The 108,162-nt window shown below is 67.6% G+C and carries 116 protein-coding genes, 1 tRNA gene, 1 pseudogene and 3 riboswitches (2 of these 121 running past the window's edge); of the genes and pseudogenes, 68 read left to right on the forward strand and 50 right to left on the reverse strand.

Features of this window, described 5'->3' with window-relative positions; all coding sequences use genetic code 11:
• The 5 genes from ACFOMD_RS12375 to nadA form a co-directional block, all read left to right on the forward strand.
• Positions 1-542 carry the final stretch of an NAD(P)(+) transhydrogenase (Re/Si-specific) subunit beta gene (locus ACFOMD_RS12375; protein WP_380861805.1) on the forward strand. 883 nt of this gene lie to the left of the window's left edge, so only the last 542 of its 1,425 coding nucleotides appear in the window; its start codon lies off the left edge, out of view; the stop codon is at positions 540-542.
• Positions 543-613: 71 nt separating this feature from the next.
• Positions 614-1,210, forward strand: a complete 597-nt coding sequence (locus ACFOMD_RS12380; protein WP_380861807.1) for a superoxide dismutase family protein — start codon at positions 614-616, stop codon at positions 1,208-1,210.
• Positions 1,211-1,390: 180 nt separating this feature from the next.
• Positions 1,391-2,263 carry an MBL fold metallo-hydrolase gene (locus tag ACFOMD_RS12385; RefSeq protein ID WP_380861809.1) on the forward strand — a complete coding sequence of 291 codons (873 nt, stop codon included), beginning with the start codon at positions 1,391-1,393 and terminating at the stop codon, positions 2,261-2,263.
• On the forward strand, positions 2,260-2,877 hold the full coding sequence (locus ACFOMD_RS12390; RefSeq protein ID WP_380861811.1) for a DUF4230 domain-containing protein: 618 nt from the start codon (positions 2,260-2,262) through the stop codon (positions 2,875-2,877). Before ACFOMD_RS12385 ends, ACFOMD_RS12390 begins: the two co-directional genes overlap by 4 nt.
• 9 nt (positions 2,878-2,886) lie before the next feature.
• Positions 2,887-3,912 carry a quinolinate synthase NadA gene (gene nadA, locus ACFOMD_RS12395; protein ID WP_380861813.1) on the forward strand — a complete coding sequence of 342 codons (1,026 nt, stop codon included), beginning with the start codon at positions 2,887-2,889 and terminating at the stop codon, positions 3,910-3,912.
• On the opposite strand, the gene ACFOMD_RS12400 is transcribed toward nadA, so the two are convergent.
• The 4 genes from ACFOMD_RS12400 to ACFOMD_RS12415 all read right to left on the reverse strand — a co-directional run bounded on the left by ACFOMD_RS12400 (position 3,909) and on the right by ACFOMD_RS12415 (position 8,460).
• Complete coding sequence (locus ACFOMD_RS12400; protein ID WP_380861815.1) at positions 3,909-4,184, reverse strand: hypothetical protein; 276 nt, start codon at positions 4,182-4,184, stop codon at positions 3,909-3,911. The genes nadA and ACFOMD_RS12400 overlap by 4 nt on opposite strands.
• A gap of 14 nt (positions 4,185-4,198) precedes the next feature.
• Complete coding sequence (locus ACFOMD_RS12405; protein ID WP_380861817.1) at positions 4,199-5,872, reverse strand: adenylate/guanylate cyclase domain-containing protein; 1,674 nt, start codon at positions 5,870-5,872, stop codon at positions 4,199-4,201.
• A gap of 38 nt (positions 5,873-5,910) precedes the next feature.
• Positions 5,911-6,915 carry an aldo/keto reductase gene (locus ACFOMD_RS12410; protein WP_380861819.1) on the reverse strand — a complete coding sequence of 335 codons (1,005 nt, stop codon included), beginning with the start codon at positions 6,913-6,915 and terminating at the stop codon, positions 5,911-5,913.
• A gap of 231 nt (positions 6,916-7,146) precedes the next feature.
• Complete coding sequence (locus ACFOMD_RS12415; protein ID WP_380861821.1) at positions 7,147-8,460, reverse strand: dicarboxylate/amino acid:cation symporter; 1,314 nt, start codon at positions 8,458-8,460, stop codon at positions 7,147-7,149.
• Positions 8,461-8,557: 97 nt separating this feature from the next.
• On the opposite strand from ACFOMD_RS12415, the gene glmM reads away from it, so the two are divergent.
• The 5 genes from glmM to folP all read left to right on the forward strand — a co-directional run bounded on the left by glmM (position 8,558) and on the right by folP (position 14,073).
• The gene (gene glmM, locus ACFOMD_RS12420; protein ID WP_380861823.1) at positions 8,558-9,898 is read left to right on the forward strand and encodes a phosphoglucosamine mutase; all 1,341 of its coding nucleotides are present in this window, start codon (positions 8,558-8,560) and stop codon (positions 9,896-9,898) included.
• 142 nt (positions 9,899-10,040) lie between these two features.
• Positions 10,041-10,835 (forward strand): bifunctional hydroxymethylpyrimidine kinase/phosphomethylpyrimidine kinase, encoded by a 795-nt coding sequence (gene thiD, locus ACFOMD_RS12425; RefSeq protein WP_380861825.1) that lies wholly within the window; start codon positions 10,041-10,043, stop codon positions 10,833-10,835.
• Positions 10,832-11,434, forward strand: coding sequence for a ribonuclease HII (locus ACFOMD_RS12430; protein WP_380861827.1), 603 nt, complete (start codon positions 10,832-10,834; stop codon positions 11,432-11,434). The genes thiD and ACFOMD_RS12430 overlap by 4 nt, the downstream gene beginning before the upstream one ends.
• 205 nt (positions 11,435-11,639) lie before the next feature.
• A complete protein-coding gene (locus ACFOMD_RS12435; protein ID WP_380861829.1) occupies positions 11,640-12,719 on the forward strand; it encodes a site-specific DNA-methyltransferase in 1,080 nt (359 codons plus the stop codon).
• Between the two features lie 277 nt (positions 12,720-12,996).
• Positions 12,997-14,073, forward strand: coding sequence for a dihydropteroate synthase (gene folP / locus ACFOMD_RS12440; RefSeq protein WP_380861831.1), 1,077 nt, complete (start codon positions 12,997-12,999; stop codon positions 14,071-14,073).
• 58 nt (positions 14,074-14,131) lie between these two features.
• Here folP and ACFOMD_RS12445 read toward each other — a convergent pair whose 3' ends face one another.
• Positions 14,132-14,260 (reverse strand): entericidin A/B family lipoprotein, encoded by a 129-nt coding sequence (locus tag ACFOMD_RS12445; protein ID WP_380861833.1) that lies wholly within the window; start codon positions 14,258-14,260, stop codon positions 14,132-14,134.
• Positions 14,261-14,585: 325 nt separating this feature from the next.
• Here ACFOMD_RS12445 and ACFOMD_RS12450 point away from each other — a divergent pair, with 325 nt between their 5' ends.
• Positions 14,586-14,750, forward strand: a complete 165-nt coding sequence (locus ACFOMD_RS12450) for a hypothetical protein (RefSeq protein WP_380861835.1) — start codon at positions 14,586-14,588, stop codon at positions 14,748-14,750.
• Between the two features lie 16 nt (positions 14,751-14,766).
• A complete protein-coding gene (locus ACFOMD_RS12455) occupies positions 14,767-15,258 on the forward strand; it encodes a pyridoxamine 5'-phosphate oxidase family protein (protein ID WP_380861837.1) in 492 nt (163 codons plus the stop codon).
• Between the two features lie 89 nt (positions 15,259-15,347).
• Here the strand turns inward: ACFOMD_RS12455 and ACFOMD_RS12460 are convergent, their stop codons facing one another.
• Together ACFOMD_RS12460 and ACFOMD_RS12465 are read right to left on the reverse strand one after the other, a co-directional pair.
• Positions 15,348-17,042 (reverse strand): sensor histidine kinase, encoded by a 1,695-nt coding sequence (locus ACFOMD_RS12460; protein WP_380861839.1) that lies wholly within the window; start codon positions 17,040-17,042, stop codon positions 15,348-15,350.
• A 31-nt stretch (positions 17,043-17,073) separates the two neighbouring features.
• Positions 17,074-17,259: a NepR family anti-sigma factor gene (locus ACFOMD_RS12465; RefSeq protein WP_380861841.1), complete on the reverse strand. Its 186-nt coding sequence runs from the start codon at positions 17,257-17,259 to the stop codon at positions 17,074-17,076.
• A gap of 186 nt (positions 17,260-17,445) precedes the next feature.
• Here ACFOMD_RS12465 and ACFOMD_RS12470 point away from each other — a divergent pair, with 186 nt between their 5' ends.
• From ACFOMD_RS12470 to xth, 9 genes are all read left to right on the forward strand, one after another.
• On the forward strand, positions 17,446-18,243 hold the full coding sequence (locus ACFOMD_RS12470; RefSeq protein ID WP_380861843.1) for a response regulator: 798 nt from the start codon (positions 17,446-17,448) through the stop codon (positions 18,241-18,243).
• A 93-nt stretch (positions 18,244-18,336) separates the two neighbouring features.
• Positions 18,337-18,480 carry a hypothetical protein gene (locus ACFOMD_RS12475; RefSeq protein WP_380861845.1) on the forward strand — a complete coding sequence of 48 codons (144 nt, stop codon included), beginning with the start codon at positions 18,337-18,339 and terminating at the stop codon, positions 18,478-18,480.
• Between the two features lie 64 nt (positions 18,481-18,544).
• Positions 18,545-19,324 carry a sigma-70 family RNA polymerase sigma factor gene (locus tag ACFOMD_RS12480; RefSeq protein ID WP_380861847.1) on the forward strand — a complete coding sequence of 260 codons (780 nt, stop codon included), beginning with the start codon at positions 18,545-18,547 and terminating at the stop codon, positions 19,322-19,324.
• 298 nt (positions 19,325-19,622) lie between these two features.
• The gene (locus ACFOMD_RS12485; protein WP_380861849.1) at positions 19,623-22,403 is read left to right on the forward strand and encodes a bifunctional [glutamine synthetase] adenylyltransferase/[glutamine synthetase]-adenylyl-L-tyrosine phosphorylase; all 2,781 of its coding nucleotides are present in this window, start codon (positions 19,623-19,625) and stop codon (positions 22,401-22,403) included.
• Positions 22,404-22,865 (forward strand): peroxiredoxin, encoded by a 462-nt coding sequence (locus tag ACFOMD_RS12490; RefSeq protein ID WP_380861851.1) that lies wholly within the window; start codon positions 22,404-22,406, stop codon positions 22,863-22,865.
• A 115-nt stretch (positions 22,866-22,980) separates the two neighbouring features.
• Positions 22,981-23,796 carry a ferritin-like domain-containing protein gene (locus ACFOMD_RS12495; RefSeq protein WP_380861853.1) on the forward strand — a complete coding sequence of 272 codons (816 nt, stop codon included), beginning with the start codon at positions 22,981-22,983 and terminating at the stop codon, positions 23,794-23,796.
• Positions 23,797-23,928: 132 nt separating this feature from the next.
• A complete protein-coding gene (locus tag ACFOMD_RS12500; RefSeq protein WP_380861855.1) occupies positions 23,929-25,074 on the forward strand; it encodes a peptidoglycan DD-metalloendopeptidase family protein in 1,146 nt (381 codons plus the stop codon).
• A gap of 31 nt (positions 25,075-25,105) precedes the next feature.
• Positions 25,106-25,435, forward strand: a complete 330-nt coding sequence (erpA, locus tag ACFOMD_RS12505; RefSeq protein WP_380861856.1) for an iron-sulfur cluster insertion protein ErpA — start codon at positions 25,106-25,108, stop codon at positions 25,433-25,435.
• Positions 25,436-25,442: 7 nt separating this feature from the next.
• Positions 25,443-26,210 (forward strand): exodeoxyribonuclease III, encoded by a 768-nt coding sequence (xth, locus tag ACFOMD_RS12510; protein WP_380861858.1) that lies wholly within the window; start codon positions 25,443-25,445, stop codon positions 26,208-26,210.
• A 6-nt stretch (positions 26,211-26,216) separates the two neighbouring features.
• On the opposite strand, the gene ACFOMD_RS12515 is transcribed toward xth, so the two are convergent.
• Positions 26,217-26,375, reverse strand: coding sequence for a hypothetical protein (locus ACFOMD_RS12515; protein WP_380861860.1), 159 nt, complete (start codon positions 26,373-26,375; stop codon positions 26,217-26,219).
• Between the two features lie 106 nt (positions 26,376-26,481).
• Positions 26,482-27,123, reverse strand: coding sequence for a PEP-CTERM sorting domain-containing protein (locus ACFOMD_RS12520; RefSeq protein ID WP_380861862.1), 642 nt, complete (start codon positions 27,121-27,123; stop codon positions 26,482-26,484).
• 345 nt (positions 27,124-27,468) lie between these two features.
• Here ACFOMD_RS12520 and ACFOMD_RS12525 point away from each other — a divergent pair, with 345 nt between their 5' ends.
• Positions 27,469-27,750, forward strand: coding sequence for a hypothetical protein (locus ACFOMD_RS12525; RefSeq protein ID WP_380861864.1), 282 nt, complete (start codon positions 27,469-27,471; stop codon positions 27,748-27,750).
• A 4-nt stretch (positions 27,751-27,754) separates the two neighbouring features.
• Here the strand turns inward: ACFOMD_RS12525 and ACFOMD_RS12530 are convergent, their stop codons facing one another.
• The 7 genes from ACFOMD_RS12530 to lptF form a co-directional block, all read right to left on the reverse strand.
• Positions 27,755-27,940, reverse strand: a complete 186-nt coding sequence (locus ACFOMD_RS12530; protein ID WP_380861866.1) for a hypothetical protein — start codon at positions 27,938-27,940, stop codon at positions 27,755-27,757.
• A gap of 11 nt (positions 27,941-27,951) precedes the next feature.
• Positions 27,952-29,097: an N-acetyltransferase gene (locus ACFOMD_RS12535; protein ID WP_380861868.1), complete on the reverse strand. Its 1,146-nt coding sequence runs from the start codon at positions 29,095-29,097 to the stop codon at positions 27,952-27,954.
• 7 nt (positions 29,098-29,104) lie between these two features.
• A complete protein-coding gene (locus ACFOMD_RS12540) occupies positions 29,105-29,836 on the reverse strand; it encodes a sterol desaturase family protein (protein WP_380863439.1) in 732 nt (243 codons plus the stop codon).
• Between the two features lie 135 nt (positions 29,837-29,971).
• A complete protein-coding gene (locus ACFOMD_RS12545) occupies positions 29,972-31,099 on the reverse strand; it encodes a hypothetical protein (protein ID WP_380861870.1) in 1,128 nt (375 codons plus the stop codon).
• Positions 31,096-32,619 carry an oligosaccharide flippase family protein gene (locus tag ACFOMD_RS12550; protein ID WP_380861872.1) on the reverse strand — a complete coding sequence of 508 codons (1,524 nt, stop codon included), beginning with the start codon at positions 32,617-32,619 and terminating at the stop codon, positions 31,096-31,098. The genes ACFOMD_RS12545 and ACFOMD_RS12550 overlap by 4 nt, the downstream gene beginning before the upstream one ends.
• On the reverse strand, positions 32,616-33,710 hold the full coding sequence (gene lptG, locus ACFOMD_RS12555) for an LPS export ABC transporter permease LptG (RefSeq protein ID WP_380861874.1): 1,095 nt from the start codon (positions 33,708-33,710) through the stop codon (positions 32,616-32,618). Before lptG ends, ACFOMD_RS12550 begins: the two co-directional genes overlap by 4 nt.
• A 2-nt stretch (positions 33,711-33,712) precedes the next feature.
• On the reverse strand, positions 33,713-34,936 hold the full coding sequence (lptF, locus tag ACFOMD_RS12560; RefSeq protein WP_380861876.1) for an LPS export ABC transporter permease LptF: 1,224 nt from the start codon (positions 34,934-34,936) through the stop codon (positions 33,713-33,715).
• 107 nt (positions 34,937-35,043) lie between these two features.
• On the opposite strand from lptF, the gene ACFOMD_RS12565 reads away from it, so the two are divergent.
• From ACFOMD_RS12565 to ACFOMD_RS12580, 4 genes are read left to right on the forward strand one after another with little or no spacing between them, the layout of a single operon-like run.
• On the forward strand, positions 35,044-35,583 hold the full coding sequence (locus ACFOMD_RS12565; RefSeq protein WP_380861878.1) for a DUF2141 domain-containing protein: 540 nt from the start codon (positions 35,044-35,046) through the stop codon (positions 35,581-35,583).
• A complete protein-coding gene (locus tag ACFOMD_RS12570) occupies positions 35,583-36,545 on the forward strand; it encodes a diacylglycerol/lipid kinase family protein (RefSeq protein ID WP_380861880.1) in 963 nt (320 codons plus the stop codon). Before ACFOMD_RS12565 ends, ACFOMD_RS12570 begins: the two co-directional genes overlap by 1 nt.
• The gene (locus ACFOMD_RS12575; RefSeq protein ID WP_380861882.1) at positions 36,542-37,459 is read left to right on the forward strand and encodes a hypothetical protein; all 918 of its coding nucleotides are present in this window, start codon (positions 36,542-36,544) and stop codon (positions 37,457-37,459) included. Before ACFOMD_RS12570 ends, ACFOMD_RS12575 begins: the two co-directional genes overlap by 4 nt.
• A 35-nt stretch (positions 37,460-37,494) precedes the next feature.
• Positions 37,495-37,902 (forward strand): hypothetical protein, encoded by a 408-nt coding sequence (locus ACFOMD_RS12580; RefSeq protein WP_380861884.1) that lies wholly within the window; start codon positions 37,495-37,497, stop codon positions 37,900-37,902.
• Positions 37,903-38,163: 261 nt separating this feature from the next.
• On the opposite strand, the gene spt is transcribed toward ACFOMD_RS12580, so the two are convergent.
• From spt to ACFOMD_RS12600, 4 genes are all read right to left on the reverse strand, one after another.
• Complete coding sequence (gene spt / locus ACFOMD_RS12585; protein ID WP_380861886.1) at positions 38,164-39,375, reverse strand: serine palmitoyltransferase; 1,212 nt, start codon at positions 39,373-39,375, stop codon at positions 38,164-38,166.
• A gap of 4 nt (positions 39,376-39,379) precedes the next feature.
• Positions 39,380-39,625 carry an acyl carrier protein gene (locus tag ACFOMD_RS12590; RefSeq protein WP_380861888.1) on the reverse strand — a complete coding sequence of 82 codons (246 nt, stop codon included), beginning with the start codon at positions 39,623-39,625 and terminating at the stop codon, positions 39,380-39,382.
• Between the two features lie 68 nt (positions 39,626-39,693).
• Entirely contained in the window at positions 39,694-40,587 is an 894-nt protein-coding gene (locus tag ACFOMD_RS12595; RefSeq protein WP_380861890.1) for an NAD-dependent epimerase/dehydratase family protein, read from the reverse strand.
• Between the two features lie 4 nt (positions 40,588-40,591).
• Positions 40,592-42,355 carry a fatty acyl-AMP ligase gene (locus ACFOMD_RS12600; protein WP_380861892.1) on the reverse strand — a complete coding sequence of 588 codons (1,764 nt, stop codon included), beginning with the start codon at positions 42,353-42,355 and terminating at the stop codon, positions 40,592-40,594.
• Positions 42,356-42,495: 140 nt separating this feature from the next.
• Between ACFOMD_RS12600 and ACFOMD_RS12605 the strand changes: the two genes are divergently transcribed.
• Positions 42,496-43,053 (forward strand): regulatory protein RecX, encoded by a 558-nt coding sequence (locus ACFOMD_RS12605; protein ID WP_380861894.1) that lies wholly within the window; start codon positions 42,496-42,498, stop codon positions 43,051-43,053.
• On the opposite strand, the gene ACFOMD_RS12610 is transcribed toward ACFOMD_RS12605, so the two are convergent.
• The 3 genes from ACFOMD_RS12610 to ACFOMD_RS12620 are packed head-to-tail and all read right to left on the reverse strand — an operon-like array spanning position 43,035 to position 46,167.
• Entirely contained in the window at positions 43,035-44,621 is a 1,587-nt protein-coding gene (locus ACFOMD_RS12610) for an NTP transferase domain-containing protein (RefSeq protein ID WP_380861896.1), read from the reverse strand. The genes ACFOMD_RS12605 and ACFOMD_RS12610 overlap by 19 nt on opposite strands.
• The gene (locus tag ACFOMD_RS12615; RefSeq protein WP_380861898.1) at positions 44,618-45,559 is read right to left on the reverse strand and encodes an XdhC family protein; all 942 of its coding nucleotides are present in this window, start codon (positions 45,557-45,559) and stop codon (positions 44,618-44,620) included. Before ACFOMD_RS12615 ends, ACFOMD_RS12610 begins: the two co-directional genes overlap by 4 nt.
• On the reverse strand, positions 45,541-46,167 hold the full coding sequence (locus ACFOMD_RS12620) for a CoxG family protein (protein ID WP_380861900.1): 627 nt from the start codon (positions 46,165-46,167) through the stop codon (positions 45,541-45,543). The genes ACFOMD_RS12615 and ACFOMD_RS12620 overlap by 19 nt, the downstream gene beginning before the upstream one ends.
• A 157-nt stretch (positions 46,168-46,324) precedes the next feature.
• Here ACFOMD_RS12620 and ACFOMD_RS12625 point away from each other — a divergent pair, with 157 nt between their 5' ends.
• From ACFOMD_RS12625 to ACFOMD_RS12660, 8 genes are all read left to right on the forward strand, one after another.
• Complete coding sequence (locus tag ACFOMD_RS12625; RefSeq protein WP_380861902.1) at positions 46,325-46,888, forward strand: cold-shock protein; 564 nt, start codon at positions 46,325-46,327, stop codon at positions 46,886-46,888.
• A complete protein-coding gene (locus ACFOMD_RS12630; protein WP_380861904.1) occupies positions 46,888-47,382 on the forward strand; it encodes a DUF192 domain-containing protein in 495 nt (164 codons plus the stop codon). The genes ACFOMD_RS12625 and ACFOMD_RS12630 overlap by 1 nt, the downstream gene beginning before the upstream one ends.
• 78 nt (positions 47,383-47,460) lie before the next feature.
• Entirely contained in the window at positions 47,461-47,733 is a 273-nt protein-coding gene (locus ACFOMD_RS12635) for a hypothetical protein (protein ID WP_380861906.1), read from the forward strand.
• A gap of 37 nt (positions 47,734-47,770) precedes the next feature.
• Positions 47,771-48,157 carry a hypothetical protein gene (locus ACFOMD_RS12640; RefSeq protein ID WP_380861908.1) on the forward strand — a complete coding sequence of 129 codons (387 nt, stop codon included), beginning with the start codon at positions 47,771-47,773 and terminating at the stop codon, positions 48,155-48,157.
• 150 nt (positions 48,158-48,307) lie between these two features.
• Positions 48,308-49,264, forward strand: a complete 957-nt coding sequence (gene thiL, locus ACFOMD_RS12645) for a thiamine-phosphate kinase (protein ID WP_380861910.1) — start codon at positions 48,308-48,310, stop codon at positions 49,262-49,264.
• Between the two features lie 97 nt (positions 49,265-49,361).
• On the forward strand, positions 49,362-51,512 hold the full coding sequence (locus ACFOMD_RS12650) for a sodium-translocating pyrophosphatase (RefSeq protein WP_380861912.1): 2,151 nt from the start codon (positions 49,362-49,364) through the stop codon (positions 51,510-51,512).
• Positions 51,513-51,661: 149 nt separating this feature from the next.
• The gene (locus ACFOMD_RS12655) at positions 51,662-53,020 is read left to right on the forward strand and encodes a peptide MFS transporter (RefSeq protein WP_380861914.1); all 1,359 of its coding nucleotides are present in this window, start codon (positions 51,662-51,664) and stop codon (positions 53,018-53,020) included.
• 90 nt (positions 53,021-53,110) lie between these two features.
• Complete coding sequence (locus tag ACFOMD_RS12660) at positions 53,111-54,280, forward strand: hypothetical protein (protein WP_380861916.1); 1,170 nt, start codon at positions 53,111-53,113, stop codon at positions 54,278-54,280.
• A gap of 73 nt (positions 54,281-54,353) precedes the next feature.
• Here ACFOMD_RS12660 and rnhA read toward each other — a convergent pair.
• The 3 genes and pseudogenes from rnhA to ispH all read right to left on the reverse strand — a co-directional run.
• Positions 54,354-54,794, reverse strand: a pseudogene (rnhA, locus tag ACFOMD_RS12665) (ribonuclease HI); the annotation flags it as partial.
• A complete protein-coding gene (gene thrB / locus ACFOMD_RS12670) occupies positions 54,791-55,729 on the reverse strand; it encodes a homoserine kinase (protein WP_380861918.1) in 939 nt (312 codons plus the stop codon). The pseudogene rnhA and the gene thrB, both read right to left, overlap by 4 nt.
• On the reverse strand, positions 55,730-56,698 hold the full coding sequence (gene ispH, locus ACFOMD_RS12675; RefSeq protein ID WP_380861920.1) for a 4-hydroxy-3-methylbut-2-enyl diphosphate reductase: 969 nt from the start codon (positions 56,696-56,698) through the stop codon (positions 55,730-55,732).
• Positions 56,699-56,779: 81 nt separating this feature from the next.
• Here ispH and ACFOMD_RS12680 point away from each other — a divergent pair, with 81 nt between their 5' ends.
• From ACFOMD_RS12680 to ACFOMD_RS12710, 7 genes are all read left to right on the forward strand, one after another.
• Positions 56,780-57,400 carry a hypothetical protein gene (locus tag ACFOMD_RS12680; RefSeq protein ID WP_380861922.1) on the forward strand — a complete coding sequence of 207 codons (621 nt, stop codon included), beginning with the start codon at positions 56,780-56,782 and terminating at the stop codon, positions 57,398-57,400.
• Between the two features lie 102 nt (positions 57,401-57,502).
• Positions 57,503-57,592: riboswitch (glycine riboswitch) on the forward strand.
• 1 nt (position 57,593) lies between these two features.
• Positions 57,594-57,699: riboswitch (glycine riboswitch) on the forward strand.
• A 50-nt stretch (positions 57,700-57,749) separates the two neighbouring features.
• A complete protein-coding gene (gene gcvT, locus ACFOMD_RS12685) occupies positions 57,750-58,865 on the forward strand; it encodes a glycine cleavage system aminomethyltransferase GcvT (protein WP_380861924.1) in 1,116 nt (371 codons plus the stop codon).
• Positions 58,862-59,233, forward strand: a complete 372-nt coding sequence (gcvH, locus tag ACFOMD_RS12690) for a glycine cleavage system protein GcvH (protein WP_380861926.1) — start codon at positions 58,862-58,864, stop codon at positions 59,231-59,233. The genes gcvT and gcvH overlap by 4 nt, the downstream gene beginning before the upstream one ends.
• 5 nt (positions 59,234-59,238) lie before the next feature.
• Positions 59,239-60,003, forward strand: coding sequence for a class I SAM-dependent methyltransferase (locus ACFOMD_RS12695; protein WP_380861928.1), 765 nt, complete (start codon positions 59,239-59,241; stop codon positions 60,001-60,003).
• A 3-nt stretch (positions 60,004-60,006) separates the two neighbouring features.
• A complete protein-coding gene (gene gcvPA / locus ACFOMD_RS12700) occupies positions 60,007-61,374 on the forward strand; it encodes an aminomethyl-transferring glycine dehydrogenase subunit GcvPA (RefSeq protein WP_380861930.1) in 1,368 nt (455 codons plus the stop codon).
• Positions 61,371-62,954 carry an aminomethyl-transferring glycine dehydrogenase subunit GcvPB gene (gene gcvPB / locus ACFOMD_RS12705; RefSeq protein ID WP_380861932.1) on the forward strand — a complete coding sequence of 528 codons (1,584 nt, stop codon included), beginning with the start codon at positions 61,371-61,373 and terminating at the stop codon, positions 62,952-62,954. Before gcvPA ends, gcvPB begins: the two co-directional genes overlap by 4 nt.
• A complete protein-coding gene (locus ACFOMD_RS12710) occupies positions 62,951-63,574 on the forward strand; it encodes a DUF938 domain-containing protein (protein ID WP_380861934.1) in 624 nt (207 codons plus the stop codon). The genes gcvPB and ACFOMD_RS12710 overlap by 4 nt, the downstream gene beginning before the upstream one ends.
• 16 nt (positions 63,575-63,590) lie before the next feature.
• On the opposite strand, the gene ACFOMD_RS12715 is transcribed toward ACFOMD_RS12710, so the two are convergent.
• Genes ACFOMD_RS12715 through pgsA form a run of 4 tightly spaced genes read right to left on the reverse strand, consistent with a single transcriptional unit; the run spans position 63,591 to position 65,554 of the window.
• Positions 63,591-64,244: a TrmH family RNA methyltransferase gene (locus ACFOMD_RS12715; RefSeq protein WP_380861936.1), complete on the reverse strand. Its 654-nt coding sequence runs from the start codon at positions 64,242-64,244 to the stop codon at positions 63,591-63,593.
• Positions 64,245-64,290: 46 nt separating this feature from the next.
• Positions 64,291-64,734: a molybdenum cofactor biosynthesis protein MoaE gene (locus ACFOMD_RS12720; RefSeq protein WP_380861938.1), complete on the reverse strand. Its 444-nt coding sequence runs from the start codon at positions 64,732-64,734 to the stop codon at positions 64,291-64,293.
• On the reverse strand, positions 64,731-64,985 hold the full coding sequence (gene moaD / locus ACFOMD_RS12725) for a molybdopterin converting factor subunit 1 (RefSeq protein ID WP_380861940.1): 255 nt from the start codon (positions 64,983-64,985) through the stop codon (positions 64,731-64,733). Before moaD ends, ACFOMD_RS12720 begins: the two co-directional genes overlap by 4 nt.
• Positions 64,986-64,996: 11 nt before the next feature.
• A complete protein-coding gene (gene pgsA, locus ACFOMD_RS12730) occupies positions 64,997-65,554 on the reverse strand; it encodes a CDP-diacylglycerol--glycerol-3-phosphate 3-phosphatidyltransferase (RefSeq protein WP_380863441.1) in 558 nt (185 codons plus the stop codon).
• Positions 65,555-65,607: 53 nt separating this feature from the next.
• On the opposite strand from pgsA, the gene ACFOMD_RS12735 reads away from it, so the two are divergent.
• Positions 65,608-66,279, forward strand: a complete 672-nt coding sequence (locus ACFOMD_RS12735; RefSeq protein WP_380861942.1) for a nitroreductase — start codon at positions 65,608-65,610, stop codon at positions 66,277-66,279.
• A 158-nt stretch (positions 66,280-66,437) separates the two neighbouring features.
• Here ACFOMD_RS12735 and ACFOMD_RS12740 read toward each other — a convergent pair whose 3' ends face one another.
• From ACFOMD_RS12740 to uvrC, 3 genes are all read right to left on the reverse strand, one after another.
• Entirely contained in the window at positions 66,438-66,833 is a 396-nt protein-coding gene (locus ACFOMD_RS12740) for an MAPEG family protein (RefSeq protein ID WP_380861944.1), read from the reverse strand.
• Between the two features lie 26 nt (positions 66,834-66,859).
• Positions 66,860-67,552 carry a glutathione S-transferase family protein gene (locus tag ACFOMD_RS12745; protein WP_380861946.1) on the reverse strand — a complete coding sequence of 231 codons (693 nt, stop codon included), beginning with the start codon at positions 67,550-67,552 and terminating at the stop codon, positions 66,860-66,862.
• 185 nt (positions 67,553-67,737) lie between these two features.
• Positions 67,738-69,660 carry an excinuclease ABC subunit UvrC gene (gene uvrC / locus ACFOMD_RS12750; protein WP_380861948.1) on the reverse strand — a complete coding sequence of 641 codons (1,923 nt, stop codon included), beginning with the start codon at positions 69,658-69,660 and terminating at the stop codon, positions 67,738-67,740.
• A gap of 170 nt (positions 69,661-69,830) precedes the next feature.
• Between uvrC and ACFOMD_RS12755 the strand changes: the two genes are divergently transcribed.
• Together ACFOMD_RS12755 and ACFOMD_RS12760 are read left to right on the forward strand one after the other, a co-directional pair.
• Positions 69,831-70,607: an SDR family oxidoreductase gene (locus tag ACFOMD_RS12755; RefSeq protein WP_380861950.1), complete on the forward strand. Its 777-nt coding sequence runs from the start codon at positions 69,831-69,833 to the stop codon at positions 70,605-70,607.
• Positions 70,604-71,002 carry a dihydroneopterin aldolase gene (locus ACFOMD_RS12760; RefSeq protein ID WP_380861952.1) on the forward strand — a complete coding sequence of 133 codons (399 nt, stop codon included), beginning with the start codon at positions 70,604-70,606 and terminating at the stop codon, positions 71,000-71,002. Before ACFOMD_RS12755 ends, ACFOMD_RS12760 begins: the two co-directional genes overlap by 4 nt.
• Here the strand turns inward: ACFOMD_RS12760 and ACFOMD_RS12765 are convergent.
• Positions 70,999-71,829 (reverse strand): hypothetical protein, encoded by an 831-nt coding sequence (locus ACFOMD_RS12765; RefSeq protein ID WP_380861953.1) that lies wholly within the window; start codon positions 71,827-71,829, stop codon positions 70,999-71,001. The genes ACFOMD_RS12760 and ACFOMD_RS12765 overlap by 4 nt on opposite strands.
• A gap of 385 nt (positions 71,830-72,214) precedes the next feature.
• On the opposite strand from ACFOMD_RS12765, the gene ACFOMD_RS12770 reads away from it, so the two are divergent.
• The 6 genes from ACFOMD_RS12770 to ACFOMD_RS12795 all read left to right on the forward strand — a co-directional run bounded on the left by ACFOMD_RS12770 (position 72,215) and on the right by ACFOMD_RS12795 (position 77,603).
• Positions 72,215-72,862 (forward strand): energy transducer TonB, encoded by a 648-nt coding sequence (locus ACFOMD_RS12770; RefSeq protein WP_380861954.1) that lies wholly within the window; start codon positions 72,215-72,217, stop codon positions 72,860-72,862.
• Positions 72,863-72,939: 77 nt separating this feature from the next.
• Positions 72,940-73,671 carry a MotA/TolQ/ExbB proton channel family protein gene (locus tag ACFOMD_RS12775; RefSeq protein WP_380861956.1) on the forward strand — a complete coding sequence of 244 codons (732 nt, stop codon included), beginning with the start codon at positions 72,940-72,942 and terminating at the stop codon, positions 73,669-73,671.
• Between the two features lie 37 nt (positions 73,672-73,708).
• Positions 73,709-74,197, forward strand: coding sequence for an ExbD/TolR family protein (locus tag ACFOMD_RS12780; RefSeq protein ID WP_380861958.1), 489 nt, complete (start codon positions 73,709-73,711; stop codon positions 74,195-74,197).
• A gap of 63 nt (positions 74,198-74,260) precedes the next feature.
• On the forward strand, positions 74,261-74,689 hold the full coding sequence (locus tag ACFOMD_RS12785; RefSeq protein ID WP_380861960.1) for an ExbD/TolR family protein: 429 nt from the start codon (positions 74,261-74,263) through the stop codon (positions 74,687-74,689).
• Between the two features lie 163 nt (positions 74,690-74,852).
• On the forward strand, positions 74,853-76,439 hold the full coding sequence (locus ACFOMD_RS12790) for an MFS transporter (protein WP_380861962.1): 1,587 nt from the start codon (positions 74,853-74,855) through the stop codon (positions 76,437-76,439).
• 9 nt (positions 76,440-76,448) lie between these two features.
• A complete protein-coding gene (locus tag ACFOMD_RS12795; RefSeq protein WP_380861964.1) occupies positions 76,449-77,603 on the forward strand; it encodes a CaiB/BaiF CoA transferase family protein in 1,155 nt (384 codons plus the stop codon).
• An 18-nt stretch (positions 77,604-77,621) separates the two neighbouring features.
• On the opposite strand, the gene ACFOMD_RS12800 is transcribed toward ACFOMD_RS12795, so the two are convergent.
• Together ACFOMD_RS12800 and ACFOMD_RS12805 are read right to left on the reverse strand one after the other, a co-directional pair.
• Complete coding sequence (locus tag ACFOMD_RS12800; RefSeq protein ID WP_380861966.1) at positions 77,622-78,452, reverse strand: OmpA family protein; 831 nt, start codon at positions 78,450-78,452, stop codon at positions 77,622-77,624.
• A 12-nt stretch (positions 78,453-78,464) separates the two neighbouring features.
• Positions 78,465-78,800 (reverse strand): DUF4398 domain-containing protein, encoded by a 336-nt coding sequence (locus tag ACFOMD_RS12805; RefSeq protein WP_380861968.1) that lies wholly within the window; start codon positions 78,798-78,800, stop codon positions 78,465-78,467.
• A 166-nt stretch (positions 78,801-78,966) separates the two neighbouring features.
• Here ACFOMD_RS12805 and ACFOMD_RS12810 point away from each other — a divergent pair, with 166 nt between their 5' ends.
• On the forward strand, positions 78,967-79,395 hold the full coding sequence (locus ACFOMD_RS12810) for a pyridoxamine 5'-phosphate oxidase family protein (RefSeq protein WP_380861970.1): 429 nt from the start codon (positions 78,967-78,969) through the stop codon (positions 79,393-79,395).
• A 108-nt stretch (positions 79,396-79,503) separates the two neighbouring features.
• Complete coding sequence (ung, locus tag ACFOMD_RS12815; RefSeq protein WP_380861972.1) at positions 79,504-80,253, forward strand: uracil-DNA glycosylase; 750 nt, start codon at positions 79,504-79,506, stop codon at positions 80,251-80,253.
• On the opposite strand, the gene ACFOMD_RS12820 is transcribed toward ung, so the two are convergent.
• Positions 80,250-80,639 carry a MerR family transcriptional regulator gene (locus ACFOMD_RS12820; protein ID WP_380861974.1) on the reverse strand — a complete coding sequence of 130 codons (390 nt, stop codon included), beginning with the start codon at positions 80,637-80,639 and terminating at the stop codon, positions 80,250-80,252. The genes ung and ACFOMD_RS12820 overlap by 4 nt on opposite strands.
• 70 nt (positions 80,640-80,709) lie before the next feature.
• On the opposite strand from ACFOMD_RS12820, the gene ACFOMD_RS12825 reads away from it, so the two are divergent.
• From ACFOMD_RS12825 to katG, 3 genes are all read left to right on the forward strand, one after another.
• A complete protein-coding gene (locus tag ACFOMD_RS12825; RefSeq protein WP_380861976.1) occupies positions 80,710-81,453 on the forward strand; it encodes a MauE/DoxX family redox-associated membrane protein in 744 nt (247 codons plus the stop codon).
• A 31-nt stretch (positions 81,454-81,484) separates the two neighbouring features.
• On the forward strand, positions 81,485-82,114 hold the full coding sequence (gene upp, locus ACFOMD_RS12830) for a uracil phosphoribosyltransferase (RefSeq protein ID WP_380861978.1): 630 nt from the start codon (positions 81,485-81,487) through the stop codon (positions 82,112-82,114).
• Between the two features lie 276 nt (positions 82,115-82,390).
• Positions 82,391-84,598, forward strand: a complete 2,208-nt coding sequence (gene katG / locus ACFOMD_RS12835) for a catalase/peroxidase HPI (protein ID WP_380861980.1) — start codon at positions 82,391-82,393, stop codon at positions 84,596-84,598.
• A 309-nt stretch (positions 84,599-84,907) separates the two neighbouring features.
• On the opposite strand, the gene ACFOMD_RS12840 is transcribed toward katG, so the two are convergent.
• The 7 genes from ACFOMD_RS12840 to ygfZ all read right to left on the reverse strand — a co-directional run bounded on the left by ACFOMD_RS12840 (position 84,908) and on the right by ygfZ (position 91,240).
• A complete protein-coding gene (locus ACFOMD_RS12840; RefSeq protein WP_380861982.1) occupies positions 84,908-85,630 on the reverse strand; it encodes a DUF4336 domain-containing protein in 723 nt (240 codons plus the stop codon).
• Between the two features lie 26 nt (positions 85,631-85,656).
• Positions 85,657-86,100, reverse strand: coding sequence for a nucleoside deaminase (locus ACFOMD_RS12845; RefSeq protein ID WP_380861984.1), 444 nt, complete (start codon positions 86,098-86,100; stop codon positions 85,657-85,659).
• A gap of 14 nt (positions 86,101-86,114) precedes the next feature.
• Positions 86,115-87,137, reverse strand: coding sequence for an ABC transporter substrate-binding protein (locus ACFOMD_RS12850; RefSeq protein ID WP_380861986.1), 1,023 nt, complete (start codon positions 87,135-87,137; stop codon positions 86,115-86,117).
• Between the two features lie 5 nt (positions 87,138-87,142).
• A complete protein-coding gene (gene thiC / locus ACFOMD_RS12855; RefSeq protein ID WP_380861988.1) occupies positions 87,143-89,041 on the reverse strand; it encodes a phosphomethylpyrimidine synthase ThiC in 1,899 nt (632 codons plus the stop codon).
• A 48-nt stretch (positions 89,042-89,089) separates the two neighbouring features.
• Positions 89,090-89,202, reverse strand: a riboswitch (TPP riboswitch).
• An 88-nt stretch (positions 89,203-89,290) separates the two neighbouring features.
• A complete protein-coding gene (locus ACFOMD_RS12860; RefSeq protein WP_380861990.1) occupies positions 89,291-89,728 on the reverse strand; it encodes a DUF2141 domain-containing protein in 438 nt (145 codons plus the stop codon).
• Entirely contained in the window at positions 89,664-90,449 is a 786-nt protein-coding gene (locus ACFOMD_RS12865; protein WP_380861992.1) for a sterol desaturase family protein, read from the reverse strand. Before ACFOMD_RS12865 ends, ACFOMD_RS12860 begins: the two co-directional genes overlap by 65 nt.
• Positions 90,446-91,240, reverse strand: a complete 795-nt coding sequence (ygfZ, locus tag ACFOMD_RS12870) for a CAF17-like 4Fe-4S cluster assembly/insertion protein YgfZ (RefSeq protein WP_380861994.1) — start codon at positions 91,238-91,240, stop codon at positions 90,446-90,448. The genes ACFOMD_RS12865 and ygfZ overlap by 4 nt, the downstream gene beginning before the upstream one ends.
• 141 nt (positions 91,241-91,381) lie before the next feature.
• Between ygfZ and ACFOMD_RS12875 the strand changes: the two genes are divergently transcribed.
• On the forward strand, positions 91,382-92,722 hold the full coding sequence (locus tag ACFOMD_RS12875; protein WP_380861996.1) for a dihydroorotase: 1,341 nt from the start codon (positions 91,382-91,384) through the stop codon (positions 92,720-92,722).
• Between the two features lie 114 nt (positions 92,723-92,836).
• A complete protein-coding gene (locus ACFOMD_RS12880; RefSeq protein ID WP_380861998.1) occupies positions 92,837-93,547 on the forward strand; it encodes a PEP-CTERM sorting domain-containing protein in 711 nt (236 codons plus the stop codon).
• A gap of 64 nt (positions 93,548-93,611) precedes the next feature.
• Here the strand turns inward: ACFOMD_RS12880 and ACFOMD_RS12885 are convergent, their stop codons facing one another.
• From ACFOMD_RS12885 to ACFOMD_RS12895, 3 genes are all read right to left on the reverse strand, one after another.
• Positions 93,612-94,286 (reverse strand): DUF1134 domain-containing protein, encoded by a 675-nt coding sequence (locus tag ACFOMD_RS12885; RefSeq protein ID WP_380862000.1) that lies wholly within the window; start codon positions 94,284-94,286, stop codon positions 93,612-93,614.
• Positions 94,287-94,381: 95 nt separating this feature from the next.
• Positions 94,382-95,062, reverse strand: a complete 681-nt coding sequence (locus ACFOMD_RS12890) for a fumarylacetoacetate hydrolase family protein (RefSeq protein ID WP_380862002.1) — start codon at positions 95,060-95,062, stop codon at positions 94,382-94,384.
• On the reverse strand, positions 95,043-95,243 hold the full coding sequence (locus tag ACFOMD_RS12895; RefSeq protein WP_380862004.1) for a DUF1289 domain-containing protein: 201 nt from the start codon (positions 95,241-95,243) through the stop codon (positions 95,043-95,045). Before ACFOMD_RS12895 ends, ACFOMD_RS12890 begins: the two co-directional genes overlap by 20 nt.
• A gap of 57 nt (positions 95,244-95,300) precedes the next feature.
• Between ACFOMD_RS12895 and ACFOMD_RS12900 the strand changes: the two genes are divergently transcribed.
• The 6 genes from ACFOMD_RS12900 to arsB all read left to right on the forward strand — a co-directional run bounded on the left by ACFOMD_RS12900 (position 95,301) and on the right by arsB (position 98,737).
• Positions 95,301-96,098: a crotonase/enoyl-CoA hydratase family protein gene (locus tag ACFOMD_RS12900; RefSeq protein ID WP_380862006.1), complete on the forward strand. Its 798-nt coding sequence runs from the start codon at positions 95,301-95,303 to the stop codon at positions 96,096-96,098.
• 45 nt (positions 96,099-96,143) lie between these two features.
• Positions 96,144-96,236, forward strand: a tRNA-Ser gene (locus tag ACFOMD_RS12905).
• A 124-nt stretch (positions 96,237-96,360) separates the two neighbouring features.
• Positions 96,361-96,699 carry an ArsR/SmtB family transcription factor gene (locus tag ACFOMD_RS12910; RefSeq protein ID WP_380862008.1) on the forward strand — a complete coding sequence of 113 codons (339 nt, stop codon included), beginning with the start codon at positions 96,361-96,363 and terminating at the stop codon, positions 96,697-96,699.
• 11 nt (positions 96,700-96,710) lie between these two features.
• Positions 96,711-97,199, forward strand: a complete 489-nt coding sequence (locus tag ACFOMD_RS12915; protein ID WP_380862010.1) for an ArsI/CadI family heavy metal resistance metalloenzyme — start codon at positions 96,711-96,713, stop codon at positions 97,197-97,199.
• 3 nt (positions 97,200-97,202) lie between these two features.
• A complete protein-coding gene (locus ACFOMD_RS12920) occupies positions 97,203-97,715 on the forward strand; it encodes an arsenate reductase ArsC (RefSeq protein WP_380862012.1) in 513 nt (170 codons plus the stop codon).
• Positions 97,712-98,737: an ACR3 family arsenite efflux transporter gene (gene arsB / locus ACFOMD_RS12925; protein ID WP_380862014.1), complete on the forward strand. Its 1,026-nt coding sequence runs from the start codon at positions 97,712-97,714 to the stop codon at positions 98,735-98,737. Before ACFOMD_RS12920 ends, arsB begins: the two co-directional genes overlap by 4 nt.
• 3 nt (positions 98,738-98,740) lie before the next feature.
• Here arsB and ACFOMD_RS12930 read toward each other — a convergent pair whose 3' ends face one another.
• Positions 98,741-100,072, reverse strand: a complete 1,332-nt coding sequence (locus tag ACFOMD_RS12930; RefSeq protein ID WP_380862016.1) for a mannose-1-phosphate guanylyltransferase/mannose-6-phosphate isomerase — start codon at positions 100,070-100,072, stop codon at positions 98,741-98,743.
• Between the two features lie 122 nt (positions 100,073-100,194).
• On the opposite strand from ACFOMD_RS12930, the gene ACFOMD_RS12935 reads away from it, so the two are divergent.
• The 4 genes from ACFOMD_RS12935 (at position 100,195) to prsT (ending at position 107,928) form a co-directional block, all read left to right on the forward strand.
• Entirely contained in the window at positions 100,195-101,586 is a 1,392-nt protein-coding gene (locus tag ACFOMD_RS12935) for a TIGR03013 family XrtA/PEP-CTERM system glycosyltransferase (RefSeq protein ID WP_380862018.1), read from the forward strand.
• 34 nt (positions 101,587-101,620) lie between these two features.
• On the forward strand, positions 101,621-103,699 hold the full coding sequence (gene prsK, locus ACFOMD_RS12940) for an XrtA/PEP-CTERM system histidine kinase PrsK (protein ID WP_380862020.1): 2,079 nt from the start codon (positions 101,621-101,623) through the stop codon (positions 103,697-103,699).
• Positions 103,699-105,054: a PEP-CTERM-box response regulator transcription factor gene (gene prsR, locus ACFOMD_RS12945; RefSeq protein WP_380862022.1), complete on the forward strand. Its 1,356-nt coding sequence runs from the start codon at positions 103,699-103,701 to the stop codon at positions 105,052-105,054. The genes prsK and prsR overlap by 1 nt, the downstream gene beginning before the upstream one ends.
• Before the next feature lie 114 nt (positions 105,055-105,168).
• Positions 105,169-107,928 (forward strand): XrtA/PEP-CTERM system TPR-repeat protein PrsT, encoded by a 2,760-nt coding sequence (prsT, locus tag ACFOMD_RS12950; RefSeq protein WP_380862024.1) that lies wholly within the window; start codon positions 105,169-105,171, stop codon positions 107,926-107,928.
• 4 nt (positions 107,929-107,932) lie between these two features.
• Here prsT and ACFOMD_RS12955 read toward each other — a convergent pair whose 3' ends face one another.
• Together ACFOMD_RS12955 and ACFOMD_RS12960 are read right to left on the reverse strand one after the other, a co-directional pair.
• Complete coding sequence (locus ACFOMD_RS12955; protein ID WP_380862026.1) at positions 107,933-108,124, reverse strand: hypothetical protein; 192 nt, start codon at positions 108,122-108,124, stop codon at positions 107,933-107,935.
• A 10-nt stretch (positions 108,125-108,134) separates the two neighbouring features.
• On the reverse strand, positions 108,135-108,162 hold the final stretch of the coding sequence (locus tag ACFOMD_RS12960) for a hypothetical protein (protein WP_380862028.1). The gene runs 158 nt beyond the window's last position; 28 of the gene's 186 nt are visible here — the last part of the coding sequence; its start codon lies beyond the right edge, outside the window — the gene reads right to left on this strand; it ends in the stop codon at positions 108,135-108,137.

The following is a 108,162-nucleotide window of genomic DNA, read 5'->3' on the forward strand; positions in this document are numbered from 1 at the left end:
TCATCGACCGGCCGTACAAGCGCGGCTCGGCGGAAGACGCCGCCTTCGTCATGAAGAACGCGCAGAAGGTCATCATCGTCCCCGGCTACGGCATGGCGGTGAGCCAGGCGCAGCACACGCTCCGCGAGATGGGCGACCTCCTCAAGAAGGAGGGGGTCGAGGTCAAATACGCCATCCACCCCGTCGCGGGCCGCATGCCCGGCCACATGAACGTGCTGCTCGCCGAGGCGAACGTGCCCTATGACGAGGTGTTCGAGCTGGAGGACATCAACAGCGAGTTCGCGCAGGCCGACGTGGCCTTCGTGATCGGCGCCAACGACGTCACCAACCCGGCGGCGAAGACCGATAAGACCTCGCCGATCTACGGCATGCCGATCCTCGACGTGGAGAAGGCGGGCACCGTGTTGTTCGTGAAGCGCTCGATGGGCGGCGCCGGCTATGCGGGCGTCGATAACGAGGTCTTCTACCGCGACAACACCATGATGCTCCTCGCCGACGCGAAAAAGATGGTCGAGGAGATCGTGAAGGGTCTGGCCCACTAAAGATCGCACGCACTGAACCATCCGCCGCGCGCGGCGTTTGCTGGCAAACACCATTGAACAAAGGGTTTGGGATGGACCGGAAAGTCGTGACCGCGATCGTTTCTGCACTGGCGCTCGGTGCCGGCGTCAACGCCTGCAGCTCGTCGATGGCGGAGCCGACATCCGGCGCCGGTCAGTCGGCCGCCCCCTCCGCAGCAATGACGACGGGTACCGCGCCGGTCGCGCATACCGAACTGTTCGACAAGGACGGCAAGTCGAAGGGCCGCGCCGTGGCGCGTCCGATGGGCGACGGCGTCCATGTCACCGGCGATCTCGAGAATGTCACGCCGGGCACCTACGCCATCCACGTCCACACCACCGGCACCTGCACCGCCCCCGATTTCACCTCGGCCGGCCCGCACTGGAACCCGGAAGGCAAGCAGCACGGCAAGGAAAACCCGTCGGGCCCGCACAAGGGTGACCTGCCCAACGTGACGGTCGGCGCCGACGGCAAGGCCAAGGTGTCGTCGCACATCATGGGCGTGACCATGACCGGTGGCACTGCCGCCCTGCTCGACGCCGACGGCGCCGCGCTGGTGCTGCACGCGGGCGTCGACGACTACAAGTCCGACCCCACCGGCAACGCCGGCGGCCGCGCCGCCTGCGGCGTGTTCAAGGCGGGGCTCTAAACCTTCTCCCCTCCCCGAGGGGGAGGGGCTGGGGGTGGGCTCTAGTGACATCGAGAGGTCGGTAGGCTGTCCGCGTCCGACGAGCCCACCCCTTACCCCTCCCCCTCGGGGAGGGGAGGTTCGATGAAAAGCGCGCCTCACGCCTTGGCAACGGCCCCTCCCGCTGCCACATCAGCCGCCATGGTGGACGAGATCATCGCCAACGCCCCCTACGGCAAGGTCGAGCGGCTGAGTCCGCTCGTCCGCCGCGTGCTGGCGCGCAACCCGAGCGCGTTCACCTACACCGGTACCGGCACCTACATCGTCGGCAACGGCACCGTGGCGGTGATCGACCCCGGCCCCAATGAGCCGGCGCATGTCGAAGCGCTGATCGATGCGCTGAAGGGCGAGACGGTCAGCCACATCGTCGTCACCCACACCCATCGCGACCATTCCCCCGCCGCCGTGCCGCTTAAAAGCGCGACCGGCGCGCCGGTGGTCGGCTGCGCCCCGCTGGCGCTCGATGACAAGGGGCCGAAGGTCGAGGAAGGCTTCGACCGCACCTACGCGCCGGACCAGGTGTTGGCCGACGGCGAGAGCGTCAGCGGCCCCGACTGGACGCTGACCGCGGTGCACACCCCCGGCCACACCTCCAACCATCTCTGCTTCGCGCTGGCGGAGGAGAAAGTGCTGTTCAGCGGCGATCATGTCATGGGCTGGTCGACCAGCGTGGTGACCCCGCCCGACGGCAGCATGGCGGCGTATATGGACAGCCTGCGCAAGCTGCTCGACCGCGACGACGCGCTTTACTATCCGACCCACGGCGCCGCGGTGACCGAGCCGAAGCGGCTGGTGCGCGGCCTCATCACCCACCGCAAGCAGCGCGAAGGGCAGATCCTCAAGCTGCTGGGGCAGGGCGCCAAGCCGATCCCGGCACTGGTCGCGGTGATGTACGCCAATGTCGCGCCGGTGCTGCACCCTGCCGCCGGCCGCTCGGTGCTTGCCCACCTCATCGACCTCCACGCCCGCGGGCTGGTGGCGGTCGAGGGCGAGCAGTGGAGCCTCGCGGCGTGAAGCGCGCCGTTCTCATCCTCGTCACCCTAGCGCTCGGCCTCGCCATCGGCGGCATCGCCGCGCTCAACTGGCGCACCGACAGCGCGCCCAACATCACCAGCATCGCGCAATCGAGCCTTCAGGCCGTGCAGGCGCAGAACCGCCTGACCGCTTTCGCCGCCCGTTTCACGGTGGCAGTGACTTCGGCAACGCAGCGGCTCGGCCTGTCGGCGAGGAAGACGATCATTGTCCCGGGCCTCGTCCGCTACGAACTCGACTGGGCGAAGGTGCAGGCCTCCGACCTCGTCTGGGACGCCGCCACGAAGCGCCTGACCGTTACCCTGCCGCCCGTCGAGATTTCCGAGCCCGCCGTCGATCTGGCGCAGCTCCAGGAATATGAGGACGGCAAGCTGCTGATGGCGCTCGGCAACGCCGAGACCGCGCTCGATGCCGCCAACCGCGCCAAGCTGCGCGCCGCGCTGATGAAGGAAGCGCAGGCGCCGACGCTGATGAAGCTGGCCCGCGATGCAACGCGCGCCGCCGTCGAACGTACGTTTGAATTGCCGCTCAACGCCGCGGGGGTGGACGCCGACGTCGTCGTCCGTTTCCGCGACGAAGCCGGGCAGGCGATGTAAAGGATCGAAATGGACGCGCGCTTGAACATGCTCGGTGGCGGCAACCGCGACAGCCTCGCGGGGCTCGACCTGAAGGCGGAGATCAACCGGCTGCGCAAGGAGCGTAACGCCGTCATCCTCGCGCACTATTATCAGGAGCCCGCGCTGCAGGACATCGCCGACTTCGTCGGCGACAGCCTCGACCTGTCGAAGAAGGCCGCAGCGACCGACGCCGACGTCATCGCCTTCTGCGGCGTGCGTTTCATGGCCGAGGTCGCGAAGATCCTCAGCCCTGAGAAGAAAGTCGTGCTGCCCGACATGAACGCCGGCTGCAGCCTCGAGGATTCATGCCCGCCCGAGGAGTTCGGCAAGTTCCGCGCCGCGCACCCCGATCATATCGCGCTGACCTACATCAACTGCTCGGCGGCGGTGAAGGCGCACAGCGACATCATCGTCACTTCCAGCTCGGCGGAAAAGATCATCAGCCAGTTGCCGCGCGACCAGAAGATCATCTTTGCCCCCGACCGGCACCTCGGCGCCTATCTCAGCCGCAAGACGGGGCGCGACATGCTGCTCTGGCAGGGCAGCTGCATCGTGCATGAGGCCTTCTCGGAGAAGGAGCTGCTGAAGCTGAAGGCGCAGCACCCCGACGCGCCGGTCGCCGCGCACCCCGAATGCCCGGCGCACATCCTCGACCACGCCGACCATGTCGGCTCGACGAGCAGCATCCTCGCCTATGTGCTGGCCTCGCCGTCGCAGACGATCATCGTCGCGACCGAGCCGCGCATCATCCACCAGATGGAAAAAGCCGCGCCGCACAAGATCTTCATCGGCGCGCCGGGGGCGGACGGCAACTGCAACTGCAACATCTGCCCCTATATGGCGCTCAACTCGATGGAAAAACTCTACCTCGCGCTGCGCGACCTGAAGCCCGAGATCATCGTGCCCGAAGACATCCGCCTCGCCGCCAAGAAGCCCCTCGACCGCATGCTGGCGATGGCCAGCGCCACGGTGGGGGCGGGCGACCTGTCGAACGTCAAGGTGACGGGGGACTAGGGTGCACAGGCACTAGTCAGCGCCGAACCGGTGGTCAGCAAGACTGCAATTGCCGTCCACATTGCTGCGCGCTGATTGAGTTCGCCAGACTTCCTGCCAGCCACCATTAGTCCGGCAATCCACCCTCGCTGGCTATCTTCGGAAATTCCCGGCTCCACTCCTCCGGCCCAAAGCGGGACTACCGTTACTTTGCTCGCCTGATACCAAAGCCGCGCGGCCCACAGACCCACGCCGAAGGCAAATAGAGCCAGCAATAAGGAAGCGAGCTTCATTCAGCCTCTCCGGTTCATTTCTCCGTAAGCGTCGAAACCCCGGCCCAGCCCGCCGACGCCTTCAGCTTCGACGCCTTGATCCGTGCCAGCATCGCCTGCGCCGGGCCGTCGCCGGCATCCAGCTTCAGCGCCGCCTCGAAGCCCTTCGCCGCCGCCGCCCAGTCGCCGCCGCGATAGGGCGCCAGCGCCGCCTCATAGAGGTCAAACAGTCGCCGCCGCTCGGCCGGCAATTCGCCCGCCATTGCGGCCAGCTCGAACACCCGCAGCGGTTCCTGCCGCCCGACCACCGTCACCAGATCAATCTCGCGCGTCTCGACCGCGCCGTCGGCCGCATCGCGGGTCGCGCCGTCGATCAGGATGCGCGTGCCATAGGCCTTGTTGGCGCCTTCCAGCCGCGAGCCGAAATTGACCGTGTCGCCCATCACCGTGAAGCTGCGCGCCTGTTCGGAGCCGATGCTGCCCACGACTACTTCACCGGTCGCCAGCCCCACCCGGATGTCGATGCGCGGCAGGTCGCGGCGCATGCCGATCAGGTCGGGGACGCGCGCCGCGAAGCGCTCCAGGCGCGCGAACTGCTCCAGGGCAGCGGCGCAGGCGTCGGCGGCCTGGGTGGTGGCGTCAGCGAACGGCGGCACCCAGAAGGCCATGATCGCGTCGCCGATGTACTTGTCGATCACGCCCGACCGGTCGCGGATCGCCCCCGACATTTCGGAGAAATAGGCGTTGATCAGATTGACCAAGGTGCTGGGCGCCAGCCGCTCCGACAGCGCGGTGAAGCCGGCGATGTCGGAGAAGAACAAGGTCGCCACCTGCTTTTCGCCCGTCGTCGACCGGTCGGAGCCCGCCGCCATCAGGTCGGCGACGACGCGCGGGTCGACATATTGGCCGAAGGTTTCCTTGATCCGCTCCTTCTCGCGCAGCTCGCTGACCATCGCGTTGAAGGCGCGCGTCACGTCGGCGATCTCGTCCTTGCTGGTGATCGGCACCTCGGTGTCGAGCTGCCCTTCGCCGACCGCCCGCGCGCCGGCCTGCAGCCGCGCGATCGGCCGCGTCATCCCGCGCGCGATCACCCAGGCGAGCATCAGGCCGACAAGCCCCGCCGCGCCGATCATCGCCAGGGTCGCGCGCCGCGCCGCATCCTGATTGTCGCCGACGATCGTCGCCCCTTCGAGCACGAAGCCGTCGATCTCCGCGTTGATCGCTTCGGCCCGCGCCACCACTTCGCCCGCCTGCGTCCGCGCGGCGGCATCGGCAGCGGGGTCGTCGGTATCGCAGGCGGCGCGCAGCAGCGCCGCGAGGTGCGTCTGGTGTCCCGCGAGTTCCGCCAGCATCGGCTCCAGCCGAGCAAGTTCCAGCTTGTTGCGCTCCAGCTGTGCCAGCTTCGCGCCGTTTGCCCGCAGGCTTTCCGCCTCGCCCGCCAGCGCCCCCGCCTTCGCTGCCAGCGCATCGAGCTGCGCGCGGCACTGCCCGCCGGTGCGGTCGAGCGGCACCGTCTCGGCGATCACCACGGCGCGCAGCTCGGCGATGCGCAGGGTCATCGGGAACAGCGCCTCGTTGAAGGTGCGGAACTGCAGGTGAACCTGCTGGGTCAGGAAGCCCGACCACAGCGCCGTCGCGATCATGATCGCCAGCAGCCCGGCGGCCACGCCGAAGATTTTCAGGCTGATCGACCGGAAAAAGCTCGCCATCCGCCTTCAATGCGGTCGCGCAACGATCCGGGTCAAGCTTATCGCCTGACCATCGCCATCATCGCCGCGCTGCCATAGCGCTCGCCCGAGGTCGCGCCGACCGGTGCGGCGGCGTCGAGCGCCGCCAGATCATCGGTCGATAATTTCAGGTCCGCCGCCGCCACATTCTCCTCCAGCCGGTCGCGGCGCTTGGTGCCGGGGATCGGCACGATGTCGTCGCCTTGATGCAGCAGCCAGGCCAGCGCCACTTGGCCCGGTGTCGCGCCGTGCCCGTCGGCGACGGCCTTCACCGCCGCCACCGCGCGCATATTCGCGTCGAAATTCTCGCCCTGATAGCGCGGGTCGTTCCGCCGATAGTCGGTCGCCGGATAGTCCTCGGCCCGCTGCACCTGTCCCGTCAGGAACCCGCGCCCCAGCGGCGAATAGGGGACGAAGCCGATGCCGAGTTCGCGGCACACCGGCAGGATGTCGGGCTCCACCGTCCGCTCCCACAGCGAATATTCGGATTGCAGTGCGCTGATCGGGTGGACGGCATGCGCGCGCCGGATCGTCTCGGGCGCCGCCTCCGACAGGCCGAGAAAGCGCACCTTGCCCGCCGCCACCAGCTCCGCCATCGCGCCCACCGTCTCCTCGATCGGGACGGCCGGATCGACGCGGTGCTGGTAGAGCAGGTCGATCACCTCGATGCCGAGCCGCTGCAGGCTCTCGTCGCACACCTTGCGGATATTCGCCGGGCTGCTGTCGGCGCCTTGCGCGCGCCCGTCGACGATGCGGAAACCGAACTTCGTGGCGATCACCAAGCCGTCGCGCCGCCCCTTGATGGCGCGGCCGAGCAGCTCCTCGTTGATGTACGGCCCGTAGATCTCGGCGGTGTCGAAGAAGTCGACGCCGAGGTCGATCGCCCGGTGGATCGTCGCCACCGCCTCGTCGAGGTCGACCGCGCCATACATCGCCTGCATCCCCGCGACACCCGCCATGCCCATGCAGCCGAGGCCGATGGCGGAAACGCTGAGGCCCTGATTTCCAAGCTGGCGGCGGCGCATGGCGTGTCTCCTCGCGGCAAAAGGGGTGGGGCGATCATACGCTCGTGTGGCGCGCGGACACGATCGTACAATCGATGGGTTGCGCCGCTTCGGCGATCATCGCCCCGCCACCAACGGAGGGACGAAGATGCTCGACGAAGACCTGCTCGCCGACCGCATCGAGGAATGGCTCGACGATGCGCTCGAACACACCTTCCCGGCGAGCGACCCAATCCCGGCGCCCGTCTTTAGCTAGGCGGCGTCGTCATCCTCGGGCGTCAGCGGCCCGTCGGTGTGTTTCGACACCGTCGCCGTCGCCGCCACGTCCCAGGTCACGTTGCCCAGCGTGCGCATGATATCGGGAAGCGTCTCCACCGCCACGAGCAGCCCGAGCGGCTCGACGGGCACGCCGAGCGCGAGGCCGATCGGGGCGATCGAGGTGTAGAAGCTGACCTGGCCGGGGAGACTCACCGCGCCCATCGTGGTGATCGCCGCGGCGGCGACGCCGGCCGCCAATTGCGCCGGCCCCAGCTCGACGCCGTACCAATGCGCCACATACAGGGCGACGGCGAAGTTCATCACCGGGCCGGTGGCGCGGAACAGCGCGACGGCGAGCGGCAGCACCACTTCCGAGGTCGCCGCCGGCACGCCCAATTTCTGCGTGCCTTTGAGCATCGCCGGCAGCGAGGCCAGCGACGATCGTGTCGAGATCGCCACCGCCTGCGACGGCAGCACCGCGCGCGAAAAGCGCCCGAGCGGTATCCCCGCGCCGAACACCGCCATCGGGTAGGCGGCGAGCCACACCACCGTGCCGACCGCCGAGACGATGATCACATAGTGGAGGAGGGCGCCGAGCGCCGCGCCACCGGCGCGCGCGCCGACCACGAAGGCGAGCGCGGCAACGCCGATCGGCGCCAGCGCCAGCACCCAGTTGATGATGATCAGCATGGTGTCGGTCACCGCGCTGAAGAAATCAGTGAGCAGCCGCCGCGGCCCGTCGGGCAGGCGGGTCAGCGCGAAGGCGAACACCGTCACGAAGATGATCAGCTGGATATAAGAGTCCGACGCCGCCGACTGGATCGGGTTGGTCGGGACCAGCGAGCGCATGAATTCGCCGATGCCCGGCACCGTGCCGCTCGCCTCATTGCCGTGCAGCGCGGCTTTCAGGGCGTCAGCGGAGTCGGTCGGCAGCGGCCACCAGCCGAGGAACAGCGGCATCAGCAGCGCCGCTGTCAGCGACGAGCACCACAGGATGACGATGAAGGTGACGATGGCGCGCCCCGCCAGCCGCCCGGCGCGCGCTGCCTGGCCGGCGGCGGCGATGCCGGTGATCACCAGCGCGATGATCAAGGGCGCGATCGTCATCTGAAGCGCGCGCAGCCAGATGTCGCCGACCGGCTCGACCGTGGCGATGGCGGTTTCCACCCAGTCGCCGCCGATCGCGCCGGCGGCGATGCCGGCGGCGATGCCGACGACCAAGGCCAGCAACATGAAGGTGGCGCTGAAGCCGGGGGCTTCTTCCTTAAGGGGGTCAGGCGCATCTTTCAGCGTCTCGGTCGAGCTCATCCGGCAGCCACTTCCGTCCGTCTATTTGGGGGTCCATAGAGCCCAGCGACCCGCTATAAGCAAGCGCGAGGGTCGTTTGCGTTCGTGGGGAGGAAGAATGGCGCGCAAATATTTCGGCACCGATGGTATTCGGGGCCTCACCAACACCGGTGCGATGACCGCCGAAATGGCGATGAAGGTCGGCCAGGCGGCGGGCGCCTATTTCCTGCGCGGCGACCACAAGCACCGCGTCGTCATCGGCAAGGATACGCGCCTTTCCGGCTATATGATGGAATCGGCGCTGGTCGCCGGCTTCACCTCGGTCGGCATGGACGTGGTGACCGTCGGCCCGATGCCGACGCCGGCGGTGGCGATGCTCACCCGCTCGATGCGCGCCGATCTGGGCGTGATGATCTCGGCCAGCCACAATCCCTATCACGATAACGGCATCAAGCTGTTCGGCCCCGACGGCTACAAGCTGTCCGACGAGGCGGAGATGTCGATCGAGGCGCTGCTCGAGGAGCAACCCAAGCTCGCCGAGCCCGACCATATCGGCCGCGCCCGCCGGATCGAGGATGCGCGCGGTCGCTATATCCACTTCGCCAAGTCGGCGTTCCCCGATCATCTTCGCCTCGACGGGCTGAAGATCGTCGTCGATTGCGCCAACGGCGCCGCCTACAATGTCGCGCCGAGCGCATTGTGGGAGCTGGGCGCCGAGGTGATCGCCATCGGCATCGAGCCCAACGGCTTCAACATCAACAAGAATTGCGGATCGACGCACCCGGAGGCGCTGCAGGAGCGCGTCGTCGCCGCGGGCGCCGACATCGGCATCGCGCTCGATGGCGACGCCGACCGGCTGATCGTCGTCGACGAGCAGGGACGCATCATCGACGGCGACCAGCTGATGGCGCTGATCACCACCAGCTGGGCGAAGTCGGGCCTGCTGCGCGGCGGCGGTCTCGTCGCCACGGTGATGTCGAACCTCGGCCTCGAACGCTATCTGCAGGGGGAGGGCCTGTCGCTGGAGCGCACCAAGGTCGGCGACCGCTATGTGCTGGAGGCGATGCGCGCCAAGGGCTTCAACATCGGCGGCGAGCAGTCGGGCCATTTGATCATGTCCGATTACGCCACCACCGGCGACGGCTTGGTGGCGGCGCTGCAGGTGCTCTCCTGCCTCGTCGAGGAGGAGAAGCCCGCGTCGGAGCTGCTCAGCCTGTTCGAGCCGCTGCCGCAGATTTTGAAGAATGTCCGCTTCGCCAGCGGCGCCGCGCCGCTCGACCAGGCGCCGGTAAAGCGCGCCATCGCTGACGGCGAAGCGCGCCTCAACGGCTCAGGCCGCGTCCTCATCCGCAAATCGGGCACCGAACCGCTGATCCGCGTCATGGCGGAAGGCGAGGATCCCGCGCTCGTCGAGGCGGTGGTCGACAGCATCTGCGAGGCGGTCAAGCAGGCGGCGTGATCGGTTCGGTTGTGAAAAGTCTACTCCTCCCCGGCACGGGGAGGGGGACCCTGCGCAGCAGGGTGGAGGGGACCCGCCGTAGTTGCCCCTCCACCGCCTGCGGCGGTCCCCCTCCCCGTGCCGGGGAGGATAGGGTGCAGCCATGATCGGCCGTGTCCTCATCGTCGCCGGCTCGGACAGCGGCGGCGGGGCCGGAATTCAGGCCGACATCAAGGCGGTGACCATGCTGGGCGGCTATGCCGCCACCGCGATCGCCGCGCTCACCGTGCAGAACACCTTGGGCGTCACCGCCGTCCACCCCGTGCCGCCCGCCTTCGTGCAGGCGCAGATGCGCGCGGTGCTCGACGACATCGGCGCCGATGCGATCAAGACCGGCATGCTCGGCGACGCGGCGATGGTCGCGGCGGTCAGCGAGGTGATCGAAGCACTCGCCGCGCCGCCCGCGCTGGTTGTCGATCCGGTGATGGTGGCGAAGGGCGGTGCCCGGCTGCTCGACGCGGATGCGGTGTCGGCGGTGACCGGCCGGCTGCTGCCGCTGGCGGCGCTGGTGACCCCCAACGCCCCCGAACTGGAAGCGCTCACCGGCCTTGCCGTCATCGACGAGGCCAGCGCCGTCGCCGCCGGCCGTGCCTTGCAGGCGCAGGGCGCCCGCGCTGTGCTGGTCAAGGGCGGGCACCTGCCCGGCGATGAGGTCGTCGACTGGCTGCTTGCGCCCGACGGCGATCATCGCTTCGCTGCGCCACGCATCGAGACGCGCCACACCCACGGTACCGGCTGCACCTTGGCCAGCGCCATCGCCTGCGGGCTCGCCAAGGGCCTGTCACTTAAAGACTCCGTCGCCGAGGCGCGCGACTATGTCCGCGCCGCCATCGCCGCCGCGCCGGGGCTTGGGCAGGGGCACGGCCCGCTCGGTCATAATTTCGCGGTCCTCAAATGAAGATCGTCGCCACCTTCGACCGCGAGCGCGCGCACGGCGGCATCGTTGCCGGCGTCGACGAGGCGGGGCGGGGGCCGCTCGCCGGGCCGGTGGTCGCCGCCGCGGTGATCCTCGACGGCGCCTGCATCCCCGGCGGCATCGGCGATTCCAAGGTGCTGACCGCGAAGAAGCGCGAACAGCTCTACGGCGCGCTATTTAGCTGTGCCGAAATCGGCGTCGGGCAGGCGAGCGTCGAGGAGATCGACACGATCAATATCCTGCGCGCCAGCCATCTCGCGATGGAGCGCGCCGTCGCCGCGCTGCCGCGCGCGCCGGAGATGGTGCTGGTCGACGGCAACATGGCGCCGAAATGGGCGTGGCGCTGCCAGACCTTGGTCGGCGGCGACGCGCTCTGCCTGTCGATCGCGGCGGCCAGCATCATCGCCAAGGTGTTCCGCGACCGGCTGATGCTCGAGCTTCACGCCGCGCATCCCGAATATGCCTGGGGCTCGAACATGGGCTACGGCACGTTGGTGCATCGCACCGCGCTCGCCCGCTTCGGGCCGACGCCGCACCACCGGAAGAGCTTCGCGCCGGTCGCCCAATTCACATCAGCATAACCGTGAGTCGTTTCGGCAACACCGCTATCTGTAGCGTCTGCTTGAGTCCCCGACTCAACTTCTAGCGGTTTCGGACTCGAAACCACTGACATAATCTCAACACAATCAGCTAACGCGCTGAATCCGTTCATTTCACCCCGTTGACGGATTCCACCCTCCTGACTCAGTTTGGGCCCGCAAGGCACATTTTGGGGGCTGGGAATACATGGCTGGACTGCCGCTTGACCGCATCATCGAGGACGATTGCATCGCCGCCATGGAGGCGTTGCCGGCCAAGTCGGTGGACATGATCTTCGCCGATCCGCCCTACAATCTTCAGCTCGGCGGCGACCTCTATCGCCCCGAAGGCGGCCGCGTCGACGCGGTCGACGACGCGTGGGACAAGTTCGACGATTTCAGCACCTACGACCGCTTCACCCGCCGCTGGCTGGCGGCGGCGCGCCGCATCCTGAAGGACGACGGCACGATCTGGGTGATCGGCAGCTATCACAATATCTTCCGCGTCGGCGCGTCGCTGCAGGACCTCGGCTTCTGGGTGCTGAACGACATCGTGTGGCGCAAGGCGAACCCGATGCCCAACTTCAAGGGCACCCGCTTCACCAACGCGCACGAGACGATGATCTGGTGCTCGAAGTCCGAGGATGCGCGCTACACCTTCAACTATCAGGCGATGAAGGCGCTCAACGAGGACATCCAGATGCGTTCCGACTGGGTGCTGCCGATCTGCACCGGTGGGGAGCGCGTGAAGGTCGACGGTATCAAGGCGCATCCGACGCAGAAGCCCGAGGCGCTGCTCTACCGCGTGCTGCTCGCCTGCACCGAGCCGGGCGCCGTCGTGCTCGACCCGTTCTTCGGCACCGGCACCACCGGCGCCGTCGCCAAGATGCTCGGTCGCCACTACATCGGCATCGAGCGCGAGCCGCGCTACATCCGCGTCGCCAAGGAGCGCATCGCCAAGGTGCAGCCGATGACCGACGAGGCGATGGCGACGATGCAGTCGAAGCGCGCGCAGCCGCGCATTCCGTTCGGCGCGCTCGTTGAAACCGGCATGGTCAAGGCGGGCACGATGCTCACCGACCTGTCGCGCCGCTACCGCGCCGCCGTCCGCGCCGACGGCTCGCTCAGCATGGCCGACGACAAGGGCTCGATCCACCAGCTCGGCGCCCGCGCGCAGGGCGCGCCGAGCTGCAACGGCTGGACCTTCTGGCACATCGAGAACGCCGGCAAGCTGGTCCCGCTCGACACCATGCGCCAGCAGTACCGCGCGGAGTATGGCACCGCCTAACGAACGCCCCTCCCCGAGGGGGAGGGGTTAACTAACTCCCCTCCCCGAGGGGAAGGGGCTGGGGGTGGGCTCTAGTCACATCGAGAGGTCGGTCGGCTGTCCGCGCCCGGAGAGCCCACCCCTTACCCCTCCCCGAGGGGGAGGGGTAAGGGGTGGGCTCTAGTCACATCGAGAGGTCGGTCGGCTGTCCGCGCCCGGAGAGCCCACCCCTTACCCCTCCCCCTCGGGGAGGGGAGGCAGGCTTCCGCCGCGCTGGCGGGCATGGCACATCAGCCCGATGACCGACCTCTACCTCCGCCCGACCGCCTTCATCGACGCGCCGTTCGGCCATGACGGGCAGGCGGCGCGGCTGGCGGGCGGCCTCTGCTGGTTCTCCGCCGTCGAGCTGATCGCCCGCAACGGCCCGCGCCAGCTCATCCCGCTCGACCGCCTCGACGACGCACGCGCCACGCTCCCGGCGCCGCAGCGCGACCGCTTCGACCAGCTCTGGTCGAACCTCACCACCGCCCGCCCGCCGCTCGCCCTCGGCCAGCGCACGCTCCGCTTCGACAGCCCCTCGGTGATGGGCATCCTCAACGTCACCCCCGACAGCTTCTCCGACGGCGGCCGTCACATGGACGCCGACATTGCCGCCGCCGCCGCCGTCGACATGGCCGCCGCCGGCGTGGCGATCGTCGATGTCGGCGCTGAATCCACCCGCCCCGGCGCCGCCCCCGTGTGGGAGGGCGACGAACTCGCCCGGCTCGAGCCGCTACTCCCGCGCCTCGCCGCCGCCGGGTTGCTCGTCTCGGTGGATACCCGCAAGGCGGCGGTGATGCGCCAGGCGCTGGCGCTCGGCGCGGGCGTCGTCAACGACGTGTCGGCGCTGACCTACGACCCCGCCGCGCTCGACCTGGTCGCTGCCGCCGGCTGTCCGGTGGTGCTGATGCACCACCGCGGCGACCCGCAGACCATGCAGGACGACCCGCGCTACGACGATGTGCTGCTCGACGTGTTCGACGGGCTGGAGGCGCGCATCGCCGCCTGCGTGGCGGCGGGGATTGGGCGGGGGCGGATCATCGCTGACCCCGGCATCGGCTTCGGCAAGAGTTTGCGCCACAATCTCGATCTGCTGAACGGCCTGTCGCTGTTCCACGGCCTCGGCGTGCCGCTGCTGCTCGGCGCCAGCCGCAAGCGCTTTATCGGCGCGCTGTCAGGGGAGGCGCCGGCCGATCAGCGGCTCGGCGGATCGATCGCCGTGGCGGTGGCAGGCATTGCCCAAGGCGTTCAGATCGTTCGGGTTCATGACGTGCCGGAGACGGTGCAGGCACTGCGCGTCTGGCGGGGCCTGCGGGACGCGGCGCTGACGCCCTGATGCGAAAAGAGCCGCCGGATCGCTCCGACGGCCCTTTCGAAATTCGGGTGTCTGCCGCTTACTTCGCGGCGTCCGACACGGTGTCGCCGACCGACGAGACGTCCTTGCCGGCGCCTTCGACGGTGTTGCAGGCGGTCAGCGCAAGGCCACCGGCGATCATCGCAAGCGTCACGATCTTCTTGAACATGTCTGGCTCCCTCGATTGAGCAAATTCATTCGACACCGTGAAACCGCCTGTCCGGAACGATTGTTCCGGAGCCGGTGATTTTATCCGGGTAAAAATGGGTGTCCGGGAATTTTGCCCGGGTAAAAAATGAGCCCGGGCGCACTCGGGGGGGTGGTGCGTCCGGGCTCGGATTGGGACCGCGAGAGCGGGGGGCAAAGATCGTGGTCCTGCCATGCTGAACCCCTCACACGCGCGCGGGTTCCCGGACCTTCAAAAATATTTCTCGGAACGGGCAAGCGGGCCACGCCGTTGGGAGGGGCGACCTTTCAACCAGGCGGAGTCCACCATGACCAAGCCCCCCGAGACACCCCCGTCGTCGGACATCGACGGCGTCCACCGCGACCGCGTCGACCAGCGCTCGTCGAAGACGATCGATGCCAAGGCGCAAGCCCAGGCGGCGGCCGAGAAGCATGAGAATGTCGGCCGCCCCAAGCCCGGCCCGGCCAACTGAACAAAGGAGTAAAGCCATGAGCGAGAACAATTATCCCGAGGCCAAGCTCTGGGACATGATCGAGGATATCCGCGTCGCCATGCTGACGACCAAGCGCGGCGAGCTGCTTGAGAGCCGGCCGATGAGCGCTTATGTGGACCTCAGCGAGCATTGCCTGTGGTTCATCACCGCGCTCGACAGCGGCAAGACCGATGAGATCGGTGAAGGCGAGGCGGTGAACCTGGCCTTCGTCGACAAGGACGACCAGAACTACATCTCGCTGACCGGTCACGCGCGCGTGGTGCGCGATGTCGCCAAGCAGAAGCAGCTGTGGAACGCCTTCGCCGAGGCGTGGATGCCGGAGGGGCCCGAGGGTCCCAACGTCGGCCTGATCCGCGTCGATCCGATCGAGGCGACCTATTGGGACGCGCCGTCGAGCCGCGTCGTCATGGCGTGGAAGATCGCCAAGGCGAACGTCACCCAGACGCCGCCGAACGCGGGCGAGGTGAGGAAGGTCGGGCTGGGTTAAGTCAGCCGCCTCGTCCCACCACCATCAACATCGTCATCCCGGCCTTCGCCGGGATGACGTGTTTCTGGAGCGTAGGGCAGTGCGCCCGCTCAGGCGATCGGCGCGGGGGCCGTCGGGGGGAAGTCGATGGCGTAGCTGCCGGCGTCGGCGTTGTGCGCGAGCTTGCTGCGCATCTGGCGGGCCATGCCCTGGATGATGCGCGCCGAGGGGTCGTTGCCACCGACCGCGAACTGGTCTTCGCCGCGGAAGCTCGGCGCCTGCACGGTCAGGGTGGCGCGGCCGTCGACCGACTTGGCGCCGACCCGAATGGCGAGGTTGCCGCTCTCCGCGAGGCGCGCCGCGGCGGTGACCAGCTCGGTGATCAGGAAGGCGAGCGGGACGGCGGTGTCCTGACCGACGTAGAGCCGATCGACGTCGGTGACGATGGCGACGGTGCTGCCGTCGATCACCGTCACGCTCTGTTCGAGGCCGGCGCAAAGATCCTGCGCGAGGCTGCGCAGATCGACGCCGCGCATCGCCTCGTCATCGTAAAGCCAGCGGTGGACCAGCGCGAGCGCGTTCACCCGCTTCTGGATCGTCGCATAGGCATAGGCGACCTCGGGGCTGCCGGCGTCGCGCGACTGGAGGCTGAGGAGGCTGGAAACGATCTGCAGATTATTCTTCACACGGTGATGTACTTCGCGCGTCAGCTTCTTCTGCGTCGCCAGGCCGGCGCGCAGATCGTCCTCGTGGCGGCTGATCTGATCGGCCATGCGGTCGAAGGCGTCGCCGAGCTCGCGGACCTCCTGCGTGCGGAAGCGGCTGTCGCCCAGCCGCACCCCGATATCGCCGGCGGCATAGCGGTCGAGCGAGGTGCGGATTTTCGCCAATGGCACCACCACCAGCCAGCGGATCGCCAGCCAGCCGATGCCGACCGCGCCCAGCCACATCAGGATCGGCAGCGCGACATTGACCACCTGCGGGACGCTCAGTGCCGTCGCCTCGCGCACCGCGAGCACGCGCAGGCCGTTGCCGATATCCTGCACGCCATAGTGCCAGTCGCGGCCGTCGCCGGTCAGGAAGCGCTCGACCTCGCCGCCCTTCAGCGCGGCGATATCGGGCAGCGCCGGCAGGCCGGGCGAACCCCAGGCGGCGAGCAGGCTGCCGTCGCGCAGCAGGCGGACATGATCCTCGGCGCCGAGGTCGGCCGGGGTGAAGATGCCGCGCAACGACTCCCGGCTGATGCGCGCGAAGATCGAATGGCCGGTCAGCGGGTCGCGCACGGCGAGCACCAGATCATGGCCGGGGCTCAGCTCGTCGATCAGGGTGGCGCGGGGCAGCCGGCCGCGACCGCCGTCATACCAGTCGACGCCGACCGAGGGGGCGCGGGCGAGCGGGGCGCCGACCGAAGCACAGGTCAGGCTGCCGTTGGCATCGAGGCGCACGATCGAATCGATCGCGGGGTCGAGCTCGGCGAGCCGGGCGAGGCGGCGCGCGCATTCCGCGCGCTTATCCGGCGTATCGATCTCGCTCATGATCTCGGCGCGGAGCAGCGCGAAATCCTCGTCGAGGCGGCCCTGCACGGTGCGGGTGAAGGCGGTGAGGCGGCTCGACACCAGCTCGGCCTCGGACGCGCGGACATTGTTGTAGTTTTCGGTCGCCGCGACCACCGCCAGCACACCCAGCGGCAGCAATGCGATGGCGAGCGCCAGCATGACCTGCGCCGACAGCGGCCAGGCGCGGACACGTAAGGGGCGCGGGACGGCGAGCCGGCGGGCAGGGGGTGGAGGCGGAATCGAGGCCATTCGCTAGTTGTTCGTGCGCAACGGCGTCACGTCAATCGAGCTTGCGCAGAAGGTCGGCGAAGGCATCGGGTACCGGCTCGGCCAGCGCCTCGTCATAGGCGCGGCGCAGAACCTCGCCAACGCGGGCGCGTTTTCCGGCGCGTCCGCCGTCCGCCGACGGCTCACGGCTCGGCTGGCCGCTCCGCTTCTCGCCATCGCTTTCGGGACCTCGTGCCATGCCCGCTTTCATCGTGAAGAGTGAGCGGCGTTTAGGATGCTTGCGAAGCAGAGGAAACAAAAAATGAGGTCCGGGGTTCCGAGAAAAGGGTTGGGGTGACGCGGGGTTGACGCAGCATCCGCACCGCTCCATGCCTCCCGGGGTCGTTCGGGGGGCGTTACGACACGCACGGAATAGGGAATCAGAATGTCGCTTGCCACCGATATCGCGCCTCATCTGCCGTATCTGCGCCGCTATGCGCGCGCGCTCACCGGCAGCCAGAATCACGGCGATGCGTTCGTTCGCGCCGCGCTCGAAGCCATCGTCAGCGCGCCGGATGCGTTTCCGCGCGACGTCGATCCGCGGCTCGGCCTCTACAAGACGTTTCACGCCATCTGGTCGTCAGCCAATCTCGAGATCGAGGGCGAGGAGGGCGACGCCGCCAGCGATTTCGAGCGCATCGCACAGAACCGCCTCGCCTCGATCACGCCGCTGTCGCGCCAGGCGCTGCTGCTGACCGCGATGGAAGGCTTCACCAACGAGGACGCCGGCTATCTGATCGACGCGCCCGCGGCCGATGTCGCCAGCCTCGTCAACGAGGCGCTGGCCGAGATCGAGCGGCAGACCGCGACGCGCGTGCTCATCATCGAGGACGAGCCGATCATCGCCATGGATATCGAGGGCATCGTCCGCGACCTCGGCCATGAAGTGGTCGGCATCGCCGTCACCCGCGACGAAGCCGTGCAGATGGCGACCGACGAGCGTCCGGGCCTCGTGCTCGCCGACATCCAGCTCGCCGACGACAGCTCGGGCATCGATGCGGTGAAGGACATTCTGCAGAACTTCTCGGTGCCGGTGATCTTCATCACCGCCTTCCCGGAACGCCTGCTGACCGGCGAGCGGCCGGAGCCGACCTTCCTCATCACCAAGCCGTTCCAGCGGTCGACGGTGAAGGCGGCGATCAGCCAGGCGCTGTTCTTCAATTCGACGGCGTCGTTCGGCTAACGCCCGACGCCTCAACGGCTCGTCGCATCGGGGCCCGTCGCTGGAACAGCGGCGGGCCCTGTTCGTTCCGGTTCTGAAGACAATCAACGGGGTATGGCAATCATGGACCATCCGGAACGACTGACCGCTACCGAGGCGCGCGCCGGCGCGACGCCGCACGTCACCCGCTATGTGCTGGCGATCTCGCTCGTCCTGCTCGTCGTGGCCTTCGCCGCGCTGCTGATGATCTGGGCCTGATCGGCCTAACGGCGCGCCGCGGGACAGGCCGCGGCCCTCGCGCCTTGCATACGGGTTGGGACATATGACGACGACGACTTCCGCACCGGCGGCGCCCACGCGCGACGTCGGTGCCTATCTGCGGTCTGCTTTCGCGGACGTCTGCGCGCAGCCGCTGCCGAACATCTTCGACGACCTCCTCGCCAAGCTCGGCACCGAGGTATCGGCGGACGCAGAAGCGGACGCCGACGAAGATGGAGAGCCGGAGCCACAACGCGAGCATGCCTCGCTTTCCGACGACGAGTTCAAGGCGGAGCTGGCGCAGGTCATCCCGCACCTGCGCGCCTTCGGCCGCTCGCTTTCGGGCAACCGCGACCTCGCCGACGATCTGGTGCAGGAAACCTTGCTGAAGGCCTGGGCGGCGCGCGAGCGCTTTCAGGCGGGCACCAACATGCGCGCCTGGACCTTCATCATCTTGCGCAACCTGTTCCTCAGCCAGATGCGTCGCGCGCGCTTCAAGGGCGAATGGGATGACTTTACCGCCGCGAAGATCCTCGCGGCGCCGGCGGGGCAGGACCGTCAGGTCGAGCTGTCCGATCTTCAACGCGGGCTGCTCGAGCTGCCGCAGGCGCAGCGCGAGGCGCTGATCCTCGTTGGTGCGGGCGGCTTTGCCTATGAGGAGGCGGCGGCGATCTGCAATTGCGCGGTCGGCACGATCAAGAGCCGCGTCGCGCGGGGCCGGTCGGCGCTGGAGACCATCCTCAACGAAGGGCTGCTGCCGTCGCGCCGCGACAGCGCGCCGACCGATGGCCAGTCGCCGCTGGTCAGCATCATGAACCAGGTCGACGCGCTCGCCCGCGGCTGATCCGGCGCACTTCGCCGAATGAGAAAAGCCCCGCCGAACCGGCGGGGCTTTTTCATTGGGTCGAACAGGGGTCGAAAGGGGAGAGCCTCGATCCGGCTTCGGGGGGTTGGGCAGGGTGCCGGATCGAGGCTCTTGGGCAGGGCAGTGTGGAAGCCCGCTGAACAGCGTGGGAGTGCTTCCACAGATTTGAGAACGAACGCTGGTTTTCGACGTTCCGAAAATTCTGGAATAGATTCACTTGCTCAACGACTTGGCCGTTCCGCTTCCGGCGCGGGCTTCGAACGGCTAGGGAAGGGCGATGGCCGACTACCGCCTGCCGCCGCTGCCCGAGGCTGCGCTTCCCGAGGAAGTGAAGCGGTTGCTCGACGGCGTGACGCCGGGGCTCAAGCTGGCGAACGCCGCCGCGCTCGCCTGGGACTATTCGCCCTTCCTGCGATCCTTGATGCGCCGCCGCGACGACACCTTGCGCCGGCTGGCCGAGGCCGGTCCCGATGTCGCGCTCACCGAGGCGTTCGCGCGCCTCGATGGCGAGGCCGCCGTCGCGAAGCGGATGCGGCAGGCGAAGGCCGATGTCGCGCTGATCGCGGGCCTCGCCGACATGGCGGGGCTGTGGCCGCTGGAGATTGTGACGCGGGCATTGTCCGACCTCGCCGACCGCACGCTCGATCTCGCGGTCGCCGCCGCCGTCGCCGAGCGGGCGCCGGGTGCCGACCCGAAGGGGTTCGCGGTGCTCGGCCTCGGCAAGCTCGGCTCACACGAGCTCAACTATTCGAGCGATGTCGACCTGATCCTGCTGCACGACCGCGCCAGCCTGCCGCGCCGCGAGCGCGACGATCCCGACGAGGCGGCGTTGCGGGTGGCGAAGCGCGTCGTCGAGCTGATGCAGGCGCGCGACGGCGACGGCTATGTGTTCCGCGTCGATCTGCGGCTGCGCCCGTCGTCGGAGGCGACGCCGATCACGCTGCCGTGGGAAGCGGCGGAGAGCTATTATCAGTCGGAGGCGCTGCCGTGGGAGCGCGCCGCGTTTATCCGGGCGCGCGCCTGCGCCGGGGACAAGAAACTGGGGCAGGCGTTCCTCGACAACATCGGCCCGTTCGTGTGGCGCCGCTCGCTCGACTACACCGCGATCCGCGACATCGAGGAAATCTCGCTGCGCATCCGCGACCATTTCGACGAGGGGCAGGAGGTCGGCCCCGGCTTCGACCTGAAGCGCGGGCGCGGCGGCATCCGCGAGGTCGAGTTCTTCGCGCAGATCCACCAGATGATCTTTGGCGGGCGGGAGACCGGCCTGCGCGCGCCCGCCACGCTCGACGCGCTGGCGGCGCTGGCGGCGGCGGGGCGGATCGGCGCCGACGATGCCGCGCAGCTCGGCGACGCCTATCGGCTGTATCGCACCGTCGAGCATCGCATCCAGATGCGCGACGACGAGCAGACGCATGCGGTGCCGACGGCGGCGCCGGCGCGCACCGCGCTGGCGAAGGCGTGCGGGCTCGACGGCTGGCGGTCGCTTGAGCGGCTGCTGGAGAGTGCGACCCGCGTTGTCGCGAAGCGCTATGACGGGCTGATCGCGCGCGCCGAGGGCGACCGGCTGCCGCGCGATGCGGCGGCGCTGACCAAGGCGTTCAAGGCGCGGAAATTTCCGGAAGGGCCGGCGCTCGTCGAGATGGTCGGGCGCTGGCGCGGCGGCAGCTACCGCGCGCTGCGGTCGCCTGATGCGCAGCGGGTGCTGGAGAATGTGCTGCCCGCGCTGGTCGAGGCGCTGGCCGAACAGCCCGACCCGGCGGGGGCGGCGCGGCGGCTCGACGGGTTTCTCGAGCAACTGCCGGCGGGCGTGCAGTTTCTCGGGCTGATCGAGGCCAATCCGCGGCTGTTAGGATTGTTGGGGCGGTTGCTCGGGGTGACGCCGGTGCTGGCCGATGCGCTGGCGCGGACGCCTGACCTGTTCGACGTGCTGCTCGACCCCGAGGCGTTCGCGCCGCTGCCCGATGCGCCGACGCTGGCCGAGGAGTTGCGGCTCTATGCGGGCAAGGGGCATATCGAGGACAAGCTCGACCGGGTGCGGCGCTGGACCGCGGAGCGGCGGTTCCAGATCGGGGCGCAGCTGATCGAGGGACATGCCGATCCGCTGGCCGCCGCCACCGCCTACGCCGGCCTCGCCGATGCCGCCTTCGCGGTGCTGGCCCCGGCGGTCGAGGAGGCGTTTGCCGAGACGCATGGCCGGGTGGCGGGGAGCGAGCTGCTGGTGCTCGGCCTCGGGCGCTTCGGCGGGCGGGCGCTGACCGCGCGGTCGGACCTCGACATCATATTCCTGTTCAGCGGCAGCCATGAGGGCCAGTCGGACGGGGAGAAGCCGCTGCCGGCGACGCTCTACTTCAACCGGCTGGCGCAGCGGCTGACCGCGGCGCTGTCGGTGCCGACGGCGGCGGGGGCGCTGTACGAGGTCGACACGCGGCTGCGGCCATCGGGCGGACAGGGGCTGCTGGCGGTGACCATCGACACCTTCGCCGCCTATCAGCAGCAGGACGCCTGGACCTGGGAGCATATGGCGCTGACGCGCGCGCGGGTGGTGATCGGTGCGGGCGCGGCGCGCGCGGCGGTGGAGCGCGCGATCGACGCGGCGCTGCACATGGATCGCGACGCGGAGAAACTGCGCACCGACGTGCTGGCGATGCGCGACGAGATGGAGGCGCACAAGCCGGGCACCGGCCTCTGGGACGTGAAATTGGGCGCGGGGGCGCTCGTCGATCTGGAGTTCATCGTCCATTACCTCCAGCTTCGTGATCGCGCGGCGTTCACGCCCGACCTGCGTGCGGCGTGCGCGGCGCTGATCGAGGCAGGGGCGCTGCCGCCGGCGCTGCTCGACGCGCATGATCTGATGACGCGGCTGCTGGTGATGCTGCGGCTGGTCATTCCCGGCACCGGGGCGATCGCCAAGATCCCGGCCGATGTCGGCGCGCGGCTGGCGGCATCGACCGGGCACAAGGATCTGGCCGCGCTGGAAGCGGCGTTGAAGCTGGCCAAGGCCGCCGTGCTTGAGGCATGGGAAGCGGCATTCGGCAGCAAGCGACGGGGAAAATAGATGGTCGACGTCGGCGATACCGCACCAGCGTTCGAGCTCGACAGCGAGGAAGGCGCGATCAGCCTCACCGGGCTGAAGGGCCAGAAGGTCGTGCTCTACTTCTACCCGAAAGACGACACGACGGGTTGCACCCGGGAGGCGATCGACTTCACCGGCCTCGGCGGCGACTTCGCCAAGGCGGAGACGGTGGTGATCGGCGTGTCGAAGGACACCGTCGCCAAGCACGCCAAGTTCCGCGCGAAATACGACCTCGGCGTCAAGCTGGCGTCGGACCCGGAAGGCGCGACGATCGAGCGCTACGGCAGCTGGGTCGAAAAGACGCTCTACGGCCGCAAATACATGGGCATCGACCGCTCGACCTTCCTGATCGGCCGCGACGGCAAGGTGGCGAAGGTCTGGCGCAAGGTGAAGGTGCCGGGGCACGCCGAGGCGGTGCTGGAAGCGGCGAAGGGGCTGAAATAGCTTTTTTCGTCATCCCCGCGAAGGCGGGGACCAGTCCACCAAATAACCTGCCAGCTTCGCTGGCGCCTTTATCTGTGCTGGGTCCCCGCCTTCGCGGGGATGACGATGAGGAGAGATGTCGACTTCAATGACCAGCCTCGCGCTTGCCGCCCGTACCGTCCTGCTGACCGCCGACGCGCGCGCCAAGGCGGCGGCGTCGCGGGCGATGGCGGCGGCGTGGGGGGCGGGCGCCGTCGAGGTCGGCTTCGAGGTGGCGATGCCCGATGTGCCGGCGCGCCCTGATCGCCCCGAGCTGCTGCCGCCCAACCGGATGCCGAAGCGCGGCAAGGCGGGCTCCGAACGCTCGCGCTTCGCGCTGCTGCATGCGATCGCGCACATCGAGCTGAACGCCATCGACCTCGCCTGGGATATTGCAGGTCGGTTCGGTGAGGGGATGCCGCGCGCCTTCCTCGACGACTGGGTGCGCGTCGCCGACGACGAGGCGCGGCACTTCCTGCTGATCGACGACCGACTGCGTGAACTGGGCGGTGCCTATGGCGACCTGCCGGCGCATGACGGGCTGTGGCAGGCCTCGACCGCGACCGCGCACGACCTGCCGGCCCGGCTGGCGGTGGTGCCGCAGGTGCTGGAGGCCCGCGGGCTCGATGTGACGCCGGCGATGGTGGCGCGACTCAGGGCGGCGGGCGACGATCGCGCCGCTGATATCCTCGATATCATCTACCGTGACGAAATCGCGCACGTCGCGGCGGGCAACCGCTGGTTCCGTTGGACGTGCGACTCCAACGGTTCATCGCCCGCCGAGGCGTTCCGGGCCCTCGTTTCGACCCACTTCAAGGGTGAATTGAAGCCGCCTTTCAATGACTTGGCACGGGGCGAGGCGGGCATGACGCCCGATTTCTACCACCCCCTTGCCACCCGCGACGGCGGCTGATTAGACATAAGGCGTCGCCGCGGCTGGGGAGTCGCGGCGAATTTGTTCAAAGTACTGGACACACACCCGACACGCGGTCGGGCCGTATGCGTATGAACCGGGGGGCTCAATACGGTGCAGCAATTCAAAAGCATGATTCAGCAGGTGGATTCGCTGATTCAGCGCTATTTCCCTGAGCACCAGATCTACTTGCGCAGCGGTGGCAGTGTCCGGCTCATCAAGATCGGGACTCGCGTACAACTTATGGCAGCAGGCACCACGGCGCTCGTCGCGCTCTGGATGGGCACCGCGACCGTCAGCATGGTCTCGGGCGCCGATCAGGACGACATCATCGCGGCCAAGCAGGCGGAGTTGCGCCAGCTCGAGGCACAGGTGGCCTATATGAAGGCCGACGTCAGCAACCTCAAAGGCGACGTGCTCGCCTCGGCGCAGCGGATCGAGCAGCGGCAGGCGTTCCTCGCCAATCTGCTCTCCGGCAAGGCCGATTTGAACGCGCTCGCCGCGATGCTGCCGAAGGCCGGCACCGCCGTTGCCGCGCACGGCGACGCGAAGCATGCCTCGCTGCTGGCGCCGTTCGCCAAGCTGGAGCGCGAGCAGCTCGCCTTCGTCGACCAGGCGACCGCCGCCGCCGAGGCGCGCTACAAGGACACGCAGGCGCTGATCCGCCGCCTCGGCCTCGAGCCCGGCCGCTTCGTCGGCCAGTCGAGCGTCGCGATGGGCGGCCCGCTGGAGCCCGCCGACGGCGAGCCGAAGTTCCAGGAGCTGTTCCTGAGCTGGAAGAAGGTCGAGCGCCTCGAAGCCTCGCTCGGCGCGCTGCCGTCGGTGCAGCCGGTGAAGCGCGCCAGCTACACCAGCAGCTACGGCGTACGCTACGATCCGTTCAGCGGCCGCGCCGCGATGCACGCCGGCGTCGATCTCGCGGGCGCGCACGGAGAGCCGATCCTCGCGACGGCTGACGGCGTGGTGCACACCGCCGGCTGGGGCGGCGCCTATGGCAAGATGGTCCAGATCGGCCACGGCAAGGGCCTCGCCACCCGCTACGGCCACATGTCGCGCCTGACGGTGCGCGCCGGCGAGCGCGTGAAGAAGGGCGACATCATCGGCCGCATGGGCTCGACCGGCCGCTCGACCGGCACCCACCTTCATTACGAGGTGCGCGTCGATGGCCGCGCGGTGAACCCGATGCCGTTCCTGCGCGCGTCGAACACCGTGCTGGCGATCCAGAACCGCGTCGACGGGGTCGGGCAGGGCGGGCCGGAGATTCCGGCCGCCGATTGAAGGTTGCCGCGCTTCGGCCTATCTGGAGCGCATGACCGACGTCCGCCTCTCGTCTGCCGCCGCGAAACGCGTTGCCGCGATCGCCGCGCGCCAGGGTGACCCGAGCCTCAAGCTCCGCCTGTCGGTAGACGGCGGCGGCTGCGCGGGCTTCCAGTACAAATTCGGGCTGGAGAGCCAGGTCGCCGACGACGACATCGTCACCGAGACCGACGGCGTGCAACTCGTTATCGACGCGGTGAGCCTGCCGTTCATCGACGGCGCCGAGGTCGATTATGTCGAAAGCCTTGGCGGCGCGTCCTTCCAGGTCCGCAACCCCAACGCCACGTCGGGCTGCGGCTGCGGCACCAGCTTTTCCGTCTAACGCCCCCGTGAAAATCGCGACCTTCAACATCAACGGGGTCGGCGCCCGCCTGCCGCGGCTGCTCGACTGGCTCGCCGAGGCCAAGCCCGATGTCGCCTGCCTGCAGGAGATCAAATGCATGGGGGAGAAATTCCCCGTGCAGGAGATGAACGACGCCGGTTATCACGCGCTGGTCAGCGGCCAGAAGGGCTTCAACGGCGTCGCGATTCTGTCGCGCCAGCCCGCGACCGAGACGCAGCGCGGTCTACCGGGCGACGACGCCGACGAACAGGCGCGTTACCTCGAAGCCGAGATCGACGGCGTTACCATCGCGACGATCTACCTGCCCAACGGCAATCCGCAGCCTGGCCCCAAGTTCGATTACAAGCTGGCGTGGATGGCGCGCCTCGACGCGCATGCGAAATCGCTGTGGGCGTCGGAAAAGCCGGTCGTGCTGGCCGGCGACTACAATGTCATCCCGACCGATGAGGACGTCTATTCGGTGAAGGCGATGGCCGATGATGCGCTGATGCAGCCGGAATCGCGCGCCGCCTTCCGCCGCCTCGTCAATTCAGGCTGGACCGACGCGATCCGCACCCGCTTCCCGAGCGGGCCGATGTATACGTTCTGGGATTATCAGGCCGGCGCCTGGCAGCGCGATGCGGGCTTCCGCATCGACCATCTGCTGCTGTCGCCGCCCGCCGCCGACCGGCTGCTCAATGCCGGCATCGACCGCCACGTCCGCGGCCTCGAGAAAGCCAGCGACCATGTGCCGGTGTGGATCGAGCTGCGCTGAGTTTGATTAGCTGAGGCGGCGATGGCGGCTTGCGGAATAGGCCGTCCAGAGGCCTGACGCGAGGGCGACGAAGCCGACGCCGAGGCCCGGCCAGACCTGGCCGATCGCGAAGGCGACGAGCGCAATGGCGGCCGCAACTGCCAGATAGATGCGCATCGGGAACATCGGCGTCTCCTCGAAGGACCGAACGGCAGCGTAAGGCAGACGCCCACCGCACGTCTACCCGCCGCTAACGAAAGCGGCCGGCGGATCACTCCGCCGGCCGGTCTTGTCAGCTGCGCTTGCGACGGCGCCGCGCCGCCGTCAGCGCGAGGACGCCGCTGCCGAGCAGCAGCAGCGCGCCCGGTTCGGGCACCTCGGCCGGGCCGGCGGCGGTGCCGAAGGTCAGGTCGCTGAACTTCACATAGGTGTTGGAATTGACGGCGTTCAGCGTGAACGACGAGAAGCCCGTGCTCGACGTGAAGCCGAAGAACGCCGTGGCAAAGGTCGTGTTCGGCACGTCGATGATCGTCGACAACACCGCCGAGTTGAGCGCGACCGTGTCGCCGCCCGGTTCGGTGGTGAACAGGTCGATGCCGAGCGCGGTGATCGGCGTGTCGAAGGTGAAGGTCACCGTGCCGCCCCGCGAGAAGGTCAGGATATCGCCGAGGCCCCAGTTACCGATCCCGTAGAACAAGCTGTCCTGGATGAAGACGGCGTTGCCCGGATCCACCATCGTATAGCCGTTGCCGTTGTACTGATTGCCGAAATAGCTCTGGCTGCCGCTCGGCGAGATGCCCTCGTAAGTGTCGGTCGTGCTCGACGACAGCGCTGCCGAAAAGCTCGCCCGATCGGTGTAGCTGACCACCGCCGCCTGCGCCGAAACGCTCGCAACGAGAGCCGTTGCGCCGAGAAGCGCGTGTGAAAACTTCATGCTGATGCCCCCTCAACGGCGCGCAGCCTCCTGCCGAACGCCGAAATCCGCCGCTCGACCGAGCGGCGGTCACACAACGCAAAAACCGATCCGGTGCGTGGTGGCCGCGCGTGAAGGCGATGCCGGGCATGTGCGGCATCGCCCTGAACGACGCGCCGCTTCCAGATATGGCAGTGGGAGTGCAAAAATCGCGCCACCGATATTTTTCAGATGGTTAACGGATTCCGGCGTGGCCGATTGTAAAGCCTGCCGACGCAAGCCCGAGCGCTGACAACATCGCTTCGCCCTCCAGCCAAATCGCGTTACATTCTTCCTGTCGCCGTTCAGGGGCGAGGGAGACGGATGATGATGCGCGCGGTTCTTGCGGGTCTGGTGATGATGGCGCTGCCGGTCGAACTGGCGGCACAGGCGACGACGGCGGCGACGACCGAACCCGGTCGCGGCGCGACCGAGGAGAAGATCTGCAAGAAGCGGCTCGAGATCGGCTCGCTGGTTCGCAAGAAGAAGGAATGCTGGACCAAGGCGGAGTGGGAGCGCATCGCCGAGACGGAGCAGAAGGGCGCCAAGCGTACCCAGGACGAGCTGATGGGCGGCATGCGCTGCGACGCGGCGGTCCAGCCCTGCTGAGCGGCTAGCGCGCCTCCAGCGCGAATTTCGGCGTTCGCTTGCCCTTTGTGCGGCTGGTCAGGTGAACTTGGCCGCAGCGGTCGCAGCGATAGGGGCGCAGCGGCACGTCGGCATTCGCGGCGACCTGCAGCGCGTCCGGGTAGGCGGCGAAGCGGGTTTTCCGGCGGCAGACGCTGAGCTTGGTGCGCATGGCGCGCAGCTTTAGAGCGCGCGTTCGTAGATGCGGTAGGTCTTGCTCACCCTGGCGTCGATCACGTCGGCGATCGAGCGCATCGGGCCGTTGTCTTCCAGCACCCAGCCGAAGTCGCCGCGCACCGCGCCGAACACGCTGGTCGCGTCGCGGCGGATATGCTCGATCAGCATCAGCGCCATCATCGAGGCGAAGCGCGAGCCCTGCTGCGACTTGCGCACGCCCATCAGCGGCACGCGCATCCGGGTGACGCGCGGCTTGCGCAGCCGCCACAGCAGCTTCGCCCAGCCGAACGGCAGCAGATTGCCGTTGAGGTCGGCGGTCAGCTCGTTGATGTCGGGCAAGGTGATCATGAAGGCCACCGGCTCGCCGTCGAGCTCGGCGATGCGCACCAGCCCTTCGAACACGATGGGCTTCAGCTTCTTGCCGACATAGGCGACCTCGGACGGGGTCAAGGGCACGAAACCCCAATTGTCCGACCAGGCGTCGTTGAGGATGTCGAGGATCAGCGCGGCTTCCTCAGCGAAGCGCGATTTGTTGACCTTGCGGATGCGGATACGCTCGTTGCGCTCGCCGAGCGCGACGATGCGGTCGAACTTGTCGGTGAAGCCGGCGGCGATCGGCAGATCGTAGGTGAGGAGGTCCTTCACCCCGCGATAGCCCTGCGCCTCGATCAGCGCGGCATAATAGGGGAGGTGGTGCCCCATCATCACCGTCGGCGAATCATTAAAGCCGTCGACCAGCAGCCCGGGCTCGTCCCAGATCGACAGGCTGAACGGCCCCAATGCGCGGGTCATGCCCTCGGCGCGCAGCCAGGCCTCGGCGGTATAGAGCAGCGCCTTGGCGACCGCGGGGTCGTCGATCGTCTCGAACATGCCCCACTGGCCGGTGCCGGCGCCCATATGCTGGAGGACGAGATCGTCGACCTGCGCCGAGACGCGGCCGACCACCTCGCCATCCCGCTCGGCCAGCCAGAAGCGGGCGCGGGCATGCTCGAACCAGGGATTGGACTTCGGCCCGCCGATCAGCCCGTGCATCTCCGCCTTCAACGGCGGACGCCACATCGGGTCGTTGCGGTAGAGCGCGAAGGGCAGCTCGACGAAGCGCTTCCGGTCGGCCGCGGTTTCGACCGGCCGGATCACGATATCCCCCGCCATGAAGCGCTTACGCCGCCTTGCGATCGTTGGCGTCATCCTCGCCGCGGCGGCGCGGGTGGCTGGTCTCGACGCCGCCCGACATCTTCGCGACCCACGGATAGGTCTGCGACACTTCGGGCGTGTAGCCGAGGTTGAACACCGTCGGGCTCTTCTTGGGCCGCTCCGGCCGGTCATAGAGCGTGCCGAACGCCTTGTCCCAGACGAAGCTGGTGATGCCGAAATTGCCGGTCTCGTCGTGGAAGTGATGCGCCATGTGACGCGACTTCATCTCGGCGAGCAGCTTGTTCTTCGGCTTGTACGACAGATGCTGGATGCAGTGCGCGAACTCGTAGACGCAGGTGGTCAGCAGGCCGGCCGCGAATGCCGCCGCCGCGCCGCCGACGCCGCCGATGGCGTAGCCGAACGGGATCGAGACAAGCGCGATGGTCGGCAGCGTCGTGTAGAGCGCGCCGAACAGGATCTCGAGATGGTTCGGATCCTGATGGTGATCATAATGGATGCGCTTCCAGGTGCGCGCGGTCAGCGGCGACTTGAACATCCACTGGCCGTGCAGGACGTAGCGGTGGATGACGTACCAGGCGAGCGGGTAGAACACGACCGCGACGGCGACCGACGCCAGCGCGCGCAGCGGCGTCGTCGGATAGACGATTGCCACATAGGTCGCGGCGGCGGCGAACAGCAGATACGCCTGAATGGCGTAGTACTGGAAATAGGCGACCACCAGCTCGCGCAAGGTCATCTTGTCGAGGTGGTGCGTGCGGTTCCAGAACCCGAAACGCGGTACAGCGGCTTTCACCAGGCAATCCTAACAATCTGTTCAGGCGGCAGAAGCCACCAGTCTATGTATGGCATATGGAAACGCATCGCGGCAGTTTTAGGGCATTTCCGGGTCGCCGATAAGCTGCCTGATCTGCGACGCCGCGCGATCGGCCGCGCCGTCGCTCTCGCCGAACGAGGCCGCGACCGCCGCGCGTTGTTGCTGGAGATAGGAAGCGTGGCGATCGGCGGCAACCGTGACCGCCTGAAGTACCATCTCCGGCGTGCAGACATCGCCGAGCGTCCAGAAGGCATAATTGGGGTCGCCTTCCCAGCGCACGCCATGCGCATTGACGAACACGCAGGGGCGCGGATCGGCGAGGAATTCATAGACCTGGCTGGAGACGTCGCCGAGGTAGATGTCGGCGCCGATCGCGTAGCTCATGTCGAGCAGCCGGTCGGAGCCGAGGTCGACGATGACCTTGCCGTCCTCCGCCAGCGCCTCCCACTGCATGCGCTCGGCGGGCGTCGCGTCCTCGAAGGCGCGGATGTGCGGGGCAAGCACGAGGTTGAAGCGATCCTGCGCGCGGAACGCCGCGACGATCGCCTCCGCCTGCATCAGCGAGGACAGTTCGCGCTTGAAATGCGGGTTGTAGAAGATCGTCGGCCGGTCGTTGTCAAACAGCTTCGGCGCCTGCCCGCGCAGCTGGCGCATCAGGTCGAGCTTCAGATAGCCGACCTCGGCGAGATCCTCGCGGCGAACGACGCCGCAGTCGACCATTCGCTCGGCGTTCTTCGGGCCGGCGACGATCACCTTGTCGAACAATGCCATGCGCTTTTCGATCGAGATGGCGCGGTCGCCGGCGCCATGCGGGATCAGCACCATCTTCGCATCGTAGAGGCCGAAATGGCGGAGGATGCTCGACGAGCATTCGGCAGTGACCAGTGCGTCGAAGCCGGCGAGTTCGCGGCGGTGGCGCAACAGTGCCGGCAGCTTGCGCGCGCTGGCGCGGCCGCTGATCCGCGCGGCGAGGCCGCCCCACCACGGCGTGTCGAACGGGCGGATGTCGGGCGGCGGCGCGTCATAGGCGGCGTAGACGCGCTCGATGAGGGCGGCGGAGCGCTCGCCCGAGACGAGGTTGACCACCTGCACGTCCCGAGCGGCCTTCGCCAGCGCGGCGGCGGCGGGGGCGGCGTGGAACACATGGTGCGGCCCGCCGATGTAAAGGAAGGCGACCGACTTCATCGGGTGAGCTTCAGCCGGCGGCCGATGCCGCCCAGCGCCTCGCGGTCGGTGGCGGAGAGGCCGAAGCGCAGGCCGATCCACGTCGAGACGACGAACAGCAGCAGCACGACCGCGGCCTCGACGCGGTCACCGAGCGGCGCGGTCGCCCGATCGGCGCCCCACATCAGCGCGCCGGTGGCCGCCGAGATGGCGAGGCCCTGCCACATCCGGCCGGTGAAGGTGCGCAGCCCATCGGCGATTCGCACCTCGGCGATGGCGAGCAGCGCCGCGACGCTCCAGCCCGCCGCCACCGCGATCGCCATGCCGGTGCCGGCGAGGTCGGGCACGAGGACGAAGGAGAGGGCGGTCCAGACGGCGAGGCCGACGAGCGCGTTGAGCAGGGGAAGGCCGCGATGGCCGGTGGTTTCGAGCACCGGGCCGGCGGCGCCGATCACCGTTTCCACCGCGCGGCCGATGACCAGCGCGACGAGGATGGGGAAGGCTCCTTCCGCACCGGGGCCGAACAGGTCGAGGATCTGGTCGCCGAGCAGGATCAGCGCCACGGCGAGCGGCAGCACCAGCACCGTCGAGAGGCGGGTGGAGAAGGCGTAGAGCGGCTGGATCGCCGTGCGGTCGACGGCGGCCTGGGCCGAGGCGAGGGGGGCCATCACATAGAGGAAGGTCAGCCGGATGATCTGCGGGATCGAGGCGATCTTGCGCGCGATGCCGTAGAGGCCCGCCGCCGTGGCGCCGCCGGCGCCGGGGACCATCAGGTTGAGGAGGATCGGCGGGCCGTCCTGGAAGATGCGGCGGCTGATGTTCGCCGGCAGCACCGAGAAGCCGGAGAGCAGCAGGTCGGCCAGCGCTGCCCGGTCGAACGGCGCGCGCCACGCGAGCCTGAGGTCATAGTAGCGGGCGAGCAGGCGCAAGGAGAGCCCGGCGGTGACGAACAGCGAGCCGAGGTGCGCGATCAGCAGCCCGAGGGTGCGGAAGCCCGCGGCGAACAGCGCCAGCGCGAGGGCCAAGCGCACCACCTGTTCCCAGAAGATGCGCAGGCGGATCTCGGGGCCGAAAGCACGACGCGCGCGCAGGGCCGAGGTCGCGATCTCGACGAAGGTCCACAACGGCAGCGCCCAGGCGAAGAGCATGATGCCGGTGGCGAGCGCCGGGCGGTCCTTGGGCGCCACGTTGATCAGCTCGGCAAGCGGCGCGGCGGCGAGGCTGGTGGCGAGCGCCAGGACGACGCTCGGCAGCACGCCGATGATCAGCGCCAGCTTCAGCGCGGCGTGCGCGCGCGTCTCGCTGTCGGCCTGCGGCACCACCCGCTGCAGCGCGCTGGTGAACCCCATATCGACGCAGTTGGAGACGAGGTTCACCCACGCCCACAGCACGGTATAGAGCCCGTAGGTCGCGATGCCGAACAGCCAGGTGTAGATCGGCTGCGTCAGCGCATCAATCAGCGCGCCCATCCGCGACAGCGCCACCGAGCCGGCGCCGCGGGCGACATCCTGCTTCCCAAGAGCGGTAGGTGTGTCCGTCATTCCTCGGTGCGGAACAGCACCGCTTCCCCGATGAGGAAGAACAGGAGGAAGGGCGCCCAGGCGGCGAGCACCGGCGGCGCGGCGCCGAACTGGCCCATCGCGAGCATGAAATTGTCCGCGACGAAATAGGCAAAGCCGAGGCCCATGCCGACGACGGTGCGGATGAACAGCTTGCCCGAGCGCGCGAGGCCGAAGGCGGCGACGGCGCCCAAGAGGGGCATCAGCAGCGCCGACAGCGGCCCGGAAATCTTGTGGTGGAGCCCGGCAACGAGCGTATCGACCGGCCGCCCGGCGGCGCGCACTTCGCGGATGGCGTGGCGCAGCTCGAAGAAGCTGGTCTGGTCGGGATCGACCGCGGTGGCGGTGAAGCGCGCCGGGTCGATGCCTTCCTGGACCTCGAACCGCGGCATTACTTCCTGCCGGCCGCGCTGAACGTCGAAGCGGCGGACGCCCTCCAGCACCCAGCCGGTGGCGGTGGGGCGGGCGCTTTCCGCATGGGTGATGGTGCGCAAGGCGCCGCCGGTGCGGTCATAGGCGGTGACGTCGGTCAGCCGCGTATTCATGCCGAGGCCGCTCACCACCTGTGCGTGGAACAGCATGCCGCCTTCGCGCACCCAGGCCTCGCTTCCGGTCGTCGCGACGGCGGGCAGCTTGCCATATTCGACGCGTTCCCAGGCATTGAGTTCGCGGTTGGTGTTGACCAGCACCGTCTCGCTGAACAGGAAATGCACGGCCGCGATGCCGAAGGCGACGGCGACGAGCGGGGCCAAAATCTGGTGCGCCGAGATGCCGGCGGCCTTGAAGATGACGATCTCGCTGTTCTGGTTGAGCGTGGCGAGGGTCACGAGCGTCGCTAGCAGCACCGAGAAGGGCAGGAACTGGTTGATCAGCTGCGGGATGCGCAGGGTCACGTAGCGCCAGAGCTCCGGATTGCCGTTGCCGTCGACCGCGAGGATCTTCGAGCTTTCGGTCAGCAGGTCGAGCGTCTGCAGGATCACCGTGAGGGTCAGCAGGAACGCCAGCACGCGCACCGCGAACAGCTTCGCCGTGTAGAGCGCAATGGTGCGCGAGGGGAGGGAGAAGGAAACCATTTTCAACCCGCCGACAGCGCGTCGTCGCGCCAGTTCTCGCGGCGGCGAACCAGCCGGGTGATCTTCGCCGCGAGGGTGCCGAACGCCTTGTCGAGCGAGCCGATCGGCTGGCCGCCCGGCTTGAAGGCGAGAACATAGTAGAGCCAGACGCAGAGCAGCGAGAACACCGCGAAAGTGCTCCATTGCGCAATGAAGGGATCGGCTTTACCGGCGGCACCAAGCCGTTCGCCGTACTCGGAAATCTCGTTGTAGACGATGACGATCACCAGGCTCAGGAACACGCCCAAGGCCGACGACGATCGTTTGGGCGGCACGGCGAGCGCGACGGCGAGCAGCGGCAGCACCGCCACCACCAGCACCTGCACCAGCCGGCGATGGAAATTGGCGATGCTCTCCGCACGCGTCTTCGGGTCGGCGCTGGCGTCGCGGCCGACGCGGGCGAGTTCGGGCAAGGTGCGCTCCTGATCGTCCTCGTCGCCGCGGGCGCGGAAGGCGTCGATCCGCGGCAGGTCGATCGGCAGATCGTGAACGGCGAAGCTCAGCACGCGCGGGGCGCGATAGCCGGGCGCATTGTGGACGAGCACACCGTTGTTGAGGCGCAGCAGGATGACGTCGGGGTCGTCGGTGGCGAGGAAGGTGCCGCGCTCGGCGCTCACCGCCAGCGACTTGCCGGACTGGGATTCGGCACGGACGAAGATTCCTTCGAGGTCGCGGCCCTGATTGTGGCTTTCTTCGACCCGCAGCATCATGCGCTTGCCGAGCTTGGCGAACTCACCGACCTTGATCGAAGCGCCGAGCGCACCCGACCGCAATTCGAACTGCAGCCCCTCATAGGCATAGCGCGTGTAGGGCTGGATGAAGCCGACGATGACCAGCGTCAGCAGGCCGAGCGCCGCGGCATAGAGATAGGGCACGAACAGCAGCCGGTTGTAGGAGATGCCGACCGCCCGCAACGCATCCAACTCGCTGGAAAGCGCCAGTTTTCGGAACGCCAGCAGGATGCCGAGCAGCAGGCCGATCGGGATGCCCAAGCCGAGATATTGCGGGATGAGATTGCCAAGCATCGCCCAGACGACGTTCACCGGCCCGCCCTCGTTCACCACGAAGTCGAACAGCTTCAGCATCTTTTCGAGCAGAAGCAGCATCGCCGAAATGACCAGCGTCGCCAGCAGCGGCAACGCGATCAGGCGGGCGAGATAGCGGTCGAAGCGCGTGAAGAGACGCAAGTTTTCGTCGCCCTCTCGTCAAACTTTGGCCGCATCCGGCCACCATATGGCGGATCAACAGCGCGAGGCTGAGCGGGCAGCGTATAGCCCGCTGGAGGTTTAAGGTCATGAAGAAATCGCTCGGACGCAGCGCCCTGACGCTCGCTGCCGCGACGTTCACCCTTGCGGCCGCTTCTGCCGCTACGCCTGCCCATGCTCAAGAGATTCTCGGGCCGGATGCGGCTGCGTGCCGCGCCGGGACGACCGGCCCCTCGGCCTTGGTGCGCATCTACGGCTTCAAGGACCGCGGCGGAAACCTGCGCGTCCAGCTCTACGGCAACAACCCGGACCAGTTCCTGGCGAAGGGCAATTGGCTGAAGCGCATCGAATTGCCGATCGTCGCCGACGGCGACATGAACGTCTGCGTCGAGCTGCCGAGCTATGGCGACTATGCCATCGCCGTGCGCCACGACCGCGACGCCAACGGCAAGAGCGGCTGGAACGACGGCGGCGGCTTTTCGGGCAACCCGAAGCTGTCGCTGGGCAATCTGAAGCCGGACTATGAGGATACGTCGTTCGCGGCGGGGCAGGGAGTCGTCGTGGTTGACGTTATCATGAATTATCGCAACGGCTTGTCGATCAAGCCCGTCGTCGCGAAGCGCGATTGATGGCGCTGATCGCCCTTCTGTCCAATCCGCGCTCGACCGGCAACCGGGCGATCCTTCCGCAGGTGCGGGAGTTCGTTGCCGCGCACCCGAACATCTTCCACTTCGAGGTGCAGGACGTGTCCGAGGTGCCCGAGGCGCTGGAGACGATCGCGCGGGTGCAGCCGGCGGTGCTGGTCATCAACGGCGGTGACGGCACCGTGCAGGCGGCGCTGACCGAGCTGTATCATGGCGGGCACTTCGCCGGCTCGCCGCCGCCGGTGGCGGTGCTGCCCAACGGCAAGACCAATTTGATCGCATTGGACCTCGGCGCCGCGGGCAATCCGCTCGAGGCGCTGAAGCAGATTCTTGCCATCGTCGAGGCGGATGTGAACCCGCATGTGGTCGCGCGCCAGCTGATCGCGCTGTCGGACGGGCAGAACACCCGGCCGGTGCTCGGCATGTTCCTCGGCGGCGCCGGGCTGGCCGAAGGCATATTGTTCTGCCGCAACAAGGTCTATCCGCTCGGCCTGCCGAACTGGCTCAGCCATTTGATCACCGTGATGGCGCTGTTCCTCGGCCTGTTCATCGGTGGCAAGCTGTCGCCGCTGCGGCCGAGCCCGGTACAGATTTCGGTGCACCGCGAGGGCGAGCTGTCGGGACGCTTCTTCCTGCTGATGGTGACGACGCTCGAGCGCTTGCTGCTCAACATGCGCTCGCACGGCGCCGACCGCTCGGGCTCCTTGAAGCTGATGGCGATCGAGCAGCAGCGCGGCACGGTGTTCAGGACCGCGATCAACGCGATCTTCGGCCGGCTCGACAAGAGCCGCTTCGACGGCTTCCACCTGAAGCGCGGCGACGAGATCCGCATCGAGGGCGACAAGCCGAGCGTGATCCTCGACGGCGAAATCTTCCAGGCCGCCGCCGGCCGGGCGATCGTGCTGACCCCGACCGCGCCGGTGCCCTTCCTCAGCCTCGCGGCGTGACCGAACTGCGGACCCGCGTCGCGGCCGAGCTTGAGGCGCCGGTCGCCGAGGAGGTGCGCGAGTTCGCGGCGGAGGTGGCGGCGAAGTATGGCGCGGCGTCGCAGGCGGTGCTGTTCTACGGATCGTGTCTCTGGTCGAAGCAGCTCGACGGGCTGATGCTCGATTTCTACCTGCTGGTCGACGACTATGGCCGCGCCTACGGCAAGCGCTGGCTGGCGGCGGCCAACCGGCTGATCCCGCCCAATGTCTTCTATGCCGAGCAGGGCAATCTGCGCGCGAAATACGCAGTGCTGACCGTCGACGACTTCGCGCGGCTGGCGTCGGCGCGGACGCGCAATGTGTCGGTGTGGGCGCGGTTTGCGCAGCCGTCGGCGCTGGTGTGGGCGCGCGATGACGCGGCACGGGATCGCGTGGTCGCGGCGGTGGCGCAGGCGGCACCGGCGTTGCTGGCGGCGGCGCGGCCGTTGTTGCCGGCCAAGCTCGACATGCGCGAGTTGTGGACCCGGGCGTTCGCGCTGACCTACGACGCCGAACTGCGGTCGGAGAAGGCGGGACGGGGCGTCACGCTCTATGACACCGCGCCCGAGCGTTATCGCGACATCACCGGGCCTGCACTGGCCGCTGCGGGCATTTCCGCGCGGGTCGCGGGCGAGACGGTGGAGCTGCTCAACAGCGCCGATCCGGCAGCGGGCGAGCGCCAATGGGCGCGGCGGCGGCTGGAGGGCAAGCTGCTGTCGGCGGTGCGCTTGATCAAGGCCAGCCTGACCTTCGATGGCGGGATCGACTATCTGGCGTGGAAGATCACCCGCCACTCAGGCGTCGAGGTGGCGATCACGCCGTGGCAGCGCCGCCATCCGATCCTCGCCGGGCTGCTGCTGCTGCCGCAATTGAAGCGCAAGGGCGCGGTGCGGTGAGTTTTCGGGCCGCATCCGGAATGATAGGATGCGGCGTGCTTCGATCGGTTTTCCTGCTGCTTTCCCTTGGGCTTGCGCTACCGGCGCAGGCCGAGGACAGGATGGACGCCTATCGCGAGAAGACGCGGGTGGTCGCCAAGGTCTCTGACTGCCTCAAGGCCGCGAAGCCTGACGAGATCGTCGTGTGCGGACGGAAGCAGATCAATTTGCGTTACCGCCTGCCGTCGACGGGGCCGAAACCGGGGACGGCCTCAGCGCGAACGGTGGGCGAGGAGCGCTTCACGCTTCAGCAATATCGCGCGGAGGGCGGCAGCGGGTCATGCACCACCGTCGGGCCGAACGGGCTGATGGGCTGCGTGATGAAAGAGATCCGCGAGGAACAGGAGCGCGGCGAGCCGGGGCTGATCCGCCGGGTGCTGACCTATCTCGATCCGGACGAGTAGGGCGCTTTCGCCTCCCCAAACACTGTCGTCATTCCGGCGAAGGCCGGAATCCATGCGGCGGTCTGTATGGATTCCGGCCTTCGCCGGACGGCGTAGGGAGTGAATGACGATAATATGGGTGGCTGAATGTTGGGCCCGTTTCGGTCGTCCCTTGCCCAAACCAATCGTCATACCGGCGAAAGCCGGTATCCAGTCGATGGTCGGTCTGGATACCGGCTTTCGCCGGTATGACGGGATGGTGCGTGTTAGCGGGTAGGAGGCTCAGGCGTCGAGCGGCAGCCCCGTCACCTTGGCCGCTGCGGCGAAGCGCTCGATGATCGTCGCGATCTGCTCCGACGTATGCTCGGCGCAGATCGAGCAGCGGAGGAGGTAGATGCCGGCAGGCGTCGCGGGCGGGCGGGCCATGTTGACGTAGACGCCGAGGTCGATCAGCGCCGACCACATGCGCGCGGTCGATTCCTGGTCGGGCATCAGCACCGCGATGATCGCGCTTTCGGGCGTCTTGGTCGCGAGCGTGAAGCCCGCCGCCGTCAGCCCGCCGTGCAACTGCCGGGTATTTTCCCACAGATGCTGGCGCTTGTTGTGGCTGTGCATCAGCTTGCGGATCGAGGTCGCGGCGCAGGCCATGACCGCGGGCGGCAGCGACGCGGTGAAGGTGTAGGGGCGGCAGACCAGCCGCAGGATCTCGAACTTCGGATGGTTCGAGACGCAGAAACCCCCGACCGTGCCGACCGACTTGGAGAAGGTGCCGACCACGAAATCGATGTCGGCCTCGACACCCGCCGCCTCATAGACGCCGCGGCCATGCTCGCCGAAGAAGCCCATGCCGTGCGCCTCGTCGACGAGGATCATCACGTTCGGGTGCGCCTTTGCGGCGGCGACCATTTCCTTCAGCGGCGCGATGTCGCCGAGCATCGAATAGACGCCTTCCAGCACCACCAGCTTGTTGGCTTCGGGGGGCAGGCGGCCGAGACGCTTCGACAGATCCTCGACCGAATTGTGGCGGAAGCGGACGATGTCGGCGTTGCCCATCGCGCAACCGTCGTAGATCGAGGCGTGGCTGTCGGCGTCGAGCACGACATAGTCGCCGCGCCCGGCGAGCGTCGCCACCATGCCGAGATTGGCCTGATAGCCGGTCGAGAACACCATCGCATGTTCGGTGCCGTAGAACTCGCGCAGCGCGTCCTCGACTTCCTTGTGCGTCTGGTAGGTGCCGTTCAGCACGCGGCTGCCGGTGGTGCCGGCGCCGAAGCGCTTCAGCGCGTCCTCGCCCGCGGCGATGACGTCCGGGTCGAACGTCATGCCCATGTAGTTGTAGGTGCCGACGAGGATGGTGTCCTTGCCGTTGATGACAGCCTCGGTCGGCGACTTCACTTCGTCCATGACGATGGCGAAGGGGTCGCGCACGCCGCTGCCGAGCAGTGCTTCGCGCTCCGCAATCAGGCCGTCGAACTTGGAAAGCAGATCGGTCACGGTCTTATTTGTCCGTCATTCTGGCGACAGCGTCGGCGACCTGGCCGACCGTCTCCAGTTCGGGGAGCAGGTTCAGCGGGATCACGATGTCCCACTCGTCCTCGATGTTGGCGACGAGGTCCATCACGGTCAGCGAGTCGAGCTCGAGATCGTTGGCGAAACTGGTGTTTTCCTCGACGGCGATGCCCTTCTTGTTCAAGGGGGCGATCAGATCGGCGAGGCGGGTGAAAATAGCGGCGCGGTCAGGCATGGGCCGGCTCCTTATGGATCGTTGCCGCGGATGCCAAGACTTTGTGGCGACCCCGCGGCAGGAAGGCGTCAGAGCCAGCCGGCGTCGCGATACCAGGCGGCTGTCATCGCCAATCCCTTATCGATGGAGACGGCGGGCGACCAGCCGGGAATGGCGGGGCCGCGCGACACCCAGTCGGGATGCGCGAAATAACGGGCGCGGTCGAAGCTCAACTTGGGCAGCCGGCCACGCACATTGCTGATCGCGGTATCGACTGCCGCGCCGACCAGCATCGCCGCCTTCGGCGCGCGCAGCACCAAGGGACGCTTGCCGACCGCCGTGCCGATGCGGCGGGCGAGGTCGCCATGCTCGTAGCCGCCGGGGTGGCCGTCGTCGGGCTCATACATGCCCGTTGCATCCCGGGTCGCCAAGGCGAGCAGCGCGGCGGCGAGGTCATCGGCGTGGATGAAGGAGGCGTGGCCGGCCCACGGCACCAGCGCGAGGCCGTGCTTCGCCATGCGGAACAGCTCGAGCGTCTCGCGGTCGCCGGGGCCGTAGACGGCGGGCGGGCGGACGATCGCAAAGTCGAGGTCGGAAGCGGGGAACAGCGCCTCGGAGCGCGCCTTGCTGGCGCCGTAGCCGGACAGGGCGGGTTCGCGTGCGGCGAGCGAGGAGACATGGACGAAGCGACGGATGCCCGCCGCCTTCGCCGCGTCGATCATCACCTGCGTGCCGGCGACATTGCCGGCGTCGAACTCGGCCGGGGTGCGGGCATTGATGACGCCCGCGACATGGATGATCGCATCGACGCCGCCGCAGAGATCGCCACAGCCGGAGAGATCGCCGGAAATCCAGTCGATGCCGTCCGACGCGTCCTGCGGACGACGCGTCAGCGCGCGGACTTTATGCCCGCGCTCGACGGCGAGTTTCAGAAGACGCTGCCCGACGAATCCCGTGCCGCCGGTGACAGCGAGGGTGGCCATCAGCTCAGGCGGCGACGTCGAACGGCTGGATTTCGCCCGACAGGTAGAGCGTGCGCGCCTTGGAGCGGCTGAGCTTGCCCGAGCTTGTGCGGGGCAGGGTGCGCGGCGGCACCAGCTCGACGACGCAGGTCATGCCGGTGATGGTGCGGACCTTCGACTTGATCGCCTCGCGCAGGTTGGCGCGCTCGGCCGGGTCACTGGTGCGGCACTGGACCAGCACCGCCGGCGCTTCCTCGCCCGAGGAGGTGGTGATCGAGAAGGCGGCGATGTCGCCGGCCTTGAAGCCCGGCAGCTGCTCGATCGCCCACTCGATGTCCTGCGGCCAGTGGTTCTTGCCGTTGATGATGATCATGTCCTTGGCGCGACCCACGATGTGGATGTAGCCGTCGACGAGGTAGCCCATGTCGCCGGTGTCGAGCCAGCCGTCCTTCAGGCAGGCGGCAGTCGACACTTCGTCGCGGAAATAGCCGACCATCACCGACGGGCCGGAGACAAACACGCGGCCGATATTGCGGTCGGGCAGCAGCTCGCCGGCCTCGTCGCGAATCTCGATGGTGTGGCCCGGGACGGCCTTGCCGCAATTGACGATGGCGCGATAGCGCGTCGGGCGGTCGGCGTCCTCGGCGGGCGCCTCGGCATGGCCTTCGCCGGCGAGCAGCCGCTCGTCGACGAGATCGATGACGATGCCTTCGCCCGGCGGCATCACCGAGACGGCGAGCGTCACTTCGGCGAGGCCGTAGCTCGGCAGGAACGCCTTGGCGCTGAAGCCCGCCGGCGCGAAGGCGTCGACGAACGCCTGCATCACGTCGGGGCGGATCATGTCGGCGCCGTTGCCGGCAACGCGCCAGCGCGACAGGTCGAACTTGCTCGCCGCGTCGGTCTGGCTCGATACGCGGCGCGCGCAGATATCGTAGCCGAAGGTCGGGCTGTACGACATCGCATGGCCGTCGACGCGGCTGATCAGGGTCAGCCACGACAGCGGCCGGCGCGCGAAATCCTCGGTCGCGAGATAGTCGACCGACATCTGGTTGGCGACCGGCGACAGGAAGCAGCCGACGAGGCCCATGTCATGATACCAGGGCAGCCACGACACCAGGCGGTCGTCGTCCTGTGCCTTCATGCTGCTCGCGTGGCAGAACAGATTGTTGAGCAGCGCGGCATGGGTGACGGCAACACCGTGCGGGAAGCGCGTCGAGCCGCTCGAATACTGCAGATAGGCGATATCGTCGGTCTTCGCCTGCGGCAACGCGGCGTCCGGCGCCGGCTTCTCGCTGTAGCTCGCCCAATCCTCTGACCGGGCATGCGGCAGCGCGGCAGCCGCCTCGGCAACCATCGCCTGCAGCCCCGGCGGGCTCAGCACCAGCGCGGGGTCGCAGCTGATCAGCTGGTTGCGGATCTGCTCGATATAGCCCTCACGGCCGCCGAACGAGGTCGGCAGCGGCAGCGGCACCGGCCAGGCGCCGGCATAGACGACGCCGAAGAACATCGCGGCGAACTCGGGGCCGGTCTCGGCGATCAGCGCGACGCGGTCGCCGACGCCGATGCCGTCGGCGATCAGGCGGCGCGCCTGCACCAGCGCATCGGCGCGCAGCTCGGCGAAGGTGTAGCTGCGCACCAGCGTGGCGCGCGCGTCGAAGAAGTTGAAACCCCGGATGCCGGTCGCGGCATAGTCCAGCGCATCGCCCAGCGTCGCGAAATCGGCGAGGCGGCGAGGGAGGTCGTCGCGCGTGGGCGTGACGGCTTCGTCGCGGGTGGTGGACTGCAGCAAGACCCGTGTCTCCTAAACTCACTCGGGCGGATCGATGCCTCGTTCCGCCGAACGACCCCTTTTCCAAGGGTTATGGTTTAACGCAGCCTGCCAGATGGCGACGTGGCGCGTTCAAATTCCGGCCCGACTATGGCAGGAACGTGGCATCGTCCATGGAAGATCGCCAATCCTCTTCCCGCCGCGAGCGGAAACCGAAGAAGCCGCTGACGCCCGACAGCCTCAACTGGTTCGCGCTGCGCTATGTCGAGCGCTATGCGACAACGCGGGAGAAGTTGCGGCGCTATCTGTCTGACAAGCTTCGCGAACGTGGCTGGGCGGGCGAGGGGCAGGCACCGATCGATGCCATGGTCGAGCGCTTCGCCGAGCTGGGCTATGTCGACGATCGCAGCTTCGGCGAGAGCAAGGCGCGGAGCCTCGGCCGCCGGGGTTATGGCGCAAGGCGGATCGACCAGACGCTGACCGCGGCGGGAATCGAGCCCGAGTTGCGCGAGGAGATTCGCGGCGAGGTCGACGATCGCGAGGCGGCGCTGGCCTATGCGCGCCGCAAGCGGATCGGGCCGTTTGCGGCTGAGAAGCCGAGCCCTGAGCTACGGCAGAAGCAGTTCGCGGCGATGGTGCGCGCGGGGCACGGCTTCGATCAGGTGAAGGCGATCCTCGGCGCCGAGACCGAGCACGAGCTCTACGACGAATTTCCCTGACGGGCGCGCGCCGCGGCGAGCGCCTCGGGCGTGTCGATGTCGGCAAGGATCGCGTCGGTGCCGACCTCCACCTCGATAACCTGATCGGCCAGCTCGGCGAGCAGCACCTTGCCGCCGACATCGCCGTCGAGCGCGGCGAGGCGGGCGAAGTGGGCGCGGGGCCACAGCACCGGGTTGCCGCGCTTGCCGTCGACGGTGGGGACGACGATCGCCTGTGGCTCGCGGGCAGGGGCGGCGAGCGCGGTCAGCACGGCGGGCGTCACCTGCGGCATGTCGCCGAGGCAGACGATGGCGGCGCGCCAGTCGGCAGGGACGGCGGCGATGCCGGCGCGCAGCGAACGGCTCAGCCCTTCGGCGAAATCGGGTGCCTCGACGATGGCGGCGCGGTCGCCGACCACGGCGCGCATCTCGGCCGCCATGTTGCCGACGACAACCAGCGCGGGCAGGCCGGCGGCAGCGAGGGTGTCGAGCGTATGGGCGAGCAATGGTTTACCGCCGAGATCGGCGAGCAGCTTGTTGGCGCCCTGCATCCGCGACGAGCGGCCGGCGGCGAGCACCACCGCGCCGACCGGGCCGTTGACGGCGGGCTTGCCGGCGCGCGGCTCGGGGCGCTCGACCTCGGCGAGGACGCCGCCGACGCCCATGCCGGCGATGATCGCGCTGTCGACGGGGAGGCCTGTGAGCAAACGCTCAAGCACCAGATCGACGCCGTTGCGCTTGGGTGAGCGGGCGCAGCCGGGGAGGCCGAGGACCGACTTGCCGGCGAGCGACGCGAGGCAGAGCAGATTGCCGGGATCGACCGGCATGCCGAGGCGTTCGATGGCGCCGCCGGCCACTTCGATGGCGGCGGGGACAACGTCGCGGCGGTCGGCGGTGGCGGAGGCGCCGGCGATCAGGATGAGATCGGCGTCGGTGGCGGCCAGCTTGGCTGTCAGGTCGTCGACGGCGTGCGGGCAGCGGGTGGCCGACACGAGCGTCGCGCCGATCGCGGCGAGGCGGCGGCGGGTGACCTCTTCGGTCTTGGCGAACAGCTTGTCGGGCTGACCGGGCAGCATGGTCTGGATCAGCGCCACCGTGGCGGCGCGGAACGGCGCGACGGCGATGGGGGCGGCAGCGGCGAGCGCGGCATCGACGGCGGCGCCGGGCACGGCGTAGGGGATGATCTTGATGGTGGCGACGATATCGCCGTCGCGGACCCGTGCCTCGGGCATCTGCACGCCGAGGGTGATGCCTTCGTCGATGGCGTTGAGGCGATGTACCGCCGCCGGGTCGAGGCGCACCAGCCCGTCGACCATCGCGACGAGATTGACGCGGCCGTGCACCGGCGCGAGCGCCTTCACATGGCCGCCAGCCAGCGCTGCGCCGAGGCGGGCGGCGGCGTCATCCTCGGCGATATCGCCGGGTTCGAGGCGGGCGACCACCAGCTCGGTGAGCCCGGCGGCGCGCGCGGTGGCGAGATCGTCGGCGGTCAGGCGCCGGCCCTTGGGCAAGCGCTTGCCGTCGATCAACAGCGAGTGGGCGAGGATCGCGCCCTCGCAGTCGGCGAGCGGCGCCGGGCCGAACTTCATAACCTACCGCGCCAGGCGGCGGTCATCTGCGCGGCGATGGAGAGCGCGATCTCTGACGGATTGGCGGCGCCGAGGTCGAGGCCGGCGGGGCCGTGCAGGCGGGCGATCTGGTCTTGTGTCAGGCCGGCGGCGGCGAGCCGCTCAACCCGTGCTGCCTGCGTGCGCCGCGAGCCGAGCGCCGCGACGTAGAAGGCGGGCGAGGGGAGGGCCGCGAGCAGCGCCGGATCGTCGAGCTTGGGATCGTGGGTGAGCGTCACCACCGCGCTGGCGGCGTTGGGCTGCCACTCGGCGAGCGCCTCATCGGGCCAGCGGTCGTTGACGGTCGCATCCTCGAAGCGGGCGGCGGCGGCGAACATGCCGCGCGGGTCGATGATGGTCACCGCATAGCCGAGCTGCCGCGCCATCGGCGCCAGGGCCTGCGCGATGTGGACAGCGCCGATGATCGCGAGGCGCAACGGCGGCGTGTAGCGGTTGATGAAGGCACCTTCGGCCTCGCCGATCCGGGTTCGGCCGGCGTCGTCAGTGGAAAGCGCGAGGGTACGGCCATCGCGGCGGGCGTCGCTGATCTCTTCGAGCAGCGCGGGCGGAAACCAGTCGGGGTGGATCGCCTGCACAAGGATCGCGATGCGGCCGCCGCAGGCGAGACCGACTTCCCACGCCGTCGCGTCGGCGACGCCATATTCCAGCCGACGGAAGCCACCCTCGGCGATCAGCTCGAGCGCATTGGCGATGACGTCGCCCTCGACGCAGCCGCCGCTGACCGAGCCTTCGAAGAGTCCGTCGTCGCGCACCACCAGATGGCTGCCGGCGCGGCGCGGCGCCGATCCCCAGGTCTCGGCGACGGTAGCGATGGCGACACCATGCCCCTCGGTGAGCCAGTCGCGTGCGGCGGCGAGCAGCCGGTCGAGCTCGTCGCCGGCTAGGCGAGCATCAGCCATATGAACAGCACCATCAGCAGGGTGAGCACGCTGCCCCAGACGATCGGCGGGATGCCCTTGCCGCTGTCTTCGGTGTCGGTGACTGGGAGCGACGGCGGCTCGAGGATGGCGTCGCCGACGATCTCGGCGGCGACTGGCTCGGCGGCAGGGGCCGGTCCTTCGACCTCGGCCTTCAGGCGGGCGAAGAAGGTTTCTGCATAGCTGCGCGCGGTGCCTTCGACGAGGCGGGCGCCGAGCTGCGCCAGCTTGCCGCCGATCGTCGAGCGGGCGACGTAGGAGAGGCGGGTGCCGGTGCCGCCGTCGGGCAGCGCTTCCTCGGTGAGGCTCACGTCGGCGGCGCCCTTGGCGAAGCCGGCGACGCCGCCCTTGCCCTCGCCGGCGATGGTGTAGCTGGTCGGCGGGTTCAGATTCTGCAGATCGACGCCACCGGTGAAGCTGGCGCGCACCGGGCCGACCTTGGCGTTGAGCTTGCCTTCGAAGCGGCTGTCGCCGACCTTCTCCAGCGACTCGACGCCCTCGATGCAGCGCGCCAGCACCGCGGGATCGTTCAACGCGGCCCAGACGCGCTCGCGCGGGGCGGCGATCAGCGTGTCGCCCTGAATCTCCATGCGACGGTCCTTTCTTCAGCAACTTGCGCGACGGCGGCGGTTGCCGCTCACCCTATTGCGGAACCCGTCCCGCTTCCGCAACAAAGATGGTTTTTATCGGCACGATCTTTGTGTTAGCGTCCCGGCGGGGCAAATAGCGGTTGCGTGGGAGGGCCTCATGAGCGAGGCGCTGTTGACACAGGAAATAGACGATAGTGACGTGAATGCGGATGATGTCCGTGTTTGCGGCAAAGTGAAATGGTTCGACGCCGTGCGGGGGTATGGATTCGTCGTTCCGGAAGACGGCAGCAGCGATGTGCTGGTGCACTTCACCGTGCTGCGCGAAGTGGGGCGGCGGACGTTGCCGGAAGGCGCGACCGTGACCTGCTATGCGGTGCAGCGCGATCGCGGCCGTCAGGCGCGCAAGATTCTCGACCTTGATCTGTCGACCTCGATCGGGCCGGACCCGGAGGCCGCGTTGCAGCGCGCCGCCAGCCGGATCGATCCGCTCGACCTGCTCGAGAGCGCCGGGCCGTTCGAGCCGGTGACCGTCAAATGGTTCAACCGGCTGAAAGGCTATGGCTTCGTGTCGCGTGGCGGCAGCTCCTCGGACATCTTCGTCCATATGGAGACGGTCCGCCGCGCCGGCGTCGCCGAGCTGATCCCGGGCCAGGAGGTGCGGGCGCGCATCGCCAGCGGCGAGAAGGGCCCCCTCGCGGTCACCATCGAAATCGTCGAATAATGGCGTTCAATACGGCCAAGCGGCTGCTCCGGACAGGGCTGGCCGTTCTGCTTGTCGGGCTCGCCGCCTGCCACGATCCGTTCGCGGAAGAAGCGCTGGCGGCAACGCCGGCCGCGGCCACGCTCGATGTCGTTACTGTGAAGGTGACGGCAAAGGGCAAGGTTCACAGCTATCGCGCCGAGGTGGCGCGCACCCCGGCGCAGCAGGCGCAGGGGCTGATGTACCGCACCAAGATGGCGCCGGGCGCGGGGATGATCTTCCTGTTCCCCGAGCCGCGCATGGCTTCCTTCTGGATGGCCAACACTTATCTGCCGCTCGACATCATCTTCATCGCGTCCGACGGCAAGGTGATCAATGTCGGCGAGGGCGTGCCGCTGACGACCAAGACAGTGGAATCGACGGCGCCGGCGGGCAGCGTGCTCGAGCTCAACCGCGGCGAGGCGGCGCGCATCGGCCTGAAGGCCGGCGACAAGGTGACGTGGGCGGCAAAATGAGGCAGCGTTCGGCGCGCTGAGTCCGCTTCACCCTCCGCGCGACTTGTGTTAAAACTGTACGCGCAGAGGGAGATGATGATGCGTTTCAAGGCTTTGATGCTGGTTCCTGTCGCTGCCGCACTGCTTGGCGCGCCCGCCGTCGCCCAAACGCCGGCACCCGCCGCCGCCCCGGCCACGGCGCAGGCCGATCCGATGGACGAGGTCGTCTGCAAGCGCGAGGGCGAGACCGGCTCGCTGGTCAAGAAAAAGAAGAAGGTCTGCGCGACCCGCCGCCAGTGGGAGGTGGTCGCCAGCAAGAGCCGCGAAGCGCTCGACCAGGGCCAGATGAGCGGCAGCAGCTCGGGCCAGTAAGTCGCTGTCCAGGCCAGGATATGGACGAGCCGCGGCGGTGATCGCCGCCGCGCTGCTGGCTGCCTGCTCGCCCGGTGAAGCGCCCGATGCGTCGGGGCTGACCGGCGAGGAGAAGGTCGCGCTGGTCCAGCGCTATTATGCCTGCGCGCGCGAGCAGAACACGCCTTGCGTCGCGGCGACGCTGCATCCCGATTTCCGCGCCGCCGCCGAAGCGGCGGGCGCCGATGCGCGGCAGGGCCATGCCGAGGCGATGAGCCGCCGGCTGGCGACCTCGCGCGTCGAATCGCGGGTGCTCGATCAGGACGGCGCCGAGGTCTGGGTCGTCGAGGTGTGGAACGACAAACATGGCGCGACGACCAGCCTGCTGCGGAATTTTACGTTCGAGAGCGGGCTGATCCGCGCGAAGACGGTGCTGGCGACGTAGAAGTCGTCGCCGGCCTCCCAACATTCGTCATCCCGGCGAAAGCCGGGATCCAGACCGGCGTCCGACTGGATACCGGCTTTCGCCGGTATGACGGGTGAGGGCGGTGTGGGCCGGCTTGCCCTCATCCTGCCGCCAGCCGATACACGCCCCATGCGCGAACGCACCCTCATCGACCGGCTGCTGAAGCCGCTCGCCGGCCATCCGGCGGCGCGGGGGCTGGCCGATGACGCGGCGGTGCTGGCGCCGCCGCTGGGGCGCGACCTGGTGTTCACGCACGACGTGCTCGCCTGCGGCATCCACTATCTGCCCGCCGACCCCGCTTCCGACATCGCGTGGAAGCTGCTGGCGGTGAACCTGTCCGACCTCGCGGCGATGGGCGCGCGACCGGTCGGGGTGCTGATGGGGCTGGCGCTGAGCGCCACCGAGGACGAGGCGTGGCTGACGGCCTTCACCGGCGGGCTGAAGCGGGCGCTCGATCGCTGGGAGGTGCCGCTGCTCGGCGGTGATACGGTGACAGGGCTCGACCGCGCGGTGCTGGGGCTGACCGCGATTGGTCAGGTGCCGGCGGGCGGGGCGCTGGCGCGCGGCGGCGCGAAGCCGGGCGATGATCTCTATGTGACGGGTACGATTGGCGACGCGGGCCTCGGTCTCGCCATCGCCAAAGGGGAAGCGCCCGCCGACAAATTCCTGCTCAACCGCTTCCGCCGTCCCGAGCCGCGCCTCGCGACGGGGGCGGGGCTGGTCGGGCTCGCCAGCGCGGCGATGGACGTTTCCGATGGGCTGCTGATCGACGCCGAGCGGCTGGCGGCGGCGAGTGGCGTGGCGGTCGATCTCGACCTCGCGGCGCTGCCGCTGTCCGACGCGGCGGCGGCGCGCACCGCGCGATCGAACGAAGCGCTCGTCGAGCGGGCGACGGCCGGCGACGATTATGAGCTGCTGTTCGCTGTCGCGCCGGTTCGCGCGGCCGAGGTCGCGACGCTCGCCGAGGCCAGCCGGCTGCGGCTGACGCGGATCGGGGCCGTCGCCGAGGGAAAAGGCCTCAAAATCGCGGGAATCGATGGCGAAACGATCCGCCCGTCGCGTCTCGGCTACGAGCACGGCACCTAGCGGTTGCCAGCGTCGCTACCTTTTGCCACAACCCGCGGCAATCTTTTCACGCAACGCGGCCCCAAGACCGCGTCATCCATCAGGGGTTAGGGAAAACATGGAAACTCAGACCGTGGTGCTGATCGCGGTACTGTGCGGCTTCATTGCCGTGCTGTACGGCCTTCTCACCGCCGGGCAGGTGCTTCGCGCGCCGGCCGGCAATGCCCGCATGCAGGAAGTCGCCGCCGCCATCCAGGAAGGCGCGCAGGCCTATCTCGGCAAGCAATATACCGCCATCGCCATCGTCGGCGTCATCGTCGGCGCCGTCGTGCTGTTCACGCTCGGCGTGTACACCGCGGTCGGCTTCGTGCTCGGCGCCGTGCTCTCGGGCCTCACCGGCTACATCGGCATGTACATCTCGGTGCGCGCCAACGTCCGCACCGCGGAAGCCGCGCGCAACGGCCTGCAGGCCGGCCTCACCATGGCGTTCCGCTCGGGCGCGGTCACCGGCCTGCTGGTCGCCGGCCTCGCGCTGCTCGCCATCGCCGGTTACTATTATTACCTGACCGGCCTCGCCGGCTACGAGCTGGCCGAGGTGGCCGAGCGCCGTGAGATCATCAAGGCGCTCACCGGCCTCGCGTTCGGCGCGTCGCTGATCTCGATCTTCGCGCGTCTCGGCGGCGGTATCTTCACCAAGGCCGCCGACGTCGGCGCCGACATGGTCGGCAAGAACGAGCTCGGCTTCGACGAGGACGACGACCGCAACCCGGGCGTCATCGCCGACAACGTCGGCGACAACGTCGGCGACTGCGCCGGCATGGCCGCCGACCTGTTCGAGACCTATGTCGTCACCGTCGGCGCCACCATGGTGCTGGTCGCGCTGCTGGTCGCCGGCCAGGACGCCGTCGACCTCATGGCGCTGCCGCTGATCGCGGGCGGCGTCTGCATCCTCACCTCGATCATCGGCACCTATTTCGTGCGCCTGGGCAAGGGCTCGATCATGGGTGCGCTCTACAAGGGCTTCGGCGTCGCCGCGGTCCTGTCGATCCCGGCGCTCTACTTCGCCACCACCCTGCTGTTCCCCGACATGAACGCCGTCATCGGCGGCCCGTCGGAAGCCACCAGCGTCGACGTGGCGCCCGAAGTCGCCGCCGGCACCACCTTCACCGGCATGGACCTGTTCTACTGCATGGTGGTCGGCCTCGTCGTGACCGGGCTCATCGTCTGGATCACCGAATATTACACCGGCACCGACTATCGCCCGGTGCAGTCGATCGCCAAGGCGTCGAACTCGGGCCACGGCACCAACGTCATCCAGGGCCTCGCGGTCTCGATGGAATCGACGGCGCTGCCGACGCTCGTCATCGTCGCGGGCATCATCGTCAGCTACCAGCTGGCGGGCCTGATCGGCATCGCCTTCGCGGCGACGGCGATGCTGGCGCTGGCCGGCGTGGTCGTGGCGCTCGACGCCTACGGCCCCGTCACCGACAACGCCGGCGGCATCGCCGAGATGTCGGGGCTGGAGCATGAGGTGCGCGAGCGCACCGACGCGCTCGACGCGGTCGGCAACACGACGAAGGCGGTCACCAAGGGCTATGCGATCGGCTCGGCCGGTCTTGCAGCGCTGGTGCTGTTCGCGACCTACACTGAAGATCTGTCGCAGTTCTTCAGCAACGTGGAAGTGAACTTCTCGCTGTCCAACCCCTATGTCGTCGTCGGCCTGCTGCTCGGTGCGCTTCTGCCGTACCTGTTCGGCGGCATGGCGATGACCGCGGTCGGCCGCACCGCTTCGGCGGTGGCGCTCGATATCCGTGCGCAGTTCGCCGAGAACCGCGACGCGATCATCAGCCGTCAGGTGCGCCCGAACTATGCGCGCACCGTCAGTCTCGTCACCGCGGGCGCGATCCGCGAGATGATCATCCCGTCGCTCCTGCCGGTGCTGGCGCCGATCGTCGTCTACTTCGCGATCACCGCGGTCGCGGGCCAGGGCAACGGCTTCGCCGCGCTCGGCGCGCTGCTGATGGGCGTCATCGTCTCGGGTCTGTTCGTGGCCATCTCGATGACCTCGGGCGGCGGCGCGTGGGACAACGCCAAGAAGGTGATCGAAGTCGGCGCGTACGGCGGCAAGGGCTCGCCGGCGCACCAGGCGGCGGTCACCGGCGACACCGTCGGCGATCCCTACAAGGACACCGCCGGCCCGGCGGTCAACCCGATGATCAAGATCACCAACATCGTGGCGCTGCTGCTGCTCGCGGCACTCGCTCACTAAACCGACGTTCGTCGACCTTTCAGGCCCGTCCGGGAAACCGGGCGGGCCTTTTCTTTGGTTACCGGTCGATAAGCCAATGTTCCTTGTCGACCTACACCGTTGCTTGCGCGTAATATGACAATGGCTGAGGGGCCATCGGAGAAGAATTCGTGACCGACGACGCCCACCTCGACCGATCTTTTCTCGGACATCCCAAGGGGCTGGCCTACCTCGCCTTCACCGAGGCGTGGGAGCGCTTCTCCTATTACGGGATGCAGGCGCTGCTGGTCCTGTACCTCGTTAACCATCTGCTGCTGCCCGAAAATGCCGCGAACGTCGCGCTGCTGGAGCCGCTGCGCAGTCTCTACGGCGGTCTCGACGGCCAGCCGTTCGCCTCGGCGATCGTCGGCACCTATTTCGCTTTGGTCTATTTCACCCCGATCGTCGGCGGTTTCATCGCCGACCGCTACATCGGCAAACGCCGCGCGGTGCTGACCGGCGCGATCATCATGACCTTGGGCCATTTCCTGATGGCGGCGGAAGCGGCGTTCCTGTTCGCGCTGCTCTGCCTGATCATCGGGTCGGGGCTGCTCAAAGGCAACATCGCGGGGCAGGTAGGGGCGCTCTACAAGCCCGACGATCTGCGCCGGGCGGACGCCTTCCAGATCTTCTACCTCGGCATCAACGCCGGCGCGATCGCCGCGCCGCTGGTGGTGGGGACGCTCGGCGAGAAGGTCGGCTGGCACTGGGGCTTCGGTGCCGCCGGCATCGGCATGCTGATCGCGCTCGCCATCTACATCGACGGCCAGAATTATCTGCCCGTCGACCATCTGGAGCCGAGGAAGAAAGGCGCCGAGGCGCCGGTACGGCCGCCGCTGACCCGGCCCGAATGGCTGTCGCTGCTGGCGATCATCCTGCTGATCCCGGTGCTTGCCGTGGCGATCGTGCCCAACAACCAGATTTTCAACGCCTATCTCACTTGGGGCGACACGGCCTTCGACCTGACCTTCGACGGAGAGAAGCTGCCGACCACTTGGCTGGTGACGCTCGATGCCGTCGTGTCGGTGAGCCTGCTCGCCGGCGTCGCGCTGTTTTATCGCTGGTACGGCAAGCATTGGCGCGAGCCCGACGAGGCGACCAAGCTGGTCATCGGCTCGATCTTCTCGGTCGGCGGCATGCTGTGTCTTGTCGCGGCGGCGGCGACCACGCCCGAGGGCCAGAAGATCCCGATGGCCTGGCCCGTGCTGTTCCACTTCGTGAACAGCATCGGCTTTGCGCATATCCTGCCCGTCAGCCTCGCCTTCTTCGCGCGGCTGGCACCCCCGGCGATCAACTCCACCGCGCTCGGCCTCTATTATCTCGCCTTCTTCGCCGCCAATTCGCTGGTCGGCTATGTCGGCGGCTATCTGTCGACGATGCCGATCACCAGCTTCTGGCTGCTGCACGCAGCGTTCGCCGCCGGCGCGGGCGTGGTGTTCCTGCTGTTCAAGCTATTCCTGATGAAGCGGCTGGTAGGGGAAAAGGGCTGACGCGCGAAGAGCTTACATGTCACATTCGGAACCACCCTGATAAAGCGATCAACCTCATCGATTATGTCAATACTCAACTACACGCCGCCGATGCCGAAGCGCAGTCGCTATGATGTTGAGGATCTGCATCCGGTTCGAACAATGCCGCCATATGAGCCATGCTGGTGTCGTTCCGGAAAGAAATGGAAGTTCTGTCATAAGATCAGAGAAGCGATGAGACCTCTGGCCTTTGCTGAGCTTACAGCCAACATGCAGGTTGAGGCGAAGAGGGGATACTGTTCGCACCCCGACGCTCCCAGAGGCTGTAGCAACAAGCTTATTCGATCCCACACCGTTCAACGCAGCGGAGGACTGTCGGCGATCGCAGAAGATGGGCACGTGCTGTCGCCGAAAGAGGGCGTGAAATTTATGGCACAGAACGACGGATTGATGGTCCCGACAAAGGTAGGCATAAATAATGCGTCAACGTTTATGGGCTTTTGTGGTTTACATGACGGATCTATGTTCAGGCCAGCTGAGCACGGAGCAGTGTCGCTAAACTCTGAAGTGGCATTTCTTCTCTCTTTTCGATCAGTTGCATATGAAGGGTATAATAAAATAATCTCTAAGCGCTGGTCAGAGATAAATCGTGAAGCTGATGCAGGTCTACCATTCGAGCGTCAGGCGATGTTTCAGCAAATGCAGCACTGGCATCGTGTCGGCACGGAAGTTGCCATCGAAGATTTTAATATATGGAAAGAGGCGTACGACGAAGCATTTAAGAAAAATGACTATTCAAGATTTTGGTATCACGCTGTTGCATTTGAAGGCGTTTTGCCGATCGCTGCTTCTGGCGGACTGATGCCAGAGTTTGATTTTACAGGAAAGCGGGTCCAAGCCCTTGGTGAGTTAGGCAAGACCCTCGATCACGTGACAGTGAATCTCACTGTCCTTGAAGGTCGCACGGTGGCTGTTCTGGGCTGGCTGGGAGAGCCCGATGACGCTGCGCAACAGTTCGTAAGGTCGTTCGCTGAGGTTCCGGACAATGATGTAGCGAACGCGCTCCTCCGCCTTTGCTTCGAGCATATCGAGAATTTGTATCTCACGCCGAGCTGGTGGAACGCCTTGCCCGGAGAATGGCAGACTGCGCTCGTGCATAAAATGAAAAACGGTCTGCCGCATGGCGAGCGTGTACCAGCGGGTCTACTACCCGACGGGCGGGACTACTTCCCCAATTTAAAGGTGGTGGAACGCATTAGCGCTCTTCCTGCCCCCGCGTAAGCGATGCGCACTCGCCTCCGATAAGGCGATGCTCACGCAATCTCCCTGATTATACCTGATTCGCGTTTCCGGCGCGCATGGCCTCGATCGCCTCATTGGCGAGCGCGTCGCAGCGTTCGTTTTCGGCGTGGCCGGCGTGGCCCTTCACCCATTTCCACTCGATCCGGTGGGGGCGGGCGGCCTCGACGAGGTCCATCCACAGGTCGGCGTTCTTCACCGGCTTCTTGTCGGCGGTCTTCCAGCCGTTGCGCTGCCAGCCGAAGATCCATTTGGTGATGCCGTCCATGACGTACTTGCTGTCGGTGGACAGCAGCACCTTGCACGGCTTCTTCAGCGCGCGGAGCGCCATGATCGCGCCCATCAGCTCCATGCGGTTGTTGGTGGTGGCGGGGTCGGAGCCCGACAGCTCGCGCTCGCGATTGCCCTGGCGCAGCACCGCGCCCCAGCCGCCGGGGCCGGGGTTGCCCTTGCAGGCGCCGTCGGTGGCGATCTCGATGTAGGGGCGCTCGGTCATGCCGCGCGGTAATGCGCGAGGCGCCGCAGATAGGCCAGCGGATCCTTGCGCGTCACCAGCGCGTCGGCGGGGGTGTTGAGCCAGTCGTAGGTGCGCGTCAGCAGGAAGCGCAGGCAGGCGCCGCGCGCGAGGATATTGAACGCCGCCGCCTCGTCGGCGCTGAGCCCGTGGCTCGCGGCGTAGCCGGCATCGAGTGCGGCGGCGCGGTCGGCGAAATGCGTCGCGCCGTCGCCGCTGAACGCCCATGACGTGTGCAGCACGGCAAGATCGTAGGCGCGGATGTCGGTGCAGGCGAAATAGAAGTCGATCAGGCCGGTGACCTTGGTGCCGCGCACCAGCACATTGTCGGGGAACAGGTCGGCGTGGATCGTCGAATGCGGCAGGTCGAGCGGCCAGTTCGTCTCGAGGAAGGCCAGCTCCTCGGCGATGGTCGCGGCAAGGCCGGGCGCGATCTCGTCGGCGCGGGCGCCGCAGGCCTCGGCCAGCCGCTGCCAGCCGGCGAGATTGAGGGCATTCTCGCGCACCTGATCGAAATCGCGCAGCGCGGCATGCATCTGCCCCATCGCCTCGCCGGCGGCGCGGCAATGCGCGGGGGTCGGCTCGCCGAGCGAGACGCCGGGCAGGAATTCGATCAGGCAGGCGGGGCGGCCCTGCAGCGTCTGCAGCGCGCGGCCCTCGCGGTCGACGATCGGGCGCGGGACGGGCAGGCCGCGGTCAGCGAGGTGCGTCTTCAGCGCGAGGAAATAGGGGAGGTCGGCTTCGGAGACGCGCTTTTCGTAGAGCGTCAGGATGAAGCGCGCCTGCGTGGTCTCGACGAGGAAGTTGGAATTCTCGACACCTTCGGCGATGCCCTTGGCGCTGACCAGCGTGCCGACGTCGTAGCGGGAGAGGAAGCTGTCGAGCGCCTCCGCCGGAACCTGCGTGTAAACGGCCATCTACGCGAGCGCGCGCGGCAGCTTGAACACGATGTCCTCGGACGCGGTGCGGACTTCCTCGATCGTCAGCTCGAAGCGCTCGTGCAGCGCGTCGATCAGCTCCTGCACCAAGGTCTCGGGCGCCGAGGCGCCGGCGGTGATGCCCAGCGAGGTGACGCCGCGCAGCCAACGCCAGTCGACGTCGGCGGCGCGCTGGATGAGCTGGCCGTGCGACCCACCGCGCTCGGCGACCTCGACAAGGCGCAGCGAGTTGGAGGATTTAGGCGAGCCGAGCACCAGCACGACCTGCGTCTTCGCCGCCAGCTCCTTCACCGCTTCCTGGCGATTGGAGGTGGCGTAGCAGATGTCCTCGCCCTTCGGCCCGACGAGATCGGGGAAGCGCGATTGCAGGGTCGTGAGGATGTCGCGGGTGTCGTCGACCGACAGGGTGGTCTGGGTGAGCAGGCCGAGCGGTCCCTCGGGTGGCTGCACCGTTTGCGCTTCCTCGACGGTCTCGACCAGCGTCATCGCGCCGTCGTCGACCTGGCCGAAGGTGCCGATCACCTCCGGGTGGCGGGCGTGGCCGATGAACAGGATGTGGCGGCCCTGATCGACGAAGCGCTCGGCTTGGCGGTGAACCTTCGACACCAGCGGGCAGGTCGCGTCGATATAGTCGAGCCCGCGCGCCTCAGCCTTCGCCGGCACGACCTTGGGCACGCCATGCGCGGAGAAGATCACCGGCACGCCGTCGGGCACCTCATGCAGCTCCTCAACGAACACGGCGCCCTTGGCGCGCAGCGAGTCGACGACGAACTTGTTGTGGACGATCTCGTGCCGGACATAGACCGGCGCGCCGTAGCGCTCGATCGCCAGCTCGACGATGCGGATGGCGCGGTCGACGCCGGCGCAGAAGCCGCGCGGGGCGGCGATCACCACGCGAAGTTGCGGCTTGGTCGCCGCGGGCGTGTCGAGGACGGGAGTGGACGCCATGTCGCGCTCCTACGCGATTGCTTGTGCCCACGAAACCCGGAACCTATAACGACGCGACATTTGGACCGGGGTGCTTTTCGCGTGCTCAGACAGCTTGGCTTTACCATTCTTGCCGCGACGGCACTCACGGCTTGCGGCGGCGGCGATCCGCTTCGTGTCACCCGCTCGGCCTGCCCGGCGGTGGCGATCGTGCAGCATACCGGCGACGTCACCCTGTTCTCGCCGCCCGCCAGCCGCGACGCCAGCGCGATCGATGTGGTCGCGACGATGACCAACGTGCGCGGCGCGTGCAGCGAAACCGGATCGCATATCTCGACCGGCGCCACCTTCACCGTGCTGGCGCAGCGCACCAACGCCGCCGGCGCGCGGCAGGTGACCCTGCCGTACTTCGTGGCGGTGGTTCAGGCGGGCGACAAGCTGGTCACCAAGCAGACCGGCACCGTGACGCTCAACTTCCCTGAGGGGCAGGTGCGCGCGCAGGGGCAGGGCAGCGCCAATGCGCAGGTCGACCGCGCCGCAGCGACGCTGTCGGCCGAGATGCGCGAGCGGATCACCCGCAAGCGCAAGCCGGGCGACGCCGATGCGGCGGTCGATCCGCTGTCCGATCCCGAGGTTCGCGATGCGGTTCGCGCCTCGACCTTCGAGGTGCTGGTCGGCTTCCAGCTCGACGAGGCGGGGCTGGCGTACAACGTCACCAAATAAGCGGGCTTTGCGGCTTTTGCGCGTGACTCGCGGCGTTGTTTGTTTTGCGCGTGACTCGCGCGGGGGCTTCTCCTAGACCTCGACACGCCGTCGGGCTTGCCCGGTGAACGCGCGGGAGAGTGTGGCTTCGGGCCACCGCCGAAGGAGCAACCGCCCCCGGAATCTCTCAGGCCCCAGGACCGCGCGGGCACATCAGCGGCGATCTGGAAAGCGAGCCGTCGCACGGGCGGCTCCACCGAAGGGGTAAGTGCTGGCCAGCCGGCACGAAAGCTCTCAGGTTCCGTGACAGACAGGGGGCAGGGCCGGTGGCGCTGGGCTGCCGGCATACGTCTGTCGACGGAGTTGCCGCATGGCCGACACGGCCGAGAATCTCGACACGCTGCCGCTCGATTCGCTGCATCGCGAGCTTGGCGCCCGCATGGTGCCGTTCGCCGGCTATACGATGCCGATCCAGTATGAGGGCATCATCGCCGAGCATCAGTGGACGCGGACGAGCGCCGGGCTGTTCGACGTGTCGCACATGGGCCAGATCCTGTTCGATCGCGACGCCGACGCCCCGCTGGAGGCGATCCTGCCCGGTGACCTCACCGGCCTCGCCGAGAACGCCATCCGCTATTCGATGCTGCTGAACGATCAGGGCGGCATTCTCGACGACCTGATGGTCACGCGACGCGCGAACGACCTCTACATGGTGGTCAACGGCGCGACCAAGCATGACGACATCGCCGACATGAAGGCGCGGCTGCCGGCCGGTACGCGGCTCGACTATCGCCCCGACTGGGCGCTGCTGGCGCTGCAGGGGCCGAAGGCGGTCGACGTGCTCGAGCGGCTGGCGCCGGGCGCCGCGGCGCTGTCGTTCATGCGCGCGGGGCCGCTTACCATCGACGGGGTCGAGGCGTGGGTCAGCCGGTCGGGCTATACCGGCGAAGACGGCTACGAGATTTCGATCCCGGCCGATGCCGCCGAGAAGGTGGCGCGGCGGCTGCTGGCGCAGCCCGAGGTGAAGCCGATCGGCCTCGGGGCGCGCGATTCGCTGCGGCTGGAGGCAGGGCTGCCGCTGTACGGTCATGATTTGACGCCGGAAATCACGCCGGTCGAGGCGGCGCTGTCCTTCGCGATTTCCAAGCGCCGCAAGGCCGAGGGCGGCTTCGCCGGCGCCGAGCGCGTGCTCGGCCAGTTGCTCAACGGGCCGGAGCGCAAGCGCGTCGGCCTGCGCATCGACGGCCGCCAGCCGGTGCGCGAGGGCGCCACTGTCGTCGTCAACGGTGCGACCGTGGGCAACGTGACCAGCGGCGGCCACGGCCCGGCGCTGAATGCGCCGATCGCCATGGCCTATGTGCCCGCCGCGCTCGCGGCCGACGGGACGCGGTTGCAGGTCGAGGTCCGGGGCAAGCTGCTCGACGCCACCGTCGTGCCGATGCCCTTCTTTCCGAAAAATTACGTCCGCCAGGGAGGCAAGGCATGAAGCTCTATTTCACCAAGGACCATGAGTGGATCCGCGTCGAGGGCGGCACCGCCACCGTCGGCATCACCGATTATGCGCAGGCGCAGCTGGGCGACGTGGTGTTCGTCGAGCTGCCGCCGGTCGGCGCGCCGCTGACCAAGCGCAAGGAAGCCGCCGTCGTCGAATCGGTGAAAGCCGCGTCGGAAGTCTATGCGCCGATCTCGGGCGAGGTGACCGAAGGCAATGCCGAGCTGGAGGCCGATCCGGCGCTGGCGAACACCGCCCCGGAAGATGCCGGCTGGTTCTTCAAGATGAGCGTGGGTGATGCGAGCGAGCTCGACGGCATGATGGATGAAGCCGCGTACCGCGACTACACCAAGGACCTGTAGGCGCGATGGCGGGCGAGGGGCAAAACTGGGATCCGGTCGCCTATGCGGCGCACGCCAGCTTCGTGCCGGCGCTGGGGGCGCCAGTGCTCGATCTGCTGGCGCCGAAGCAGGGCGAGCGCATCCTCGACCTCGGCTGCGGCGACGGCGTGCTGACCGCGAAGCTGGTCGCGGCCGGCGCTGAAGTCGTCGGCGTCGACACCGACCGGGCGATGATCGTCGCCGCGCAGGAGCGGGGCCTCGACGTCCGCCGCATGGACGGGCGCGCGCTCGATTTCGTGCATGAGTTCGACGCGGTTTTCACCAATGCCGCGCTGCACTGGATGACGCCGCCGGCGCGCGTGGCGGAGGGCGTCTACAAGGCGCTGAAGCCGGGCGGGCGTTACGTCGGCGAGTTCGGCGGCCACGGCAACGTCGCGGCGATCCGCGCGGCGCTGCGCGGCGTGCTGATGGGGCGCGGCTACCGGGTGCCGTCGGTCGAGGACAATTATTATCCGACCCCCGACGAGTTCCGCGCTGTCCTCGAAGCCGCCGGCTTCGTCGTCGATCGCGTCGACCTGATCCCGCGCCCGACGCCGGTGCCCTCGGGCATGAGCGCCTGGCTCAACACCTTCCGCAGCGGCTTCATCGATGCCGCCGGCGTCCCCGAAAGCGAACGGGCGCAGGTGATCGAGGATACCCGCTCGCTGCTGCGTCCCGTGCTGGCCGATCAGGCCGGCAACTGGACCGCCGACTATGTGCGGCTGCGGTTCGCCGCCCGCAAACCGGAGTAGATCATGCGCTACCTGCCGCTTACCGAAGCCGACCGCCGCGACATGCTCGCGACGATCGGCGCCAAGTCGATCGACGATCTGTTCAGCGACGTGCCGCAAGCGGCGCGGCTGACCAAGCCGATCGAGGGGCTGTCGAACCATCTGTCGGAGCTGGAGGTCGAGCGGCTGCTCACCGGCCTGTCGCGGCAGAATTCGCCAGCGTCCGAGATGCCGTTCTTCGTCGGCTGCGGCGCCTACAAGCATCATGTGCCGGCGAGCGTCGATCATCTGATCCAGCGCGGCGAATTCCTGACCAGCTACACGCCCTACCAGCCGGAAATCGCGCAGGGCACGCTGCAGGTGCTGTTCGAATTCCAGACGCAGGTCGCGCGGCTGACCGGCATGGATGTCGCCAACGCCTCGATGTACGACGGCTCGACCGCGACGACCGAGGCGATCTTCATGGCGCGGCGCCTCACGCGGCGCACCAAGGCGATCGTGTCGGCGGGCGTCCACCCGCACTATGTGTCGGCGGCAAAGACGCTGACCAAGTTCACCGAAGACGAGCTGGTCTGCGGCGACCCGAAGCTGACCGCGGGCGCGCCAGGCAATGATCTCGACTGGATCCTGTCGCAGCTCGACGACGCGACTTCTTGCGTCGTGGTGCAGAACCCCAATTTGTTCGGCCACGTCGCCGACCTGACCGACCTTGCTGCCGCCTGCCACGCCAAGGGTGCGCTGCTGGTGGTGGCGTTCACCGAGGTGGTGTCCTTGGGGGCGATCAAGTCGCCGGGCGAGATGGGCGCCGACATCGTCGTCGGCGAGGGCCAGTCGATCGGCAACGGCCTCAACTTCGGCGGCCCGTACCTCGGCCTGTTCGCGACGCGCGACAAATATGTTCGCCAGATGCCGGGGCGCCTGTGCGGCGAGACGGTGGATGCGGAAGGGCGCCGCGGCTTCGTGCTGACGCTCTCCACCCGCGAGCAGCATATCCGCCGCGAGAAGGCGACGTCGAACATCTGCACCAACTCGGGGCTGTGTGCGCTCGCCTTCACCATCCACATGACCCTTCTCGGCGAGGAAGGGCTGCGGCGCCTGGCGGCGCTCAACCACGCCCGTGCCGTCCAGACCGCCGAGCGGCTGGCCAAGGTGCCGGGAATCGAGGTGCTGAACGGCAGCTTCTTCAACGAATTCACCATCAAATTGTCGAAGGAAGCGCGGCCGGTGATCCGCGAGCTGGCCGAGCGCAAGCTGCTGGCCGGCGTGTCGCTCGGGCGCCTCTATCCGGGCGTGACCGAGCTTGAGAATGGCGTGGTCGTCGCGGCGACCGAGACGGTGACCGACGACGATATCGAGGCGTTGGCGCAAGGCTTTGCGGAGGTGCTGGCATGAGCATGAATCGTCAGGGACGCGACAGCGGTGCCGGTGAAGGCGGCGGCACCGGCAATGCCTTCGAGACCGTCACCGGCAACCGCGGGCTTCAGCTCGAGGAGCCGTTGATCTTCGAAAAGGGCGCGCCTGACCGCTTCGGCGTCGACCTGCCCGCCGGCCCGAAGGTGGCGAGTCGCCTCGGCGGGCTCGACCGTAACAAGCCGATCGGCCTCTACGGCCTGTCGGAGCCGGAGACGGTGCGCCACTACACGCGCCTCAGTCGCCAGAACTACGCGATCGACATGGGGCTGTTCCCGCTCGGCTCGTGCACGATGAAGCACAACCCGCGCCTCAACGAGAAGATGGCGCGGCTGCCGGGCTTCGGCGACATCCACCCGCTGCAGCCGGTCGACAGCGTGCAGGGCGCGCTGGCGCTGATCCACCTGGTCGGCGAGTGGCTGTGCACCTTGACCGGCATGCCGAGCGTCGCGATGAGCCCGAAGGCCGGCGCGCATGGCGAGCTGTGCGGCATGCTGGCGATCCGCGCCGCGCATGACGCGCGCGGCGAAACGCGCAAGATCGTGCTCGTGCCGGAATCGGCGCACGGCACCAACCCGGCGACGGCGGCTTTCTGTGGTTACGAGGTCGTCGGCATTCCGGCGAACGAGCGCGGCCGCGTCGACGTCGACGCGCTGAAAGCGAAGCTCGGGCCGGATGTGGCGGCGGTGATGATCACCAACCCGAATACCTGCGGGCTGTTCGAGCCGGACATGATCGAGATTGCCGAGGCCGTGCATGCGGCGGGCGCCTTCGTCTATTGCGACGGCGCCAATTTCAACGCCATCGTCGGCCGCGTGCGGCCGGGCGATCTCGGCGTCGATGCCATGCACATCAACCTGCACAAGACCTTCTCCACCCCGCACGGCGGCGGCGGGCCGGGTTCGGGTCCGGTGGTGTTCTCGGCCGCGCTGGCGCCGTTCGCACCGCTGCCCTTCGTGCGCAAGACGGCTGAGCATTATGAGCTGGTCGAAGAAGAGCAGGCGCATGCCTCGACCGACCATAACGAGAGCTTCGGCCGCATGGTCGCCTTCCACGGCCAGATGGGCATGTTCGTCCGCGCCGCGGCCTACATGCTGAGCCACGGCGCCGATGGCCTCCGGCAGGTGGCGGAGGACGCGGTCCTCAACGCCAACTACATCCTCGCCAGCCTGAAGGACGTGATGTCGGCGCCGTTCGGCGACACCGGCCCGTGCATGCACGAGGCGCTGTTCTCCGACGACTTCCTGCACGGCACCGGGATCACCACGATCGATATCGCCAAGGCGCTGATCGACGAGGGCTATCACCCGATGACGATGTACTTCCCGCTCGTCGTCCACGGCGCGATGCTGGTGGAGCCGACCGAGACGGAGTCGAAGTCGACGCTCGACCAGTTCATCAACTCGCTGCGCAGCCTCGCCATCCTGGCGAGGTCGGGCGACGACAGCCGCTTCAAGGGCGCGCCCTTCCTCGCGCCGCGCCGCCGCCTCGACGAGACGGCCGCCGCGCGCAAGCCGGTGCTGAGCTGGCGCGAACCGGAGCAGCGCCAGGCGGCGGAGTGATCGCCAACGAAAGCTGGAGCGGCGAGGATCGCCGCGCCAGCCCGTCGGTCGCGCGCAACCGCGAGCCGATCCTCGATGTGCTGCGGCGGGTGTTGCCGCCGCGGGGTCTGGTGCTGGAGATCGCCGCCGGCACCGGCGAGCATGCGGTGCATTTCGCCGGCGCGCTGCCGGGCCTCGACTGGCAGCCGACCGACCCCGACGCGATGAGCCGCCGCTCGATCGCCGCGTGGCGGGCGGAGGCGGGGCTGCCGAACCTGCGCGAACCGCTGCCGCTTGACGTCATCGCCGCCGACTGGCCGGTGGGCGCGGCCGATGCGGTAGTCTGCATCAACATGATCCACATCAGCCCGTGGGCGGCGACCGAGGGGCTGATGGCCGGCGCGGCGGCGCGGCTGTCGCCGGGCGCGCCGTTGTTCGTCTACGGCCCGTTCCGCCGCGAAGGCGTGCCGATCGCACCGAGCAACGAGGCGTTCGACGCGTCGCTGCGCGAGCGCAATCCGGCGTGGGGGCTGCGCGATCTGGAGGCGGTGCAGGCGTTGGCAGCGGGACAGGGGTTCGATCTCGCCGAGGTAATCGAGATGCCCGCCAGCAATCTGTCGCTGGTGTTTTGCCGCCGCTAGCGCCGCGACGCCGCTACTACTCGGTTTTCACCTTCTGCTCCATGATCGTCGGCAACCGTGCGGGCCGCTTGCCTTTCTTTCGGCCGCTTCGGTATTTGCTCTGATACTCCCGCCGTTGCCGCGTAATCTCGTGCAGCACGATGCCTGAGCTCGTACCCAGATTGAGGCTTTCGACCATCCCGAACATCGGCACGCTGACGCACATGTCGCACCGCTCGACGGCTAGGTCGCTGATGCCTCTGGTTTCGTTGCCGAACCACACGGCCAACTTGGTATGCTTGGAATAGTCGCCCTCGTTGAGGGGGACGTTGATTTTGCCTTTCACGTGCGGTGACGTGACGATCGAGACGAAGCCTTTCTTCTCAAGATGATCCAAGCAGGCTTCGGTGCTGTCGAACCGCTTAACGAAGGTCCATCTCACCGCAGCCACCGACAGCTTCGCGAGCTTGGGTTCCTGGCGCAGTTCCTGCCAGTCGTCGGAGAGCGCTTGGCGCGGATCGACGACGTAGACTTTGTCGACGCCCAGCGCATTCACGTTTCGGATGAGTGTGCCGATGTTTCGAGGATTCTGCGGGTCCTCAATGACCGCGATCAGGTTCTTACAGCGGAACGGTTTTATCGCATCCGCGCGGCGGCGAGCCGGTCGCTTGAGGGTGGTTTCATCCGTCATTGGAGAGCGCCTGCGTTGGATAGGCACGCATTATTCCATGTCGCGATCAGCGCTGCCAGCGCGCCGCTGCCGCGTCGTCGGACACCTTCGCCTCGACCCAGCGGTCGCCCTCGTCGCTTTCCTCGCGCTTCCAGAAGGGCGCTTGCGTCTTCAGCCAATCCATCAGGAACGCGCACGCCTCGAAAGCAGCGGCGCGGTGCGAGGAGGCGACGGCGACCAGCACGATGCGCTCGCCGGGGAGGAGGCGGCCGTGGCGGTGGACGATGACGATGCCGTCGAGCGGCCAGCGGGTGGCGGCGTCGTCGGCGATGGCGCGGAGCTGGCGCTCGGTCATGCCGGGATAATGTTCGAGTGTCATCGCAACGATGTCGCCGCCGCGCACGAGGCCGGTGAAGCTGGCGACGGCGCCGATATCGCCGCGGCCGGCGTGGAGACGCTCGATTTCGGCGCCGGGGTCGAAGTCGTCGGCCTGAACGCGGACGTCGATCATCCGCCGGTGACCGGGGGGAAGATCGCGATTTCGTCGCCAGCGGTTACCGGCGCGGTTAGTGGCGCGAAAATCTGGTTGATCGCGAGGCGAAGCCGGGGTCGGTCGGCGAGGGCGGCGGCATAGCCGTCACCGCGCGCTTCCAGCCAGTCGAGCAGTTGCGCGGCGGTGCCGACGTTCGCCGGCAGCTCAAGCCGCTCCCCATTCTTGCCGATCCGCTCGCGCACCCAGGCGAAGTAGAGCAGCTCGATCATGCCCCCATTGCTCAAGACATATGCTTGAGGCCGACGCGCAGATAGTCGTAGCCGGTCACCAGCGTCAGCCCGGCGGCGGCCCAGAGGCAGATGTCGCCGACGAACTGCGCGGGCAGGAACCACGGCAGCCTGTCGCCGACGCCGGCGAGGACCAGCGCGCCGATCGCCACCATCTGAAACGTGGTCTTCCACTTGGCGAGCTTCGACACCGGCACCGACACCTGCAGCCCGGCGAGATATTCGCGCAGGCCGGAGACGGTGATCTCGCGCAGCAGGATGATGATCGCGGCGATCACCGCGAGGCCGTGGACGATGTCGTTGTGGATCAGCATGACGATCACCGCGGCGACCATGATCTTGTCGGCGATCGGGTCGAGGAACTGGCCGAGTTTCGACACGGTGCCCGCCGAACGCGCGAGGTAGCCGTCGAAATAATCGGTGATGCCCGCCACGCAGAACAGGATGAAGGCGATGGTGTAGCCGAGCCAGCCGGCCTCCCACATCAGCAGCAGAAGCAGCGGCACCGCGAGGATGCGGCTGAGAGTGAGTATATTTGGCAGGCTGGACAGCATGACCGGACACTAGGCTATCGTCCGCCCCGGCTCAACCGAGGGAGAAGGATATGGATGTCTCAGAGGCGCTGGCGACACGGCGGTCGGTGCGCGGCTTCCTCGACGAGCCCATCGACGGCGCGCTGATCCGCCGCGTGCTGGAGAAAGCGGCGCGGGCGCCCTCGGGCGGCAACCTCCAGCCGTGGCACCTCTATGTCGTCGGCGGTGAGGAGCTGACGCGGCTCAAGGAGATCATGGCGAAGCGGGTGTTCGAGGCGCCGAAGGGCGAGGCGACCGAATATGACATCTACCCGAAGGGGTTGGCCGCGCCCTACACCGACCGGCGCTTCCAGGTCGGCGAGGATCTGTACGGCGCGCTCGGCATCCCGCGCGAGGACCGCGCCGGGCGGATGCAGTGGTTCGCCCGCAACTTCATGTTCTTCAACGCCCCCGTCGCGCTGTTCTGCTACGTCAACCGCGTGATGGGCCCGCCACAATGGTCCGACCTCGGCATGTATCTGCAGAGCGTGATGCTGCTGCTGCGCGAGGAGGGGCTGGACAGCTGCCCGCAGGAATGCTGGGCGATCTATCCGCAGACGATCGGCGAGTTCCTAGGCACGCCGCCGGAGCTGATGCTGTTCACCGGCATGGCGATCGGGCGCAAGGACCCGGACGAGCCGGCGAACCAGCTGGAGGCGAAGCGGGCGCCGCTGAGCGAGATCGCGGAGTTTCGGGGGATTTAGACCCATAACCAACCGTCATCCCGGCGGGATGACGTTGTGGGTGTTCGGGTGACGGCCGGTCCCCGCGTGGCGAAGTGCGCGTCCTGAGCCCAGGAGGGGCGACGCTCTAACAATTTTCGTCATCCCCGCCTTCGCGGGGATGACGAAAATGGGCGCGCCTAGAAGTGGCGCATCACCAGGGTGACGATCAGCGCCAGCAGCACGATCATCGACAGCAGGCCCGACAGGTAGAAGCCGAGCGCGCGCTTGCCGGCTTCGCGGGCGTAGCCCTCGACGTACAAGATGCGGCCGACGCTCCACACCGCGCCGTAGATCGCGGCGGCGCGGTCGCCCCACAGCCAGGCGGCGAGCGCCAGCAGCGGCAGGAACAGGATCAGCTGCTCGACAGTGTTCTGCTGGGCGCGGAACGCCCGCTCGAAGCCGGGATCGCCGGTGACGGCGGGGGCCTGCACGCCATATTTGCCGCGCGCCTGCCCGACGCGGAAGATCGACCAGAGATAGGCGAGCAGCGCGAACAGCAGCGCGCCGACGGTGTACGGATGGCTTTCGAACATTGGCATTCCCCCCTTGGTGTTGAGCTTCAGCCCTTCTTGTCGCCCATCTCCACGAGCGAGCGCGCCGCCTGGCTGAACTTGGCGGCATCGACATTCTGCGCCTTCAATCGGGCGCTCATATCCTCGGGCACCGCCACGCCGCGCTGCACCGCGGGACGAGCAGCGATGGCAGCGAGCCAGCGCTGGAGGTGGTCGAGCCCGTCGAGGCTGACCCCTGACCAGTCATGGGTGCGGATCCAGCAGAAATTGGCGATGTCGGCGATCGAATAGTCGCCGGCGAGATATTCGTTCGCCGCCAGATGCGCGTCGAGCACCGCGAACAGGCGGCGGCTTTCGCCCTGGTAGCGGTCGATCGCCGGCTGCAGTTTCTCGGGGAAGTAGCGGAAGAAGACGTTGGCCTGTCCCATCATCGGCCCGATGCCGCTCATCTGAAACATGAGCCATTGCTCGACTTTGCTCATCCCCTTGGGATCGCTTGGCATTAGCTGCCCGGTCTTACGGGCGAGATAGAGGAGGCAGGCACCCGATTCGAACACCGCGAAGCCATCATCGACCAGCGCCGGGACGCGGCCGTTGGGGTTGATCGCGAGGAACCAGGGCTCTTTCTGCTCGGCCTTGTAGAGATCGAGCTTCCGCACCTCATAGGCGAGGCCCATCTCCTCGAGCGCGACCGAGACCTTGTAGCCGTTGGGCGTCGCCGCGGTGTAGAGCGTCAGCATAAGCGTGAGCCTGCGACATTTCGGCGGCGGTAGCTAGCCCTCTCCCCGGCGGGGAGAGGGTTGGGTAAGGGGCGCGAGCGCAGCGAGCCCTATCCGACGGCCGGCGTTCCCCTCACCCTCCCGCATTGCTGCGCAAAGCGGGCCCCTCCCTCTCCCCGGCGGGGCGAGGGGTTTAAGGGGCGCGGTCAGCTCGGCGGGTGGAAATGCTCGTAGATGGCCTTCGCCATGCCCTTCGAGATGCCGGGGGCCTTTTCAAGATCCTGCAAGGTCGCGCCGCGCGCGGCCTTCGCCGTGCCGAAGTGCATCAGCAGCGCGCGCTTCCTGGCCGGGCCGATGCCGGGGACATCGTCGAGCGGGCTCGCCGTGAAGGCCTTGGCGCGCTTCTGGCGGTGGGCGCCGATCGCGAAGCGGTGCGCCTCGTCGCGGAGGCGCTGCAGGAAGTACAGCACCGGCGAGTTGGGCGGCAGGCTCAGCTCGCGGCCGCTCGGCAGGTGGAAGATTTCACGGCCGGCGTTGCGGTCGGGGCCTTTCGCGACACCGACCACCGGCACCTGATGCACGCCGAGCTCGCCCATCACTTCGAGCACGGCCGACAGCTGCCCCTTGCCGCCGTCGATCAGCACGAGGTCGGGCCATTCGCCCTTGGTGCGGTCGGGGTCCTCGGCCTCCAGCCGGGCGAAGCGGCGGGTCAGCACCTCGCGCATCATCCCGAAGTCGTCGCCGGGGACCAGTTCCTTGTTCTTGATGTTGAACTTCCGGTAGGCGCTCTTGCGGAAGCCTTCCGGCCCGGCGACGATCATCGCGCCGAGCGCGTTCGTGCCCATGATGTGCGAATTGTCGTAGACCTCGATACGCTGCGGCGAGCTTTCGAGGTCGAACAGCTCGGCCAGTTCGCGCAGCAGCTTGCCCTGTGTGGTCGACTCCGCCAGCCGCCGCTCCAGCGCCTCGACGGCGTTGCGCTTGGCCTGGTCGACGAGGCGGCGCGGGTTGCCGCGCTGCGGCGCCTTGATCGCGACGCGGCGACCGGCGCGGTCGGAAAGGGCGTCGGTGAGCAGTTCGGCTTCGTCGAGCGCGCGGTCGAGCAGGATTTCGCGCGGGACCGGCATCTCCTCGTAGAATTGCGACAGGAAGGACAGCAGCACCTCCTGCTCCTCCACGTCGGCGACGTGGGCGGGGAAGAAGGCGCGGTGGCCCCAGTTCTGGCCGCCGCGGATGAAGAACATCTGTACGCACATCTGCCCTTCGAGCGCGGCGAGGGCGACGATGTCGGCGTCGGCGGTGTCGCCGGCGCTGATCGCCTGGCTGTTCTGGATGAAGGTCAGCGCGCGCAGGCGATCGCGGAACACCGCGGCCAGCTCGAAATCGAGATTTTCGGCGGCCGACTCCATCGAGGCGCCCAGCTTGCGCTGTACCTCCTGGCTCTTGCCCGACAGGAAGCCCTTGGCGTCGCCGACCAGCTCGGCATAGCCGGCCTCGTCGATGCGGCCGACGCAGGGGGCCGAGCAGCGGCGAATCTGATGGAGCAGGCAGGGCCGCGAGCGATTCGAAAAGAAGCTGTCGGTGCAGGAGCGCAGCAGGAACACTTTCTGCATGGCATTGAGCGTGCGGTTGACCGCGCCGGCGCTGGCGAAGGGGCCGTAGAAGGTGCCCTTGCCCTGCCGCGCGCCGCGATGCTTCGAGATGCGCGGGTAGCTGTGATCCTCGCGCAGGAAGATGAAGGGGAAGCTCTTGTCGTCGCGCAGCAGCACGTTGAACGCCGGGCGGAAGCGCTTGATCAGCTGCGCTTCGAGCAGCAGCGCCTCCGCCTCGGTCGCGGTGGTGACGATGGTCATCGAGCGGGTGAGCGCGACCATGCGCTGCAGCCGCCGCGGCAGCCGCGCCACCTGCGTGTAGTTGGCGACGCGATTCTTGAGGCTGCGCGCCTTGCCGACATAGAGCACGTCGCCGCCGGCATCGAGCATGCGATAGACGCCCGGGCGTACCGGTAACGTCTTCAACACATTGCGGATCGCCGCGACGCCCTGATCCATGTCGGGCTTGTCGCGCCCGCGCACGGCATAGGTCGCCTGCTCTTCGGAAAACCGGTCGTTGATCGGGGTTTCGGCCATTCGGCTTACAGTTAGGACTCGGCCCTTCGGGCGGCAAGCGGCGCCGCGACTTATCCACGAAAGCTGTGGATAAGCCTGTGGCCAACAGCGGGAGTCCCGTGCCCGCCCGACACAAATCCGCGAGTCGCCTTGCCTTGCCCAAAATCAGGGCAGGGGGTATCGGCGCGGCGATGACTTCCGAGTTCGGCCAGCCCCGCACCGCCATCGTCACCGGCGCCGCCAAGCGCATCGGCGCGGCAATGGCGCGCGCGCTCGCCGCCGATGGCTGGCATGTGGTGATCCACTGCAACAATTCGACCGCCGAGGCCGAGGGCGTGCGCGCCGAGATCGTCGCGGCGGGTGGTCACGCGCGGATCGTGCAGGCGGACCTCGCCGGGGCCGATGCGGCGAAGGTGATTGCCGAAGCCGCCAGCGAGGGGCCGCCGATCGGGCTGCTGGTCAACAACGCCTCGCGCTTCGATTACGACACGCATGACGACTTCGGGCTCGAGCAGTGGACACGCCACATGGACGTGAACCTGCGCGCCCCGGCGCTGCTGACGCAGGCGTTCGCCAGGGCACTGCCGGAGGGGTTGAACGGCCTTGTCGTCAACATGCTCGATGTGAAGCTGTTCGCGCTCAACCCCGATTTCTTCAGCTACACGATCAGCAAATATGGGCTGCTCGGGCTGACCGAGCTGTCGGCGCGGGCGCTGGCGCCGCGCATCCGCGTCAACGGCATCGCGCCGGCGGTGACGATGGTCAGCGGGCCGCAGTCGCGCGCGAATTTTTCGAAGGCGCACACGCACAATCCGCTGGGGCGGGGGGTGCAGGTCGAGGAGATCGTGTCGACGCTTCGCTACATCGTGGCGACGCCGACGCTCCACGGACAGGTGATTACATTGGACGCCGGGCAGCGCCTGCTCGGCATGCCGCGTGACGTGGCGTTCATGGTGGGGGACGAATGAAGATCGACGATTTGCAGGGGCTCGTCCCGGCGCATCTGGCGCCAAAGGGCCGCCGCATCTTCCTCGAGGATTTCGACCTCGCCGTCGACATCGGCTTCCACGATTTCGAGGTGGGCACGCCGCAGCGGCTGCGCGTCAACATCGAGGTGTGGCTCGACGACGAAGCCTTCCCGACCGACGACGCGGTCGGCAAGGCGTGGAATTACGACTTCCTGCGCTCGACGGTGATCGAGCTGATCCGCGAGCGGCGGTTCAATCTGCAGGAAACCATCTGCCGCGCGATCTACGACATCGTCGCGGCGCGCAAGGGCGTCACCGGGATTCGCGTCTCGACGCGCAAGCCGGACATCTACCCGGACTGCGCGTCGGTCGGCGTGGAGCTCTGCTCTTTCTAACGCAAGGTCCGGCCGCAGGCACCGAGCGAGGTCAGCACGAAGCCATAGTCGGCGGCGACCGCCTGCTTGTCGGCATCCTCGAGCTGATCGACCGAGCCGGCGGGCAACGCCCGCGGCAGCTGGCAGGCGAGGTGGTACCACATCAGCGTATCGCGTGGGATCGTCGTCGCGGCGTCGTCGATGACGTCGGACAGCGCGACGCTGTAGCTCTTCGCCTGGCCGGGGCGCGACAGCACCACCAGCGACACCGGGCGGCCGGTGGCGGTGTTGATGAAGATCTGGCTCTCCGCCTCGCCCGGGATGCTGCCGCGGACGTGGAAGGCGTTGCCCAGGCCGGTGACGCGCAGGTCGCGGATGTCGGGCTGGCGGATGTCGCTGAGCACGCGGCGGATGTGCTGCTCGGAGCGAGCAGTGCCGGCGATCTGGCCGTTGCGCGAGGTCAGCTGATACTGGCCCTCGCGGCCCGGCACGCGCTTCAGGAACAGGATGACGGGCAGCCCCTTGAGCTTCGGCACCTTGCCGCGCGCGTCGAGCGAGCCGTCCCACAGGTAGCTGATCTTCGCCGGCACCGCTTCGCGTGCGGTCAGCACGCCCTGCACCTGCGCCTCGATCAGCAGGCGCACGCGGCCTTCCGGCACGTCGGGCGCTTCCTTGCGACTCAGCTTGCTCGCCTTGGTGATCGCGGCCTTCAGAACGACCGGCGCGCCGATCGTCAGGTCGGCGATGTCGGCAAAACCCTCGACCGGGGCCGGCTGCGCGACGATCGGCGACAGCGGTGCCAGCGCCAGCGCCGCGGCGGCGAGCAGAATCGAGCGGCGAAGGGTCATTTTCTACCTCTTTGTTCAGTAAAAACCCATTTTGGGCGAACGAAATAATATCGTCACATGGATGAGCCCAACCTTAAGAAACCTGCGGGTTTCAAGGCTCCGACGCACCTCTAACCCGTTCTGAGCGGTTTGGGTTGCGGCAATGTCTCGCGGAATCCGGTTGCGAGGCTGTCGGCAGGGGGTTATTGGGCGATTCAAGGGGCGGGCAAAGATATAAGAAGGCTCGCCCTCGCCGTTTGTAGTCCGTCGTATCCAGCGCAGCCCGCTGCGTTAATCAGGTTCCGGCCCAAGCGCCATATAAGGTGCAGGCTACAGAAGAACCGATGGGTGCGACGCCAAGGGCTGCTCTAAGCGAGGGTATTAGGAGGGAGTTTGGCGCGGAAACATGGCTTTCGCTGATGAAAAAATGAGTGGCGCACGGATGACGTCTTTGGGCGTCGTCGTGATTCTCCACGTTTTCCTTGGCTACGCCCTCATCTCTGGCTTGGCGCTCAAGGCCGTTAAGGTCGTGACGGGTCCGCTGGAGACGTTCGAGGTCGAGGAACCGAAGATCGAGGAAGAACCGCCGCCCCCGCCGCCGGAAATGGAGGAAATTCCTCCGTATGTCCCGCCGCCGGAGGTTGTGGTTGAAACGGTGGCCCCGCCACCGCCGCCGATCACCATCCAAACCACAGTGCCGACCCCCGATCCGCCTCGCGTGATCGTGGCTCCGCCGCCGCCGGCTCCGCCGGCGCGGCCGGATACCACTGCACAGCCGATCGGCAACCGGTCGAAGATCAGCCAGGATGATTATCCGGATGCTTCGATTCGCGCTGAAGAAGCAGGTGTGGCTCAGGTGGCCTACGACGTCAGCGTCGATGGCCGCGCGAGCAACTGCAGGATTACGAAGTCGAGCGGCTTCCCGCGGCTTGACACTCGTACCTGCGAGTTGATCGAGCGCCGCTTCCGTTTCCGTCCGGCGACCTCCAACGGCACGCCGGTTCCGGAAGCTGGCAAGCGCCAGACGGTCCGCTGGCAGCTCGAAGAACGGTAAGGGGTCAGCGGCCTGGGCGTCCCCGCCCGGGCCGCTCATTTCAAATCACAGAACAAAGTCATTTAGGGGAATAAGCGATGGAACCCATTGTCACCGAAAATCCGTATGGCCTTCAGGCAGCGCTTGAGCAGGGCGGTATCATTGCGCAGGCGACCTTCGGCATCATGGTCGTCATGTCGCTCGTCAGCTGGTACATCATCTTCACGAAGGTGTGGGATCAGCGGAAGGTCATGAAGGAAGCCGACGAGCTCGATAAGACCTTCTGGAAGGCCGCGAGCCTCAAGGAAGGCGCTGCCAAGCTCCCGAAGAACTCGGCGTTCCGCCAGCTGGTCGATGACGGCCTGCGCGCGTCGGACCACCACGAAGGCCGTCTGACGGACCACATCGACCGCCACGAGTGGGTGACGATGTCGCTGCAGCGTTCGACCAACTCGATCAACTCGAAGCTCCAGTCGGGCCTCGCGTTCCTCGCGTCGGTCGGTTCGACCGCGCCGTTCATCGGCCTGTTCGGTACCGTCGTCGGTATCTACCGCGCGCTGATCAACATCGGCATCGCCGGTCAGGCCTCGATCGACAAGGTCGCGGGTCCGGTCGGTGAGGCGCTCATCATGACCGCCATCGGTCTCGTCGTCGCCGTTCCGGCGGTGCTCGGCTACAACTGGCTGATCCGTCGCAACAAGGCGCTGCAGGACCGTCTCAACGCGTTCGCCGCGGACGTCCATGGTTCGCTCATCGCGGGCAGCCGCGTTCCGACCGCTCCGATGACGGCCAACGCCGCGCCGACCGCTACGCCGGGCACCCGCGCCTAAAGCCACGCCAAGAACGGCTTAGGATAAGGACCAGCCCATGGCTATGAGTGCAGGACCCGCGGACGTCAGTCCAGAAGACGAAGCTGCCGGCGGGGCACCGATGACGGACATCAACACGACGCCGCTCGTCGACGTCATGCTGGTGCTCCTGATCATCTTCCTGATCGCCGTGCCGGTCGTGATCCAGACGGTGCCGCTGCGGCTCCCGAAGGTGAGCAACCAGGTTACGACGACCAAACCGGAAAACGTGCTCGTGTCGATCGACTCCAACTGCGACGTGTACTGGGGCCTTCAGCGCTTCAGCACCAACGCGGAGCTGCTCGACAAGGCGACCGGCTACCTGATCAAGGAAGTCGACCGCCTGAAAGCGTCCGGTGCGCCGATCGAACTGCCGGAAGTCCACATTCGCGGTGACGCGGACGCGGAATACCGGTGCGTCGGCGGGGTGATCTTCACGATGCAGCGTGCGGGTTACCAGAAGGTCGGCTTCATTTCGGAGCCGGTCGGCGGCGTAACCACACGCTAAGTCGATACCCGGCGTCCGCCGCAGGGCCGGACGCCGGGGCTCGGCGACAAGGAGAATATTTAGATGGCGATGTCGACCGGAGACAGCGGCAGCGGCGGCGGCGAGATGGTGGATATCAACACCACCCCGCTGATCGACGTGATGCTCGTTCTGCTCATCATGTTCATCATTACCATTCCGATCCAGACGCATGCGGTGAAGCTCGACCTTCCGTCGAACCAGCAGACGCCGCCGACGGAAATGGTCGACCCGGTTATCAACCGGCTTGAGATCGACTTCCTGAACGACATCTACTGGAACCAGACCAAGGTGACCGAGGCGCAGGTGCGCGGTTACCTGAAGCAGGCGGCCGAGATGGACCCGCAGCCGGAGCTTCACCTGAAGCCCGACGCGCTGGCCCGTTACGAGATCGTCAACCGCGTCATGGCGGATGCCCAGAAGGCTGGCGTCACCAAGATGGGTTTCGTCGGTAACGAGGCGTACGCCCAGTAACCGAGCGGACTTCGGAACGAACATAAGGGCGGGCCTTCGGGTTCGCCCTTTTGCTTTGCGGTCCTTTTGCTTTTGCGCGCCGGGCCGCCCGCGCTAAAGCCAAGGAAGAGGGCGCGCGGCCTCGATGTCGCGCGGAGAGAATATCGGGGAGGGACGTAAGTCCATGGCAAGCGTACAGCCGGCGCAGGGCGTCGGCATCGATCCGAAACGCGACCGACTGGTCATCACCGCCTCGTCGCTCGGCACCGTGTTCGAATGGTACGACTTCTTCCTCTACGGCATCCTCGCCGCGCTGATCGGCAAGCTGTTCTTCCCGTCGGACAATCCCACCGCCGCGCTGCTCGCCTCGCTCGCCGCCTTCGGCGCGGGCTTCGGCGTGCGGCCGCTGGGCGCGCTGGTCTTCGGCTATTTCGGCGACCGCATCGGGCGCAAATACACCTTCCTCGTCACCATCACCCTGATGGGCGGCGCCACCGCGGCGATCGGGCTGCTGCCGACCTATGCCGACGCCGGCCTGTGGGCGCCGGCGCTGCTGCTCGGCCTGCGGCTGCTGCAGGGCCTCGCGCTCGGCGGCGAGTACGGCGGCGCGGCGATCTACGTCGGTGAGCATGCGCCGAAGCACAAGCGCGGCCAGTATACCAGCTGGATCCAGATCTCGGTGGTCGGCGGCTTCCTGCTCTGCCTCGTCATGGTGCTGCTGGTGCGCGGGTCGATGACCACCGCGCAGTTCGAGGCCTGGGGCTGGCGCATCCCGTTCCTCGCCTCGCTGATCATGCTGGCGATCTCGCTCTACATTCGCCTGAAACTGTCCGAGAGCCCGGTGTTCCAGGCGATGAAGGCGGCGGGCACCACCTCGAAGAATCCGATCGCCGACAGCTTCAAGCCCGGCAATTACCAGAATTTGTTCGTGGCGCTGTTCGGCGTCGCCGCCGGCCTGACGGTGATCTACTATACGTCGCAGTTCGGCACGCTCTACTTCCTCACCGGCACCGCCCGCGTCGCGGAGATGGAGGCGCTGCTTTATCTGGCGGTCGGCGCGCTGCTCGCGGCGCCGCTATACGTGTTTTTCGGCTGGCTGTCCGATCGCTGGGGCCGCAAGAAGCTGCTGCTCGCCGGCTATGCGCTGTCGATGCTGCTGGTGTTCCCGCTGTTCCGCCTGATGGGCGACGGCGCCAACCCGGCGCTGTCGCGCGCCACCGCTGAATCGCCGGTGCGCATCGAGATGCCGGCCTGTGATTTCAGCGTCTTTTCAAAGTCGCACGACACCGAGTGCGCCAAGGCGCTCAACCTGCTGACCAAGCGCGGCATCAGCTACACCAAGGTCGAGGCGCCGGCAGTGGCGCTAACCGTCGGCGGGCAGCGCATCGAGGGCTTCGACGACAAGGCCTATCTCGCCGCGCTCGAGCGTGCGGGCTACCCCGACAAGGCCGACCCGGCCGAGAAGCAGCCGTGGAAGATCATCCTCGGCGTCGCGGTAATGGTGGCGCTGTCGGCGATGACCTACGGGCAGGTCGCCGCCATCCTCGTCGAGCTGTTCCCGGCCCGGGTGCGCTACACCTCGCTGTCGATCCCCTATCACATCGGCACTGGCTATTTCGGCGGCTTCCTGCCGTTCATCCAGCAGTACATCGTGGTGCAAACCGGCGATGCCTATTCGGGCCTCTGGTACACGGTCGGCGTGGTCGCGATGGCCTTCGTCGTCACGCTGTTCTGGCTGCCCGAAACAAGGGATCGCGAGATTACTGATTAGGAGCCGTTCATGCCCGGACCACTTGCTGGCGTTCGCATCGTCGATCTCAGCCAGGTGGTCTCGGGGCCGATGGCGGCGGGGTGGCTGGCCGATCAGGGCGCCGACGTCATCAAGATCGAGCCGCCGCACGGCGACCCGGTGCGCGCGCTCGGCCCCGCGAAGGGTGATCTCGCCTCGGCCTATATCCAGATCAACCGCGGCAAGCGGCAGGTCGCGCTCGACCTGAAGCAGGACGACGCCAAGGCGGCGCTCGGGCGACTGATCGCCGAGGCCGATGTGCTGGTCGAGAATTTCCGCCCCGGCGTAATGGACAAACTCGGCTTCGGTTATGCGGCGGCGCGCCGGCTCAACCCGCGGCTGATCTATTGCTCGATCACCGGCTATGGCGCCGACGGGCCGTATGCCGGCCTGCGCGCCTATGACCCGATGATCCAGGCGACCGCCGGCATCGCCGCGACGCAGCTCGACAAGGAAGGCCAGCCGCAGCTGATCCAGACCCTGGTGATCGACAAGGTGACGGCGCTGACCGCCGCGCAGGCGATCACCGCGGCGCTCTATGCGCGCGAGAAGAGCGGCGAGGGGCAGCGGGTGGAGCTGTCGATGCTCGACACCGCGCTCGCCTTCAACTGGCCGGAAGGCATGTTCAACCATGGCTTCGCCGACGACCCGCCCAAGCTGCAGCCGCCCTATGGCCGCTATACGCGGCTGTGGACGACCAAGGACGGGCGCAAGGTGGTGATCTCCAGCTTCCAGGAGCATGAGTTCCCCGCGTTGTGCGACGCGCTGCGCCGCCCCGACCTGAAGACAGACGAACGGTTCAACAGCGGCCGGGCGCGGGCAAAGAATATCGCCCGATGGGGGCCGACGCTGAGTGCGGCGCTGGCGGCGCTGACCGCCGACGAATTCATGGCGGGGTGCCAGCAGTTCGGGACCGGCGGCGCGGTGATCCTGACGCTCGACGAGGTAGTGGCGCACCCGCAGGTCGCCCACAATCGGGCGATCGTTAGCGTCGATCACGGGGAACTCGGCCGGGTGAACACCGCGCGCCATCCGATCCGCTTCAGCCACACGAAAGTGGCCGACCCGAAGCGGGCCGGCCACCGGGGCGAACACACCGACAGCGTGCTCGCCGATCTTCCGAAGGGCTGGCCAGCGGCGGACTAGCCGCCGCCGACCGGTGCCTTAGCGTACCACCGCGACCTGACGGTCGAGCTGCTGACCGATCATGGTCAGCTCGACGCGGCGGTTGGCCTGACGGCCGGCGGCGTTGACGTTGGTCGCGACCGGGTTGGTCTCGCCATGGCCGACCGCCTGAATGCGGGCCGCGTCGACACCGGCGGTGACCAGCGCGCTGCGCACCGCGCCGGCGCGCGCCTTCGACAGCTGCAGGTTCATCGCGTCGCTGCCGACCGAGTCGGTGTGGCCGTCGATGCGCACCTTCACCTCGGGCGAGGCATTCAGGTAGGTCACCAGCGGCTGCAGGCGGGCGGTGGCGCCCGGACGCAGCGTGGCCTTGCCGGTCTCGAAGATCACATCCTGCAGCACGAGCTGCGCACCGAGCGCCGTCTGGCGGAGCTGATAGTCGCGAAGCTGGGTGCGCAGATTGTTGGCCTGCGCCTTGGCGGCGCTAGCCTCGCGCTCGGCCGCGGCGGCGCGCGCCTGGGCGTCGGCGACCTCGGTCACCTGCTGCGTGTTCGCGTCGGCGACCTGATCCTTCAGCGCCGCGGTGCGGGCGCGGACCTTGGCGGTCTCGACCAGCGCGTCGATGCGGTTGAGGATGTTTCGCGAATCCTTCGCATCGTCATTGTCGAGGTTGGTGCGCAGGTCGGCGATGGCGCGATCGGCCTCGTCGAGCTGCGCGCCGCCGTAGCGGGCCACGTTCGCGTCACCCTTGGCGGCGAAGATCTTTGCCTGCGCCTGCTCGATGATGATGCGGTCTTCCTTGTCGGCGAGCGCCGGAGCGCTGATCGCCATCGTCGCCGCCGTGGCGGCGAGCCAGAACTTGCGGTTCATGATCTCTCTCCCTTAGCGCGCGGCAGTCTTGAGCTGCGCCTCGACGGCTTCGAACTCGGCGGTGGCGAGCGCCAGATCCGCATAGGCCGAAGCCTCCTTCGAGGCGTGATACGAGCGCTTCTCGTTATCCTTGTCCCACTCGCGCTCGGCGATCTCGAACGAGGCGCGGGCGCGCTGCAGGATTTCATTGGCGCGCTCGGCGGCGCCGCCGTTCGAGGCGGATTCGATCTTGGCGCGCGCCTCGGCGAGCGCCGAGCGGGCTTCATTGTCGCCGAGGTCGGCCATCGCCGCGGTCGGCAGGATGGCGATCGCCGCAGCGACCGCCCAGGGGGTCAGGTTACGCAACATACTCTTTTCCTCCACGGGGTGTTGGAACGGGGCGGCTAACGGACGCCCGGCGCCATCGTTGCAGCTTTTGCGGCCAGCCGAGTGCCTGCGCCGACGAAAGAAGTGCGGAGCCAAATGGGGTAGCCGACCGTTGGCTGCGGGTTCATTTTCGCGAAAGGAAACGGCCATGTTCGGCAAGAAGAAGATCGAGACGCTGAAGGACCTCGCCGACCGCATGGCGGACATCGACATCGCCATCCTGTCGACCCGCGCGGCGAACGGCGCCATCGCCGGCCGCCCGATGAGCAACAACGGCGACGTCGAGTACGATGGCGACTCCTATTATTTCGCGCTGGACAGCACCAACACCGTCGCCGACATCGCCCGCGACCCGCAGGTCGGCCTCGGCTTCCAGGGCAAGCACTGGTTCTACGTCGCCGTCGAGGGCCGCGCCGAACTGATCCGCGACAAGGCGCAGTTCGAGGAGCATTGGGCGAAGGACCTCGAAATGTGGTTCGAGGACGGGGTGGACACGCCGGGCCTCGTGCTGATCCACGTCCACGCCGAGCGCATCCATTGGTGGGACAAGGGCGACGAGGGCGAGATCAAGCCGTAACGCACCGATCTCTCTATTCTCCCGTCATTCCGGCCTTCGCCGGGATGACGGTCGGGAGGCGTGCGGCAAGGGGTTGAACAGCGGCGGCCCGGGCGCGATGGTCTGTTCATGACCGACCAGACGCTGTTCGATGCCCCCGCCACGCCTCCCGAGCCCGACGCCGGCAGCGTGAAGCTGCATCCCTCCTGGCGCGCGCCGCTGCAGGGCGAGTTCGACAGCGACTATATGAAGGCGCTGCGGGCCTATCTGGTCGCCGAAAAGGAGGCTGGCCGGCGCATCTTCCCCAAGGGCAGCGAGTGGTTTCGCGCGCTTGATCTGACGCCGCTCAGTGAGGTGCGCGTCGTCATCCTCGGGCAGGACCCCTATCATGGCGAGGGGCAGGCGCACGGCCTGTGCTTCTCGGTAAAGCCGGGGGTGCGTACCCCGCCGAGCCTCGTCAACATCTACAAGGAGCTGAAGACCGACCTCGGCATCGCGCCCGCCCGCCACGGCTTCCTCGAGCCTTGGGCGGCGCAGGGCGTGCTGCTGCTCAACGCGGTACTCACCGTGCGCATGGCGCAGGCGGCATCGCATCAAGGGCAGGGGTGGGAGCGGTTCACCGACGCGGTGATCCGGCTGGTCAACGCCAAGCCCGAGCCGGTGGTGTTCATGCTGTGGGGCAGCTACGCGCAGAAAAAGGCGGCATTCGTCGACAGCATCGACAAGGGCGGGCGACATCTGGTGCTGAAGGCGCCCCATCCGTCGCCGCTTTCCGCCTACAGCGGCTTCTTCGGCTGCCGGCATTTCTCGAAGGCCAACGCGTTCCTCGAAGCGAACGGGCAGAAGCCGATAGACTGGGCGTTGCCGGCCTGCGCCTAGGCAGGATCGAAGGCGCCGAGGATCGGGCAGGGGCCGCGCGTTCCCGCCGCGCAGCTTTCCGCAAGCGTTGCCAGCGCGGTGCGCGCCGTGGTCAGCTCGGCGATCTTGGCGTCGAGCGCGGCAAGCCGCTCGGTGGCCAGTGCGCGGACCCGCGTCCGGTCATGCGTGGCATCGAGCGCCAGCAGCTCGCCGGCTACCTCAAGCGTGAACCCCGCAGCCTGCGCGCGCCGGATGAACAGGAGGCGACGGAGCGTGTTGCCGTCGTAGCGGCGGATGCCGCCGTCACGCGATGGCACCGGCAGCAGCCCGCGTCGTTGATAATAGCGCACCGTCTCGACGCCGACCTCCGCGGCGGCCGCCAGCCGCGCGATGCTCATGTCGGGCATGGCTTGACTCCGTACTATGGTACGGACCCCATATGTAGCGGGCGCCCTTCTGCGGCAATGGAGAATCCCGATGACGACGCCCGCCGGCCCGACCGCCACCCTCTACCGGATGGTGATGCCCGACCATGTCTGCCCCTATGGGTTGAAGGCGAAATATCTGCTCGAACGCCATGGCTACCAGGTCGACGACCGCTGGCTGGCCACGCGCGCGGAGACCGAGGGGTTCAAGGCGGAGCATGGCGTGCAGACGACGCCGCAAGTGTTCATCGACGGTGCGCGCATTGGCGGGCATGACGATCTGCGCCGTTTCCTGGGCAAGCCGCTGCCCGACCCGAAGGCGACGAGCTATCGCCCGGTCGTCGCCCTGTTCGGCATGACCGCGGCGATGGCGCTGGCGGCCAGTCAGGCGGTGCATGGCACGCCGCTGACCGTGCATGCCGCCGAATGGTTCATCGCGTTCAGCATGTGCGTGCTGGCGCTGTTGAAGCTGCAAAATGTCGAGACCTTCTCGACGATGTTTCTCAACTACGATCTGCTTGCCCGCCGTTGGGTGCCCTATGCCTATGCCTATCCGTGGCTGGAAGGGCTGGCTGGCACGCTGATGGTGTCGGGCGCGCTGATGTGGCTGTCGATCCCGATCGCGCTGACCATCGGCACGATCGGCGCCGTGTCGGTCGCAAAGGCGGTCTATGTGGACCGGCGCGAGCTGAAATGCGCGTGCGTCGGCGGCGACAGCAACGTGCCGCTCGGTTTCGTGTCGCTCACCGAGAATCTGATGATGGTGGCAATGGCAGTGTGGATGCTGGCGCGCTAGGCTCCGCGCTCATAGGCAGCGGAGGACCGACATGGACGGCGTGACGATCGTTGGGCATCCGATGATCCAGCACAAGGTGACCTTGCTGCGCGACAAGCACACCTCGGTGTCGCTGTTCCGGAGCCTGGTGCGCGAGATCGCGATGCTGCTCTGCTATGAGGTGACGCGCGAGCTGCCGACCACCACCATTCAGGTCGAGACGCCGCTGGCCGTCACCGACGCCATCGAGATCGCCGGCAAGAAGCTCGTCATCGTGCCGATCCTGCGCGCCGGGCTCGCGCTCGCGGACGGCATGCTCGACCTGCTACCCTCGGCGCGCGTTGCCCATTTGGGCCTCTATCGCGACCATGAGACGCTTGAGGCGATCGAATATTATTTCAAGGCACCCGAGGACATCGCCGAGCGGCTGGTGATCGTCGTCGACCCGATGCTGGCCACCGGCCACAGCGCCATCGCCGCCATCGACCGGCTGAAAGGGGCGGGGGTGACCAATCTGCGCTTCGTCTGCCTGCTGGCGGCACGGCCGGGCGCCGAGGCGCTGCGCGCCGCGCACCCCGACGTGCCGATCTGGGCGGCGGCGATGGACGAGAAGCTCAACGAGAAGGGCTATATCGTGCCGGGGCTGGGCGACGCGGGCGACCGGACGTTCGGCACCCGGTGAGTCGTCGCGGGAAGCAGCCGGCTGACGCCTCACAATTGGCCGTGACAGCTATCCAATAAGCGTCAAATCGGATCGAGGCGGCGGCCAGATCGGCGCTGTCGATTGCGCAATCTCTCTCGGTAACGGCGCCAATCGAGCGCGTTGATCGATTTTGACTGTTACTGTGACCGAGGAAGTTCGTTTGTCTCCCGTTCCGGCCGGCATCACCCTCATCGTCGCTCCTTGAGAGCCGACAATGTGAGGGAGAGGGACATGGGGAGGAAATCCAGCCGATCGATGATGTGGCTTCTCGCGGGGTGCGCGCTTGCGCTGCCGATGCCGCTTGCCGCCGCCGAGCCGCCGCTCGTCACCAGCGACACGCCGGGCGGCATGGCCAACCGCGACTGGTGGCCCCAGAGTCTCGATCTGAGCGCGCTGCGCCAGCGCGAGGCGCAGTCGAGCCCCTATGGCGCCGATTTCGACTATGCCAGGGCGTTCGCCGGCCTCGATCTCGACGCGGTGAAGGCCGATCTGCGCAAGGTGCTCACCACCTCGCAGCCCTGGTGGCCCGCCGACTATGGCCACTACGGCCCCTTCTTCATCCGCATGGCGTGGCACAGCGCCGGCACCTACCGCACCGCCGACGGCCGCGGCGGCTCCGATGGCGGCGAGCAGCGCTTCGAGGCGCTCAATTCCTGGCCCGACAATGTCAGCCTCGACAAGGCGCGGCGCCTGGTGTGGCCGATCAAGCAGAAATACGGCCGCGCGCTGTCGTGGGGCGACCTGATGGTGCTCGCCGGCAACGTTGCGCTGGAGGACATGGGCTTCAAGACCATTGGGTTCGCGGGCGGCCGCGTCGACACCTGGCAGCCGGACCTCGTCTTCTGGGGCCCCGAGCGCAAGATGATGGAAGACAAGCGCCGCGACGCGAAGGGCAACCTCAAGGGCCCGATGGCGGCGACGCAGATGGGCCTCATCTATGTGAATCCCGAAGGGCCGAACGGCAATCACGACCCGATCTCGGCCGCCGCCGACATCCGCCGCGCCTTCGGCAGCATGGCGATGAACGACGAGGAGACGCTGGCGCTGATCGCCGGTGGCCACACCTTCGGCAAGGCGCATGGCGCGCACAAGCCCGACGTCTGCGTCGACAAGGAACCTTCGGCCGCTGGCATCGAGGCGCAGGGCTTCGGCTGGGCGAACAAGTGCGGTAAGGGCAATGCCGAGGACACGGTGACCAGCGGGCTTGAAGGCGCCTGGACCTCCAACCCGGTGCAGTTCACCTCGCAATATCTCGACAATCTGTTCAACTTCACCTGGGTGAAGGCGAAGGCCCCGTCGGGCGCGACCCAGTGGGTGCCGACCGACCCGGCGGCGGCAACGCTCGTCCCCGACGCACATATCGAGGGCAAGACCCACGCGCCGATCATGTTCACCACCGACATCGCGCTGAAGGAGGATCCGGGTTTTCGCAAGATCGCGCAGCGCTGGCAGCAGAACCCCGACGAGTTCGCCGCCGCCTTCGCTCGCGCCTGGTTCAAGCTGACCCACCGCGACCTCGGCCCGTCGGTGCGCTACCTCGGCAAGGACGTGCCGGCGCAGAGCTTTGACTGGCAGGACCCGCTGCCCAAGGCGACCGGCAAGCCGATCAGCGACGGTGACGCCGCCGACCTGAAGCGCAGCATCCTCGCCGCCGGGCTGACCGTGCCCGAGCTGGTGCGCGCCGCTTGGGCGTCCGCCTCCACCTATCGCGACACCGACATGCGCGGCGGGGCGAACGGCGGGCGCGTGCGGCTCGATCCGCAGCGCAACTGGGCGGTCAACGACAAGGCCGAGCTGGCGAAGGTGCTGGCCGCGCTCGGCAAGGTGCAGGCCGACTTCAACCGTGGCGGCAAGCAGGTGTCGATGGCCGACCTCATCGTGCTGGGCGGCAATGCCGCTGTCGAGGAGGCGGCGAAGAAGGGCGGGCATAAGCTGAAGCTGGAATTCACCCCGGGCCGGGTGGATGCGACGCAGGCGCAGACCGACGTCGCGTCCTTCGCCTTCCTCGAGCCCAAGGCCGATGCTTTCCGCAACTATTACGCGCCCGGCGCCTATTTCAGCCCGACGCAGGCGCTGATCGACAAGGCGGACACGCTGGGGCTGACGGTGCCGGAAATGACGGCGCTGCTCGGCGGCATGCGCGCGCTCGGCGCCAACGCCGGCGGCTCGACCAGCGGGCTGTTCACCGCGCGGGCGGGCACGCTCAGCAACGACTTCTTCGTCAACCTGCTCGATATGTCGACAATGTGGTCGAAGTCGGCGGCAACGCCCGGCCTCTACGAGGGCAAGGACCGCGCCGCGGGCACCGCCAAATGGACGGCGACCCCGGTCGACCTGATCTTCGGCTCCAATTCCGAGCTGCGGGCGGTGGCGGAAGTCTATGCCTCGGCGGATGCCGGCGACATGTTCGTCAAGGACTTTGCGGCGGCATGGACGAAGGTGATGAACGCCGATCTGCACTGAGGCGAAGCGCTGCACCGGACGCCGGCATTGGCTGTCGGCGTCCGGGATGGCGTTTCAGAAAAGCCGAAGACGATTAAGAGCATCCCTCTCCCTTGAGGGGAGAGGACAGGTGAGGGTGAGGTTTCCGCCGCGCACCCGCCCACCAATCAAATCGTCATACCGGCAAAAGCCGGTATCCAGTCCCACCGTCGGTCTGGATACCGGCTTTCGCCGGTATGACGGAAACTGTGGTGTGCGTTCGACGACGGCGCACCAAGCCCAACCGTCACCCTCACCCTCCCGGCTATCGCCGGGCCCCTCCCTCTCCCCTCAAGGGAGAGGGGCATTCGGCCGCAGCCAGCGAAAGGCGCGCTCCACGGCGGCGCGCCCGCCGGGCGACACCGGCGCGCCATGCGCCATGACGAGCGTCTCGATGGGCCAGGCGAGGATGCGCTCGATCGCACCGCGGGCGGCAGCGCGATCGACGAAAGCCATACGAAACTTGCGCGGTACCTCGGGGTGAGGGGCCGTCATCAGGTCTAGCCGAGCGACCATTGCGCGCCAGCCGCTGAACCAGCCGCGATCGAAATGCTGGAGCAGGTCGGTGAACAGCACGGTACGACTGACGCGGTGGAAGAACACCAGCTCGGTGGTGATGAGATTGCCGCGCACCGCCACCTGATCGACCTCAACCGCCCATTCCGCCGGGGCCACATCGCCGAGATCAGCGTCGAACGTCAGGTCGGGGCGCTTGCGGCGCAGCCCCGGCGGTGCCCAGGTGCGGGCCGAGGGGTAGGCGCGCTGCCAATCGGCGATGGACAGATGATGCAGCGAATTCGGCGCGACCAGATGCGCAATCTCGCCCAGCGCCTCCACCGCCGCCCGAAGCGCCGGCGTCGGCCGGACGGGCGACCAGAGCAGGAGCCGCGCGCCAGCAAGGCGGATGACGGCCATGCGCGTCGGGTAGCGAAAGCCGGCCACCATCGCCTCGGCGCCATTCGCCAGCCAGATGTCTTTGCCGAGCGGCATCAGCAGCGGCCGGTTCCCATCCATCGCGCCGATCCCCGTCACCCGATCGCTCAGGCCGGCTCCCCGATATCCTCGTTCCACAGTTCGGGCCGCTCGGCGATGAAGCGGCGCATTAACTCGATGCAGGTGTCGTCCTGCAGCACCTCGACCGCGACGCCGCGCGAGCGGAGATGCTCTTCCTCGCCCATGAAGGTGTGGTTCTCGCCGACGATCACCTTGGGGATGCCGTAGAGCAGGATCGCGCCCGAGCACATCGAGCAGGGCGACAAGGTCGTGTAGATCACCGACCGCCGATAGACCTCGGCGGGATGCCGCCCGGCATTCTCCAGCGCATCCATCTCGCCGTGCAAGGTCGCGCTGCCCTGCTGCACCCGCCGGTTATGCCCGCGCCCGATGATCTTGCCGTCGCAGACGATCACCGAGCCGATCGGAATGCCGCCCTCGGCATAACCCTGCCGGGCTTCCTCGATGGCGGCGGCCATGAATTCGTCCATTGGGCGTCCTCCTGTCAGCGCGACAGGGTGGGGCGTTCGGCGCGTGCCGGCAAGTAGCGGCGGTCGAAGATGGCGCGGGTTTTCGGCGTGCGTTGGAGTTTCTTGGTTTCGACCATCGTCTTGATCGAGCGGGTCAGGCGCGCGTCGCCGGTGCCGAGGCGGCGGCCTTCGGGGTGGCTCATCTCGTTGGCGATCGTGCCGGTGAGGCGGGTGAGTTCGACGTTGGGGTTGAGCGACGGGTCGCGCTTCGTGACGGCGGCGATGGCGGCTTGCGGGTCGCGGAGGGTGTCGGCGACGGCGCGGTTGATGGCGCGGACGACGCGGCGGGCGGCGTCGGGGCGGTTCTTGAGCAAGGTCGGCGAGGCCATCAGGGCGCTGCCGTAGAAGTCGGGCAGCACCGCGTCGTAGCGCAGGAAGCGCAGCACTTTCGTGTCGAGGCCGAGGGTCATCGCGGCGGCGGTCTGCGTGGTAGAATAGCCGAATACCGCGTCGGTCTCGCCGGCGAGCATCGCCTTCACCAGATCGGCCATGCTGGCGTCGCGGATCACCGGGGTGATCGAGGCGGGGTCGAGGCCGGTGGCGCGGGCATAAGGCGGGAAGGTTTCCGCCGCCACATCCTTGTCATGCGCGCCGATGCGCTTGGCCGTAAGGTCGCGCGGGGTACGGATCGGGCCGTCGGCGGCGACACCGATCACCGAGGGCGACTGATTGAACATCATGTAGATGCCGGTCGGCGCGGCGGTGGGGCGAGCGGCCGCCACCTCGATCAGCGAATTGATGTCGCCATAGCCGAGGTCGAAGCCTTCCGCCGTCATGCGCGGCGCCGCCTTGTAGGCGCCCTGGCCGGCGGTGAACTCGACCTCCAGCCCCTCGTCGCGGAAATAGCCCTTGTCCTCGGCGACGACGAACCAGGCGTTGGCGCCGCTCCAGCCCGAATTGAGCAGCATCCGCAGCTTGGTCGGCGCGGCGAGGGCCGGGCGGGCCAGCGGCAGCGCCGCCAGCCCGGCGATGACCGCGCGGCGGGAGAGAGGCGGCATCCGCCTCACTCCGCCGGCAGGTAGATTTCGCCGCCCTTCTCGCGGAACTTGTCGCTCATCTCCGCCATGCCCTTGTCGGCGTCGGCCTCTGCCATCGGCTGCGCGGCGAGGAAGGTGTCGGCGGATGCGTTCTGTTTCGCCGCGAACTCGCGCACTTCCTGCGTGATCTTCATCGAGCAGAATTTGGGGCCGCACATCGAGCAGAAATGCGCGGTCTTGGCGCCTTCGGCGGGCAAGGTCTGGTCGTGGAACTGCTCGGCGGTTTCGGGGTCGAGCGACAGGTTGAACTGGTCGCGCCAGCGGAACTCGAAGCGGGCGCGGCTCAAGGCGTCGTCGCGGGCCTGCGCCGCCGGGTGGCCCTTGGCGAGGTCGGCGGCGTGGGCGGCGAGCTTGTAGGTGACGACACCGACCTTGACGTCGTCGCGGTCGGGGAGGCCGAGATGCTCCTTCGGGGTCACGTAGCAGAGCATCGCGGTACCGAACCAGCCGATCATCGCCGCGCCGATCGCCGAGGTGATGTGGTCATAGCCGGGCGCGATGTCGGTGGTCAGCGGCCCCAATGTGTAGAAGGGCGCCTCGCCGCAGGCCTCGAGCTGCTTGTCCATGTTGGCCTTGATCTTGTGCATCGGCACATGGCCGGGGCCTTCGATCATCACCTGGCAGTCCTGCTCCCAAGCGATCTTGGTCAGCTCGCCCAATGTCGCCAGCTCGGCGAACTGTGCCTCGTCGTTGGCGTCGGCGATCGAGCCGGGACGGAGGCCATCGCCGAGCGAGAAGCTGATGTCATAGGCGCGCATGATCTCGCAGATCTCGGCGAAATGCTCGTAGAGGAAGCTCTCGCGGTGATGCGACAGGCACCATTTCGCCATGATCGAGCCGCCGCGGCTGACGATGCCGGTGACGCGCTTGGCGGTCAGCGGAATGTAGGGCAGGCGGACGCCGGCGTGGATGGTGAAATAGTCGACGCCCTGCTCGGCCTGTTCGATCAGCGTGTCGCGGAAGATTTCCCAGTTCAGCTCCTCGGCGATGCCGCCGACCTTCTCCAGCGCCTGGTAGATTGGGACGGTGCCGATCGGCACCGGCGAGTTGCGGATGATCCATTCGCGCGTCGTGTGGATATTGCGGCCCGTCGACAGGTCCATGACGGTGTCGGCGCCCCAGCGGGTCGACCACACCATCTTCTCGACCTCCTCGGCTACGCTCGAGGCGACGGCCGAATTGCCGATGTTGGCGTTGATCTTGACGAGGAAGTTGCGGCCGATCGCCATCGGCTCGGCCTCGGGGTGGTTGATGTTCGCCGGGATGATGGCGCGGCCGCGGGCGATCTCGTCGCGCACGAACTCGGGGGTGACATAGTCGGGGATCGACGCGCCGAAGTCCTGGCCATCTCGGGCGGCGATCTCGGCGGCTTTGGCGCGGCCGAGATTCTCGCGGATCGCCACATATTCCATCTCGGGCGTGATGATGCCGCGGCGGGCATAGTGCATCTGGCTGACGTTGGCGCCGGGCTTGGCGCGCAGGGGGCGCTTCTCGACGTTGGGGAATTCGGCCTGAATCTCGCTCTTGCGCGCGCCGCGGAGACCATTGTCCTCGGGGCGGACCTCGCGGCCATCATAGCGCTCGACGTCGCCGCGGCCTTCGATCCACGCCTGCCGCAGCTTCGGGAGGCCGGCCATGATGTCGATGCGGATGTTGGGGTCCGAGTAGGGGCCAGAGGCGTCATACACGCGCAGCGGCTTCTCGCCCGAGGTCGGCTCGAGGTCGATCTCGCGCATGGCGACGCGGACATCGGGGAACAGCTCGCCCGGCACATGCACCTTGCGGGAGGCGGGCAGCGGCCCGGTGGTGACGCCTTTCATGCCTGCGGCGCCTGGCATCTCGGTGCGTGCGTTAATGTCGGCCATCAGAAAACTCCCGCAAGTCATTGGTCGCACGGCGGGAGCGGTGGCGCGAAAAGCGCTGGGTTCCGTTTCCTACGCCGGTGCGAACCGGATCAGGTTCGGAGGGTTTGGCGCCGCACTTGGCGCTGTCTCAGCCCGCTGCTCGGGCACCCCTGGGAACGCGCGGACGATGCGCCGGGAGGGGTGGGAGAGTCAATGAAGCTCGCTCAATCGTCCTCTTTGCGGAGGCGGGGATGACGGGTTGAAGGTGGCTCAGAGATAATATCTCATCTTGATGGCCTGCATCGGCTCAGCGCTCGGGTCGAACCGTACCTTGTCGAACGCCGGCGGGCCGAATATCAGGCGGGGGTTCCGGCTGAAGCCGATGCCTTCGGTGGGCATGCCGACCACGCTCTTGTCGAGCTTGCGGTTGCCGTTCTCGTCGTGGATCACCGAGACGGCGTAGGCGCCCGGTGTCAGACCCTCGACGGTCAGCCGCACTTCAGGCGCGGCGGGGGCTGCGACGCGGCGGACACCTTCGACCTTCGCGCAATCGGGAAAGCCGTCGGCGCGGGGGAAGACGCAGACGCGCACCTCGCCCTCGCTCGACCGCAGGCCGACCAGCATGATCGTGAGCGTGACGGGCTCAGGAGGGGCGCTCGACGCGCCCATCAGCAGCAGCGCGGCGCCTGTCATCATCATCCGGTGCATGCGCCAACTCCCCCGACAAACCCCGGTCGGTATCGCACAGCCGGTCCCAGAAGCGGAAGTAGAGGCCGAAGTTGCAGCGATAGTCCGTGTGGTGGCGGTGATGGTGCGAGGCGGAGATCATCGCCGCGCCGAACGGGCCGGCAAGCCAGCGCTTCGGGAAAATCTCCCAGCCGATATGGTTGGTGACGCCGAAGAAGGTCATCACGGTCAGCACGATGCCGAGCGCCGCGACATGAATGGGAATCAGGAAGGTCAGCGCCGGGATCAGCAGTGCGCCCGACAGCGACTCCCACGGGTGGAAAGACATGGCGGCCCACGCGGTCGGCGGGCGGCTGTCGTGGTGGATGGCATGCATCAGGCGGAACAGCCGCGGCCGGTGCATCGCGCGGTGCGTCCAGTAGAAATAGCTATCGTGGATAAAGAGATAGGCGAGGATGCTCAGGGGAATCCACAACAGGCTGTGCGCATTCCAGTCGGTGTAGATCTGCGTCCAGCCGAGCTGCTTCCACGCGTAGAGGGTGAGGCCCGCCGGGGCGCCGTAGATCGCGGCGGCGGCGAGCGACCAGCCGATCTCCCGGCGCATCTGCCCGCGCATCCGCTCCCCCGCGTACAGGCCGGGGTGGCGGCGGCCGGTCAGCCAGGCGAAGCCGCCCGACACCGCCAGATAGCGCACCGCGACGATGGCGATCATGGCGAGGACGGCGGCGGCAAGCTCGATCATTCGGCGCGGGGACCGGCGCCCAGCCAGCTCGGCCATTCGATGGTGACGGCAGCGCCGCCGAGGGTCAGCGGTTCGCCGGCCTGTTCGACGCGCATCAGCGCGACGCCGTGGCCGCCGTGGTGCGAGATCAGCTCGCCCGCCTCGCGGTCGCCGGCGCGCAGGCTGCGCTCCTCTTGCGGGTCGGCCGTCAGCAGCACCGGCAGCAGCCGCTTCCGCAGCTTGTCACGGTGGTGCATGCGGGCGGTGTTCTCCTGGCCGACGTAGCAGCCCTTGGTGAAGGACACGCCGTTCAGCTCGACCGCGTTCGATTCGAGCCACATCAGTCTGTCGACGGGATAATCGTCGCTATCGGGGACGCCGAGCGACAGGCGGTGCGCGATGTAGTCGGCGAGCGTCGCGGTCGTGTCGGCGCTTTCGGCCATCCAGCGGCGGCCGAGGCCGGGGAGGCGGGGGTCGTAAGGCGCGTCGCTCTCGCCGTCCCAGGCGGCGAACACCTTCAGGTCGCTGGCAGCAACGGTGACGTCCTTGCGCAGCTTGTACATGGTCAGGCGCTTGAGGAGGTCGGGCGCGCGCGCTGCGGGCACATCGGCGAGGATCGTGTCGCCGGTGTCGAACAGGATCATGTCGAACAGATATTTGCCCTGCGGGCTGAGGAGGCCGGCCCACAGCGGCTTGTCGGGCGCCAGCGCGTCGACGTCGTTGGTCAGCAGCCCCTGCAGGAAGGGCCGCGCCTCGCCGCCCCCGATACGAAGGACGGCACGGTCGGTGAGCGCGGCGATCTGGGTCATCATGTGAAGCTAAGGATTGTCGTGCGCCCCCGCCAGTCCAACCCGCCCCACATTCGTCATACCGGCTTTCGCCGGTATGACGGGGAGGGGGAGCGGCGGCGTTGCGGCTTTAACCGAAGCGGCGACTCTGGCATTGGTTTTGGCATGGCAACCAACCAGACCTTCGACATGATCCTCCGGGGCGGCGGCGTCTACACGCCCGGCGGCCTGACCGAATGCGACGTCGCGGTAAGCGGCGGCAAGATCGCGGCGCTGCTGCCGCGCGGGGCCGGGAGCGCCGGCGAGACGGTGGATTGCACCGGCCTCACCGTGCTGCCGGGCGCCATCGACACGCAGGTGCATTTCCGCGAGCCGGGGCTGGAGCATAAGGAAGATCTGGAGAGCGGCAGCCGCGCCGCGGTGCTGGGCGGCATCACCGGGCTGTTCGAAATGCCGAACACCAAGCCCAATACCGACACCGCCGACGCGCTCAACGACAAGCTCGGCCGCGCCAAGGGCCGTATGTGGTGCGACCACGCCTTCTACGTCGGCGCGACCAACCACAATGCTGAGGCGCTGAAGGAACTGGAGATGCTCCCCGGCTGCTCTGGCGTGAAGATCTTCATGGGCGCCTCGACCGGCGACCTGCTGGTGTCGGACGACGATTGCCTGCGCGAAGTGCTGAAGAACGGCCGCCGCCGCGTCGCCATCCACGCCGAGGACGAGCCGCGGATGCAGGAGCGCGCCGCCTTACGCGTCGCCGGCGACGCGTCGAGCCATCCGGTGTGGCGCGACGACGAATCGGCGATGAAGGCGACGCGGCGCATCGTGGCGCTCGCGCGCGAAACCCGCCGGCGCATCCATGTGCTGCACATCACCACGCCCGCCGAGCTCGAATATCTGGCGACCTGCAAGGACGTGGCGAGTTGCGAGGTGACGCCGCAGCATCTGACGCTGGCGGGGGAGGAGGCCTATCCACGCCTCGGCACCTTCGCGCAGATGAACCCGCCGATCCGGTCGGGCGCGCATCGCGACGGGCTGTGGCACTGGCTGGCGCAGGGCGTGCCCGACGTGATCGGGTCGGACCATGCGCCGCACACCCGCGAGGAGAAGGCGAAAGCGTATCCGGACTCGCCCTCGGGGATGCCGGGGGTGCAGACGCTGCTGCCGCTGATGCTCGACCATATGAACGCCGGGCGGCTGAGCCTGCAGCGGCTGGTCGACCTGACCTCGGCGGGGGCGGCGCGGCTGTTCGGGCTGACGGGCAAGGGGCGCATCGCTGCCGGCTATGACGCCGATTTCTCGATCGTCGACCTGACCGGCGAGTGGAAGATCAGCAGCGACTGGCTGGCGAGCCGCTGCGGCTGGTCGCCGTTCGAGGGCATAACGCTGAAGGGCCGCCCGGTCGGCACGATCATCCGTGGGCGTCGCGTGATGTGGGAAGCCGAGCTGATCGGCACGCCCGCAGGCGAACCGATCCGCTTCGACGAGACGATCCGGGCCTAAACCGTCGGTTTAGTTTACAAATCTTGTACGCGTGCCTCCAGGAATGGCGCATTTCCGCCACTGGCCCGGGGCTTGCATATGGCCCCTGGCGTTCGATTTGGGGGATTTTCCAGGATGATGAAGTTCAAGGCTGCGGTGCTGGCCACCGCGCTGCTGTCCGGCGTGCCGACCTTCGCTGCCGAGCTGCTGACCAACGGCGGCTTCGAGGCCGGCAATCTCAGCGGCTGGAGCCGTACGGGTCCGCACTCAGGCGGCTGCAACAGCAACTATACCGTCGGCACCACCGGTTCGACGAGCGGCTGCACCGGCTTCGGCCCGTACAATAGCTTCACCAATCCCACCGAAGGCAGCTACGCCGCCTACAACTCGCTCGACGGCTCCGCCGGGTCGACTTACGCGATATCGCAGACCGTGCTGCTGCCGAATGCGATCGGCGATGCGACGATCAGCTGGTCGGACGCTGCCGGCGGCGGCGCCGGTTGGAACTGGGCGCAGCCGCGCACCTTCTCGGTCGACCTGTTCAACGGTGCAGCGCTCATCGGTAACGTCTACAACGCGACGTTCACCAACAATGGCGGCGCCGGCTTCTTCCAGAACTGGACGGTGCGGAGCATCGACGTGATGTCGCTGCTGTCGGGCTTCGGCGGTCAGTCGGTGACGCTGCGCTTCAGCAACTTCATTCCGCAGACCTCGACCGGCCCGGCCTCATTCGCGATCGACAATGTGTCGTTCGACGCGACGGCCGTGCCGGAGCCCGCGATGCTCGGCCTGTTCGGCCTCGGCGTCGCCGGTCTGGCCGGCCTGCGCCGCCGCAAGCGCGCCTAGTTCGCAGCGGGACAAAGAAAAGGAGGGCCGCTGCGAACCGGGTTCGCGGCGGCCCTTCCTGGTTTCAGAGCGGCAGGATCTTCGCCTTCTTGCTGTAGCTGAGATAGCCGACGTTGGCGCCGAGGCGCCAGCCGACCCCGAGCTTGATCGGCACCAGGATAGTGTCGCCGCGCTGGTGGTAGTTGGCGGTGAAGCCGCCCAGCACATAGACCTTGCCCTCAACCGCCGGGTAGCGCCGGAACAGCTCCTCGGCGTCGTTGAGGTTGTAGATCAGCGTGAAGGTCTTCGAGCCGTCGCCGCCGACATCGAAGCCCACGGAAGGCCCGGTCCAGTGGACGGGCTGGTCGCCCTCGACCTTGTGATGCAGCACGCCGCTGCCGTAGCGGACGCCGACGACGATCGCGCCGCTGACTTCGCGGCCCGCGATATAGGCGTTGGGCTTGCCGAGGTCGGCGAAGGCCTTCTCGATCAGCTTGGCGGCGCCTTCCGCGCCCTTGCCGAACACGCCTTCGGCGGCGGCGAGGATGTCGTCCTGCTCATAGCTCGCCGGCTGCACCGGCGCGGCGGGCGCCTCGGCCGGGGTGGTGGGTGCCGGCGGCGTGACCGGCGCGGCGGGCGTGGTGGTGACCACGCCGTCCTCGGGGATCGGCGCCAGATCCTCGTCGGCGGTCTGCGCCGCCACGGGCGCAGCGACGAGCGCGAAGGCCAGCAAGGCCGGCAGCGCGGTGCGGATGGTCATGGCGTCGTCTCCCCCGGATCGTTCTGGGCGCACCATAAGCAGGCGCGAATCCCCAGATCAACGACCGTGGCTTTCGCCACGCTGAACCGAGTCGCTTATGCGCCGAGCCGTTCGGCTTCGACGCTGTTGGCGAGGATTCCGAGGCCGGTGACCTCCACTTCGACGCGGTCGCCGGCCTTCATGAACAGCGGCGGGGTGCGCTTCACGCCGACGCCGCCGCAGGTGCCGGTGGCGATCATGTCGCCCGGCCGCAGCTCGGTGAAGGTGGAGATATATTCGATGAGCGTTTCGACATCGAACAGCATCAGGTCGATCGCGGTGCGCTGCACTTCCTCGCCGTTGAGGCGGGTGATCAAGGTCTGCGCCTTGTAGTCGCCGAACTCGGCCGGCGTCAGGATATGCGGGCCGTAGCTGCCCGAGCGATCGAAATTCTTGCCGGGGGTAAACTGGCCGGTGTGGCGCTGCCAGTCGCGCAGGGTGCCATCCTGAAAGCAGGTCCAGCCGAGGATATGGTCGAGCGCCTTCCCGCGGCTGATGCGCCGCCCCGGCGTGCCGATAATCAGCGCCAGCTCGCCTTCAAAGTCGAAGTCGCTCGATTCCGGCGGGAGGAGCAAAGGCTCGCCATGCTGGACGAGGCTCTGCGCGCCGCGGGTGAAGATCATCGGCTTTTCCTGCGCGGCGCGGCCCATCTCGTCGCGGTGCGCCGCATAGTTGACCGCGGCGCAGAAGATGCGGCCGATCGGCGGCAGCGAGGGGTCATTCAGCGCGATCGGCATGGGCTTCTCCGTGGATGGCATCGAGTTTGGCCCGGCGGGCGGGCAGGGCGGCGAGGATGACGGCGTGCTCGGCATCGCCGACGCTCGCCCAGGCGGCGATCTCGGGCAGGCTGCGCGCGCACCCCAGGCACCAGCCGGTGGCGGCGTCGATCGAGCAGACCTTCGTGCAGGGCGACAGCATCGCCTGTCCGAATAGCGCGGTGGACAGCGGCTGTCGCGCCCGGCATCCATGCGGGCCATGAGCCTTTTGACCTTTGAACGCCGCGGCGCCATCGCGCTGCTGACCCTCAACCGCCCCGAGGCGATGAACGCGCTCGGCGCCCCCGGCGATGGCGACGCCATCGCCGCCGCCTGTGCCGAGGTGAACGCCGACCGCTCGATCCGCTGCGCGATCCTGACCGGCGCGGGGCGGGCCTTCTCGGCGGGCGGCGACGTCAAGGCGATGCGCGACCGCGCGGGGGCGTTCAGTGGCGGGCCCGTCGAGGTGCGCGAAGGCTATCGCACCAACATCCACCGGCTGGCGCGCGCGCTCTACGGCCTCGAAATGCCGGTGATCGCCGCGGTCAACGGCGCCGCCATCGGCCTGGGCTGCGATGTCGCCTGCCTCGCCGACATCCGCATCGCCGCCGATACGGCCAAGTTCGGCGTCACCTTCCTGAAGCTCGGCATCATCCCCGGCGACGGCGGCGCGTGGCTGCTGCCGCGCAGCATCGGCATGAGCCGGGCGAGCGAGCTGCTGTTCACCGGCGACGTGGTCGACGCCAAGACGGCGGCGGAGTGGGGGCTGGTCAGCCGCGTGGTGCCCGCCGACACCTTGATGGACGAAGCCTGGGCGCTGGCGGAGCGGATCGCCGCGCAGCCGCCGCAGGCGCTGCGGCTGGCGAAGACCCTGCTGCGGCAGGGGCAGACCGCCAGCTACGACACGATCATGGAGATGAGCGCCACCGCGCAGGCGATCATGCACATGACCGAGGATCACGTCGAAGGCGTCAACGCGCTGCTCGAGAAGCGCGCGCCCGATTTCAAAGGGCGATAACGGCTTGTTGAACAGGCGGGGCGTCGTCTATATGCCCCGCTCGCGGGTGTCGTGGCCGAGCGGCTGAAGGCGGCGGTTTGCTAAACCGTTATACGTTGTAAAGACGTATCGAGGGTTCGAATCCCTCCGACACCGCCACTCCATTCGAAGATCTTGATCAAGGTATCCGGGGTTGACCCCGGGTGCCTTGGCGCGCGTCGTCGATTGACGTTTCGACAATCATCGAATATTTCGACTCTCATCGAATTGATGGAGTCGCCGGATGGATCAAGACGCAGCAGTTACCGCGCTCGGCGCGCTCGCGCAGGACACGCGGCTCAGCGTGTTCAGGCTGCTGGTGAAGGCCGGGCCGAACGGCATGACCGCTGGTGACATCGCCACCGCTGTCGGCGCACCTCCCTCTACGATGTCTCATCACCTCGGTGGGCTGGAGCGCGCCGGGCTGGCGTCGTCGCGCCGGGACGGTCGAGCGGTTATTTATGCCGCCGATTACGAGGGCACGCGACGCCTGCTCGCCTTCCTGATGGAGGACTGCTGCCAAGGCCGTCCCGAAATCTGCGGGAGCGGCATCGCCGCGCCCGTCAACTGCACCACTTGCTGAAGGAAGCGGACATGAAGCGCCTGCACGTCCATGTGAGTGTCGAGAATTTGCAGCAGTCGATCGGCTTCTACTCGACGCTGTTCGCGAACGAGCCGACCGTCACCAAGCCGGACTATGCGAAGTGGATGCTCGACGATCCGCGCTTGAACTTCGCGATCTCGACCGGCCAATGTGCTGCCACCGGCATCGAACACCTTGGCATACAGGTCGAGACAGCGGCTGAGCTGTCGGAAGTCTATGACCGGCTGAAGGCGGCCGACCGGCCTGTGCTCGAGGAAGGCGCGACGACCTGCTGCTACGCGAAGTCGGAAAAGAGCTGGATCGCCGATCCGCAGGGCGTGGTGTGGGAAACCTTCTTCACAACCGGCGAAGCGACGGACTACGGCGTCGGGCCGGGGCTGAATGGGCTGACATCGGCGAGCGCCGCAGCGGATGCCTGTTGCGTGCCTGCGATGCCTGCCATCGTCGCGCCCGCCAGCGCCGACAAGTGCTGCGCGTGACCCATGGCGAGCCGCACCTACAACGTCCTGTTCCTCTGCACGGGTAACTCGGCGCGGTCGATCCTCGCCGAGGCGATCCTGAACCGCGAGGGCGGGGGGCATTTCCGCGCCTTCAGTGCCGGCAGCATGCCGAAAGGCGAGGTTCACCCCTGTTCGCTCGATGTCCTGCAAAGCCTCGGGTACGATACCAGCGGGTTCAGGTCGAAGTCGTGGGACGAGTTTGCCGGCCCGGCGGCGCCCGCGATGGATTTCATCTTCACCGTCTGTGACAACGCAGCCGGTGAAGTCTGCCCGATCTGGCCGGGCCAGCCGATGAGCGCGCACTGGGGCATTCCCGATCCTGCTGCCGTCGAAGGATCAGCTGCCGAGCAGCACGCCGCGTTCTTCGACGCCTATCGGATGCTCTCGCGCCGCATTTCGCTGTTCACCGCGCTTCCGCTCGCCAGCATCGACCGGATGAGCCTGAAAGGGAGGCTGGACGACATCGGCGCGGTTGGGCCAGCCGCGTCCTCATGAGCGGATTCGAGCGTTACCTTTCGCTTTGGGTCGGTCTCTGCATCCTCGTCGGCATCGGGGCAGGCGCATTCGCGCCCGAGTTCTTCCGCGTGGTCGCCGATGCGGAGCTTGCGCGGGTCAATCTGCCGGTGGCGCTGCTGGTGTGGCTGATGATCGTCCCGATGCTGCTGAAGATCGACTTCGGCGCGCTCGGGATGGTGCGTCAGCATGCACGCGGCGTCGGTGTAACGCTGTTCATCAACTGGGCGGTGAAGCCCTTCAGCATGGCGCTGCTGGCGACACTGTTCATCGGCTGGCTGTTCCGGCCGCTGCTGCCGGCGGCACAGATCGAAAGCTACATCGCTGGGCTGATCTTGCTGGCGGCCGCGCCTTGCACGGCGATGGTCTTCGTCTGGTCGAATCTCTGCGAGGGTGAGCCGCACTACACCCTTTCCCAGGTGGCGTTGAACGATGTGATCATGGTTTTCGCCTTCGCGCCATTGGTGGCGTTCCTGCTGGGCGTCGCCTCGATCACGGTGCCATGGGAGACGCTTCTCCTGTCGGTGGCGCTCTACATCGTCATTCCGGTCATTTTCGCGCAGGTGCTGCGGCGAAAGGTGCTGGCCGCCGGCGGAAAGCCGGCGCTCGACGCGCTTCTTTCGCGAGCGGGGCCAGTGTCGATCATCGCGCTGCTGCTGACGCTGGTGTTGCTGTTCGGCTTCCAAGGGCGTCAACTGCTCGATCAGCCGCTCGTCATTGCGCTGCTGGCGGTGCCGATCCTCGTCCAGGTCTATTTCAACGCGGGGCTGGCCTATTGGCTGAGCAAGAAACTTGGCGTCGCGTGGTGTGTCGCTGCGCCGGCAGCGCTGATCGGGGCGTCCAACTTCTTCGAGTTGGCCGTGGCGACGGCGATCAGCCTGTTTGGCCTGCATTCCGGCGCGGCGTTGGCAACGGTGGTTGGCGTCCTCGTCGAAGTGCCGGTCATGCTGACCGTTGTCGCGTTGGCGAAGCGAAGTCGAGGATGGTACGAGTCGAGTCGATAGAAATCAGAATCTTATCGCGAGAAATTGCGATGGCGTGTCAGCGTCGCAGCTCAGCTGCTGGCCGGCCTCGACCACTACCTGCTCGCCGCGAACCAGCGGCTCGCCGTCGAGGCTGACCTCGCCGGTCAACAGGGTCACCCGCGCCGACACGGCGGTGAAGCTGGCGCCGGCGTCCATCGTCACGATGCGCACGCCGGGCATCAGGTGCATCTCGCTGCCCCAGACATGGCTCTCGCGTGCGGCGTCGAGATGCTCGCGCCGGTCGTCGGCGGCGAGGCGGTCGACGATCTTCTTCACGTCCTGACCGCGGCCGCGCGCCGCGATCAGCACGCTGTCATGTTCGGCGACGATGGTCAGCCCGCTGACGCCGACGAGGCTGACCAGCGGCCCGGCGCTGCGCACGAGGCAATCCCGCGAATCGACGATGATCGCGTCGCCGCGCACGGCATTGCCCTGGTCGTCGCGCTCGGCGATGTCGAAGAGCGCGTCCCACGAGCCGATGTCCGACCAGCCGATGTCGACGGGGGCGACGGCGACGCGGTCGTCGCGCTCCATCACGGCATAGTCGATCGAATCGGACGGGCAGCGGGCAAAGGCTTCCCTGGCGGGGCGCAACACGCCGTTTTCCAGCGTCGCGCCCTCGATCGCTTCGGCCACCGCCGCGTCGATGGCGGGGGCATAGCGGGCCAGTGCCTCCAGATAGCGGTCGGCGCGCATCAGGAAGATGCCGCCGTTCCAGGTGTAGCCGCCCGAGGCGACATAGGCCTGCGCGGTGTCATAGTCGGGCTTCTCGACGAAGCGCTCGACCTTGCTGACGCCCTCGGCCAGCCAATCGCCGAGCTTGATATAGCCATAGCCGGTCTCGGGCGACGCGGCGCGGATGCCGAAGGTGGCGAGCCAGCCGTCGGCGACCAGCGGCATCAGCCGCTCGATCGCTGCGTGGAAGGCGGCCACGTCGCCGATCACATGGTCGGACGGCATCACCAGCATGAGGCCTTGGCGGTCCTGCGCGACGACGCGGCGGGCGGCGAGGGCGATGGCGGGCGCGGTGTTGCGGCCCATCGGCTCGAGGATCAGTTCGCCGCTTTCGATGCCGGCGGCGTCGAGCTGCGCGATGATCGCGCGGCGGTGCGCCTCGTTCGCCACCACGATCGGCGCGTGGAAGCGCCCGCGATCACCGGTGCGCGAGGCAGTGGCCTGGATCATCGTGTCGTCGCCGGCAATCGGCAGCAGTTGCTTGGGGGTGCGCAGGCGGGACATCGGCCACAGCCGGGTTCCCGAACCGCCCGAAAGGATTACCGGCCAGATCATCGGTTCGGCATAGGCGCTTGGCATGACAAGACCAAGTGGCCCGATATGAATATTCGCTTAGTGATTTCTGCGCTATGGAAGCCGCGGGCAGCCGGTCGTAGAGCCGGCATCAGGGCAATGGTGCGGGCAAGGGGTGTGGGCGCGGCGTGATTCGCCTGTTCAAACATTATATTCCGACCCCGCTGCTGTTTCTCGGCGTGATCGAATTCCTGCTGCTGCTGATTTCGGCAGAGGCGGCGTGGCAGCTGCGCGCCGACCAGATCGGCATCGACGCGCTGCCGACCACCGATCGCTTCGGCGAGGTGCTGACCTACGCCATGGTGGTGTCGGTGGTGATGCTGGCAACCGGGCTTTACCAGCCGCTGCATGGCTATCGCTCGGTGCGGCTGGTGGCGACGCGGCTGCTCGTCGCCTTTGCCTTGAGCCTCGTCGTGCTGGCCGTGGTGTTCTTCCTGCTGCCCAACGTGGCGCTGTGGCGATCGATCTTCCTCTACGCCGCGCTGTTTTCCTATGTGCTGATCATGGTCGCCCGCGGCGTGTTCGGGAAGCTGATCAACTGGAACCGCTTTCGCCGCCGCGTCGTGGTGCTGGGGGCGGGCGAGCGCGCGGCAAAGCTCGAGGAAGTCAGCCGCTCGCCCGACGCCGGCTTCCAGATCGTCCGCTATGTGCGGATGACCGACCGCGAGCCGCGGGTGGCCGGCGCGGTCGTGCGCGAGGAGGTCTCGTCCTTCTACGACCTCGCCGACGAGCTCGGCGTCGAGGAGATCGTGCTGGCGCTGGAGGAACGGCGCGGCGCGCTGCCGACCGGCGACCTGCTGAAGGCCAAGCTCGCGGGCGTGCATGTCACCGATATGTCGAGCTTTCTCGAGCGCGAGACCGGCCGGGTCGATCTCGGCTCGGTGTCGCCGTCGTGGCTGATTTTTTCCGACGGCTTCCTTGGCGCGAAGGGCAGCGCGGTCCTCGGCAAACGGCTCTACGACATCGCCGCCAGCTCGCTGCTGCTGGCGATCTCCTCGCCGCTGCTGCTGGTCGCCGCGGCGTTGATCAAGCTGACCAGCCCGGGGCCGGTGTTCTACAGGCAGGAGCGCGTCGGCCAGTTCGGCCGCAGCTTCGACGTGATCAAGTTTCGATCGATGCGCACAGACGCCGAGAAGGACGGCACCCCACAATGGGCGCAGAAGTCCGACCCGCGCGTGACCGCGATCGGCCGCATCATCCGCGCGACGCGGATCGACGAGATCCCGCAGATCATCAACGTGCTGCGCGGCGACATGAGCTTCGTCGGCCCGCGGCCCGAGCGGCCCTTCTTCGTACAGGACCTCGCCGCGCAGATCCCCTTCTACAACGAGCGGCACGTCGTGAAGCCGGGGATCACCGGCTGGGCGCAGCTCAACTATCCCTATGGCGCCAGCGTTGACGACGCGCGCCACAAGCTTGAGTACGACCTCTATTATGTGAAGAACTACAGCATGTTCCTCGACCTTCTGATCCTCATTCAGACGGTTCGGGTCATCCTGTGGCGGGACGGCGTCCGCTGAGCGGCGCGTTTAACAGGGGGGGCGGGCACCGCTGATGGACCAGGTCGGCTTTGTCAGCCACCTCATCGCCTGCGTCGGCTTCGGCGCGCTGGCGGCGGTGCTGCTGGTGCGGCGCGACCAGAGCATCGCCAGCCTGTGGCTGATCGCGGCGGCGACGATGACCGCCGTCTGGGCCGGCGCCGTCGGCCTCGCCAGCCGTTATGGCGGCGATTATCTGGTGCTGGTCTCGCCGGGCGAGACGTTGCGCTCGGCCGCCTGGCTCGCCTTCCTCGTCTCGCTGCTGTCGCGGTCATGGCGGCTCGAGCAGCGGATGAGCTCCTCCTTCGTCATCGCGGTGGCGATGGGCTTCACCATCACCGCGCAGCTCGCGATCGACTTCGCCGACGACCTGACCGGCACGCCGACCTCGGCCGGGGTGGCCTATCTGTTCCTGCTGTCGCGCCTTGCCGTGGCGATCGGCGGGCTGGTGCTGGTCCACAACCTCTACATCAACACCGCCGACGCCAACCGGTGGAGCATAAGATTGCTGTGCATCGGGCTCGCCTTCCTGTTCGGCTACGACCTCAACATGTACACGCTGAGGTTCCTCTCCGGGACGGTCAGCTGGGACCTGTTCGCGGTGCGCGGCTTTGCGAACGTGCTGGTGGTGCCGCTGATCGCGCTCTCCGCCTCGCGCAACCGGCTGTGGAACCTGCAGGTATCGCGGCAGGTGGTGTTCCACACCCTCTCGCTGATCGGCATCGGCGGCTACCTCATCGTCATGGCGGTCGCCGCCTGGGCGCTGCGCCTGCTGGGCGGCGACTGGGGCAAGCTTCTCCAGATCGGCTTCCTCGTCGCGACGATGATCCTCGCCGCCGTCGTGGTGTTCTCCGGCCGTTTCCGCGCCTCGGCGCGGGTGTGGATCAACAAGCATTTCTTCGCCTATAAATATGATTATCGGCAGGAATGGCTGCGCCTGATCGGCACCGTGTCGCGCAGCGGGCCGGGTTTTGGCGGCCTCGCCGAGCGCGTCATCCAGGGCGTCTGCGACATCGTCGATTCACCGGGCGGCGCGCTGTATGTGCCGGGCGAGGACGGCGGTTTCGAGCTGGCCGCCCGCTGGAATTACCGCAACCTCGTCACCGGCCGCGTCGACGCCGATAACGGCCTGCTGCGCTACCTCGGCGATCGCGGCCGCATCGTCGATGTCGAGGAGCTGCGCAGCGGCGGCGGCGACTATGGCGTGATGAACGCGCCCGACTTCGTGCTCGCCGACAAGCAGGCCTGGCTGATCGTGCCGCTGATCCATCTCGAACGGCTGGCCGGTTTCATCGTCATCGAGCGGTCGCGCGCCGATCGCGAGCTGAACTGGGAGGATTTCGACCTGCTGCGCACCGTCGGGCGGCAGGCGGCGAGCTATATCGCCGAGGCCGCGAGCCAGGCGGCGCTGTCGGAAGCGCAGAAGTTCGACGAGTTCAACCGCCGCTTCGCCTTCATCATGCACGATATCAAGAATCTGGTGAGCCAGCTGAGCCTCGTCGCGCGCAACGCCGAGCGCCACGCCGACAATCCCGATTTCCGCGCCGACATGGTGGCGACGCTCCAGAGCTCGGTCGGCAAGATGAACGACCTGCTGGCGCGCCTCGCGCAGCACAACAGCGGCAAGGTCGACGAGACGGCGACGGTCGACGTGTCGGCGGTGGTGCGCGGCGTCGTCGAGACGAAGACGCGGGCGCACGCGGCGCTGTCGCTGACCGCCGGGCCGCTGCCGCTGCAGGTGGTAGGCGATGCCGGGCGGCTGGAGCAGGTGTTCACCCACCTGATCCAGAACGCCATCGACGCCAGCGAGCCGGCGGCGCCGGTCGCCGTGTCGCTGCGCAAGGACGGCGGCATGGCGCGCGTCGACATCGCCGACGAGGGCGTCGGCATGTCGCCGGCCTTCGTTCGCAACCAGTTGTTCAAGCCTTTCCGCTCGACGAAGGCCGACGGCTTCGGCATCGGTGCCTATGAGGCACGCGAAATCGTGCGCGCGCTCGGCGGGCGGCTGGACGTGGTCAGCCGGGAAGGCGAAGGTACGTTGTTCAGCGTTCTGCTGCCGCTGGCGGCGGATGTAGACGAGAGGAAACGGGCCTGATGACCGACAAGCCGCGCAAGCTGCTGGTGGTCGAGGACGATGAGGGGCTGCAGCGGCAGCTCAAATGGTCCTACGAGGATTATGAGGTGATCATCGCCGGCGACCGCACCGCCGCGATCGACGCGCTGCGCCAGCATGAACCGGCGGTGGTGACGCTCGACCTCGGCCTGCCGCCCGATCCCGACGGCACCAGCGAGGGCTTTGCGACGCTGGAGGAAATCCAGCGGCTGAAGCCCGACACCAAGATCATCGTCGCGTCGGGCCACGGCGCCCGCGAAAGCGCGCTGCGCGCCATCGCCTCGGGCGCCTACGACTTCTACCAGAAGCCCGTCGACATCGACGAGCTGGGCATGATCGTCCGCCGCGCCTTCCACCTCTATGATCTCGAGCGGGAGAATGATCGGCTGGCCGAGCGGCCGTCGGACGGCGTGCTGGGCGGCATGATCACCGCCGCCCCCGCGATGACCAAGGTCGCGCGGATGATCGAGCGGGTGGCCGGCGCCGACGTCTCGGTGATGCTGCTCGGCGCCAGCGGCACCGGCAAGGAACTGCTCGCCCGCGGCGTTCACGACACCAGCGGCCGCGCCAAGAAGCCGTTCATCGCCATCAACTGCGCCGCGATCCCCGAAAATCTGCTCGAGGCCGAGCTGTTCGGTTACGAGAAAGGCGCCTTTACCGGCGCGATCAAGACGACCGAGGGCAAGATCGAGCTGGCCGAAGGGGGCACGCTGTTCCTCGACGAGGTCGGCGACATTCCGCTGCCGCTGCAGGTGAAGCTGCTGCGCTTCCTGCAGGAGCGGGTGATCGAGCGTATCGGCGGCCGGAAGCCGATCCCGGTCGACGTGCGCATCGTCTGCGCGACGCACCAGGACCTGGAAACGATGATCGCCGATCAGCGCTTCCGCGAGGATCTCTACTACCGCCTCGCCGAGATCGTGGTGCGCATCCCGCCGCTGGCCGAGCGGCATGGCGACCCGACCTTGCTGGCGCATCACTTCCTCAAGAAATTCGGGCGCGACCTCAATCGCAACGTGAAGGGGTTCACCCCCGACGCGCTGGCCGCGCTCAACGCCTGGCATTGGCCGGGCAACGTGCGCGAGCTTGAAAACCGCATGAAGCGCGCGGTGATCATGACCGAAGGCTCGCGCATCTCGGCGGCCGACCTCGACCTCGACGACAAGCCCGAGGACGCCGAACTGCTCAACCTGAAGACAGCGCGCGAAATCGCGGATCGCAAGGCGATCCGGCTTGCGCTGGCGCGGACGGAGAACAATATCTCCAACGCGGCCAAGCTGCTGGGCGTCAGCCGGCCGACATTCTACGACTTATTGAAGCAGTATAACATCGACGTTTGAAGCCGGGCGCCTGACCCGTCATAGTGACGGCGTCAGGGGGCTTCACGGGTCCGTTGGGGGGTAGAGGTTGCTATGATCGAGAAGCGTTCAAAGGCTCGCGCCGCGGCTTTGGCGATGACGGCGCTTGGGCTGAGCATGGCCTTCGCGGCACCGGCGCTCGCCGACCGGAATACCGAGTCCGCCTCTTCCTACGATCGCGGCTTCCAGCGTTTCGAGAAGGGCGACATCCGTGGCGCTCGCATCGAGATCATGAAGGCGCTGCAGTCGGACCCGAACAACGAACTCGCCCGCCTCGTCAACGCGCGCATCATGCTGGAGGGCGCCAACGGCGTCGGCGCGCAGACCGAGATCGAAAAGGCGATCAAGGCCGGCATCCCGCGTGACAAGACCCGCCACCTGATGGCGCACGCCTATCTGCTGCAACGCGATTTCGACAAGGCGCTGAAGGAAGCCGACCCGGCGGTCGTCCCCGACCAGTTCTCCTCCTATGCGGCCCGAATCCGCGGCCGTATCCAGACGTCGCTCGACCAGCCCGAGCGCGCCCGCGCCGAGTTCGAGCTCGCCACCCGCATCGCGCCGCAGAGCGCCGACGCGCTCGTCGACCTCTCCCGCTACCAGATGATGATGGGGCAGGGGGCCGAGGGCGAGAAGAACAACGATCGCGCACTGGCGCTCGAGCCGAGCAACCTCCCGGCGCTGCTGCTGAAGGGTGACTATGTCCGCCGTCGCCTCGGCCTCGAGCGGTCGATGCCCTATTACAATCAGGCGCTGCAGATCGACCCGAACAATATCGAGGCGCTGCTCGAGCGCGCGTCGACCTTGAGCGACCTGAAGCGCACCCCGGAGGCGAAGGCCGACCTGAAGAAGGTGCAGGGCATCGTCGCCGACCATCCGCTCGCGCTCTACCTCGAAGCGGTGATCGAATCGCGCGCCGGCCAGTATGACAAGGCCAATGCGCTGATGACGCGCACCAAGGGCTCGCTCGACCGCTATCCGCCGGCGCTGCTGCTGCAGGGTATGCTCGCCTACCAGCTCAACAACGTGCAGCAGGCCGAGGAATATCTCGGCAAGGTCGTCGCGCAGGTTCCCGAAAGCGACGTGGCGCGCAAGGTGTTCGCCGCGGTGCAGCTGAGGAAGGGCGACGCCAACGGCGCGATCGATACGCTGGGGCCGATCGTCAGCTCGGGCCGTGCCGATCCGCGCACGCTCGCGCTGCTCGGCTCCGCCTATGCGCGCAAGGGCGACTATAACAACGCGCAGGCCTTCCTCGAGCGCGCGTCGAAGGCGGCGCCGAACGATGCGGCGATGCGCACCCAGCTTGCGATGACCCGCGTGGCGCAGGGCAATACGTCGGCCGCCGCCGCCGACCTGTCCAACGTCCTGAAGGAAGACCCGAACTCGCAGCAGGCGCTGATGCTGTCGGCGCTGGTCAACATGCGCGCGAACAAGTTCAGGGAGGCGCTCGACATCACCAACCGGCTGGTGAAGGCGCATCCGAACTCGCCGATCGGCTACAATATGCGCGGTGCCGCGCTGATGGGCCTCAACAACAAGAAGGGGGCCGAGGCCAACTTCCGCGCCGCGGTCGCCAAGCAGCCGAAGTTCGTCGAAGGCCGCCGCAACCTCGCGCAGCTGCTCATTTCGGACGGCCGTACGGAAGCGGGCCGGCAGGAACTGCTGCGCGTGCTCGAGGCGAACCGCAACGACATCCGCGCGATGACCTCGCTGGCGCAGCTGTCGGCGCGCGCCGGCAAGACCGAGGACCAGATCGCCTGGCTGAAGCGCGCCGCCACCGCGCAGCCGCGCGCGCTGGAGCCGCGCGTCGCGCTGATGCAGACCTATGTCAGCGTCGGCCAGCCCAACCGCGCGCTGACCGAAGCGCGTGCGCTGGAGCGTGACTTCAACAACAATCCGCGCGCCTTCGAGGCCACGGGCATCGCCTTCATGGTCGGCCGCAAGCCTGCCGAGGCGGAAAGCTCGTTCAACCGGCTGATCAACCTGGTGCCGAACGCGGTGCCGCCGCGGGTGATGCTGGCGCGCGCGCAGGTCGCGCAGAACCGGCCGGACGCCGCGCGCGGCACGCTCAATCAGGCGCTGACCATGCAGGGCCAGAACCTGCTGCCGGTCTATATCGACCTCATCGGCCTCGAAACGCGCGACCGGCGCATCAACGAGGCGGTCGCGCTCGTCGACCGCATGCGCAAGGCCTATCCGCGCTCGAACATTCCGGATCAGGTGCTGGGCGACGCGTACCTCACCCTCGGCGATGCGCCGAAGGCGATGGCGGCCTATCAGGCGGCACGTAAGATCAACTTCGACCGGGCGGTCGCAACCCGCATGGCAACCGCGTCGCTGCGCGCCCGCAAGCCCGCCGACGCCATCGCGCTGATGCAGGCCTACACCAAGGCCAATCCGCGCGATGCGCAAGGGTCCGCGCAGCTCGCCGACCTTTACCTGCAGACGAAGCAGCACCGGCAGGCGATCGCCATCTATCAGGACCTGCGCAAGAAGGGCTTGGGCAACGATCCGATCGTCAACAACAACCTCGCCTGGTCGCTGCACCAGATGCGCGACCCCAAGGCGGCATCGTTCGCCGAGGTGGCGCTGAAGGCCGCGCCGCGCTCGCCGGCGGTGCAGGACACGCTCGGCACCATCCTCATCGAGACGAAGGCCAACCCGAAGCGTGGCCTGGCGCTGCTGCAGCTCGCGGCGAAGACCTCGCCGCGTGATGCGAACATCCGCCATCACCTGGGCGTGGCGTTCGCGGCCAACGGCAAGAAGGCGGAAGCCAAGCGCGAACTGACGACGGCGCTTCGCCTGCCGAACCTCGAAAACGCCGCCGCGGCGCGCCGCCTGCTGGCGACGCTCGGCTAGGGACTTAAGGCGCAGCGGCCCCGGGGAAGTCGACGCTGTCGACTCCCCCGGGGGCCGCGTCATTCTCGTCGAGGCCGGTCGGCGGCTCGCGGGCCGCGGGCGGCGCCTCGAAGCTCTCGCCGGGTACCACCTGATCGATACGGCCGGTGCGGTCGATCTCGTCTTCGGGTGGCACGGGCTTGCGCTGATCGCTCATCGCCATTTCCTCAGCTGTCGTGGCCGGCGTCGCGCGCG

It is taken from the genome of Sphingoaurantiacus capsulatus (genome assembly GCF_042648405.1).
Lineage (GTDB): Bacteria > Pseudomonadota > Alphaproteobacteria > Sphingomonadales > Sphingomonadaceae > Sphingoaurantiacus > Sphingoaurantiacus capsulatus.

Excerpts from the sequence above, each read along its gene's own strand:
- ACFOMD_RS12915 (WP_380862010.1), top strand. The coding sequence starts at position 96,711 with ATGAAGCGCCTGCACGTCCATGTGAGTGTCGAGAATTTGCAGCAGTCG.
- erpA (WP_380861856.1), top strand. The coding sequence starts at position 25,106 with ATGACCGACGTCCGCCTCTCGTCTGCCGCCGCGAAACGCGTTGCCGCG.
- ACFOMD_RS12800 (WP_380861966.1), bottom strand. The coding sequence starts at position 78,452 with ATGAACCGCAAGTTCTGGCTCGCCGCCACGGCGGCGACGATGGCGATC.
- ACFOMD_RS12930 (WP_380862016.1), bottom strand. The coding sequence starts at position 100,072 with ATGCCAAGCGCCTATGCCGAACCGATGATCTGGCCGGTAATCCTTTCG.
- nadA (WP_380861813.1), top strand. The coding sequence starts at position 2,887 with ATGGACGCGCGCTTGAACATGCTCGGTGGCGGCAACCGCGACAGCCTC.
- prsT (WP_380862024.1), top strand. The coding sequence starts at position 105,169 with ATGACGGCGCTTGGGCTGAGCATGGCCTTCGCGGCACCGGCGCTCGCC.
- upp (WP_380861978.1), top strand. The coding sequence starts at position 81,485 with ATGGACGGCGTGACGATCGTTGGGCATCCGATGATCCAGCACAAGGTG.
- ung (WP_380861972.1), top strand. The coding sequence starts at position 79,504 with ATGACCGACCAGACGCTGTTCGATGCCCCCGCCACGCCTCCCGAGCCC.
- prsK (WP_380862020.1), top strand. The coding sequence starts at position 101,621 with ATGGACCAGGTCGGCTTTGTCAGCCACCTCATCGCCTGCGTCGGCTTC.
- ACFOMD_RS12385 (WP_380861809.1), top strand. The coding sequence starts at position 1,391 with ATGGTGGACGAGATCATCGCCAACGCCCCCTACGGCAAGGTCGAGCGG.
- ACFOMD_RS12615 (WP_380861898.1), bottom strand. The coding sequence starts at position 45,559 with ATGGCTGATGCTCGCCTAGCCGGCGACGAGCTCGACCGGCTGCTCGCC.
- ACFOMD_RS12530 (WP_380861866.1), bottom strand. The coding sequence starts at position 27,940 with ATGCGCACCAAGCTCAGCGTCTGCCGCCGGAAAACCCGCTTCGCCGCC.
- ACFOMD_RS12805 (WP_380861968.1), bottom strand. The coding sequence starts at position 78,800 with ATGTTGCGTAACCTGACCCCCTGGGCGGTCGCTGCGGCGATCGCCATC.
- ACFOMD_RS12850 (WP_380861986.1), bottom strand. The coding sequence starts at position 87,137 with ATGCCGCCTCTCTCCCGCCGCGCGGTCATCGCCGGGCTGGCGGCGCTG.
- arsB (WP_380862014.1), top strand. The coding sequence starts at position 97,712 with ATGAGCGGATTCGAGCGTTACCTTTCGCTTTGGGTCGGTCTCTGCATC.
- ACFOMD_RS12595 (WP_380861890.1), bottom strand. The coding sequence starts at position 40,587 with ATGGCCACCCTCGCTGTCACCGGCGGCACGGGATTCGTCGGGCAGCGT.
- ACFOMD_RS12880 (WP_380861998.1), top strand. The coding sequence starts at position 92,837 with ATGATGAAGTTCAAGGCTGCGGTGCTGGCCACCGCGCTGCTGTCCGGC.
- ACFOMD_RS12405 (WP_380861817.1), bottom strand. The coding sequence starts at position 5,872 with ATGGCGAGCTTTTTCCGGTCGATCAGCCTGAAAATCTTCGGCGTGGCC.
- ACFOMD_RS12770 (WP_380861954.1), top strand. The coding sequence starts at position 72,215 with ATGGCTTTCGCTGATGAAAAAATGAGTGGCGCACGGATGACGTCTTTG.
- ACFOMD_RS12825 (WP_380861976.1), top strand. The coding sequence starts at position 80,710 with ATGACGACGCCCGCCGGCCCGACCGCCACCCTCTACCGGATGGTGATG.
- ACFOMD_RS12520 (WP_380861862.1), bottom strand. The coding sequence starts at position 27,123 with ATGAAGTTTTCACACGCGCTTCTCGGCGCAACGGCTCTCGTTGCGAGC.
- ACFOMD_RS12775 (WP_380861956.1), top strand. The coding sequence starts at position 72,940 with ATGGAACCCATTGTCACCGAAAATCCGTATGGCCTTCAGGCAGCGCTT.
- ACFOMD_RS12765 (WP_380861953.1), bottom strand. The coding sequence starts at position 71,829 with ATGACCCTTCGCCGCTCGATTCTGCTCGCCGCCGCGGCGCTGGCGCTG.
- ACFOMD_RS12480 (WP_380861847.1), top strand. The coding sequence starts at position 18,545 with ATGACGACGACGACTTCCGCACCGGCGGCGCCCACGCGCGACGTCGGT.
- ACFOMD_RS12955 (WP_380862026.1), bottom strand. The coding sequence starts at position 108,124 with ATGAGCGATCAGCGCAAGCCCGTGCCACCCGAAGACGAGATCGACCGC.
- ACFOMD_RS12635 (WP_380861906.1), top strand. The coding sequence starts at position 47,461 with ATGCGTTTCAAGGCTTTGATGCTGGTTCCTGTCGCTGCCGCACTGCTT.
- ACFOMD_RS12660 (WP_380861916.1), top strand. The coding sequence starts at position 53,111 with ATGCCGAAGCGCAGTCGCTATGATGTTGAGGATCTGCATCCGGTTCGA.
- ACFOMD_RS12415 (WP_380861821.1), bottom strand. The coding sequence starts at position 8,460 with ATGAGCTCGACCGAGACGCTGAAAGATGCGCCTGACCCCCTTAAGGAA.
- ACFOMD_RS12885 (WP_380862000.1), bottom strand. The coding sequence starts at position 94,286 with ATGACCATCCGCACCGCGCTGCCGGCCTTGCTGGCCTTCGCGCTCGTC.
- ACFOMD_RS12380 (WP_380861807.1), top strand. The coding sequence starts at position 614 with ATGGACCGGAAAGTCGTGACCGCGATCGTTTCTGCACTGGCGCTCGGT.
- ACFOMD_RS12895 (WP_380862004.1), bottom strand. The coding sequence starts at position 95,243 with ATGCTGTCGCCCTGCACGAAGGTCTGCTCGATCGACGCCGCCACCGGC.
- ACFOMD_RS12865 (WP_380861992.1), bottom strand. The coding sequence starts at position 90,449 with ATGATCGAGCTTGCCGCCGCCGTCCTCGCCATGATCGCCATCGTCGCG.
- ACFOMD_RS12515 (WP_380861860.1), bottom strand. The coding sequence starts at position 26,375 with ATGTTCCCGATGCGCATCTATCTGGCAGTTGCGGCCGCCATTGCGCTC.
- ACFOMD_RS12540 (WP_380863439.1), bottom strand. The coding sequence starts at position 29,836 with ATGACCTTGCGCGAGCTGGTGGTCGCCTATTTCCAGTACTACGCCATT.
- gcvPA (WP_380861930.1), top strand. The coding sequence starts at position 60,007 with ATGCGCTACCTGCCGCTTACCGAAGCCGACCGCCGCGACATGCTCGCG.
- ACFOMD_RS12740 (WP_380861944.1), bottom strand. The coding sequence starts at position 66,833 with ATGTTCGAAAGCCATCCGTACACCGTCGGCGCGCTGCTGTTCGCGCTG.
- ACFOMD_RS12470 (WP_380861843.1), top strand. The coding sequence starts at position 17,446 with ATGTCGCTTGCCACCGATATCGCGCCTCATCTGCCGTATCTGCGCCGC.
- ACFOMD_RS12795 (WP_380861964.1), top strand. The coding sequence starts at position 76,449 with ATGCCCGGACCACTTGCTGGCGTTCGCATCGTCGATCTCAGCCAGGTG.
- ACFOMD_RS12525 (WP_380861864.1), top strand. The coding sequence starts at position 27,469 with ATGATGCGCGCGGTTCTTGCGGGTCTGGTGATGATGGCGCTGCCGGTC.
- ygfZ (WP_380861994.1), bottom strand. The coding sequence starts at position 91,240 with ATGATGACCCAGATCGCCGCGCTCACCGACCGTGCCGTCCTTCGTATC.
- glmM (WP_380861823.1), top strand. The coding sequence starts at position 8,558 with ATGGCGCGCAAATATTTCGGCACCGATGGTATTCGGGGCCTCACCAAC.
- gcvT (WP_380861924.1), top strand. The coding sequence starts at position 57,750 with ATGGCCGACACGGCCGAGAATCTCGACACGCTGCCGCTCGATTCGCTG.
- ACFOMD_RS12820 (WP_380861974.1), bottom strand. The coding sequence starts at position 80,639 with ATGCCCGACATGAGCATCGCGCGGCTGGCGGCCGCCGCGGAGGTCGGC.
- ACFOMD_RS12460 (WP_380861839.1), bottom strand. The coding sequence starts at position 17,042 with ATGGCCTCGATTCCGCCTCCACCCCCTGCCCGCCGGCTCGCCGTCCCG.
- ACFOMD_RS12745 (WP_380861946.1), bottom strand. The coding sequence starts at position 67,552 with ATGCTGACGCTCTACACCGCGGCGACGCCCAACGGCTACAAGGTCTCG.
- ACFOMD_RS12610 (WP_380861896.1), bottom strand. The coding sequence starts at position 44,621 with ATGAAGTTCGGCCCGGCGCCGCTCGCCGACTGCGAGGGCGCGATCCTC.
- ACFOMD_RS12570 (WP_380861880.1), top strand. The coding sequence starts at position 35,583 with ATGGCGCTGATCGCCCTTCTGTCCAATCCGCGCTCGACCGGCAACCGG.
- lptG (WP_380861874.1), bottom strand. The coding sequence starts at position 33,710 with ATGGTTTCCTTCTCCCTCCCCTCGCGCACCATTGCGCTCTACACGGCG.
- thrB (WP_380861918.1), bottom strand. The coding sequence starts at position 55,729 with ATGGCCGTTTACACGCAGGTTCCGGCGGAGGCGCTCGACAGCTTCCTC.
- ACFOMD_RS12625 (WP_380861902.1), top strand. The coding sequence starts at position 46,325 with ATGAGCGAGGCGCTGTTGACACAGGAAATAGACGATAGTGACGTGAAT.
- ACFOMD_RS12620 (WP_380861900.1), bottom strand. The coding sequence starts at position 46,167 with ATGGAGATTCAGGGCGACACGCTGATCGCCGCCCCGCGCGAGCGCGTC.
- ACFOMD_RS12565 (WP_380861878.1), top strand. The coding sequence starts at position 35,044 with ATGAAGAAATCGCTCGGACGCAGCGCCCTGACGCTCGCTGCCGCGACG.
- ACFOMD_RS12845 (WP_380861984.1), bottom strand. The coding sequence starts at position 86,100 with ATGGACGAATTCATGGCCGCCGCCATCGAGGAAGCCCGGCAGGGTTAT.
- ACFOMD_RS12785 (WP_380861960.1), top strand. The coding sequence starts at position 74,261 with ATGGCGATGTCGACCGGAGACAGCGGCAGCGGCGGCGGCGAGATGGTG.
- ACFOMD_RS12430 (WP_380861827.1), top strand. The coding sequence starts at position 10,832 with ATGAAGATCGTCGCCACCTTCGACCGCGAGCGCGCGCACGGCGGCATC.
- ACFOMD_RS12500 (WP_380861855.1), top strand. The coding sequence starts at position 23,929 with ATGATTCAGCAGGTGGATTCGCTGATTCAGCGCTATTTCCCTGAGCAC.
- ACFOMD_RS12920 (WP_380862012.1), top strand. The coding sequence starts at position 97,203 with ATGGCGAGCCGCACCTACAACGTCCTGTTCCTCTGCACGGGTAACTCG.
- ACFOMD_RS12715 (WP_380861936.1), bottom strand. The coding sequence starts at position 64,244 with ATGACGGATGAAACCACCCTCAAGCGACCGGCTCGCCGCCGCGCGGAT.
- ACFOMD_RS12410 (WP_380861819.1), bottom strand. The coding sequence starts at position 6,915 with ATGCGCCGCCGCCAGCTTGGAAATCAGGGCCTCAGCGTTTCCGCCATC.
- ACFOMD_RS12545 (WP_380861870.1), bottom strand. The coding sequence starts at position 31,099 with ATGAAGTCGGTCGCCTTCCTTTACATCGGCGGGCCGCACCATGTGTTC.
- ACFOMD_RS12490 (WP_380861851.1), top strand. The coding sequence starts at position 22,404 with ATGGTCGACGTCGGCGATACCGCACCAGCGTTCGAGCTCGACAGCGAG.
- thiD (WP_380861825.1), top strand. The coding sequence starts at position 10,041 with ATGATCGGCCGTGTCCTCATCGTCGCCGGCTCGGACAGCGGCGGCGGG.
- ACFOMD_RS12695 (WP_380861928.1), top strand. The coding sequence starts at position 59,239 with ATGGCGGGCGAGGGGCAAAACTGGGATCCGGTCGCCTATGCGGCGCAC.
- ACFOMD_RS12890 (WP_380862002.1), bottom strand. The coding sequence starts at position 95,062 with ATGCCGATCGCGCTGAATGACCCCTCGCTGCCGCCGATCGGCCGCATC.
- ACFOMD_RS12455 (WP_380861837.1), top strand. The coding sequence starts at position 14,767 with ATGAGCGAGAACAATTATCCCGAGGCCAAGCTCTGGGACATGATCGAG.
- thiL (WP_380861910.1), top strand. The coding sequence starts at position 48,308 with ATGCGCGAACGCACCCTCATCGACCGGCTGCTGAAGCCGCTCGCCGGC.
- ACFOMD_RS12780 (WP_380861958.1), top strand. The coding sequence starts at position 73,709 with ATGGCTATGAGTGCAGGACCCGCGGACGTCAGTCCAGAAGACGAAGCT.
- ACFOMD_RS12495 (WP_380861853.1), top strand. The coding sequence starts at position 22,981 with ATGTCGACTTCAATGACCAGCCTCGCGCTTGCCGCCCGTACCGTCCTG.
- ACFOMD_RS12720 (WP_380861938.1), bottom strand. The coding sequence starts at position 64,734 with ATGATCGACGTCCGCGTTCAGGCCGACGACTTCGACCCCGGCGCCGAA.
- ACFOMD_RS12550 (WP_380861872.1), bottom strand. The coding sequence starts at position 32,619 with ATGACGGACACACCTACCGCTCTTGGGAAGCAGGATGTCGCCCGCGGC.
- ACFOMD_RS12840 (WP_380861982.1), bottom strand. The coding sequence starts at position 85,630 with ATGGATGGGAACCGGCCGCTGCTGATGCCGCTCGGCAAAGACATCTGG.
- ACFOMD_RS12910 (WP_380862008.1), top strand. The coding sequence starts at position 96,361 with ATGGATCAAGACGCAGCAGTTACCGCGCTCGGCGCGCTCGCGCAGGAC.
- moaD (WP_380861940.1), bottom strand. The coding sequence starts at position 64,985 with ATGATCGAGCTGCTCTACTTCGCCTGGGTGCGCGAGCGGATCGGCAAG.
- ACFOMD_RS12435 (WP_380861829.1), top strand. The coding sequence starts at position 11,640 with ATGGCTGGACTGCCGCTTGACCGCATCATCGAGGACGATTGCATCGCC.
- ACFOMD_RS12790 (WP_380861962.1), top strand. The coding sequence starts at position 74,853 with ATGGCAAGCGTACAGCCGGCGCAGGGCGTCGGCATCGATCCGAAACGC.
- katG (WP_380861980.1), top strand. The coding sequence starts at position 82,391 with ATGATGTGGCTTCTCGCGGGGTGCGCGCTTGCGCTGCCGATGCCGCTT.
- ACFOMD_RS12650 (WP_380861912.1), top strand. The coding sequence starts at position 49,362 with ATGGAAACTCAGACCGTGGTGCTGATCGCGGTACTGTGCGGCTTCATT.
- ACFOMD_RS12590 (WP_380861888.1), bottom strand. The coding sequence starts at position 39,625 with ATGCCTGACCGCGCCGCTATTTTCACCCGCCTCGCCGATCTGATCGCC.
- ACFOMD_RS12485 (WP_380861849.1), top strand. The coding sequence starts at position 19,623 with ATGGCCGACTACCGCCTGCCGCCGCTGCCCGAGGCTGCGCTTCCCGAG.
- ispH (WP_380861920.1), bottom strand. The coding sequence starts at position 56,698 with ATGGCGTCCACTCCCGTCCTCGACACGCCCGCGGCGACCAAGCCGCAA.
- gcvPB (WP_380861932.1), top strand. The coding sequence starts at position 61,371 with ATGAGCATGAATCGTCAGGGACGCGACAGCGGTGCCGGTGAAGGCGGC.
- uvrC (WP_380861948.1), bottom strand. The coding sequence starts at position 69,660 with ATGGCCGAAACCCCGATCAACGACCGGTTTTCCGAAGAGCAGGCGACC.
- thiC (WP_380861988.1), bottom strand. The coding sequence starts at position 89,041 with ATGGCCGACATTAACGCACGCACCGAGATGCCAGGCGCCGCAGGCATG.
- ACFOMD_RS12400 (WP_380861815.1), bottom strand. The coding sequence starts at position 4,184 with ATGAAGCTCGCTTCCTTATTGCTGGCTCTATTTGCCTTCGGCGTGGGT.
- ACFOMD_RS12900 (WP_380862006.1), top strand. The coding sequence starts at position 95,301 with ATGAGCCTTTTGACCTTTGAACGCCGCGGCGCCATCGCGCTGCTGACC.
- ACFOMD_RS12860 (WP_380861990.1), bottom strand. The coding sequence starts at position 89,728 with ATGCACCGGATGATGATGACAGGCGCCGCGCTGCTGCTGATGGGCGCG.
- ACFOMD_RS12810 (WP_380861970.1), top strand. The coding sequence starts at position 78,967 with ATGTTCGGCAAGAAGAAGATCGAGACGCTGAAGGACCTCGCCGACCGC.
- ACFOMD_RS12755 (WP_380861950.1), top strand. The coding sequence starts at position 69,831 with ATGACTTCCGAGTTCGGCCAGCCCCGCACCGCCATCGTCACCGGCGCC.
- ACFOMD_RS12875 (WP_380861996.1), top strand. The coding sequence starts at position 91,382 with ATGGCAACCAACCAGACCTTCGACATGATCCTCCGGGGCGGCGGCGTC.
- ACFOMD_RS12450 (WP_380861835.1), top strand. The coding sequence starts at position 14,586 with ATGACCAAGCCCCCCGAGACACCCCCGTCGTCGGACATCGACGGCGTC.
- ACFOMD_RS12465 (WP_380861841.1), bottom strand. The coding sequence starts at position 17,259 with ATGGCACGAGGTCCCGAAAGCGATGGCGAGAAGCGGAGCGGCCAGCCG.
- ACFOMD_RS12475 (WP_380861845.1), top strand. The coding sequence starts at position 18,337 with ATGGCAATCATGGACCATCCGGAACGACTGACCGCTACCGAGGCGCGC.
- ACFOMD_RS12760 (WP_380861952.1), top strand. The coding sequence starts at position 70,604 with ATGAAGATCGACGATTTGCAGGGGCTCGTCCCGGCGCATCTGGCGCCA.
- prsR (WP_380862022.1), top strand. The coding sequence starts at position 103,699 with ATGACCGACAAGCCGCGCAAGCTGCTGGTGGTCGAGGACGATGAGGGG.
- ACFOMD_RS12445 (WP_380861833.1), bottom strand. The coding sequence starts at position 14,260 with ATGTTCAAGAAGATCGTGACGCTTGCGATGATCGCCGGTGGCCTTGCG.
- gcvH (WP_380861926.1), top strand. The coding sequence starts at position 58,862 with ATGAAGCTCTATTTCACCAAGGACCATGAGTGGATCCGCGTCGAGGGC.
- folP (WP_380861831.1), top strand. The coding sequence starts at position 12,997 with ATGACCGACCTCTACCTCCGCCCGACCGCCTTCATCGACGCGCCGTTC.
- ACFOMD_RS12535 (WP_380861868.1), bottom strand. The coding sequence starts at position 29,097 with ATGGCGGGGGATATCGTGATCCGGCCGGTCGAAACCGCGGCCGACCGG.
- ACFOMD_RS12630 (WP_380861904.1), top strand. The coding sequence starts at position 46,888 with ATGGCGTTCAATACGGCCAAGCGGCTGCTCCGGACAGGGCTGGCCGTT.
- ACFOMD_RS12735 (WP_380861942.1), top strand. The coding sequence starts at position 65,608 with ATGGATGTCTCAGAGGCGCTGGCGACACGGCGGTCGGTGCGCGGCTTC.